The sequence below is a fragment of the Limosilactobacillus vaginalis DSM 5837 = ATCC 49540 genome (assembly GCF_000159435.1).
GTDB lineage: Bacteria > Bacillota > Bacilli > Lactobacillales > Lactobacillaceae > Limosilactobacillus > Limosilactobacillus vaginalis.
Map to the genome: position 1 here is coordinate 9805 of NZ_GG693413.1, position 85852 is coordinate 95656.

The 85852-nt window shown below is 40.0% G+C and carries 81 protein-coding genes, 1 tRNA gene, 1 pseudogene and 2 other annotated features; of the genes and pseudogenes, 74 read left to right on the plus strand and 9 right to left on the minus strand.

Annotated features, from left to right (window positions below):
• The first annotated feature begins 259 nt into the window (after positions 1-259).
• From yjbM to HMPREF0549_RS03270, 3 genes are read left to right on the plus strand one after another with little or no spacing between them, the layout of a single operon-like run.
• On the plus strand, positions 260-904 hold the full coding sequence (gene yjbM / locus HMPREF0549_RS03260) for a GTP diphosphokinase (RefSeq protein WP_040531036.1): 645 nt from the start codon (positions 260-262) through the stop codon (positions 902-904).
• Positions 905-913: 9 nt separating this feature from the next.
• Positions 914-1729, plus strand: a complete 816-nt coding sequence (locus tag HMPREF0549_RS03265) for an NAD kinase (RefSeq protein WP_003716820.1) — start codon at positions 914-916, stop codon at positions 1727-1729.
• Positions 1729-2613 (plus strand): RluA family pseudouridine synthase, encoded by an 885-nt coding sequence (locus HMPREF0549_RS03270; protein WP_003716821.1) that lies wholly within the window; start codon positions 1729-1731, stop codon positions 2611-2613. The genes HMPREF0549_RS03265 and HMPREF0549_RS03270 overlap by 1 nt, the downstream gene beginning before the upstream one ends.
• Before the next feature lie 65 nt (positions 2614-2678).
• Here HMPREF0549_RS03270 and HMPREF0549_RS03275 read toward each other — a convergent pair whose 3' ends face one another.
• Complete coding sequence (locus tag HMPREF0549_RS03275; RefSeq protein WP_040531040.1) at positions 2679-3914, minus strand: ISL3 family transposase; 1236 nt, start codon at positions 3912-3914, stop codon at positions 2679-2681.
• 202 nt (positions 3915-4116) lie between these two features.
• The gene (locus HMPREF0549_RS03280; protein ID WP_003716823.1) at positions 4117-5142 is read right to left on the minus strand and encodes a lactonase family protein; all 1026 of its coding nucleotides are present in this window, start codon (positions 5140-5142) and stop codon (positions 4117-4119) included.
• A 103-nt stretch (positions 5143-5245) separates the two neighbouring features.
• On the opposite strand from HMPREF0549_RS03280, the gene HMPREF0549_RS03285 reads away from it, so the two are divergent.
• The 3 genes from HMPREF0549_RS03285 to HMPREF0549_RS03295 all read left to right on the plus strand — a co-directional run bounded on the left by HMPREF0549_RS03285 (position 5246) and on the right by HMPREF0549_RS03295 (position 9101).
• On the plus strand, positions 5246-6121 hold the full coding sequence (locus HMPREF0549_RS03285; RefSeq protein WP_003716824.1) for a methyltransferase domain-containing protein: 876 nt from the start codon (positions 5246-5248) through the stop codon (positions 6119-6121).
• Between the two features lie 147 nt (positions 6122-6268).
• A complete protein-coding gene (gene trmL / locus HMPREF0549_RS03290) occupies positions 6269-6778 on the plus strand; it encodes a tRNA (uridine(34)/cytosine(34)/5-carboxymethylaminomethyluridine(34)-2'-O)-methyltransferase TrmL (protein ID WP_003716825.1) in 510 nt (169 codons plus the stop codon).
• A gap of 16 nt (positions 6779-6794) precedes the next feature.
• Positions 6795-9101, plus strand: coding sequence for a DNA translocase FtsK (locus HMPREF0549_RS03295; RefSeq protein WP_003716826.1), 2307 nt, complete (start codon positions 6795-6797; stop codon positions 9099-9101).
• A 78-nt stretch (positions 9102-9179) separates the two neighbouring features.
• On the opposite strand, the gene HMPREF0549_RS09480 is transcribed toward HMPREF0549_RS03295, so the two are convergent.
• The gene (locus tag HMPREF0549_RS09480; RefSeq protein WP_081446177.1) at positions 9180-9299 is read right to left on the minus strand and encodes a DUF4044 domain-containing protein; all 120 of its coding nucleotides are present in this window, start codon (positions 9297-9299) and stop codon (positions 9180-9182) included.
• 131 nt (positions 9300-9430) lie between these two features.
• Here HMPREF0549_RS09480 and HMPREF0549_RS03300 point away from each other — a divergent pair, with 131 nt between their 5' ends.
• From HMPREF0549_RS03300 to HMPREF0549_RS03430, 27 genes and pseudogenes are all read left to right on the plus strand, one after another.
• Positions 9431-9787 (plus strand): DUF3397 family protein, encoded by a 357-nt coding sequence (locus tag HMPREF0549_RS03300; RefSeq protein WP_003716828.1) that lies wholly within the window; start codon positions 9431-9433, stop codon positions 9785-9787.
• A gap of 164 nt (positions 9788-9951) precedes the next feature.
• On the plus strand, positions 9952-10380 hold the full coding sequence (gene mraZ / locus HMPREF0549_RS03305) for a division/cell wall cluster transcriptional repressor MraZ (RefSeq protein ID WP_003716829.1): 429 nt from the start codon (positions 9952-9954) through the stop codon (positions 10378-10380).
• 13 nt (positions 10381-10393) lie between these two features.
• Positions 10394-11344, plus strand: a complete 951-nt coding sequence (gene rsmH / locus HMPREF0549_RS03310; protein WP_003716830.1) for a 16S rRNA (cytosine(1402)-N(4))-methyltransferase RsmH — start codon at positions 10394-10396, stop codon at positions 11342-11344.
• Between the two features lie 24 nt (positions 11345-11368).
• The gene (gene ftsL2, locus HMPREF0549_RS03315; protein ID WP_003716831.1) at positions 11369-11740 is read left to right on the plus strand and encodes a cell division protein FtsL; all 372 of its coding nucleotides are present in this window, start codon (positions 11369-11371) and stop codon (positions 11738-11740) included.
• A complete protein-coding gene (locus HMPREF0549_RS03320) occupies positions 11740-13893 on the plus strand; it encodes a penicillin-binding protein (RefSeq protein ID WP_003716832.1) in 2154 nt (717 codons plus the stop codon). The genes ftsL2 and HMPREF0549_RS03320 overlap by 1 nt, the downstream gene beginning before the upstream one ends.
• 14 nt (positions 13894-13907) lie before the next feature.
• The gene (mraY, locus tag HMPREF0549_RS03325) at positions 13908-14882 is read left to right on the plus strand and encodes a phospho-N-acetylmuramoyl-pentapeptide-transferase (RefSeq protein ID WP_040531043.1); all 975 of its coding nucleotides are present in this window, start codon (positions 13908-13910) and stop codon (positions 14880-14882) included.
• Between the two features lie 22 nt (positions 14883-14904).
• The gene (murD, locus tag HMPREF0549_RS03330) at positions 14905-16281 is read left to right on the plus strand and encodes a UDP-N-acetylmuramoyl-L-alanine--D-glutamate ligase (protein ID WP_003716834.1); all 1377 of its coding nucleotides are present in this window, start codon (positions 14905-14907) and stop codon (positions 16279-16281) included.
• Positions 16281-17381, plus strand: coding sequence for an undecaprenyldiphospho-muramoylpentapeptide beta-N-acetylglucosaminyltransferase (gene murG, locus HMPREF0549_RS03335; RefSeq protein WP_003716835.1), 1101 nt, complete (start codon positions 16281-16283; stop codon positions 17379-17381). The genes murD and murG overlap by 1 nt, the downstream gene beginning before the upstream one ends.
• A gap of 11 nt (positions 17382-17392) precedes the next feature.
• Complete coding sequence (locus HMPREF0549_RS03340) at positions 17393-18223, plus strand: cell division protein FtsQ/DivIB (protein ID WP_040531046.1); 831 nt, start codon at positions 17393-17395, stop codon at positions 18221-18223.
• A gap of 119 nt (positions 18224-18342) precedes the next feature.
• Entirely contained in the window at positions 18343-19692 is a 1350-nt protein-coding gene (gene ftsA / locus HMPREF0549_RS03345; RefSeq protein ID WP_003716837.1) for a cell division protein FtsA, read from the plus strand.
• Positions 19693-19713: 21 nt separating this feature from the next.
• Positions 19714-20952 carry a cell division protein FtsZ gene (gene ftsZ, locus HMPREF0549_RS03350; protein WP_003716838.1) on the plus strand — a complete coding sequence of 413 codons (1239 nt, stop codon included), beginning with the start codon at positions 19714-19716 and terminating at the stop codon, positions 20950-20952.
• 81 nt (positions 20953-21033) lie between these two features.
• Complete coding sequence (locus HMPREF0549_RS03355) at positions 21034-21438, plus strand: cell division protein SepF (RefSeq protein ID WP_040531050.1); 405 nt, start codon at positions 21034-21036, stop codon at positions 21436-21438.
• 23 nt (positions 21439-21461) lie between these two features.
• Positions 21462-21722, plus strand: coding sequence for a YggT family protein (locus HMPREF0549_RS03360; RefSeq protein ID WP_178695423.1), 261 nt, complete (start codon positions 21462-21464; stop codon positions 21720-21722).
• A gap of 6 nt (positions 21723-21728) precedes the next feature.
• Complete coding sequence (locus tag HMPREF0549_RS03365; protein WP_003716841.1) at positions 21729-22514, plus strand: YlmH family RNA-binding protein; 786 nt, start codon at positions 21729-21731, stop codon at positions 22512-22514.
• A gap of 25 nt (positions 22515-22539) precedes the next feature.
• Positions 22540-23125: pseudogene (locus HMPREF0549_RS03370) on the plus strand (DivIVA domain-containing protein); the annotation flags it as partial.
• A gap of 373 nt (positions 23126-23498) precedes the next feature.
• Positions 23499-23717, plus strand: a binding site (T-box leader).
• A 54-nt stretch (positions 23718-23771) separates the two neighbouring features.
• Positions 23772-26567 carry an isoleucine--tRNA ligase gene (gene ileS, locus HMPREF0549_RS03375; protein ID WP_003716843.1) on the plus strand — a complete coding sequence of 932 codons (2796 nt, stop codon included), beginning with the start codon at positions 23772-23774 and terminating at the stop codon, positions 26565-26567.
• An 89-nt stretch (positions 26568-26656) separates the two neighbouring features.
• Entirely contained in the window at positions 26657-26872 is a 216-nt protein-coding gene (locus HMPREF0549_RS03380) for a cold-shock protein (protein WP_003716844.1), read from the plus strand.
• Position 26873: 1 nt separating this feature from the next.
• Positions 26874-27425 carry an NUDIX hydrolase gene (locus HMPREF0549_RS03385; protein ID WP_003716845.1) on the plus strand — a complete coding sequence of 184 codons (552 nt, stop codon included), beginning with the start codon at positions 26874-26876 and terminating at the stop codon, positions 27423-27425.
• A complete protein-coding gene (locus HMPREF0549_RS03390; protein ID WP_003716846.1) occupies positions 27418-27669 on the plus strand; it encodes a hypothetical protein in 252 nt (83 codons plus the stop codon). The genes HMPREF0549_RS03385 and HMPREF0549_RS03390 overlap by 8 nt, the downstream gene beginning before the upstream one ends.
• A gap of 11 nt (positions 27670-27680) precedes the next feature.
• Entirely contained in the window at positions 27681-28376 is a 696-nt protein-coding gene (locus HMPREF0549_RS03395) for a 5'-methylthioadenosine/adenosylhomocysteine nucleosidase (protein WP_040531053.1), read from the plus strand.
• Between the two features lie 15 nt (positions 28377-28391).
• Positions 28392-29558, plus strand: coding sequence for a cysteine desulfurase family protein (locus HMPREF0549_RS03400; protein WP_003716848.1), 1167 nt, complete (start codon positions 28392-28394; stop codon positions 29556-29558).
• Positions 29558-29905 carry a DUF1831 domain-containing protein gene (locus HMPREF0549_RS03405; RefSeq protein WP_003716849.1) on the plus strand — a complete coding sequence of 116 codons (348 nt, stop codon included), beginning with the start codon at positions 29558-29560 and terminating at the stop codon, positions 29903-29905. Before HMPREF0549_RS03400 ends, HMPREF0549_RS03405 begins: the two co-directional genes overlap by 1 nt.
• Positions 29906-30012: 107 nt before the next feature.
• Entirely contained in the window at positions 30013-31146 is a 1134-nt protein-coding gene (gene mnmA, locus HMPREF0549_RS03410; protein ID WP_003716850.1) for a tRNA 2-thiouridine(34) synthase MnmA, read from the plus strand.
• Between the two features lie 133 nt (positions 31147-31279).
• Positions 31280-31936: a histidine phosphatase family protein gene (locus tag HMPREF0549_RS03415; protein WP_003716851.1), complete on the plus strand. Its 657-nt coding sequence runs from the start codon at positions 31280-31282 to the stop codon at positions 31934-31936.
• Positions 31937-31951: 15 nt separating this feature from the next.
• Positions 31952-32644 (plus strand): tetratricopeptide repeat protein, encoded by a 693-nt coding sequence (locus HMPREF0549_RS03420; protein WP_003716852.1) that lies wholly within the window; start codon positions 31952-31954, stop codon positions 32642-32644.
• 24 nt (positions 32645-32668) lie between these two features.
• Positions 32669-35143 (plus strand): SF1B family DNA helicase RecD2, encoded by a 2475-nt coding sequence (recD2, locus tag HMPREF0549_RS03425; protein WP_040531057.1) that lies wholly within the window; start codon positions 32669-32671, stop codon positions 35141-35143.
• A gap of 73 nt (positions 35144-35216) precedes the next feature.
• On the plus strand, positions 35217-36188 hold the full coding sequence (locus HMPREF0549_RS03430; RefSeq protein ID WP_003716854.1) for a ribose-phosphate diphosphokinase: 972 nt from the start codon (positions 35217-35219) through the stop codon (positions 36186-36188).
• 297 nt (positions 36189-36485) lie between these two features.
• Here HMPREF0549_RS03430 and HMPREF0549_RS03435 read toward each other — a convergent pair whose 3' ends face one another.
• Positions 36486-36911 (minus strand): Spx/MgsR family RNA polymerase-binding regulatory protein, encoded by a 426-nt coding sequence (locus HMPREF0549_RS03435; RefSeq protein ID WP_003716855.1) that lies wholly within the window; start codon positions 36909-36911, stop codon positions 36486-36488.
• 265 nt (positions 36912-37176) lie between these two features.
• Between HMPREF0549_RS03435 and HMPREF0549_RS03440 the strand changes: the two genes are divergently transcribed.
• The 3 genes from HMPREF0549_RS03440 (at position 37177) to HMPREF0549_RS03450 (ending at position 39643) form a co-directional block, all read left to right on the plus strand.
• Entirely contained in the window at positions 37177-38454 is a 1278-nt protein-coding gene (locus HMPREF0549_RS03440) for a C40 family peptidase (RefSeq protein ID WP_003716856.1), read from the plus strand.
• A 96-nt stretch (positions 38455-38550) separates the two neighbouring features.
• Complete coding sequence (locus HMPREF0549_RS03445) at positions 38551-38994, plus strand: DUF3290 family protein (RefSeq protein ID WP_003716857.1); 444 nt, start codon at positions 38551-38553, stop codon at positions 38992-38994.
• Between the two features lie 10 nt (positions 38995-39004).
• Positions 39005-39643: a DUF421 domain-containing protein gene (locus HMPREF0549_RS03450; protein ID WP_081446179.1), complete on the plus strand. Its 639-nt coding sequence runs from the start codon at positions 39005-39007 to the stop codon at positions 39641-39643.
• 64 nt (positions 39644-39707) lie between these two features.
• On the opposite strand, the gene HMPREF0549_RS03455 is transcribed toward HMPREF0549_RS03450, so the two are convergent.
• Positions 39708-40646, minus strand: coding sequence for a diacylglycerol/lipid kinase family protein (locus tag HMPREF0549_RS03455; protein WP_003716859.1), 939 nt, complete (start codon positions 40644-40646; stop codon positions 39708-39710).
• Positions 40647-40713: 67 nt separating this feature from the next.
• Positions 40714-40926 carry a DNA-directed RNA polymerase subunit epsilon gene (locus HMPREF0549_RS03460; protein ID WP_003716860.1) on the minus strand — a complete coding sequence of 71 codons (213 nt, stop codon included), beginning with the start codon at positions 40924-40926 and terminating at the stop codon, positions 40714-40716.
• 135 nt (positions 40927-41061) lie between these two features.
• On the opposite strand from HMPREF0549_RS03460, the gene HMPREF0549_RS03465 reads away from it, so the two are divergent.
• Positions 41062-41550, plus strand: a complete 489-nt coding sequence (locus HMPREF0549_RS03465; protein ID WP_040531060.1) for a hypothetical protein — start codon at positions 41062-41064, stop codon at positions 41548-41550.
• Between the two features lie 68 nt (positions 41551-41618).
• On the opposite strand, the gene def is transcribed toward HMPREF0549_RS03465, so the two are convergent.
• Positions 41619-42182: a peptide deformylase gene (def, locus tag HMPREF0549_RS03470; RefSeq protein WP_040531063.1), complete on the minus strand. Its 564-nt coding sequence runs from the start codon at positions 42180-42182 to the stop codon at positions 41619-41621.
• A 315-nt stretch (positions 42183-42497) separates the two neighbouring features.
• On the opposite strand from def, the gene pdhA reads away from it, so the two are divergent.
• The 16 genes from pdhA (at position 42498) to holA (ending at position 58909) form a co-directional block, all read left to right on the plus strand.
• Complete coding sequence (gene pdhA / locus HMPREF0549_RS03475) at positions 42498-43604, plus strand: pyruvate dehydrogenase (acetyl-transferring) E1 component subunit alpha (protein ID WP_040531066.1); 1107 nt, start codon at positions 42498-42500, stop codon at positions 43602-43604.
• Positions 43605-43606: 2 nt separating this feature from the next.
• Complete coding sequence (locus tag HMPREF0549_RS03480) at positions 43607-44584, plus strand: alpha-ketoacid dehydrogenase subunit beta (protein WP_003716864.1); 978 nt, start codon at positions 43607-43609, stop codon at positions 44582-44584.
• Between the two features lie 44 nt (positions 44585-44628).
• Entirely contained in the window at positions 44629-45966 is a 1338-nt protein-coding gene (locus HMPREF0549_RS03485; protein ID WP_003716865.1) for a 2-oxo acid dehydrogenase subunit E2, read from the plus strand.
• A 5-nt stretch (positions 45967-45971) separates the two neighbouring features.
• Positions 45972-47399, plus strand: a complete 1428-nt coding sequence (gene lpdA / locus HMPREF0549_RS03490) for a dihydrolipoyl dehydrogenase (RefSeq protein WP_003716866.1) — start codon at positions 45972-45974, stop codon at positions 47397-47399.
• Between the two features lie 119 nt (positions 47400-47518).
• Complete coding sequence (locus HMPREF0549_RS03495; RefSeq protein ID WP_003716867.1) at positions 47519-47815, plus strand: UPF0223 family protein; 297 nt, start codon at positions 47519-47521, stop codon at positions 47813-47815.
• A complete protein-coding gene (locus HMPREF0549_RS03500) occupies positions 47805-48590 on the plus strand; it encodes an inositol monophosphatase family protein (RefSeq protein WP_003716868.1) in 786 nt (261 codons plus the stop codon). The genes HMPREF0549_RS03495 and HMPREF0549_RS03500 overlap by 11 nt, the downstream gene beginning before the upstream one ends.
• 107 nt (positions 48591-48697) lie before the next feature.
• Complete coding sequence (gene typA, locus HMPREF0549_RS03505; RefSeq protein ID WP_003716869.1) at positions 48698-50542, plus strand: translational GTPase TypA; 1845 nt, start codon at positions 48698-48700, stop codon at positions 50540-50542.
• Positions 50543-50659: 117 nt separating this feature from the next.
• On the plus strand, positions 50660-51868 hold the full coding sequence (locus HMPREF0549_RS03510; protein WP_050754854.1) for an FtsW/RodA/SpoVE family cell cycle protein: 1209 nt from the start codon (positions 50660-50662) through the stop codon (positions 51866-51868).
• Between the two features lie 5 nt (positions 51869-51873).
• Positions 51874-52152 carry a DUF2129 domain-containing protein gene (locus HMPREF0549_RS03515; protein ID WP_003716871.1) on the plus strand — a complete coding sequence of 93 codons (279 nt, stop codon included), beginning with the start codon at positions 51874-51876 and terminating at the stop codon, positions 52150-52152.
• Between the two features lie 2 nt (positions 52153-52154).
• Complete coding sequence (gene rsmD / locus HMPREF0549_RS03520; protein ID WP_003716872.1) at positions 52155-52712, plus strand: 16S rRNA (guanine(966)-N(2))-methyltransferase RsmD; 558 nt, start codon at positions 52155-52157, stop codon at positions 52710-52712.
• A 5-nt stretch (positions 52713-52717) separates the two neighbouring features.
• Positions 52718-53239, plus strand: coding sequence for a pantetheine-phosphate adenylyltransferase (gene coaD / locus HMPREF0549_RS03525; protein WP_003716873.1), 522 nt, complete (start codon positions 52718-52720; stop codon positions 53237-53239).
• Positions 53223-54272 (plus strand): SepM family pheromone-processing serine protease, encoded by a 1050-nt coding sequence (locus HMPREF0549_RS03530; RefSeq protein ID WP_003716874.1) that lies wholly within the window; start codon positions 53223-53225, stop codon positions 54270-54272. Before coaD ends, HMPREF0549_RS03530 begins: the two co-directional genes overlap by 17 nt.
• A 163-nt stretch (positions 54273-54435) precedes the next feature.
• A complete protein-coding gene (locus HMPREF0549_RS03535) occupies positions 54436-55083 on the plus strand; it encodes a helix-hairpin-helix domain-containing protein (RefSeq protein ID WP_003716875.1) in 648 nt (215 codons plus the stop codon).
• Positions 55084-55146: 63 nt separating this feature from the next.
• Positions 55147-55632: a ComE operon protein 2 gene (locus HMPREF0549_RS03540; protein ID WP_003716876.1), complete on the plus strand. Its 486-nt coding sequence runs from the start codon at positions 55147-55149 to the stop codon at positions 55630-55632.
• 95 nt (positions 55633-55727) lie between these two features.
• Positions 55728-57902 (plus strand): DNA internalization-related competence protein ComEC/Rec2, encoded by a 2175-nt coding sequence (locus HMPREF0549_RS03545; protein ID WP_235807372.1) that lies wholly within the window; start codon positions 55728-55730, stop codon positions 57900-57902.
• Complete coding sequence (gene holA, locus HMPREF0549_RS03550; RefSeq protein WP_003716878.1) at positions 57872-58909, plus strand: DNA polymerase III subunit delta; 1038 nt, start codon at positions 57872-57874, stop codon at positions 58907-58909. The genes HMPREF0549_RS03545 and holA overlap by 31 nt, the downstream gene beginning before the upstream one ends.
• 98 nt (positions 58910-59007) lie before the next feature.
• Here holA and rpsT read toward each other — a convergent pair whose 3' ends face one another.
• Entirely contained in the window at positions 59008-59262 is a 255-nt protein-coding gene (gene rpsT, locus HMPREF0549_RS03555; protein WP_003716879.1) for a 30S ribosomal protein S20, read from the minus strand.
• Positions 59263-59507: 245 nt separating this feature from the next.
• Between rpsT and rpsO the strand changes: the two genes are divergently transcribed.
• The 8 genes from rpsO (at position 59508) to HMPREF0549_RS03595 (ending at position 68021) form a co-directional block, all read left to right on the plus strand.
• Complete coding sequence (rpsO, locus tag HMPREF0549_RS03560) at positions 59508-59777, plus strand: 30S ribosomal protein S15 (protein WP_040531070.1); 270 nt, start codon at positions 59508-59510, stop codon at positions 59775-59777.
• 171 nt (positions 59778-59948) lie between these two features.
• Positions 59949-61742, plus strand: coding sequence for a ribonuclease J (locus HMPREF0549_RS03565; protein ID WP_003716881.1), 1794 nt, complete (start codon positions 59949-59951; stop codon positions 61740-61742).
• A gap of 87 nt (positions 61743-61829) precedes the next feature.
• Positions 61830-62723 (plus strand): hypothetical protein, encoded by an 894-nt coding sequence (locus HMPREF0549_RS03570; protein ID WP_003716882.1) that lies wholly within the window; start codon positions 61830-61832, stop codon positions 62721-62723.
• Between the two features lie 186 nt (positions 62724-62909).
• Positions 62910-64100: an elongation factor Tu gene (tuf, locus tag HMPREF0549_RS03575; RefSeq protein ID WP_003716883.1), complete on the plus strand. Its 1191-nt coding sequence runs from the start codon at positions 62910-62912 to the stop codon at positions 64098-64100.
• 182 nt (positions 64101-64282) lie between these two features.
• Positions 64283-65599, plus strand: a complete 1317-nt coding sequence (gene tig / locus HMPREF0549_RS03580) for a trigger factor (protein ID WP_040531073.1) — start codon at positions 64283-64285, stop codon at positions 65597-65599.
• 248 nt (positions 65600-65847) lie between these two features.
• Positions 65848-67101: an ATP-dependent Clp protease ATP-binding subunit ClpX gene (gene clpX / locus HMPREF0549_RS03585; RefSeq protein WP_003716885.1), complete on the plus strand. Its 1254-nt coding sequence runs from the start codon at positions 65848-65850 to the stop codon at positions 67099-67101.
• A 24-nt stretch (positions 67102-67125) separates the two neighbouring features.
• Positions 67126-67722, plus strand: coding sequence for a ribosome biogenesis GTP-binding protein YihA/YsxC (gene yihA / locus HMPREF0549_RS03590; RefSeq protein ID WP_040531076.1), 597 nt, complete (start codon positions 67126-67128; stop codon positions 67720-67722).
• Positions 67722-68021, plus strand: a complete 300-nt coding sequence (locus tag HMPREF0549_RS03595; protein ID WP_003716887.1) for a nucleoside triphosphate pyrophosphohydrolase family protein — start codon at positions 67722-67724, stop codon at positions 68019-68021. Before yihA ends, HMPREF0549_RS03595 begins: the two co-directional genes overlap by 1 nt.
• Before the next feature lie 56 nt (positions 68022-68077).
• Here the strand turns inward: HMPREF0549_RS03595 and HMPREF0549_RS09845 are convergent, their stop codons facing one another.
• The gene (locus tag HMPREF0549_RS09845; RefSeq protein WP_003716888.1) at positions 68078-68218 is read right to left on the minus strand and encodes an SPJ_0845 family protein; all 141 of its coding nucleotides are present in this window, start codon (positions 68216-68218) and stop codon (positions 68078-68080) included.
• 137 nt (positions 68219-68355) lie between these two features.
• Between HMPREF0549_RS09845 and uvrC the strand changes: the two genes are divergently transcribed.
• The 13 genes from uvrC (at position 68356) to HMPREF0549_RS03660 (ending at position 85819) form a co-directional block, all read left to right on the plus strand.
• Positions 68356-70167: an excinuclease ABC subunit UvrC gene (gene uvrC / locus HMPREF0549_RS03600; protein WP_003716889.1), complete on the plus strand. Its 1812-nt coding sequence runs from the start codon at positions 68356-68358 to the stop codon at positions 70165-70167.
• Between the two features lie 65 nt (positions 70168-70232).
• Positions 70233-71546, plus strand: a complete 1314-nt coding sequence (gene obgE / locus HMPREF0549_RS03605) for a GTPase ObgE (protein ID WP_040531078.1) — start codon at positions 70233-70235, stop codon at positions 71544-71546.
• A gap of 33 nt (positions 71547-71579) precedes the next feature.
• Positions 71580-72509: a ribonuclease Z gene (rnz, locus tag HMPREF0549_RS03610; protein ID WP_003716891.1), complete on the plus strand. Its 930-nt coding sequence runs from the start codon at positions 71580-71582 to the stop codon at positions 72507-72509.
• A 25-nt stretch (positions 72510-72534) separates the two neighbouring features.
• Positions 72535-73368, plus strand: a complete 834-nt coding sequence (locus HMPREF0549_RS03615) for an SDR family NAD(P)-dependent oxidoreductase (protein WP_003716892.1) — start codon at positions 72535-72537, stop codon at positions 73366-73368.
• Positions 73369-73451: 83 nt separating this feature from the next.
• Entirely contained in the window at positions 73452-75776 is a 2325-nt protein-coding gene (gene recJ / locus HMPREF0549_RS03620) for a single-stranded-DNA-specific exonuclease RecJ (RefSeq protein WP_003716893.1), read from the plus strand.
• A gap of 18 nt (positions 75777-75794) precedes the next feature.
• Entirely contained in the window at positions 75795-76313 is a 519-nt protein-coding gene (locus HMPREF0549_RS03625) for an adenine phosphoribosyltransferase (protein ID WP_003716894.1), read from the plus strand.
• Between the two features lie 24 nt (positions 76314-76337).
• Positions 76338-76949: a DUF308 domain-containing protein gene (locus HMPREF0549_RS03630; protein ID WP_003716895.1), complete on the plus strand. Its 612-nt coding sequence runs from the start codon at positions 76338-76340 to the stop codon at positions 76947-76949.
• A 69-nt stretch (positions 76950-77018) separates the two neighbouring features.
• A tRNA-Ser gene (locus tag HMPREF0549_RS03635) sits at positions 77019-77107 on the plus strand.
• A gap of 227 nt (positions 77108-77334) precedes the next feature.
• Positions 77335-78471: an ArgE/DapE family deacylase gene (locus HMPREF0549_RS03640; RefSeq protein ID WP_003716896.1), complete on the plus strand. Its 1137-nt coding sequence runs from the start codon at positions 77335-77337 to the stop codon at positions 78469-78471.
• 54 nt (positions 78472-78525) lie between these two features.
• Positions 78526-78864: a binding site (T-box leader), on the plus strand.
• A 92-nt stretch (positions 78865-78956) separates the two neighbouring features.
• The gene (locus HMPREF0549_RS03645) at positions 78957-79781 is read left to right on the plus strand and encodes an amino acid ABC transporter substrate-binding protein (RefSeq protein ID WP_235807373.1); all 825 of its coding nucleotides are present in this window, start codon (positions 78957-78959) and stop codon (positions 79779-79781) included.
• A gap of 119 nt (positions 79782-79900) precedes the next feature.
• Complete coding sequence (locus HMPREF0549_RS03650) at positions 79901-83014, plus strand: type I restriction endonuclease subunit R (protein ID WP_003716898.1); 3114 nt, start codon at positions 79901-79903, stop codon at positions 83012-83014.
• A gap of 50 nt (positions 83015-83064) precedes the next feature.
• Positions 83065-84678, plus strand: a complete 1614-nt coding sequence (locus tag HMPREF0549_RS03655; RefSeq protein ID WP_050754860.1) for a type I restriction-modification system subunit M — start codon at positions 83065-83067, stop codon at positions 84676-84678.
• On the plus strand, positions 84671-85819 hold the full coding sequence (locus HMPREF0549_RS03660) for a restriction endonuclease subunit S (RefSeq protein WP_003716900.1): 1149 nt from the start codon (positions 84671-84673) through the stop codon (positions 85817-85819). Before HMPREF0549_RS03655 ends, HMPREF0549_RS03660 begins: the two co-directional genes overlap by 8 nt.
• Positions 85820-85852 lie beyond the last annotated feature (33 nt).

The window sequence follows — 85852 nt, forward strand, 5'->3', positions numbered from 1 at the left end:
GGTGTTAAGTTGATGGTCAATCTTAAGAACATCATGTTCGCACCGGAAGCAACGATTCTCTAGCGGATTGACGAATAAATGAATTTCTAGCATTAAATGCTCCCCCTCGTTTAACACTAACTTGACAACATTTCTAAACAAATTTATTTTTGCAAAAAAAGCTAAATTTGTAAAGAATTATGATTTATGAATCAGTTTTATGCTGTTTAGGGAGTGATTGTGCTAGAATTAAATGCGAACTTTAATGGGAGGGTTTTATATGGTTGAAGATTGGCAACACTTTCTACTACCTTACCAACAAGCGGTTAATGAATTAAAAGTTAAATTAAGAGGAATCCGTAAACAATATCAAGACGAAACGCAGCATTCACCGATCGAATTTGTTACTGGACGAGTAAAACCAGTTGATAGCATTAAGGAAAAGATGATCAGACGTCATGTTCAGGAAGATCGACTTGAACAGGATATGCAGGATATTGCTGGATTACGAATTATGTGCCAGTTCGTTGAAGATATTTATCAAGTAGTTGATCTGCTTCGTCAACGGAGCGATATGACCATCCTCGAAGAACGTGACTACATTAGTAATGCTAAACCGAGCGGGTACCGTTCTTACCATATTGTCATCGAGTATCCGGTCCAGTTGATTTCCGGTGAGAAAAAGATCCTTGCCGAAATCCAGGTTCGGACATTAGCAATGAACTTTTGGGCAACAATTGAACACTCACTAAATTATAAATACCAAGGTGAATTTCCAGAAGAATTATCCGCGCGGTTACAACGAGCTGCAGAAGCCGCATTTAAACTTGATAATGAAATGTCAGAAATTCGCGAGGAAATTCAAGAAGCACAAACGATGTTCTCAAATCGAACACCAGGCGATCAGAACATCCCAGACAGATAAGGAGATTATATGCGAGTCGCAATTTATAACAATGAAACAGCAGAGTCACAACGAATTAGTAAGTTACTTAAAGCAGAAATGAGCAAGGCTGGGTTAGTGCTTGATCAAAATGCGCCCAATGTTGTTATCACAATTGGTGGAGACGGAACCTTACTGTCAGCATTTCATCACTATGAAGCGTTACTAGATAAGATCCGGTTCGTTGGGATTCACACGGGACACCTTGGCTTCTATACTGACTGGCGAAATTACGAGATGGATGATCTAGTTGAAAGCTTGGTTAATGATAGTGGACAGTCTGTTTCATATCCATTGCTTGATATGCACGCTATTTACTCTGATGGATCAATTGATCACTACACAGCATTGAATGAATCAACGGTCCGAAATATTACGAAGACAATGGTTTGTGATGTTTTTATTAACAATGAACTATTTGAAACGTTCCGGGGTGACGGGCTCTGTATTTCTACACCAACGGGCTCGACTGCTTATAACAAGTCGGTTGGTGGTGCAATTATGGATCCCCAAATTGTTGGCTTTCAGTTAGCGGAAATGGCATCTTTGAATAACCGGGTATTTAGAACATTGGGATCGCCGATTATTTTTGGTTCTGAGTCAAAGCTAATGCTCCGCTTAAAAGACCTCAACGGGCATGTGATGACCTGTGATCGGGATCAGGTTCGTTTAAAACCATCAGTTGGGGAGCGGAAATTAGTAGAAATTACTTATCAGGTTGCCAAAAAGCGGATTAACTTCGCCCAATACCGTCATAATAATTTCTGGCACCGGGTTAAGGATTCGTTTATTGGTGGCGCAAAATAATGAAATTTGAATGGCAATATACGGGAAGTCAACCGCGAAAGCTTCGTGCTGCCTTAAAGCATGAAGGAGTTAGTGCAAGTTTAATCAAGGTTGCAGTTTATCATGGGGGAAAGATGCAGATTAATGGTGAGGATCGGTGGACCGTTGATCTTGTTAATCCTGGTGATTATTTCTCGCTGATCTTACCTTCTGAAAAGCCAAATGATAATGTTATTCCTATCAATCTTCCTATCCAAATTATTTATGAGGATCGAGACTTCTTAATTCTTAATAAACCAGCGGGAGTTGCAACCGTCCCGGCACATCACGTTACGGTTGCTGACAGTCTAGTTAACCGGGTTCGTAATTATTATGAACGCCAAGGTTATGAGAACTTAGTAATTCACGTTGCTACACGGTTGGATAAGGATACAAGTGGCCTGGTGGTTTTCCCAAAGCATCGGTTTGCTCATGCAGTTATGGATCAACAACTAAAAAAGCACCAAGTAAAGAAAAATTATTATGCAGTTGTTGGTGGACAAATCAAGGCTCCTCATGGTTATATTGATGCGCCAATTGATCGGGATCCCGAAAAATTCGTTTCGCGAACGGTTATTTCTACCGGGAAACCATCAGTTACGGAATATTGGCTAGAAAAGTCATCAGTTCAAATGTCACTATTACGCATTCGTCTCCATACCGGGAGAACCCACCAGATTCGGGTTCACTTTCAGTATTTAGGTCATCCATTGATTGGTGATGAAATGTATGGTGGTAAACAAATAATTTCTCGCCAAGCGCTTCATTGTTACTGGATGAAATTCTATAGTCCCTTTAAGCAACAATGGATAGAAGTTCATGCTCCTGTCCCGGAAGATATGTTGAATTTAATTAATTCAATTTAAACGGGTATCTGTCAACTGGTATTGATGGATATCGATGCCACCTACAGAAATGTGGGTGGTATTTTTTATGCAAATAAACAATCAATTCTTAAAAAGAAAAATTCTTGATTGGCAAAGCCATAACAGACACGCTTAAGAGTCTTAATTTTTTGATTGATTCCTTCCAGGGGACCATTGGAATATTCATACTTAGTACTATTAATGACGGCTCGGCGGTTCTTTCTCAGGGTGGCAATTGTAGTGTCCATTGCGGTTTTGTTAGGTTGGTAATGTTCTAAAACATCTTGCAAGAGCTCCTGATCACGATCATGTAATGCCTTGGTAATTGTTTGATAGGTTTGGTAAACAGCCTTAAAGTCGTCGAATTTATTGGTGATTAGATCAACGGCATTTTGTTTAGTCATGTATTCGTTAATCCCCCGTAGATAGACGGGTTTCTCTGGGTGTAGTTCAGTTTGTTTAAGGTGGAAGAGTCGCCATTGGGATTTCATAATCTTATATTCACGACTATGAGCATCTAAGAACTTAAGGATATTAATCCGACAGTTATCTAAGGCCCGACCAGTAAGTTGAATAATGTGAAAACGATCAATGATAATTTGGGCATTAGGAAAAAGACGGTAGATGAAGCTTTGGTATTGAGCGTTGAGGTCAATCACGACCGTTTCTACCTGTTCTCGTTCAGCTTTACTGTAGCGATTCTCAAAGTAGTCAATGATAGATGGCGAAAGACGATCCTTAAGCTTAACGACCAGTTGATGTGATTCACTATCACAACAGATAAACGACATCACCGATTTAACGGAGCGGAATTCGTCAAAGCAAAGGTGCTTTGGGAGGACTGCCATCCGATAGTGACGCTTCATGCGTTCTTTGATAGTTCGATGAACACTACTTGGTGAACAATGACAGATACGAGCGACCAACTGGCCATTTAAACCTTCTTTAGAGAACGCCATAATTTGATTTTTTAGCTTACGAGAGAGCGTTTGGTTCGGCTTCGTTAAATCAGTAGTGGCACCAAAAGTTGTCTGGCAATTGGAGCAGTAATAGCGCTGCTTAGCAAGGATCATTTCATACCGGGTGCCATTAAGGCTGTCTAAGCGCAAGTGAGTTTTGCGCCGACCATTTTTAACTACTGACTTAAAGCCACAGTTCTTACAGCGTTCAACGGGATAAGACAGAGAGGCATAAATCAGCTTCACTTTCTCGTTATTTTGAATCGTGGTATCGACCTTTTGAATTTTGATATTCTGGTCTTCAATTTCGAGGAGATTTAAGATAGAATTATTTTGGGACATCTGCATAACCTTCTTTACATGATTTTTGTGGTGAATTGATTGTACAACATAAGGGCAGCAGCTGTCCTTTTTGTATACAAAAAAACTGGCATTGATGTTGTATCAATACCAGAAAGTGTATACCCATTTAAACTAGAAATGACCATTACAGTTTATAAGAATTACAAACTGTAATGGCCATTTTATTTACCTAATAGATTGATTAGAAGCGTTGAACACAAACAGGTTCAGGACAAGCAACGTCCTTTTGTAATAAGGTAAGCTTTCCAGTTTCTGGATCGCGCTTGTAAAGAGTCAAGTTATCACTATTTTGGTTAGAAGCTAACAAGAATGATTCATCAGAACTAAGGTTGAAGTCACGAGGGAAATCACCTTCAGTTGAGATTGATTGAATATGCTTAACCGTAAAATCAGGTTGTACTTCGAAAACTGCAATGGTATTTTCACCACGGTTTGAAGTATAGATAAACTTGCCATCCTTGGAAAGACGAATTGCGGCGGCTCCGTTGTGGGCAGTCCAATCATCAGGAATGGTTTTAATGGTTTGAACATGGCTGAAGGTTCCATCAGCAGCATTATACTTAAGTACTTCAAGCTTGCTGCTTAATTCACCGAGAAGGTAAGCATACTTACCATTAGGGTGGAATGCAATGTGACGTGAGCCAAAGCCATCCTCTGACTTATAACGGGAAACTGCAGTCAATTTTCCATCAGCAGAAACATCATAAACAACAACCAGGTCCATTCCTAAATCACAAACAACTAGACGTTGATCAGGAGTTAAATCTGCAAAGTGAACGTGAGGACTATCCTGTTCAGGTTGTGGACCAGTAGCCCCTTGGTGAAGGACTGAGTCAGTTTGAGTTAATGTTCCGTCATCGTTAATCTTAAAGACATCAACCTTTGCAGTGTGGTAATTGGCACTGTAAAGTAAGTGTCGCTTTTCATCAAGACCAACATATGCAGGAGGGGCTCCAGCAGCCAAAACCTTACTTAACATCTTAGCATTGTCATCCTTAAGGGAGTATGATGCAACACCGCCTTGATCATCAATTTGCTTAACAGCATAAACCCGCTTGTCTGAACCAACTTGTAGGTAAGCTGGCTTTTGGGAAGGAATTGCTAATTCAACCTTGGTAATTTCTTCTTTTTGGGGATCTAAGGTTACCTTGTAGACACCCTTACTATCTTTCTTGGTATATGTACCGATTAAAAATTGTTCAGTCAATTAAACTGCCTCCTTTGAAAATGCTTACCTCTATGATAGCAATTCGTTAAGCTTAATACTAGCTATGGTACACTGTAAATAGTAAAAAATTAGGAGAAATCAAATGAAAAAAATCGAACGTGCTGAAAAATTAGTTCAGAGTCACCTGAAGACGTTTCGTTGCCCAATTTGTCATCAGGGGTATATTAGTTTAATTGGAAATACACTTGTGTGCGAAAAGGGACATACAATTGATTTTAATCGTCATGGTTATCTCCACTTTTTGAATACTCAGGGGACAACGGAATATGATCGGGCGATGTTCTTATCACGAAGAAGACTGCTTGAAGCAGGACTATTTAAGCCAATTATTAAAAAGGTTAATTCGCTGCTTCCGACAACCTCACAGACCATTTTAGATGTCGGAACAGGCGAAGGAACACCATTAGCCCAGCTAGCTGCTCTTCGTCACGACCAAGATTTCTACGTTGGTTTTGATATTTCAAAAGCTGGGATTACCTTGGCAACTCAGCTTGGAATTAATGCTTTCTTTTGTGTGGCGGATCTACGGCAGTTACCCTTTGCTGATCAATCTTTCGATACAGTTTTGGAACTTTTTTCGCCCTCAGATTACCGTGAATTTAACCGAGTCCTAAAAGCTGGCGGTTTATTAATGAAAGTAATTCCTAACGCCGATTATCTCCTGGAATTGCGCCATTTATTATATGGGGACCGGGATCAGCATTACCATTATGACAATAGTAAAGTTTTAAAACTATTTAAACAGCATTATCCAGATGCAGAGCAGGTTCCAATCCGTTATCAATTTAACCTTCCTCATGAATTAGTTACTGATATGATTAAGATGACGCCAATGAGTTGGGGAAAGAATGTCCGCCAGCCTACTAAGGATGAGTTAGCAAATCTTACTTCAATTACTGTTGATGTTAGTTTATTGGTAGCAAAAAAAGTAATTAAGGGTATTGCCAATTCGATTTAAAGGTGGTAAATTATCTTATGAGAAATCGTTTGGCAATTGACATCGAACAGATTCGTTGGTAATTGCCAAGGAGTACTTCATTAAAGCAGCGTTTCGCCTTGCCAACACCGAGACCCTGCTTTTTTTATTTGCCTAAGGAGAATCATAATGACAAACCATATTGTACTATTTGAACCATTGTTTCCTGCTAATACTGGGAATATTGCCCGGACATGCGCGGGAACGAATACGGAATTACATTTAATTAAGCCGCTTGGATTTTCAACGGATGATAAGCACATGAAACGGGCAGGATTAGATTATTGGGATAAGGTTAAGATTACCTACCATGATGATCTACGGGAATTTGTTTCGACTGTTCCTGATATTAGTAAGCTCTACCTTGTGTCAAAGTTTGCAAGCCGTGATTATACTGATGTGGACTATACAGCTGATGGAGATCATTACTTCTTATTTGGTAAGGAGACAACTGGTCTACCTGAAGAATTCATGCGACGGTACCCAGAAAATGCTATTCGAATTCCGCAAAATGACAATAATATTCGGGCATTAAACCTCTCGAATAGTGCAGCAATTGTTATTTATGAAGCACTTCGTCAGCAAAGTTTTCCAAACCTGGCTCGTGTGCATAAGTACCATTTTGATAAGTTAAAGTAAGCGGGGAATATCTATTATGGCAAGGAAAAAACGATCGGGAACCGGTCGTCGTCGATCAGCAAGTAAAAAGGGACAAGCAAAGATCGTAGCTAATTTGGTGGGGCTAATCCTTGCGTTTTTAATGCTGATTGGGTTATTTAATTTGGGAGTTATTGGTCAGCTCCTGGTCGGGATCTTTAGTATTTTGGTGGGTAAATCTTATCCAGTAGTGATGGCTCTTGCTCTTATTTCTGGAATAGCGCTCACCTTTTTTGGTCATCAGCCAAAGTATAATCAGCGATGGATCTGGGGATTTACTGTTGCCTATGCTGGAGCTTTGATCTGGCTCCACTATTTAATGTTTAATCACTTAAACCTTCATGCTAATTTTCTTGCTGTTACCTGGAATAATTTGAGCAAGGTTTTCTTTCAAACCAGTAACTCAACGAATATTGGTGGTGGAATGATTGGAGCCTTGCTTTATAGTGGCAGTAATTATTTAATTGGTCAGCAGGGGACAGCAATTTTAGCGTGGTTAATGATTATTGCTGGAATTGTGATCTTCTTTGCGATTCCTTGGGATCAGGCTTTAACTAGTTTTGGTCAGCAGTTAAAGAAAGCTCCGGCAGCTGTTCAACAGTTTAAACAACGACTTCCTAAGCACCCTCATGTAAGACAAACATTGTCAAAAAAGAAGGTCAGTTTAGCTGAAAAGTCAAATACTAAACCAGAAGCTAATGAAGCGGTCGCTGTCAGTTCGCCTCAGCAAATGAGTTCTCCTAAGGTTGAGCCACGAATTACCGTTGCTAATACGAGTAATGAAGAATCACCAGTTAAATCAACAGCACCTGAACAACATGATTCTGCGAATGATGATGATTTACAACTAACAACGACGACTGAAAAAGAAGATGCTGATTATCAATTACCACCGCTTGACTTGTTAACTAAGATCCCTCAGGCGGATCAGGGGGATGATCTGCACGCAATTAAAAAGAATACTCAAAAGCTCCAGGATACCTTAAAATCGTTTGGAGTCGAGGCAACGGTTGAAAATGTTAACCTCGGTCCATCGGTAACAAAATATGAGTTACGTCCGGCGGTTGGTGTTAAAGTTAGCCGAATTACTCATTTAGCTGATGATTTGGCATTAGCCCTTGCTGCAAAGGACATTCGAATTGAAGCACCAATTCCGGGGAAGTCACTAATTGGGATTGAAGTCCCTAACCAACAAGTTGCAACTGTTGGTTTCCGTGACATGATTGAATCAATGCCCCACGACGATCATCCAATGAATGTTCCCCTGGGCAGAACCGTTACGGGTGATGTAATGATGGCGGATTTAACAAAGATGCCGCACCTGTTAATTGCTGGTGCTACTGGTAGCGGGAAGTCAGTGGCGATTAATGACATCATTACAAGCATTTTATTAAAAGCCAAGCCGCACCAGGTGAAATTTTTGATGATTGATCCTAAAAAGGTCGAATTGAGTGTTTATAATGGCATTCCCCACTTGCTTAGTCCGGTGGTTTCTGAACCAAAGAAGGCTGCCCGGGCATTAGGCAAAGTTGTTGCTGAGATGGAGCGCCGATACGAACTGTTCGCCAAGTTTGGTGTTCGTAATTTGAAGGGCTATAATCAGTTAGTTCGTGATAATAATGGTCAAGAAGGGGCAACGGAACAACCAGCACTGCCGTTAATTCTGGTAATTGTTGACGAATTAGCCGACCTGATGATGACGGTTTCCCATGACGTTGAAGATGCAATTGTTCGAATCGCGCAAATGGGACGGGCTGCTGGTATTCATATGATTCTTGCTACTCAGCGGCCTTCAGTTGATGTTATTACCGGGTTAATTAAAGCAAACGTACCATCGCGGATTGCTTTTGCGGTCTCTAGTGGAATTGATTCACGGACAATAATTGATACTAACGGGGCAGAAAAGTTACTCGGCAGGGGTGATATGCTTTTTGAACCGATTGATCAAAATAAACCTGTTCGTGTACAGGGAGCATTTATTTCTGATCAGGATGTTGAAGCGGTGGTAAACTTTATTAAAAAAGAACGACCTGCAGAATATGATCAGAAGATGGTTGTTACCGATAATGAAATTGCCCAAGAAGAAAAGGCCGAAGATGAAGACGAGCTTTTTCCTGAAGCACTGAAATTTGTGGTGGACCAGCAAAAAGCTTCAACTTCGCTAATTCAACGAAGATTCCGAATAGGTTATAATCGGGCCGCCCGGATCATTGATGACATGGAACAACGCGGCTACATCGGTCCAGCTAATGGCTCTAAGCCGCGGGAGGTTTTTAAACAAAAGGACCAGTCTGAGGATGAGTAGGTGTAACCTTAATTTAAATAATAAAGGAGTTCAGTGACCAAATCTCTGAACTCCTTATTTGTTATTCACTTAATTTAATTACATTACGCCTAATGAAGCGATGGCACCAAAAATTAGGGAACCAAGCATTGCAATTAACATAAGCCAGATAGCAACCATCGTAATCTTTTGAAAACGTGTTTTCTTTTTACGTTGCATCCTTTTACCGCCCTTCATAGATGAATTTATAATAGTAATAGTCTACATCATTTTATAAGGTGATTTCAAACATCTTAGTATGCTGTGATAAACTATTACTAGAAATTAATCGGGAGTAGTCAGAACCAGTTATGGATTATCGAATCGCATTTCTACAATTAATATTACTTGTTGTTATTTGGTTTGTTGAAAATTTAATTGGCAAAGTCTTTCATTTTGCTCGTCGGCACCGTCATGTTCATAGTCCAGTTGCTTGGACAATTATTTTATGGTTGCTAAGTATTTATAACATCGCTAGCCTTTACTGGATTGCGTATCCGGTTGCAATTTGGATGATTGTTGCAATTATTTTAATCATTGTTCAAACGGTTCACTATGGAGAGTTTATTTACCGTCGTTATTGGCCAGTATTTTGGCGATTATCGGTCATCTTGGCAGTAATTATCTTCGTAGGCTCGCTGTTCTGTCAGAATCTGCCATTAATATAACATTAATAATATTAAGCATTGGTTAGTGAAGAGCTATTTCGTAAACGAAAATGACTTTTCACTAATTTTTTTATTATTAACGATTATTTTTGAAATGATATGGTGGAAAGTGGGGGATTGTGGTAGACTTTACCTATAAAGTGGTTGTGGGGAGGTAAAGGCCAATGTTTATGGGCGAATATACACATTCGATCGACAGCAAGGGCCGACTGATCATCCCTGCAAAATTTCGTGAACTATTAGGCACTCACTTTATTGTCACTCGTGGCTTAGATGGGTGCCTATTTGGTTACCCGCTTAACGAATGGGAACAGCTTCAAGAAAAGCTAAAGGCGTTACCGTTAACCAAACGTGATGCCCGGGCTTTTGTTCGTTTCCTATACTCAGCCGCAACGGATTGCGAGTTTGATAAGCAAGGTCGGATTAATTTACCAGATACTCTTTGTCAACATGCTAAACTGCAAAAAAAGTGTGTTGTGGTAGGGGTCGCTAATCGGCTTGAAATTTGGAGTACAGAGAAGTGGGAGCAGTTTACTGAATCTACTGAAGATGATTTTGACCAGATTGCTGAAGATCTAAATATCGACTTTTAATGGGGGATTTTTGATGACAGAGTTCAAACATGTAACAGTATTATTAAATGAAGCTGTTGCTGGTCTAAATATCCGCCCAGATGGAACCTATGTCGATGCCACTTTAGGCGGTGGGGGTCATAGTTCAGCAATCCTTAACCAGTTAACAACTGGGCGCCTGTATTCATTCGATCAGGATCAGACAGCAATCAGATATAACCAACAGCACTTGAAAAAATTCATTGATGATGGTCGTTCAATCTTAATTGAAGATAATTTTCGCAATTTGGGGACGGCACTGGCGAAAAACGGTGTTAAGAGTGTTGATGGGATTGTATATGATCTGGGAGTATCATCACCACAATTTGATGATGCACAACGGGGCTTTAGCTATAAGCTGGATGCACCGTTAGATATGCGGATGAACCAACAGCAGGCGCTTTCCGCAATGAACGTTGTTAATGAATGGCCATATGAAAAGCTGGTCAAGATTCTTTATCGTTATGGCGAAGAACGATTTGCTAAACAAATTGCACGCAAGATTGAACGGCGCCGAGAGAGCAAGCCGATCAAAACAACTTTTGAACTTGTTGATGTGATAAAAGAGGCTATTCCGGCAGCTGCTCGGCGGCATGGCGGTCATCCAGCAAAAAAGACTTTTCAGGCAATTAGAATTGCGGTTAACGATGAATTGGGAGCATTAGAAGATTCATTGGAACAAGCACTAGAATTGCTTAACGTTGGCGGTCGAATAAGCGTGATAACTTTTCAATCATTAGAAGACCGGTTAGTGAAAACAATGTTCCATGAAAAGGTCTCATTAGCTGATGAATTGCCGCCAGGATTACCGGTAATTCCACCAGAAATGCAACCCAAATTTAAATTAATTAATAAGAAGCCAATCCTTCCTAGTCAAGAAGAATTAGCAAATAATCACCGTGCTCATAGTGCTAAGTTACGGATAATTGAAAGAATAAAAAAGTAAAAATACAAAAGGAAAGTGATTGAGATGGTTTCAAATACTGCAAAAAGGATTTCGCGTGATCAGCCGAGGACAACCGATCCTGGTGCCCAAGCTCGTCAGCAATTGGGGCCCGCCGTTAAGACGGTTACCTGGTCAAACTTTGAACGCGGGCTAGTCGCTGTTTGTAGTATTGTAACCTTATGTTTAACAATTTCACTTTTATCAACTAAAAACACAATCAATACTCGTCAGCATCAATTACAAGACTTACAAACAAAGATATATCAAGCAAAAAATGATAATGCTAGTCATCGGCAAGCAATTGCTGAAATGACGAGTCAATCTCAATTGCGGTCAGCTGCTAAAAAGTATGGATTAGTGGATCATAATTCAAACGTAAGGAACGTTAATAAATAATGAATAAGATGACTCAACGAACGAAAAATAACGGAAATAATGGCAACAGAGAAACTTTTGGCAAGTGGCTCTTCATAATAGTAGTTGCAATGTTTACGTTATTTATCGTTCGTTTTGCATATATTGCAATTACAAAGGATGTTCAACACGTTAACCTGCGTTCTCAAGCTGAACAAATATATACCCAAAGGAGAACCATTCTTGCTAAGCGGGGGAATATCTATGATCAGCATGGCTCAGTTTTAGCGACAGATACTAGTAGATACACTCTTTATGCTGTCTTAGATAAGAGTCAGCGGTCTGCAGATGGTAAACCGCTATACGTGAAGAATAAAAAACGGACAGCAAGGATCCTTGCTAAGTACATTAAAATGCCTGAATCAGAAATTCTTAAGACGCTATCTAAAAAAGGGCAGTCTTACCAGGTTGAATTTGGGAGTGCCGGTGCAAACTTATCAGTTGCCAAGATGCAGCAGATTAAAGCAGAAAAGCTTCCGGGGATCGGCTTTATTGCAACGCCAGCCCGGTCATACCCAGAAGGAGAATTTGCATCACAGATAATTGGGATGGCAACGCCCAAAATAACCAATAAGCAAACGGGACAAATGACACTAGTTGGTCAGGTTGGCCTTGAAAGTTATTTTAATAAAAAATTAACCGGAAGGAATGGCCTTCGTCAGGATAAAAAGGATGTTTACGGATATAGCTTAGCTAATAGTAACCGGGTGGTAAAAAAAGCGATCAATGGGGATAATATTTATACAACCCTTGATGCCAAGGTCCAGCATATCATGGAAAATAAAATGACCCGGGTATTTAAGGAATCAAAGGCAGAGTCAATGACTGCGGTGGTTATGGATGCCAAAACAGGTAAAATCATTGCTGCATCTCAGCGACCAACACTTCGCTCAAAAAAGAATCCTGTTTGGCGGAACATGCTTGTTCAGGATGTGTACGAACCGGGTTCCACGATGAAGACATTTGCACTAAGCGCAGCAATTGATTCTGGGCACTTTGACCCGAACGCAACCTTTAATTCTGGAACCTGGCAAATTGGCGGGGGTAAGGTTACCGACTGGCAAACATCTGGATGGGGAGTAATCTCATATAAGGATGCTTTTGACTTATCAAGTAATGTTGGTTTCGCTCATGTCGAACAGAATATGGGGGCTAAAACCTGGAAAAAGTATTTAACCCGTTTTGGGATGTTTAACAAGGTGAATGTTGAAGGAATGAATAATGAAGTTAGTGGCTATAGCGCCTTTAAGGGAATCCTTCAACAAGCCAACACTGCATTTGGTCAAGGGATTACTGTCAATGTCATGCAAATGATGCAGGGCTTTAGTGCAATTGCCAATAATGGTAAGATGATGAAGCCATACATTATTGATAAGGTAACCGATAACCAAGGAAAAACAATTCAAAAAGTAACTCCGAAGAAGGTTGGCCAGCCAATTAAGGCTTCAACCTCTAAAAAAGTCGTTAAAATGATGGAGGGAGTTATTTATGATCAAAAGGGCCTTGGCCATGATTATCAAATTGATGGTTATAAAATTGCGGGAAAAACAGCGACTGCGCAAATTGGTGGTGCTGGAGGATATGGTAATAGCGATAGTAGTTACCTTTACTCATTTGTTGGGATTGCACCTGTCAATAATCCACGCTATGTAATGTATGTCACGCTACGAAAGCCTCATAACCTAAGTAAACCAGCAACAAAGATGATTGCGGAAGTCTTTAACCCAACGATGAAGTTTATTCTTAGTCGACAAAAGAGTACCAAACAAAAGAATTCCGGAATTGTTAAAGTTCCTAATATGGTTAACCAGTCATCACAGGTTGCAAGCGATCGGCTTAATAAAAAGCACCTTGTTCCGGTTGTCATTGGATCAGGACAAAGTGTTAAGCGTCAATCAATTGCCAGTGGTCAATCTTCCCTAATTAATCAACGAATCATTTTAGATACCGGGGGAGAATATAAGATGCCGGACATTAGTAACTGGAGTTCCGATGACGTTCAAAAACTTACCCAGATGATGGGAATTAAGTTGAAGGAAAAAGGTTCTGGCTACGTTACAAAGCAGAGTATCAAGGCTAACGATAGTGTAAATAAGTCATCAACACTGACTGTCGAGTATTCTTCTCGGCATTAATCTAGGAGGAAAACATGAATTTTATTAGTATTGTAGTAACATTAATTTGTTCGTTTTTAATTACATTTCTATTAATGCCCTCGTTAATTCGCTATTTTCACGCAAAAAAAGAAGGGCAGCAAATTCGAAAAGAAGGGCCAAAGTGGCATGCTAAGAAGGCTGGAACTCCTACAATGGGAGGACTCTTATTTATTATTTCTGCCGTAATTACCATTCTAGTTGTTGCCGGCTTTCTTGGAATGCTGACTAATACTATGTGGGCACTTCTGTTCATCCTTGTTATTTATGGTTTGATCGGAATGTGGGATGACAGCATTAAGATCTTCCACCACCAAAACGAAGGATTTAAAGCATGGCAAAAAGCTTTATGCCAGGTAATTGCTGCAATGATCTTTACGGTGATTTATCAGCATGAAGGGTTTCAAATGGGCTTTGGAACTAGTCAAGTAGGCTGGTGGTACGGGCTCTTTATTATCTTTTGGATTGTTGGGTTCTCCAATGCCGTTAATTTAACTGACGGTTTAGATGGCTTGGTCAGTGGCCTGTCCATTATTTCATTCCTTGCCTACTTAATTATTGCGTTAGTTAACATCAATCAACCAGGCTATGCTGAAATCGCTCTTTTCTGTTTAGCAATGATCGGGACACTTTGTGGTTTCTTCCCGTATAACCATAAGCCTGCTAAAATTTTTATGGGTGATATGGGATCATTAGCAATTGGGGCTTCTTTAGCTGCTGTTTCCTTATTGCTTCATCACGAATGGTCGTTGTTGGTAATTGGGATCGTCTATGTTTGTGAAACCGCTAGTGTAATTATGCAGGTTGCTTCATTTAAGCTTACCGGAAAGCGGATCTTTAAGATGACCCCAATTCACCACCACTTTGAACTTTGTGGATGGAGTGAATGGAAAATCGACATTGTCTTTTGGTGTGTTGGCTTAATTGCTTCAATTATTGCAGTGGCAAGTATTTTAATCTTTAATATTTAACTTTTATTAGGTGGCTAGAAAAATGAAAAAAGTAACAACATATAACAATAAAAAAATTCTTGTAATAGGCTTCGGAATTAGCGGCCTTAATGCTGCCCACTTGTTGAAAAAACTAGGTGCCAATGTGGTTGCTAACGATCAAGCTACCCCGAAGGATCCGACAGTAGTCGAAAACTTAGAAAATGACGGAATAAAAGTAATTACTGGTTCTAATCCGCTTAGTCTTGCAGAAGAAGACTTTGATGTTGTTGTAAAGAATCCAGGAATTCCCTATGACAATCCATTGGTCGCTAAATTCGTTGAAAAAAAGACTCCCATTATTACCGAGGCAGAATTAGGATGGGAAATTTTTGAAGGCCATCTTGTTAGTGTTACGGGAAGTAATGGGAAAACAACCACAACTACTTTGACGCAGCTAATGATTGCTAAAAGTAATGCTCACCGGGTAGAATATGCCGGCAACATTGGTGTTTCTTTCAGTAAGGTTGCTGCGGAATTAGGTCCAGAAGATACGTTGGTAACAGAACTTTCTAGTTTTCAATTATTAGGCGCACCAATAATTCGTCCTCATATTGCAATTATTACTAATATTTTTTCTAACCACCTTGACTACCATAAGACTCGCGAAAATTATATTAATGCCAAATTAAATATTACGCGAAACCAAACGAGTGATGACTACCTCATAATGAATTGGGATCGTGATGAGTGGCAACAAATTGCACGTCGTTCACAGGCAACAATTGTTCCTTTTTCACGGCAAAACAAGAGTCATGACGGTTCGTATGAAGAAGACGGAAAGATCTATTGGCGCGGTGACTACATTATGGATGCCAAGGATATTCGTCTCATCGGCCCACAGAATGTTGAGAATGCCTTAGCCGCAATTGCTGCTGCTAAGTTGAGCGGTGTAACTAACCAGGATATTGTTGATGTCCTGACAAGCTTTAGTGGAGTTCGTCATCGTCTTCAGTACGTAACTGATTACCAGGGACGACGATTCTATAATGATTCTAAGTCAACTGACATTGAAGCCACCGAGGTCGCCCTTCAAGGATTTGAGCAACCAGTAATCTTACTTGCTGGTGGACTAGATCGGGGATATACCTTTGAACGATTAGTGCCATACTTCAAGAAGCACGTCAAAGCAATCATTGTATTTGGTCAGTGCAAGGATAAGATGAAAGATGCCGCTGAACAGGCTGGGATTCCAACCATTATTGAAAGTGAAAATGCTATTACTGCTGTTCCAGAGGCTTGGAAAGTTAGTGATCCAGGAGATGTTATCCTTCTTTCACCTGCTAACGCTAGCTGGGATCAGTTCCCAAGTTTTGAAGTTCGCGGTGATAAGTTTATTGAAGCAGTTGATAATCTAATTAAGACAAAGGAGGGAGAATAATGCGGTTACTTGTTTCTGGAGGTGGGACTGGTGGACATATCTACCCAGCGCTAGCCTTAATTGAACGTTTAAAGCAAGTTGAACCGGATACTGAGGTTCTTTATGTAGGAACTACTCGCGGTCTCGAAAATAAAATTGTTCCTGATGCAGGAATTAAACTTGAAACCATGCACATGCAGGGGTTCAAACGGTCGCTTTCACTTGAAAACTTCAAGACAGTTTACCTGTTTCTCCGCTCTGTTCACCACGCGAAGAAAATTATTCGTGACTTTAAGCCTGATGTTGTTTTGGGGACGGGGGGTTACGTTAGTGGCGCTGTGTTATATGCAGCAGCTAAGCAGCATATTCCAACCGTTATTCATGAACAAAACAGTGTCGTGGGAGTAACGAATAAGTTCTTGAGCCGGTATGTCGATCAAATTGCAATTGCTTTTGAAGCCGCCCGAAACCAATTCCCCGAAGAAAAAGTAACAATGACGGGTAACCCACGTGCTCAACAGGTTGCCTCTCAGACCGCAAGTACCTTTTCATGGGAAGAATATGGACTGGAAGACGATGTTCCGACATTGATGGTCTTTGGTGGTAGTCAAGGTGCACCGAAGATTAATACAACAGTCGTTGATGCAATTCCAGAATTTAACAAGCGTCCATACCAGGTAATTTTTGCGACTGGTCAAAAACGATATGATAATGTTAAAAAACAACTTCAGGGAGTAAAGATTGGCAAGAACGTTAAGGTAGTTCCGTACATTAAGGATATGCCTGCTAAGATGCCTAAAGTTGCTGCCTTAGTTTCTCGTGCCGGAGCAACAACAATTGCGGAAGTAACTGCGTTGGGAGTTCCAACAATCTTGATTCCTAGTCCATACGTAACAGCTAATCACCAGGTAAAAAACGCCCAATCATTAGTGCGAAAGAATGCAGCGGTAATGATTACTGAGGATAAATTAGATAGCAGGTCATTATTGCTTCAAGCAGATAAAATTATGGAAAATAAAGATCTTCGTGCCAAAATGGCTGGTGCTTCTCGCAAGATTGGCCACCCACAAGCTGCTGATGAGTTAATTGCGGTTCTTCATAAGGCAATTAATGAACATTAGTGGTGAGTAAAATGACGAGAGACAATTTTATTCCAGAGCACCGTCGTTACTCACAACGGCTAGCTCGTTTGGAGAAGCAGAATAATTCTGCACAAGCAAGAGAACACCAACCAATAAGTAATAAGGTTGTTGGAATAAAAAAGCAGCGTCGGAACTCTAGTAAAAAAAGAATTAGTGTCTTGGTATGGATTTTCGGGCTCGTTTTGCTGGTAATGATTTACATTATTTCTCCTTTAAGTAAAGTTACTGATATTACGATAAGCGGAAATAATGAATTGTCGAATGAACGGGTCGAAAAAGCAACTACCATTTGGCGAGGGAGGTTAATTTGGACAGCATTTTTCGCACAGCGGCATTTAGAGCATGAGGCTAAAATAAGGGATCCGCAAATTAGGTCACTAAAAGTTAAACTACGCGGACCTCAAAGTGTCCATGTAGCGATTACGGAAAATCACTTGCTAGGTGAAGGTCAAATCGGTAAGCAGAAATATGCTGTTTTAACGAATGGTCAATTGCAATTAACGACAGCACAAAACACCAATATTGACTTTAAAGGATTTGAAAAGAATCGTGAGCAGCTGAAAATTCTGGGACAACAACTTGGAAAATTAAAGCCGGTTATCTATCATGGGATTTCTTCGATAGAGTACCAACCGACTAAGGAGTCTCCCCACCAAATTATTTTGTATATGAAAGATGGTAATACGGTTAAAGCTAATTTAACGAATGTTGGTGATAAGCTAAAATATTATCCATCAATCCTCACTAAAATGAAGGGGCAAGGAGTTGTCGATTTGCGGGTTGGCGCATATTCTTATGACTATGGATCAAAAGATAAATGAATTTATTAAAAAAACTTACGAAGATCTTTTTTTACAAGTGATTAACTATGGTAAAATCTAAACTAGACTAATAAATAAAAATATTATTTTAGTGTAAAAAATTTAGGAGGTTCCTCTCAATGGATAATTCTGAGGTTTATGTTGGGTTAGATATTGGAACCACCTCGATAAAAGCATTAGTATGTGAAAATGTTAAGGGGCAAATTAAGGTCATTGGTGTCGGTGTTGAGCCAGCGGCAGGTATGAGTCGTGGTGTAATAGTTGATATTGATAAGACTGCTCGTGTAATTTCAAATGCGATTGCTCAGGCTGAGGAGAAGTCCAATATAGACATTAAACAAGTTATTGTTGGCTTGCCAGCAAATTATTTACAAATGCAACGGGTTCACGGGATAATTACTATTGCCAATAATGGTCAATCACGTGAAATTGTTGATCAAGATGTCTTGAATTTAGCACGAGAAGCGTTAACACAAAGTATCCCGCCTGAAAGAACGGTAATTGATCTAATGCCAACAGAATTCACTGTTGATGGTTTTGATGGAATTAAAGATCCTCGTGGAATGGTTGGGGTTCGTCTCGAAATGAAGGGGACTCTCTATACCGGACCAAAAACAATTATCCATAATGCCAAAAAAGCAATCCAAAAAGCCGGCTACACGGTTCGTGATTTTGTTGTTTCACCAATTGCAACCGGATTTAACCTGCTTAATGATGGTGAGCAAGACTTTGGAACAATTGTAATCGACCTTGGTGGCGGTCAAACAACAACAAGTATTATTCACGATCACCAATTAAAGTACAGTTACGTTGATCCAGAAGGTGGTCAGTATATCACCAAGGATATTTCAACTGTTTTAAACACATCGTTAAAAAATGCTGAGCAATTAAAACGTGATCATGGCTTTGCAGATAGTACCCAAGCAGATGATAATGTTCAGATTGATGTTGACGTTGTTGGTCAAGATAAGCCGGTTCAATATAGTGAACGTTACCTTTCAGAGGTTATTGAAGCTCGAGTTCGGCAAATCTTTAACCGGGTTGCGCGTCAGCTAGAACGGATTAATGCTCCTGAGTTACCAGGTGGGGTAATTTTAATCGGTGGCGTTGCTGCTCTACCAGGTATTAGTTCATTAGCTAAGCAATACTTTTCAGGTAACGTAAAAGTATTTGTTCCTGAACAAATGGGAATTCGTCACCCACGTTTTGCTACCAGTTACGCGCTCGGCCTTTATGAAGATCGGCTGTCCGGAATTGATCGATTGATTAAGCAAGTAGTTCAAGAAGCTGATTTTGGTAAAACCACGGCGGAAAATAATGATGCCAATCATCAACCCCAAAGTGAGAGTGCTGTTAATAGCAATAGCAGACCAATTCAAAAACGGGCTGATCGAGAACAAAATACGAAAAAGAAAGATGGCTCGTTTAGTAATAAGTTCAAGAGCCTCTTTAACAACTTATTTGATTAATAAACTAACGGAGGATGTCGAATGGATAACGAGAATTCAATGGAAAACCAATTTGCTGGAGCTAAGATTAAGGTTATTGGTGTCGGTGGTGGTGGCGGTAACGCCGTAAACCGAATGATTACTGAAAAAGTTCAGGGTGTCGACTTTATCGTTGCAAATACTGATTTGCAAGCACTAAATGCCTCAGAAGCACAAACAAAGATCCAATTGGGACCTAAGTTGACCAAGGGACTTGGTGCTGGTTCTAATCCTGAAGTAGGTGATAAAGCCGCTGAGGAAAGTGAAGAACAAATTCAAAAGGCACTTGAAGGTTCAGATATGGTATTTATTACTGCTGGAATGGGTGGTGGTACTGGCACCGGTGCCGCTCCAGTAGTTGCTAAGATCGCTAAAGATAGTGGTGCATTAACAGTCGGTGTTGTTACTCGGCCTTTCTCTTTTGAAGGTCCACGCCGGGCTAAGTTTGCCACTGAGGGATTAGCAAAATTAAAGGCTAACGTAGATACCTTGATTATTGTTGCTAATAACCGTTTGCTTGAAATGATTGATAAGAAGACTCCAATGATGGAAGCATTTAAGGAAGCAGATAATGTTCTTCGTCAGGGTGTTCAAGGGATTTCTGACTTGATTGTTACTCCTGGATACATCAACTTAGACTTTGCTGATATTAAGACGTTAATGTCCAATCAGGGTTCTGCTTTAATGGGAGTTGGTAGCGCAACGGGCGAGAATCGTGCTACTGAAGCTACTAAGAAGGCAATTTCCTCACCACTTCTTGAAGTATCAATTTCAGGTGCACAACATGTCTTAATGGACATTACTGGTGGTAAGGATCTTTCAATGTTTGAAGCACAGGAAGCTTCTGATGTAATTAAGCAGGCTGCTGGCACCAATGTTGACATTTCATTCGGGATGTCACTTAATGAATCTCTAGGCGATGAAGTACGGGTAACCGTAATTGCTACAGGAATTGATGCAAAGAAGAGTAAAAATACTCATTCAGCAAAACACGTTGCTCCAGTAAGTGAAGAACCAAAGAGTGATGATAACAAGCCTAGTCAAGAAAATGCATCAGATGATCCTTTTGATGGTTGGAATGATCCAACCGCAGGAATCAATGATTCAAATGAACAAACGGACAATGAATTTTCACACGTAAAGAAGCCAGAATTTAATGTCTTTAATGATGATTCTGCCGCAACTGATGATGACGATGATAACTTGTCAACACCACCATTCTTTAAGAATCGTCGTCAATAATGAATAGGTAAATGATGGGGAGAGGCACTATTTTAGGGCATCTCCCATTTCGTGATTTTAGAAAGGTTAGGAGGAATTGAGATGGCTAATAATCTTTTTAAGAGTCTTTTTAGTGATGGTGACTCTGATAATCAAGAAGAATACTATGATGAACAGGCTCCCGTTGCCCAAGGGGATAATAAGGTTGTTTCAATGAATAGTGTTCGTCAACGTTCAAGTAAAATTGCATTGTATGAACCACGACTCTATGCGGATGTTAAGCAAATTGCTGATCAATTATTGAATGACCGAGCAGTAATTGTTAACTTTTCTCAAATGGATGCCAAAGTAGCCAGTCGGATTGTTGACTTTTTGAACGGGACTGTTTTTGCAATTAATGGTGATATTAAGCGGATCGGGAAAGAAATATTCCTTTGCACACCAAAGAATTTTGAGGTTTCTGGTAATTTATCAGATACGCTCAAAAATGATCCGGATAAAATTTAGCGGAAAAGGAGCTTGTAATGGCAATTATTAATTTTTTAGCCTGGGTAATTTACCAACTAATTGATATTTATATCCTGGTGATTGTCATTTGGTGCTTGCTATCATGGTTTCCAAATGCAAGAGGAAGTCGTTTGGGAGAGATTGTCAATCGGTTGGTAGAACCATATATGCGGTGGTTTGACTTTATTCCGCCATTAGGGGGAATTAGTTTTTCACCGATTGTAGCGATCTTTGTTCTTTACCTTGTTCAGTATGGGCTAAAAGCAATTACCATGATGATTTAATAAATAATGGATGAATTAAACGTAAAACAACATTTCCGGGCCGATGAGGGGCCAATTATTGATCAAATCAATGACTGGATAGTTCAGGCTAATGATCAATATCGTCCGGTGTTAACACCATTTCTTAATCCTCGTCAGCAATATATTGCGCAAACCCTTGTTAATAGTGATGATTACGTTAAGCTGGAGTCATTTGGTGGTTGGCAAAGTGCTGAAATGCGGCGATTGCTCTTTTTCCCGTCATATTATCAGCCACAGGCAGCTGACTTTGCAGTTACGGGCTTAGAAGTTGACTATCCGCAAAAATTTGCTGAGCTTCATCACCGGCAAATAATGGGAACATTATTAGGTGAGGGGTTAGAACGAGCATCATTTGGGGATATCGTTACTAATGGAAAACGGTGGCAAGTGGTGGTTACTAATCAGATGGCGCGGTTTGTCCGTGAGCGAATCGATCACGTTGGCAAGATTAAAGTAAAATGGAAGCCGGTTCAACTTGAGGAGTTAATTGTTCCTGAAGATGATTGGGAACAGCTATCGACAACCGTTTCATCACTGAGAATTGATGCGATAATTGCAGCAGGATTTAACTATTCTCGTAATCGGGCAAAACAGTTATTAGAGCATGGCCTTGTTCAAATCAACTGGGAAGAAATGCAACGACCGGATTATTCAGTTCGGGAACATGATATGTTGTCTGTTAGACATGCTGGCCGTTTAAGAATGGATCAGGTTGGGAGCATTACTAGGAAGAATAAGCAGCGGATTACTTTATCAATCATTCGCGCTTAATTAAGATCACATGGAGGAAAAACCGATGAGTTTAACTGTAGATGAAATTAATCAAATCCAATTTAATACTAAAATGCGTGGCTACAATCCAACTGAAGTGAATGACTTTATTAAGGAAGTCGCACAAACAGTTCAGGAATTGACCGACCAGAATCGGGCGCTACAAGAAAAGGTCAAGGCCGATGAAAGCAAGCTGAAATACTTTAGTGAGTTAAAGGATTCACTGAATAAGTCAATTTTGGTTGCTCAAGAAGCTGCTGATAAGGTTAAGAACAATGCTAAGCGTGAAGCTGACATTATGGTGCGTGAAGCCCAAAAACAGGCAACTGACATTGTTTCAACAGCTAACGAAAAGGCTAATCAAATTGTTGAAAATACTGCAGAAGGGACTCGGAAGTTAACGTCAGAAACTAGTGACTTAAAGAAACAAACGCGGATCTTCCGTCAGCGGTTACAAGTAATGCTTGAATCTCAATTGGAAGTAGTTAAGAGTGACGAATGGGATAAGTTATTAGCCAACGATGATATTGATAAATATGGAGAAATTCAAAATATTTTAGGAACTCGTCTTGACAATAATTCGGGTGAAAGTGTAGAATCAACCTCAATTACAACTAGTGATTTTGAATCTGAAAGTACAACCGCTACCGTTGCGGACGAGACTACTTCAGGCAGTGTTGCAATTAAAAATAACGTTGCATCGGATTCAGCTGTTACGTCAGACTCAGAGGTTGTTGTCAAATCAGAAGAAAGTGAAAGTGCTCCTGCTAGTTCTGCAGAGACAGTTTCCTTTAACTCACCGACCGACTTTGCTTCAGCATTTACCGATACTTCAGCGGTAGCGCAAAGTGATGAGAGTAAAGCAACCAATGATTCTGTTGCGTCTGCTTCTACCGAATCAAGCAATAGTGAAGATGAGGGTGACACTGTTGTTGTTTTCCCAGATAATAACTAGTTGTTTAAATTAAATTGTAATAATTAATAACAAAAACGTCGAAGGACATTAGTAGAACAAGAATGATTCAGCGAGTTAGCAAGTGGTGTGAGGCTAATATTTAGTATTGTTTTACTTGATCGGTCCCGAGTACCTGGTTGAATATTTAAATCAGGTCGGTTCATTACCGTTAAGCAATGGTTGAGGGGATATTTGATTAACCAAATATCCTGAAAACGGGTGGTACCACGAAAAGCTTCGTCCCAGTGATGGGATGAAGTTTTTTTAGTTATTAATTGTTGATTGAGAAAGGAGAATTGCATATGCGAGTTAAAGATACATTAAACTTGGGTAAGACCAAGTTTCCGATGCGGGGAAAGTTACCAGTCACTGAAGCACAACGTGAAAGTGTTTGGGAAGAAAATAAAGTATATGAATTACGACAAAAATTAAATGAGGGGAAGCCAACGTTTATTCTTCACGATGGCCCTCCATACGCTAATGGTAATATTCACATTGGTCACGCCATGAATAAGATTTCTAAGGACTTTATCGTTCGTTACAAGTCAATGAGTGGCTTCCGTTCACCATATGTTCCTGGTTGGGATACTCACGGGTTGCCGATTGAACACCAATTGACGAAGGCCGGTTACGACCGGAAGAAGATGAGTCTAACAGAATTCCGTGACCTCTGTCGGAAGTATGCTTTGGAACAAGTTGACAAGCAACGCAAAGATTTCAAACGGTTAGGAGTTAGCGGTGACTGGAATCACCCGTACCTAACTTTGGATAAGGAATTTGAGGCTGCACAAATTCGTGTCTTTGGTGAATTTGCTAAGAAGGGTCTTTTGTACCAAGCTAAGAAGCCAGTTTACTGGTCATGGTCATCTGAATCAGCATTAGCAGAAGCCGAAGTTGAATATCATGACGTCACTGCTAAAACAGCCTTCTTTGTTGAACAGGTTAAGGACGGTAAGGGTGTTCTTGATAGTGATACCTACCTAGTTGTCTGGACTACTACTCCATGGACCGTTCCAGCATCTGAAGCGGTAGCGGTAAATGCTAAGTTTGACTACTCAGTTGTTAAACCAGCTAATGACGATCGGAAGTTTGTTGTTGCAACGGAACTTTTGGAAGGATTAGCAGAGAAACTTGGTTGGGACGACTACCAAGTAGTTAAGCATGTCGCCGGAAAGGATCTGGAAGGTTTAACTACTCAACACCCATACCTTGATCGTGAACTTTTGGTTGGGGTTGCTGATTACGTTACTGCTGATGCTGGTACCGGACTTGTTCACACCGCTCCGGGATATGGGGACGATGACTACAACTTTGGTAAAAAGTATGACTTGCCAATTTTCGCCCCAATTAATGATCAAGGTGTCCTGACAAAGGAAAACGGTGACGACTTTGATGGTGTCTTCTACCAAAAAGCTGATGACATTTCACTGCAAAAGCTTGAAGATAATAATGCTCTTCTTCTTGAAGAACCATTAAAGCACAGCTATCCATTCGATTGGCGGACAAAGAAGCCAATTATTTTCCGGGCAACAGATCAGTGGTTCGTATCCATTGAAAAGATGCGTCAAAATATCTTAGATGCCTTAGAAAATGTTAAGTACCACCCAGAATGGGGTAAGGTTCGCCTTCGCAATATGATTAAGGATCGTGGCGACTGGGTAATTTCACGGCAACGTGTTTGGGGTGTACCACTGCCAATCTTCTACGCTGAAGATGGTACACCAATCATGGAAGAAGAAACGATTAATCATGTTGCAGATCTCTTTAGAAAATATGGTTCTAATGTTTGGTTTGAACGTGATGCAAAGGATCTTCTCCCAGAAGGATACACTAACGAACATTCACCTCATGGTAAGTTTACTAAGGAAACCGATATTATGGATGTTTGGTTTGACTCTGGTTCTTCCCACCAAGGGGTTCTAGCTGAACGGGATTACTTGACTTATCCAGCTGATCTTTACCTTGAAGGATCCGATCAGTATCGTGGTTGGTTCAATTCAAGCCTGATTACTAGTGTTGTTTGCTCTGGTCATGCTCCATATAAGGAAATCGTTTCTCAAGGATTTACCCTTGATAAGCGTGGTAACAAGATGAGTAAGTCACAGGGGAACGTTATCGATCCAAATAAGGTTGTCCAACAAATGGGTGCCGAAATTATTCGTCTTTGGGTAATGAGTGCTGATACTTCTGCTGATGTGCGGGTTTCAATGGGAACTTTCCAACAGATCTCAGAAGCATACCGAAAATTACGGAACACCTTCCGTTTCTTGCTTGCTAATACTAGTGATTTCAATGCAAGTGAAAATACTGTTTCCTACGAGTATATGAGTTCCGTAGATCAGTACATGCTCGTTAAGCTTAATCATTTCCTTGAAAAGATGCGAGCTGATTTTGATAACTATGACTTCCTTGATGCTTACCGGTTATTAATTAACTTTGTTAACAATGATTTATCAGCCTTCTACATGAACGTGGCAAAGGATGTTCTCTACATTGAACCTGAGAATTCACAAACCCGGCGTTCAATGCAAACGGTCTTCTATGACATCTTGTTAACAATGGTTAAGCTGCTTACTCCAATCTTGCCACACACAACTGAAGAAGTTTGGAGCTACATGAACGAACCGGAAGAATTTGTTCAATTGACTGAAATCCCAGAAGTACGCCACTTTGATGGTGAAGAAGGACTGTTAGATAAGTGGTCTGAATTTATGGGAGTTCGTTCACACGTCTTGAAGAGTTTGGAAGAGGCACGGAACGCTAAGATGATTGGTAAGTCATTAGAAGCTCAAGTTGACCTTTACGTGAATGAACACAATAAGGAACTATTAGAGAGTCTTGATGCCGATGTCCAATTATTATTGGGCGTTTCAAAGCTTAATCTTCATTCTCTTGATGAAGCGGCTGCAGATGCTGATCAATACAATGATGGGATTGCAGTTAAGGTAAGTGTTGCCCCAGGTGAAACCTGTCAACGGTGCCGGATGGTTAAGGAAGATGTTGGTTCAGATCCAGCTTACCCAACCCTCTGTGCTCGTTGTGCCAAGGTAGTTCGGGAAAGCTTCCCAGAAACAGTTGATGAAGGCTTAGAAAAATAGTTGCCCATCAATGACAAACCCCTAGTTAGCGTTGTAAAATACCAAGTGACGTTTATGTTGCTTGGTATTTTTTATTGTAGGTGAAATTAATGTTACAAGGCACAGTCAAAAGTTTTGATCGTGAAAAGGGGTGGGGATTTATTGATGTTCCCCATGAAGGTGAAATTTTCGTTCATTATACGGGAATTGAAGGCCACGGCTTAAGGATCTTGACCCCAGGAGAACGGGTTGCGTTAGTTATTGTTCAAGGAAAACGCGGACCACAAGCGGCACATGTTCAGCGACTCAGTAAGCGAGGCTATTAAAATGAATTTTGAAGAAAAAACATTAAGTGAGAAGAATGTTTTCGATGGTAAATTGATTAAAGTTGCTGTTGAAGAGGTCGAAACTCCAAAAGGTTTAAAAGCACAACGAGAAATTGTTCATCATGCTCCAGCAGTGGCAATTCTGGCGTTAACTGCTGATCACAAAATGATTTTGGAAAAGCAATGGCGCTCGCCAATTCATGATACGACCTTGGAAATTCCTGCAGGAAAGGTTGATTCACGTGATAGTCGTGATGCCCTTCATGCTGCTAAACGTGAATTAAATGAAGAGACCCGTCTTAAGGCAGGGACGATCAAGAAAATTTCATCATTTTACACATCGGTTGGGGTTCTGGATGAATTTATGACACTCTACTTAGCAACAGATCTCACACCGGTGGAAAATAAACTGCCTCAGGACCGTGATGAGCAACTAGTATTAGAAAAGGTGACCCTTGATGAAGCGTTAAAGATGATTGGTGAAGGACAAATTGAGGACGCCAAGACGATTATGGCAATTTATTATTGGCGAGGGATGACCAACCATGGATAAGGATCCGCAAAATAATAATGAACGGCTAACGCGTCAACAGTATCGTCAGCAACATACGACCGTTTCCAATGATAGTGAAGATGAACAACAGCCTTTTCGGTCTCGGGTTGATCAGAAAATCGAACAGGAACAGCTAACCAATGAGCAGAAGATGCAGCGGCTACGAAAACGGTTAAACATTGCCATTATTAGCTTAGTAGTCGCAATTATAATCGTTTATTTAATTTTATTTTTTGTAAAGTAAGGATGAAGAGAATGAAGTTTGGAATTATTTGTGCAATGCCCGAAGAAATTAAGGAATTGACGGCAGCATTAGAGAATGAACAGGTAAAGGAAATCGGTGGCAAAAAGTATTATTCTGGACAAATTGATAACCAGAATGTTATTTTAGTTGAATCCGGCATTGGTAAGGTTGAAGCTGGGATTACAACAGAGCACCTAATTACAGATTTTGGAGTAGATGTAGTAATTAACTCTGGCTCTGCAGGTGGAATTGGTCAAGGACTCCATGTTGGCGATGTTGTTATTTCTAGTGAAACTGCCTACCATGATGTTGATGTACGGGCATTTGACTATGTTTATGGTCAGTTACCAGGGAAAGAACCCCGGTTTAAAGCATCTGCAAAGTGGGGACAAGCCATTGAAAAGGCTGGTGAAAAGACTGGCTTAAATATTAAACGCGGGCTAATCGTTTCAGGTGATCAATTTATTGCTAGTAAGGATGCAATTCAAGAGATCCTTCACTACTTCCCTGATGCATTATCAAGTGAAATGGAAGGGGCAGCTGTCGGACAGGTTGCAACTGATCATGATGTTCCGTACGTTGTTGTTCGAGCAATGTCTGATACTGGAGACGAAGATGCCGGAGTTAGTTTTGATGAATTTATTATCGATGCTGGTAAACGTTCCGCCAAGATGTTATTACAACTCTTTGCGGATTTGAATAAATAGGGAGGCACATGAAGAGTGAGTGAAGTATATTTTGATAATGCAGCAACAACACCAATGACCAAGCCGGTGATTGATGAGCTGATAAAGCAAACGGAAAATACCTGGGGGAATGCTTCAACGGGGTATTCTTACGGTCGTCACTCCAAGCTAGTCCTTGAAAACAGTCGTCACGTAATTGCTCAAAGTATTAACGCTAAGGATGAGGAAATCGTCTTTACCAGTGGTGGAACCGAAAGCGATAATACCGCAATAATTCAAACAGCATTAACGCGACAAAATCTTGGCAAGCACATTATTACCACCGCGATTGAGCATGAAGCAATTTTGAAGCCACTACATTATTTAGAATCATTAGGATTTGATGTCACCTACCTGCCAGTTGATAAGAATGGCAATATTTCATTAGCAGATTTTAAGGCAGCCTTACGTGATGATACGATTCTTGTGTCAATCATGATGGGAAATAATGAAGTCGGTAGTCGGATGCCGATTCATGAAATTGGTGAAATTTTAAAGGATCACCAAGCATGGTTCCATACCGACGCTGTTCAAGCTTATGGACTCTTGCCGATCGATGTTGAGGCTGATCACATTGACCTTATGTCAACCTCAGCCCATAAGTTGAATGGTCCTAAGATGGTTGGCTTTCTGTATCGTCGCGACGGGATTAGTTTCCCTAGCTTTGTTCGCGGTGGTGATCAGGAAACAAAACGCCGTGCGGGAACCGAGAATGTTCCAGCCATCGCGGCGTTTGCTAAGGCGGTTTCCATTGATACCCCTGAGGAAAAGCAAAAGCGTCAAGAACGTTATTATCACTTTAAGCAGTTAATCGTTAAGCGGTTAACGGATGCTGGAGTTGACTTTGAGGTCAATGGACAACTAGACCCTCATGCTCTTAACCATGTTCTTAATTTATGGTTTAAGGGGATTTCTACCTATGTAATGCAAACCGATCTTGACCTTGCTGGCTATGCCGTTTCGGGTGGTTCTGCATGTACTGCCGGAAGCATTGAGCCTTCTCATGTATTAACCGCGATGTTTGGTAAGGATAGTCCGCGAATTAGTGAGTCAATTCGGATTAGCTTTGGGGCATTAAACACTGAAGAAGAGGTTAATGGCTTAGTGGATGCGATCATTGAAATTGTTAATAAGCTAAAAAATATTAAAGGAGTTGAGGACTAATGCAGTTTGTAAAAACAGTTCAACTTCAAGGGGATTCAGACAAGTATTCAATTAGTCCCGACATTAAACGATACACTTTAATTGATTTAGGGTTTGAAGAAACCAAACGCGGAAACTTTGAATATGTTGGAAGCGTTGATACTGACAACCCATTTAACCCGGTTGCTAAACTCCGGATCCTGATCTCTGCTGACCTAACTGGGTTTAAAATGGAAACTGTTACCGGGAACGGAATGCGGAAAATTAACATCTTTACTCATCCGCGCGCCAAGGAATTTGTTGAGCAGTATCATTTTATTTTAAAAGAAATGCTTAAACGGAATGTTTTTTTAGTAACAAAAGGGTAAATTAATGCAGTAGTTGGCAAGTTTTGATACAATAGTTCACACTGGTAACATGCGACCTTCTATCGTAGATTGTTCCAGAATCTATTTGAAATGATGGTGATTAAATAATGTCTGACAAGAGCCATACACGGGTGGTTGTTGGAATGAGTGGCGGGGTTGATTCTTCAGTTACCGCCCTCCTATTAAAGCGTCAGGGATATGACGTCGTTGGTGTCTTTATGAAAAATTGGGATGATACCGATGAAAATGGCGTTTGTACCGCAACGGAAGATTATAAAGATGTTGCTAAGGTAGCAACCAAAATCGGCATTCCCTATTACTCAGTTAACTTTGAAAAGGAGTATTGGGATCGTGTCTTCAAGTACTTTATTGCTGAATACAAGAAGGGACGGACACCTAACCCGGATGTTATCTGTAATAAGGAAATTAAGTTTAAAGCGTTTATTGATTATGCTAACCAGCTTGGTGCTGATTACGTTGCAACGGGACACTATGCTGATTTAAAGCGTGATGCTGACGGACGGATGCACCTGATGCGGGCAAAGGATCAAAACAAGGATCAAACATACTTCTTAAGTCAATTAGACTACCAGCAATTAGATAAGGTGCTGTTCCCACTGGCAAACTATACCAAGCCAGAAATTCGCCAAATTGCTGAAGAAGCTGGACTTGCTACAGCCAAAAAGAAGGATTCTGTTGGGATCTGTTTTATTGGTGAAGATGGCCACTTCCGTGAATTCTTGAGCCAATACATCCCAGCACAACCAGGAAACATGGAGACAGTTGATGGCAAGGTAGTTGGCCAGCATATGGGACTAATGTATTATACGATTGGTCAGCGTCGGGGACTTGGCCTTGGCGGTAATAAGAAGAGTAATGCTCCTTGGTTCGTCATTGGTAAGGATATTAAGAAGAATGTTCTTTACGTTGGTCAGGGGTATGAAAATGAGCACCTCTATGCAACTCACCTCGAAGCTAGTGATATTCACTGGGTTGATGATGCTGTAAGTCGGTATGGTCATGATTTTCACTGTACTGCCAAATTCCGTTACCGGCAAAAGGATGTTGGTGTAACGGTTCACATCTCTGAAGACGAGCAAATGGTTACCGTAACCTTTGATGACCCGGCACGGGCAATTACTCCGGGACAGGCAGTTGTCTTCTATGATGGTGAAGAGTGTCTTGGGAGTGCGATTATTGACCGGGCATATAATCATGATCACCTTTGCCAATACGTTTAAACATAAAAAATAATGCAAAGTAGGGAAGATACCGTTATTAGTATATAGGTGGTATACTTCCCTATACATATTAAGAAAAGTTTGGAACACGACGATTATTTTTTGTTAAAATAGAGGAAAAAGGTCGAATAATATGACTAAAGTTTACTTAATCCGTCACGGAAAAACACAATGGAATCTTGAATCTCGTTACCAGGGTGCTAACGGTGATTCGCCATTACTTGATCAAAGTTATAAGGAAATTGAATTACTAGCGGAATCGTTAAAAAATGTTCCAATTAATCACGTCTATGCTAGTCCGTTGAAACGTGCTCGGGTAACGGCAATGACATTATTACAGCACCTTAATCGACCGGTTCCTCTAACAATTGATAGTCGGTTAAATGAATTTAATCTGGGAAAGATGGAGGGGATGCATTTTGATGCGGTTGCTGAAAAGTGGCCTGATGTGTTAAAAAATTTCCGCCATCATCCTGATAAATATGATAGTTCTATCGTAGAAAGTGAAAGCTTTGCACAAGTTATTAACCGCATGGGAGCAGCCATCAAAGAGTTTTGTCGGAATGATCCGCATGGGACAATTTTAATTGTTTCACATGGGGCAGCTCTGAATGCTAGTATTAATGCGCTTGTGGGAACCCCTCTCGCACACTTGAAAGATCGTGGTGGCCTTAGTAACACTTCTACTACCATTCTGACTACAGATGATGCTGAACATTTTGAACTGGAAAAGTGGAATGATACTTCATACTTGCATAAGGCTAATGTTGATCCGACTGATACAATCTGAGGAGAGTGAATTTAAATGACAGAACAACAGACTAATCGTGAAGAACAAAAGAAGCAAACAGAACGTTTAGTGCATAAGTTAATTACTGCAATCGATGAATCCCCTGATAAAGCTAATAACTATTATGATTTAGGTTCATTATTAACTCGTCTTCAGGACTATGCTCAAGCTGAAGAACTATTTATGAAGGCTTTAGGGATCTTTGAGGCAAAGGGTGATCAGGAAGCCCAAAACCTATTAAATTACGGGCTTGGAAACCTATATTATGAGGTCGGTAAAGTTGATCAAGCCATTAAGCTTTACAACAAGATTGATGATAAGAAATTGAAGGCTGATTCTTATCTGATGCTTGCCCAAAGCTACAGTAAGAAAAAGCAGTATAAGCAGGTTGTTGCTTATGGTTTAACAGCTCATGAATTACGACCGGAAGATCCGGAAATTGATCAAGCTCTGGGAGACGCTCTTCTTGCTCTGGGTGAATTTAAGCAGGCTGCATCATACTATGATGCCATTTTGAAGCACCACCCTGGTCGAGCAGATACACAATTTAACCGTGGATTGGTAGCAATGGTCCTTGGAGAACCATATAAGGATTATTTGAATCAGGCACGGCAGCTTGACTTAGATTACTACACTAAGAGTGAAAAGCGGATTGCTGAAATTGAAAAAACGTTACAAGCAACGCAGAAACCGCAAAATGATAAATAATAAATTTAAGGAAGGATGACTTTCATGGCAGAAGAAATTAACCTATTTGAGGCGCCAGAAGAGCCATCCTTTTTTATTGGTCAAGTACAATCGGATATTTTTGATAGTCCTGATTCTTTTTATAAGGTTTTGCTAGTTTCGGTAGAAGACGCTAATTTCGATTGGAACGAAAGTGAAATAACGGTTACGGGGAGCTTTGGCGATCTCCGTGATGATCAAACGTATCGCTTTGAGGGAAAATTAATTGATCACCCTAAGTATGGTCGTCAATTCCAAGCAAGTTCATATCATGCTAACCAGCCAACCAGTAAAGAGGGAATTGTTAATTTCCTTGCTGGCAAGCAGTTCCCTGGAGTGGGGAAAAAGACTGCTGAAAAGATTGTTGATCAATTAGGCATTCATGCAATTGACAAGATCACTGCTGACCCGCATATTCTTGATGGCTTGAAATTACGTGAAGCAATTCGAACTAGCCTTGTTGAAAACCTGAATGCTAATCAGGGAATGGACCAAATTATTATTGGATTAAATGATTTGGGATTTGGGAGTAATCTGAGCAGTGCCATTTTTGACCGCTATGGGGATGAAACTCTTCATGTTATTAGTGAAAATCCATACCAGCTTGTTCAGGATATTGACGGAATTAGTTTTAAGCGGGCAGATCAGGTAGCCATTAAAATGGGAATTCCTGCCGATGATCAGCGACGAATCTCAGCAGCCATTATCCAGTCAATTGATGATTTAACGATGATGAGTGGTGATACCTATACCAGCGCTAAGCCGTTGCTTCAGGAAAGTATGCGCTTACTTTCAGATACTAATGGACAACCAATTCCAACTGCTAAGGTTACTCAGCAGATTGTTGAAATGGAGAAAAGCGGTGCCATTCAGTACGAAGATAAACGGATTTATCCGGCAAGTCTGTATAAGGCTGAATGGCAAATCGCCGAAAATCTGCACCGGCTTTGTCAAAACCAGGACGAGTCAAAAAATGAGAAGCAAATTACAACCATTCTGGAAAAACTGCCAGTCAAAACTGGAATCAAATATGATGAGATCCAGATAGAAGCGATTAAAACGGCATTAACATCTAAGGTAATGCTCCTTACCGGGGGACCAGGAACCGGGAAAACAACAATTATTAAGGGTGTTGTTGAGGCGTTTGCTGAACTTCACGAAATTGCTCTTGATCCGAACCAGTATAAGGAAAAGGCATTTCCAATTTTACTTGCTGCGCCAACGGGTCGGGCTGCCAAGCGAATGAGCGAAGCAACTGATCTGCCAGCAAGCACGATTCACCGCTTACTAGGGTTGAATGGTCGTGAAATGCCAACAGAATTAAACGCTAAGGATCTTGAAGGCTCATTATTGATCGTGGATGAAATGTCAATGGTTGATACATTGCTGTTTAAGGTTCTGGTTCAATCGATCCCGACATCAATGCACGTTATCTTTGTTGGTGATAAGGATCAGTTGCCCTCAGTCGGTCCTGGACAGGTTTTTCATGATTTGCTAGAATTTGCTGATCTACCACGGATTGAATTAAAAAAGATCCACCGTCAGGCAGCAGATTCAACAATTATCCCTCTTGCTCATGATATTCGTGAAGGGAAAATTCCAAGTGATTTAACGGTAAAAATGGCGGATCGTTCATTTATTGCATGCCACTCACGACAAGTCCCAGGAGTTGTGAAACAAATTATTGAGATGAGTCAAAAGCGTGGTTACGATGCTAATGATCTCCAAATCCTGGCACCGATGTATCGTGGCGCAGCGGGGGTTGATCGGCTAAACGATCTTTCCCAAGCCGTTTATAATCCAGCGGCTGCTAATAAGCAGGAGATTGAATTTCGGGGACAGGTGTTTCGAGTTGGTGATAAGGTTCTCCAACTGGTTAATAGTCCAGAGAATAACGTTTTTAACGGTGATATTGGTCGAATTACTGCAATTGAGAATGGCAGTAATAAGGGGAAAAAGAATGTCTCAATGACAATTGACTTTGACGGGAATGAAGTTAACTATGGACGATTAGAGTGGTCACAAATTCGGTTGGCGTATAGTATTTCGATCCATAAATCTCAAGGTAGCCAATTTAAGATGGTGATTTTACCCTTAGTTCATGAATTTGGTAGGATGTTACAGCGGAACCTTCTCTACACGGCTGTTACCCGGGCCGCTGACAAGCTAATAATGGTCGGGGAGACGTATGCCTTCGTTACGGCAATTAATAGTCAATCTGTTAACCGGCAAACTAGTTTGGTAAAGAGATTAACGGATACTTGGAAACATCATGGTAAATTAAAATCACCACTTGAGCAGGGAACGGAAAGTCAGTTTGAACCGGACAATATTAAAGAACATACTAGTGCTCAAGACGTCTCTGATGATCAATTAAGTCAAACTAAACAAACGATCCTAACCCCTGCATTGATTAAGTCAGGAGAAATCGATCCAATGATCGGGATGGAAGGACTTCGACCAGCTGATTTTAAAAAATAGTTCAGCTTGCACCAAATAAGAAAACTTGCGATAATAACAGTGTATTGTTGATTTTATCTTGAGGAGAATAACAATGACTGAAATAAAAGATGCGAAAAATGTTTGCTTATTTGCCTTAAATTCTAATGAACCCCTTGCTAAGAGTGTTGCTGATAAGATTGGTCTCCCACTTAGTAAGGCTTCCGTTAGTCACTTTGCAGACGGGGAAATTAAGGTAACCATTGACGAAAGTGTTCGTGGTTGTGAGACCTACGTAATCCAATCAGTATCCGATCCGGTCAATACTAATTTGATGGAATTACTGATTATGGTTGATGCTTTACGTCGGGCAAGTGCTGCCAAGATTAATGTTGTAATGCCATATTATGGGTACGCACGGCAGGACCGAAAAGCACGGAGTCGGGAACCAATCACTGCCAAATTGATCGCTAATCTGCTCGAAATGGACAAGATTGATCGACTAATTACAATTGATCTTCACGCTGCTCAGGTTCAAGGTTTCTTTGATATTCCAGTTGATCACTTACAAGCTACACAATTATTTGCTAAGTACGTAGAAAAACGTGATCTTGGCGATGATATTGTTGTGGTTTCACCTGATCATGCTGGAGTTAGTTTGGCTCGGCGCTTTGCAGAAGAAATTAAAGCACCGATTGCAATTGTTGATAACCGGAATGATGAGGTTCGTGAACGGAGTAGTCAAGAAGTTCCAGAATATGTTATTGGGGACGTTAAGGATAAAGTTGCCATTATCGTTGATGATATTGTTGATACTGGTGTGCGAATGAGTTTATCCGCTAAGGCACTCCAAAAATTTGGTGCGAAAAAGATTTATGGGGTTGCAACCCACGCAGTCCTGTCTGGAAATGCTCCTCAAGTATTGGAAGACTCGCCGCTTGAAGAAATGTGGGTAACTGATACCATTGAATTACCTGCTGAAAAGGAATTTAAGAAGCTTCACCGGCTTTCTGTGGCCGAACTATTAAAAGAGGCAATTGTTCGTGTCCACAATCACCAATCAATTCGTGAGTTATTTAAGCACTAGGAAAAACGAAGCTGGAAATTAACTTTCTCGGAGGGACGGTTAACTAACTTAGAACGATGAATGATGATAAAATCATCAGAATCGTTCGTAGTTAGGCTTGAGTCCCTCAGTTAATTTCCGCGATTAGACTCTGTAATTTTGGAGATCTCTAATTATAGATAAAGGGTGAGAAAAACGTTTAGTTTTTCTCACCCTTTAATTTATTAAGAATACGCCAGAACTAGCGATTACTTTAGCTTAGCCTGACGTTTTTTTCGTTAAGGTAATAATTATAATTGCATAGTAAAACCATCCGTTTTAGATGGGAAATGCAAAGTGTCTCGTTTGAACAGCCTGTTTTAGTAATAGATCTGCCAACTCGTCTTTTCGCTCTTGCTGTGAAATAAAAATCCCCATTTTTTCTTGATCGAAGCCAGTTACTAACTTGCTCTCATCACAGATAATTGGATTTTTCAAAACGTGAGGGCTCTTCTGAATTGCTTCTACTAGTTGATTAATGGTTATGGTTTCAGAAGTTAACTGAAGTGCTTTCGTATCTCGAGAACGGGTAGAAATCAAGTCGGCAGTCCCGTTAATCGACTTGCTTAGCAGATCGAGAATTTCTGCTTTAGTTAATGGCTGTTTTTCGATATTTCGTTCATGAACCGTTAGTTGATGAGCGGTGAGCCACTTAACTGCCTTCCGTTTTGAAGGATCGTTAGTGTGGTAGTATATACAAATCATGCGATCACTTCCTCCTATAACTATTTTTATTTTATCAATGAAATGAAATTAACAGTCTCAATCCTGACTTGTCTTTAATAAAATTTAAGCAAAATAACCTTTTTGTAACTTTCTTTATCTCATCTTTCCTTGATTAAAAAATAAAATCTTTAAAAATGTTAAAATTAGTACAAGAATTTCTAAAAAAATGATATGGTAAAAGAGATTTGAGTTATTAACTAAGTAATTAGCAATTATTTTTTCGTTTTTGAGAGGATGTTTCTGTATGGTAAAGAAAGTACGTAAGTATAGTTCATCAACAAGATTAGTTGCTGGAACGCTGGGAGCATTAAGTGTTTTTGCACTGACTACCCAAGCTAATAATACTGTTGAAGCAAAGGCAAAGAGTTCTAGTCATGCTGAACAACCAGCATCAATGAGTTCTTCTGCTAATGCTGTTCGTAATAGCGGTCAGTTATCATTAGCGCCAATTCAATCATCATCAGCTTCTTCTAAGTCGGCTTCAGTTGCTAAGGATGGAATTTATGTGGTTAAGAGTGGCGATACCTTAAGTGAACTAGCTGTTCAATTTAACGTTAGCCTTAATGATCTTGTTGCTTGGAATCATATCCAGAATCCAAACTTGATTTATGTTGGTCAACAATTATCAATTGATGGCAAAAATGTTAACTCAGCAGTATCACAATCAAGTGCTGCCCCAGTTGCTCAACCACAATCATTTACCGTTACAGGAAATGTTCAACAGGCTCAACCGCAAGCTGTTCAAGGAGCTGTTAGCGAAGCTGCCCAACCACAAGCAATGGGAAACACCGTTCAACAAGCGGCTAATCAACAAGGCCAATCATCACAAATGGTTAGTTCAGCATATACAAGTACAGTAAATGCAGCTGCTTATAACTCTGCTGCGCCTAGTCAACAGAGCTCTGCAGTTGCTGTAGCAGATAATCAACAGGTAAACAGTCAACAACCTGTTTCTGCTAATAGTACTCAAGCAGTGGCTTATAGTACAGCTTCACGAGCAGCCGCAACTAACCAAACGACAGCACAAAGTCAACAAGTAACTACTAGTTCAGCTGCATCTCAACAAACACAACAATCACAAGCTCAACATAGCCAAGCTGCTCAACAGGCAACTAGTCAACAAACTGCAAGTCAAAACCAAAACAATTCTAACTTGCAATCTGGCTCAGTTGTTAGTTTAGCAAGTAAGATTGCTAGTTCTAACAGTGTTCCATATCAATGGGGCGGTAATTCATTAAGCGGAATGGATTGTTCAGGATTTGTTCAATACGTATATGCAAATGCTGAAGGAAAGCAATTGCCACACAATACCGTTGCCATGGAAAGCTACGTTACTACCAAGCAAGTTAGTCAGGCTCAAGCAGGAGACCTTCTCTTCTGGGGAAATCATGGCAGCTCATACCACGTTGGTATTTACATGGGGAACAACCAATATGCTGCTGCGGCTAAGCCTGGAACCAACGTTGCAGTATATAACCTAAGCTCATACTTTACACCAAGTTTTGCTGGGACAGTCAAGTAAACATTAAAAATGGTAAAATAAAACAACCTAAGATTATCTTTGCTTTAAACTAATCTTAGGTTGTTTTTGTGATTTATTAATAGAGAGGCTGAGTAGATGACTTTTTATACTGAGAGTTACTTTATGCACCAGCAACAGTTTAATAGCTTAATTAACTATGCAGTAATCCTGATATTGATATTATTAGTTTTAATTAACTCCTTTCGCTATTTTCGCCATCAATTGCAAACCCGTTATCGCGACTTAGGAATTATCTTCTTTCTTCTTTTGCTGATTTTTGCGGGATTACAAATTACTAATTTAGAAAAAACTTACTCCCAACAGTCACAATCGTTACAGATGAGACCCTTTATTCGTGCAGTTGCTAAGGATCATGATATTAGTCCAAATAAGGTTGTTGTTAATTCAACAACCCTAACTGACGGAATTATTGTCCGGTTCGATAAAAAGGATTATCGGGTAAATTTGAGCCCAAGTGGCGATAACTATACGCTTACCCGTGCACACGTTGTTGATCATCGGGTAATTATCCAGAAATAGGGGGATGCTTATGGATTATGGTTTAATTACGATTAAATTTGTTTTAGGAATGATCTGCCTTATTTTCCAGATTAATATTCTGGGGAAGGGGAATTTGGCACCGACATCCGCAATTGACCAAGTGCAAAATTATGTTCTTGGGGGAATTATTGGTGGAATCATTTATAACCAGGACATTACCGTGCTGCAGTTCGTAATGGTTCTCTTAATCTGGACATTGATTGTGTTTATCGTTAAATACGCTAAGGAGCATAACGCGACAATCCAGAATATTATTGACGGCCGCCCTCGACTACTAATTAAAGATGGTCAATTACTGGTGGATAATTGTATGCGCGCAGGAATGACTGCTAATGAGTTAATGTTCCGCTTGCGAAGTCATGGAATTTATGAAATTGCTAAAGTTAAAAGCGGCATCTTAGAGCAGAATGGTCAATTGGTAGTAATTGAAAATAGTGATGAAAATATCCGTTTCCCGCTAATTAATGATGGTCAAATTAACATGGATGTTCTTGAATTAATTCACCATGATGAAAAGTGGATTGCTGAACAGGTGAAAGAAGTCGGCTTTGAGAGTATTAATGATATTTATCTCGGTGAATACATTCACGGGAAGCTACACTTGGTTGGTTATCCTAAAGATAATTAACTTACCAACAATAAAAAATGGACTGGAAAACATCAATTTTCCGGTCCATTTTCTATTGTTGGCTTTAATTAAGCGGTTCTTGCCAAAATTGATAGTGACTAGTATCAACATTCAAATCGTAAAATCGATTTCCCATGTTTTCCCCATCAATTTGCCCAAATTCCAATGAAGTTGTGGAATAATGGAGAGCTTTAGCGTGAAAGTGGTGGGCAAACCGTGATTCCGCTAATTTACCGCGACCAAACTGAATAACCTCCCAAAGGGTCAGAAGCCAATTCTTTCGTTCGGCAACGACCATACTAATTGCATCATCATTAACATTGGCTGAATGATCAATTTGGAAACCGCCACCAATATACGGATGATTTGTTGCTACTACAATAAAAGCATTAGCAAAAATATGGTGGTGACCCTGTTCCTGAAGAGTTAGTTGGAACGGTTGCTGATCATAAATAACACCGAATGCCTTGCTGAGGTAGGACAAGTTTCCTAGCCGCAATTTGTTGAGGCTTTTTTTAGTCTTTGATGAATTAGTTCGGCTAACAATTGCGGCGTCAAAGCCAATCCCAATGTTGTTAAGAAAATAACCTTCCTCATTCTTGATTGATTCGGTGTAATGGCCAATTGTGATGGTGCGTGCTTTGGTTGTCGAAATTATTTGCTGGAGAGCCTTTTCTGGATTTAACGAAATTCCGTAGCCACGAGCAAAGTCATTGCCGGTTCCCGCAGGAATATATGATAGCGGAAGGGTGGAACCAGCTTTAACTAAGCCGTTTAGAACGTTATGGAGGGTCCCATCGCCACCGATCACAATTACAACGGTATCCGAATTATGAGGGTAAGCTTTAGCAATCCGCTTTGCAAAGAAAGCTTCATGGTTAGCATAGTCGGTTTGGTGGAGGGAATAATCTAACTGTCCTTCAATAACTGGCTGGAGAATGTTCCAAGTTTTTTGAGCTTTTCCATTTCCTGCAGTTGGATTTAGGATTATCTCATAATGCATAATTAGACCTCCCTAGGATCAAGCAAAAGACAGCCGAGAGATTTTCCCCGACTGTCTTAATTAGCAATTAGAACTTAGTAATCTTAAAGTTTGGATTTTGCTTTTCGTATTCCAAAGCTTTATCGTCTAATTGTTCAACAAATTCAATGTTGTAGTCAGTATTTTCTTCAACCAATAATAATGCCTGAGCCTCTGAATCAGCTTCAATATACAATGATTGAGTATTTTCACGAACCGGCCGTTTAGTTGCATCGGGTTGGTAGTATACCTTAAAAGTCATACTGTAAAAAGCTCCTTATTATGTTATTTAAACTTTAGTTACTTAAATTATTTTAGCACATCTAATCAACTGTGTTACTTAAAATTGTAAAATGGTATGATTAAGTTAAATATAATTAAGAAATGGGATGAGCCTATGTCGTTCTTTTGGCTAGTTCTTTTAGCGGTTATTGTTGTTATTCTTATTTACGTTGCCGTTCATCGCTTATTGATTAACCGCGCAACGCTAATGTTAAAGAATCAGGCCCAATCAGTAACCGACCAGGCAGTAAATGATTGCCTTACTCAGCTAACCGGTCACTCTTTTTCATTATTTTCCGAAATTGTTGCAGACGTTTGGGGAAAAGGTGTTTTAGCTTTCGAGTTTCACTTTACTCCGGCACAATATCACCTTACACATGATCAGTTTAGTAGGGATGATCTTGAAAAGAAACTAACTGAATATGCTAAGCAAAACCAAATTCAATCCTTTGAGAAAAGTTCAACAGTGTTTAAAGTAACCGATTGGTGGACGTATGAGAATGTTCTGCATATTGATGTTGCTTATGTCTTAAATGAGGCTACGCGAGAATACATTGCAGATCTTCGGCGGTTGGATCAGCATGATCAAAAAAGCAGGAAATAGAGAGCTTTATAACTAAGTTAGGCTCCAGTATTCGGTAACTACCGAACGCTGGAGCCTTTTAAGTAAGCTTAGCTAATCATGATTGTATCATCAGGGGCCTTAAATGGATCATCATTATTAATATGATCATAGAACAAGACACCATGAAGATGATCGATTTCATGCTGACAAACGATTGCTGGGTAATTCTTCAACCGAAGTTGATGAGTTTCACCCTTAACGTCTTGGTAGCGCAAAGTGATGCGGTCGTGACGAGGAACATATCCGGGAACATCTTTATCAACCGAAAGACAACCTTCACCCTCAGTGAGTGCTCCATATTGCACGGATTCACTAACAATTACTGGGTTAATGATAACATCCTTGAATGAAGGTTGATCGTCGTCTTCGTTTAGGGATGGAACCAAAACAGCGGCCATTTGCTTTGAAATGCCGACTTGCGGAGCAGCTAGCCCGACACCAGCACGGAGTTTATATTTTTTACACAGTTCTGGATCCTGACTTACTTCAAGATATTCCATAGCACGCTTGGCAAATTCTTGATCTTCTTCTGAAAGTGGAAATGTTACTTTTGCAGCACGTTTCCGTAAGACAGGGTCACCATCGCGAACAATATCTTTCATTAAATACACAATGATCATCCTCCAAATAAAAAACTAATCTACATTATTTATCGTTTAAAATTTATTGTTCAAACAAATAGTAGTTTATCACAATCTGAAATTGAATAAAAATAACGGTAAAAACAAAAAAAGGTAAAAAATAAAGTATAAACAATCATTTTTGTTGAAAACGTATACAATTTAAGAAAATATTAGTCGAATTAATCAAAATAAGTCTATGAAAGCGCTTGTATTATGTTTAAAGAGCGGTATACTAAATAATGTAAGTAAGGTAAGTAATCGCTTACGATGATGTTAATTGGATTTGGAAAGGGATGTTTTATAATGGCCAATACCAAAGCTGTTGACTTTGCAAAGATTAAAGCTGAAGAAGGCGCTCCATATGCAAAGCCTGTTCAAATTCTCGATAATGATGGGAATGTCGTTAACAAGGATTTAATGGCTAACTTCAGTGATGATCTGTTAGTTGACTTAATGAAGAAGATGGTTTGGGAACGTGCACTTCACGAACAAACCATGAGTTTCTCCAAGCAAGGTCGTTTAGGATTTTATGCCCCAACTTGGGGTGAAGAGGCCTCAGAAATGGGGACCGCGGCTGCATTTAAGAAGAATGACTTCTTATTCCCTGCATATCGTGACTTACCTCAATTAATTCAACACGGTGCAACTGTTGCTCAAATGTACCTTTGGTCAAAGGGTTACCTCAAAGGTAACATGTTCGACGCTCGTGCATTACGTCCACAAATTATCATTGGTGCCCAAATGGTTGAAATGGCCGGTGGTGCTCTTGGTATTAAGAAGAACGGTGAAAAGGATGCCGTTGCTTATGCTTATACCGGTGAAGGTGGTTCATCACAAGGTGACACCTACGAAGGGATGAACTTTGCTGGTGCATTCCAAGCTCCTGCCGTATTCATTATTCAAAACAACGGCTGGGCAATTTCATTCCCACGGAAGCTTCAAACCTATGCTCAAACCATTGCTCAAAAGGGTGTTGCAGCTGGTATTCCAGGTGTTCAAGTTGACGGAATGGATGTCTTGGCATGTTATGAAGTTGCTAAGGAAGCTCGTGAATTCGCTGCAGCTGGCAATGGTCCAGTATTAATTGAAACCTTAACATACCGGTTCGGTGCTCACAGTTCTGCTGGTGACGATCCTAGTCGTTACCGTACCAAGGAAGAAGAAAAGCCATGGTTCGACAAGGATCCATTGATTCGGCTTCGTAAGTACTTGACTAAGAAGGGCCTCTGGTCTGAAGACGAAGAAAACAAGTATGCTGATGAATGCAAGGAAGACTTCAAGAAGGCTATGAAGGAAGCTGACTCTGTAGAACCAGAAAAGGTTACAGACATGCTTAAGCGGACCTTCGAAGTTCCAACCCCAGATATCAAAGAACAAATTAAGAAGTACGAAGCAAAGGAGTCGAAGTAATCATGGCTAAAAAGACTTATATCAAAGCTATTACTGAAGGTATTGACATTGCTTTGTCTGAAGATCCAAAGACCTTGGTCTTCGGTGAAGATGTTGGTAAAAACGGTGGTGTCTTCCGTGCTACTAACGGCTTGCAAGAAAAGTACGGTAAGGACCGTGTATTTAGTACACCATTAGCTGAATCTGGTATTTTAGGTCTGTCAATTGGTTTAGCCGCTACTGGTTGGCGTCCAGTTCCAGAAATTCAATTCATGGGCTTCACTTTTGAAGCAATGGACTCAATTGCTGGACAAATGTCACGTGTACGTTTCCAATATGATGGTACTAAGAACATGCCAATCACTATCCGTACTCCATACGGTGGTGGTACTCATACTGCTGAATTGCACGGGGATGATCTTGAAAACTTCTTCGTAGGTATTCCAGGTCTTCGTGTTGTTACACCAAGTTCAGCTTATGACGCTAAGGGACTTGTTATTTCCGCTATTGAAAATAATGACCCAGTTCTCTTCCTTGAAAACCTTCGTCTCTACCGTTCAGTTAAGGGCGAAGTTCCTGATGACAAGTACACTGTTCCTTTGGACAAGGCAAATGTCGTTGAAGAAGGTAACGATGTAACAATCATTGCTTATGGTGGTGAAGTTTCAGAAGCTCAAAAGGCTGCTAAGAAGCTTGCTAAGAAGAATATCTCAGCAGAAATTATCGATCTCCGTTCACTTTACCCACTTGACACAGACACTATCTTTGAATCTATCAAGAAGACTCACCATGTAGTAATCGTTCAAGAAGCACAAAAGATGGCCGGTGTCGGTGCACAAGTAGCTTCTGCTATTTCAGAAGGTGCCATCATGTACTTGGATGCTCCAGTTATTCGTGTAGCTGCTCCAAACTCTGTTTACCCATTCCCACAAGCAGAAAATGTATGGCTTCCTGGTGCTGATGACATTGAAGATGCCGCAACACAAGCTGTTAATTATTAATCGCGGTGCACACACCACTGATTAAGAAAGGAAGTTAAATCGATATGGCTTATAAATTTAGACTACCTGAAATGGGTGAAGGTTTGACTGAAGGGGACATCGCTTCTTTCTTAGTTAAGGAAGGCGACCAAGTCAAAGATGGTGACCCATTAGTAGAAATTCAAACTGATAAATCAACTACCCAACTTGTTTCTCCTGTTGCCGGGACAATTAAGAAGATCGAAGCAAAGGAAGACGATCATGTTGAAAAGGGTAATGACCTTGTATTGATCGATGATGGCAAGGATGGCGTAAGCACAAACGTTGAAGATGAAGACGCTGAAGATGCCGATGACAGTGCTGACGACACTGCTGCTGAAGAATCAAGTGCTCCAGTTGAAAGTGAAGCACCAGCTGCTTCTAGTGCACCTGCACCTGCTCCAAAGCAAGGCGGAGTAGCACCATTAGCTGAACCTAACAAGCTTGTTATGGCAATGCTATCTGTACGTCAATATGCTCGTGACAAGGGCGTTGACATTTCATTGGTACAACCAAGTGGTAATCACGGTCAAGTATTAAAAGAAGATATTGATAACTTCAATGGTGCTGCTGTCTCCGCTCCTGCTGCCAATGCTACCGTTGCTGCTAGTGCACCTGCTGCAGGTAATACTATCAAGCCTTATGAAGGTGCTGGCAAGGATGCTGAAACCCGTGAACCATTGTCCAAGATGCGTCAAATCATCGCTAAGAACATGCGTGAATCTGCTGACATTAGCCCAATGGTAACTGTATTCGCTAACGCAGAAGTTTCTAAGATGATGGCTAACCGGAAGAAGTACAAGCCTGTAGCAGCTGATCAAGGAATTCACCTAACATTCTTACCTTATGTTGTTAAGGCTTTGATTGCGATGATGAAGAAGTACCCAGAATTCAACAGTTCAATTGATGACAGTACTCAAGAACTTGTTCAAAAGCACTACTACAACATTGGTATTGCTACAAGTACTGACCACGGTCTTTACAACCCTAACATTAAGAATGCTGATTCAAAGAGTATGTTTGAAATCGCTAAGGAAATTTCAGATAATGCTGAAGCTGCTGAAGAAAACAAACTTAGCCCAGAAAGTATGGTTCATGGCTGCATGACTATTTCTAACATTGGCTCAATGCGTGGTGGATGGTTCACACCAATCATCAATCAACCAGAAGTAGCTATTCTTGGTATGGGTACAATTGCAACTGAACCAGTTGTTAACGCAGATGGTGAAATTGTCGTTGGTCACAACATGAAGTTGTCATTAACCGTTGATCACCGTTTGATTGATGGTGCCCTTGCTACAGAAGCTTTGAACTACTTGAAGAAGCTCCTTGAAGATCCTGAATTATTGATGATGGAGGGCTAATTAGTATGGCTGATGTTGAACAAAAAGATACTGTTATTGTAGGTGGAGGTCCTGGTGGTTACGTTGCCGCTATTCGTGCCTCAGAATTAGGTCAAAAGGTTACCTTGATTGAAAAGGGTGAACCAGGACTTGGTGGTGTATGTCTTAATGTTGGTTGTGTTCCATCAAAGGCTTTAATTGCTGCTGGTCACCGTTTGCAACAAGCTAAGGATTCTTCAACATACGGAATCTCAAAGACTGATGCTTCAATCGACTTTGCAAAGACTCAAGATTGGAAGCAACACAAGGTTGTTGACCGGATGACCCGTGGTGTTGAGATGCTCTTAAAGAAGCATAAGGTTGAAATCATTGATGGTGAAGCTGTAATGGACAGTGACTCACAACTTCGGGTTATGAAGACTGGTCCTAAACAATTCATGGACAATGACAACGGCCGGGTAATTAAGTGGAACAACTTAATTCTTGCTACTGGTTCACGTCCAGTTGAAATTAAGGGCTTCAAGTTTGAAGGTCGGGTTATTGACTCTACTGGTGGCTTGAACCTTCCTGAAGTTCCAAAAGAATTCGTTGTTATCGGTGGTGGTTACATCGGTACTGAATTAGCTGGTGCATATGCTGACCTTGGTTCACACGTAACAATTCTTGAAGGAACCGGTTCAATTTTGAATGGCTTTGACAAAGATATGGTTAAAGTTGTTGAAAAGAACTTGAAGAAGAAGGGCATTGACATTGTTACAAACGCAATGGCAAAGAGTTCTTCACAGGATGACAAGAGCGTTACTGTTAACTATGAAGTAGACGGTAAGGAACAATCATTAACTGCTGACTACTGCATGGTTTCAGTAGGCCGGAAGCCAAACACTGATAACTTTGGTCTTGAAATGACCAGTGTTAAGTTGGATGACCATGGTAAGGTTGTTGTTGATAAGCAAGGTAAGACCTCAGTTGATCATATCTATGCTATTGGTGACATTGTTCCAGGTCCCGCTTTGGCACACAAGGCATTCTTCGAAGGAAAGACTGCTGCTGGTGCAATTGCTGGTAAGAATACTGCTAATGATTGGGTTGGTGTTCCTGCAGTTTGCTTTGCAGACCCAGAATTGGCTGAAGTTGGTATGAACGCTGACCAAGCTAAGGAAAAGGGAATCGAAGTTGCTACAGCACAATTCCCATTTGCCGGTAATGCACGTGCCGTTTCACTTGATGAACCAGAAGGATTTGTTCGTTTTATCTACACGAAGGACAAGAAGAACGTTGTTGGTGCACAAGTAGTTGGCCCAGAAGCAAGTACTTTAGCTGGGGAACTTTCATTAATTGTTAACTGTGGAATGAACGTTGAAGATGTTGCTTTGACAATTCACCCACACCCAACTTTGAATGAACCAATTCAAGAAGCAGCTGATGTTGCTCTTGGCTTCCCAACTCACATTTAGAATGTCGAAAAACATCCATAATCCTCAAAACACGCTATCATTTTGGTAGCGTGTTTTGTGGGTTTAAAGCTAAAATGGTAGTAGCTAACGATATTAATGAAGAGGGGTGTGATGGTTAAATGGCAACTAAGGAGAATAGTTATTCTTACCCGATTGATCCTGATTGGACAAATGATGAAATGAAAGAAGTAATTGGGATGTTTCGGGTGGTAGAAGATGCATACGAAGTTGGAGTTGAGCGGCAAGCAGTTATCGACCAATACAAGAAATTTAAACAAGTAGCAAACTCAAAGGCGTATGAAAAGCAGCTAGGAAAACGCTTTGAGGATGTTTCTGGCTATTCTTTATATAAGGTAATGCAGGTAGCAAAAGAAAAAACGGCTGGGAAGATACGGGTGAATCAGGATGGTAAATAGTGAAACACTAGAAAGGTTTGATCAAAAAGTTCAGGAGCTTTTGTGGAGTGCTCGAAAGCAGACAATTGAGCTAATGAATACACCGGTTAAGGTTGATACCAAGTCGTCAGCTAATGATTTGGTGACCAATGTTGACCGCCAGAATGAACAATTGATTAGGAAACGTCTTTTAGAAATTGACCCATCAGCACGAATTGTGGGAGAGGAAGAGAGTTTTAATCATAAGATCGATCCTGATCTGAATGGCAACGTCTGGATTATTGACCCAATAGATGGAACATTAAACTTTGTTAAACAACGGGATCATTTTGCCATTATGGTAGCCTTATATTGTGATGGGGTACCAACTTTAGGCTACATTATGGATGTGATGAATAAGCGCTTATACCATGCTTGGCGAGGACATGGAGCATATGTCAACAAACTGCGATTAAAGGAACCAGCCAATTCTTCGTTAGCAGATAGTTTAATCGCAATTAATGGCTGGCAATTAATTAAAAATCATTGTCATCAACAAGAAATTGCTCAGCAGGCTGCTGGACTAAGAATGTATGGCAGTGCAGGAATTGAAATAATTCACGTTTTAAATGGCCAATTAGGTGGGTATACGTCAAGGTTAAAGCCGTGGGATATTGCTGCCGGAATGGTAATTGCAGAAGAACTTGGTTTGCTAGTGAAAACAATTGACGACCAACCGCTTAATGTGCTATCATCAAACACTGTATTAGTAGCAACGAAAAAAGTTTGTCAGGATATCTGGCAGATTACTAAATAGTTGTCGAAGCTGTGACTAATTTGTCGCAGTTTTTTTATGAAATCACTCGCGGGACAGTGTATACTGAACTTGTTAGAGTAGAGTTAAGATGAAAGGAAGATTGAATCTTGAAATCTCGTGACGACATTCGGAACATTGCGATTATTGCCCACGTTGACCACGGTAAGACTACCCTAGTTAACGAAATGCTTAAACAATCAGATACCTTGCCAGAACACTTCTCCATTGAAGATCGGGCAATGGATACTAACGCTATTGAACGTGAACGTGGTATTACCATCTTGTCAAAGAACACTGCTGTTAAATATGGTAAGTACCAAATTAACATCCTTGATACTCCAGGACACGCTGACTTCGGTGGTGAAGTTGAACGGGTTATGAAGATGGTTGATGGTGTCCTTTTGGTTGTTGATGCCTTTGAAGGAACCATGCCTCAGACACGGTTCGTTTTGAAGAAGGCTCTTGAACAACACCTTACACCAATTGTTGTTATTAACAAGGTTGACCGTAAAGGTGCCCGTCCTGAAGAAGTTGTTGACGAAGTTCTTGATCTCTTTATTGAATTAGGGGCTGATGAAGATCAACTTGACTTCCCTGTTGTTTACACTTCAGCAATGAACGGTACTTCAAGTTATGATTCTGACATTTCTACTCAAGAACATACTATGAAGCCATTGTTTGATACCATTATTAAGACTATTCCTGCACCAATTGATAACTCTGATGAACCTCTTCAATTCCAAGTTGCTATCTTGGATTACAATGACTTCGTTGGTCGGATTGGTATTGGTCGGGTCTTCCGTGGCAAGATCAAGGTCGGCGATAATGTTACCTTAATGAAGCTTGACGGCTCAAAGAAGAATTTCCGGGTTACTAAGTTATTCGGTTTCTTCGGGTTGAAGCGGTTGGAAATTAAGGAAGCTGAAGCAGGTGACTTGATCGCTGTTTCAGGAATGGAAGACATTAACGTTGGTGAAACCGTAACTGATCCAGAACATCCAGAAGCAATTACACCATTGCGGATTGATCCACCGACATTACGGATGACTTTCCGGACTAATGATTCACCATTTGCTGGTCGTGAAGGTAAATTTGTTACTGCTCGTCAACTTGAAGACCGGTTGAAGCGTGAAATGCAGACTGATGTTTCATTAAAGGTTGAAGATACGGATGACCCAGGTGCTTGGACTGTTTCAGGTCGTGGTGAATTGCACCTTTCAATTTTAATTGAAACATTGCGGCGTGAAGGTTTTGAACTATCAGTATCACGTCCAGAAGTTATCTATCGTGAAATTGATGGCGTAATGTGCGAACCATTCGAAGAAGTTCAAATTGATACTCCAGACGAATACACTGGTTCAGTTATTGATAGCCTTTCTAAGCGGAAGGGTGAAATGAAGAATATGGAACCAGGTGAGAATGGTCAAACCCGGTTGATCTTCTTAGCACCATCACGTGGATTGATTGGTTACTCAACCGAATTTATGACAATGACCCGTGGTTACGGAATCATGAGTCACACCTTTGAAAAGTATGCTCCAGTTATTAAGAACTGGAACCCTGGTCGGCAAAAGGGTACTCTTGTTTCCATGAATGCTGGTAAGGCAACTACTTACGCCATGATGGGAATTGAAAGTCGTGGACAATTATTGATTGATCCAGGTACTGAAGTTTACGAAGGAATGATCGTTGGTGAAAACAGCCGTGAAAATGATATTACGGTTAACATCACCAAGGGTAAGAACTTGACTAACGTTCGTGCTGCTGGTTCTGATGAAATGGCCCACATCAAGACGCCTACTCACTTCTCACTTGAAGAATCACTTGAATTCTTGAATGAAGATGAATATTGTGAGGTTACTCCAGAAAATATTCGTCTGCGGAAGAAGATCTTGAATACCAATGCCCGTGAAAAGGAAGCTAAGCGTCGTCGTGCTGCTTCACGGAAGTAATTAATAATATTATTTTAAGAATAGTGCTGCGGATGGTGGTCTTTACATCATCTTCAGGACTATTTTTCTTTTTGGTGTATAATAAAAGAGAATTTTTTCAATTAGGTAGGTGCAATAGTGAAAGTTAGACATATTCATAAAATTCATATTTCTCAGATCAGAAAAAACTTTCATTACTGGGATTACTATTTAATGGTCCCCTACTTAGTTTTATGTATGATTGGGATTGTCATGGTATATTCTGCTAGTTCGGCAATTGAAATGCAAAATGGTGGGACACCAACATCATACTTAATTAAGCAAACGATCTATGTAATTATGGGGATCTGTTGCTTACTTTTTGGGGCTAACTATCCTTTGAAACATTACCGGACACCGCGTTTTTTACGTGATTCAACACTTGCAATGATTGGGATGCTACTATTTGTTCTGGTATTGAGCCATGCGGTAAATGGAGCGAAGGGCTGGATTAACCTTGGTGTGATTAATATTCAACCAGTTGAAATCTGTAAGATTTATTTTATTTTGTATCTTTCCGATCGAATGGCACGGGTTCGGGCGCGCAATGACCACTTTATTAGTTCTGGAGGCGGTCCATGGCTGGTAGTTGCTCTTTGCTTGCTCTTAATCGTTCTTCAGCCGGATATCGGGGGGATGGCAATTAATGTAATGATTGTTGCCGTTCTTTTTCTCGCGTGTGACTTTCGCTGGAGCTTTGGAATTAGCATTTTGCTTATTATTCCTATTATGTGCTACCTATTAGTTGAAAAAGCGGTTGAAAGTGGCCTGATTCATGGTTATCGGATGGCGCGGTTTGTGGCTTTTCTGAACCCATTTGGTAATGCTTCTGGATCAGGGAGTCAGCTAGTTAACTCGTACTATGCTATCAGTAATGGTGGTGTTTTTGGTTCTGGCCTAGGCAATAGTGTTCAGAAGATGGGCTACCTTCCAGAACCAAATACCGACTTTATTATGTCGATTACAAGTGAAGAACTGGGACTAGTTGGTGTTAGCGTCATTTTAATACTATTGATGATCATTATTTGTCGAATGATTCAAATTGGTGTCCGCAGTAATTCAATGTATGAGATGTTACTGTGCTATGGTTCAGCAACGTTTATTTTGATTGAAGCATTCTTTAATATTGGGGGAGTTTTAGGTTTGCTACCAATTACTGGGGTAACCTTTCCCTTTATTAGTTATGGTGGATCGAGTATGCTGATCTTGTCATTTACTGTTGGGATCATTATGAATATTAGCATCCAGCAAAATAAACAACGGGCGTTACGAAGAGGCGCTCGTCAACCAAGAAGAGCTAGGGGGTAGCAGTTATGTTTAACCTAACCAAACGACGAGCAATCATCGTTTACTATAATGGACGTCGGGTATTGCGAAGCTTACATCATTACGGACAGCTACGGTATGCATCAAAGCACTTCCACTATGCAATTCTATATGTTAATCAGGATCGCTATGATGAAATTAAAGAGCGAGTTCAACATTTGCGCGCGGTTAAGCGAGTTATTAACTCAGCCCGTCCGGATCTTGATCCGACCTTAACCGATCTGGAACAAACAGGTTTATATAAACAACATGATGAGGATGATTAAGAATGAGAATTGTCGCTGGTGATTTTGGTGGGCGCCGGTTAAGCGCTGTTCCGGGAATGGCGACGCGACCGACGACTGATAAAGTAAAAGAAGCATTATTTAACATCATTGGTCCATATTTTAATGGTGGAATGAGCCTTGACCTATATGGCGGTAGTGGAGGTCTGAGCATTGAAGGGGTCTCAAGAGGGATTGAGCACGCTATCCTTGTTGATCGTGCTTATCCAGCCATTAAGACGATTAAGGATAATATCGGGGTAACAAAGCATCCCGAAAAATTCACTGTTTTGAAGATGGATTCGCGCAAAGCCTTGACCGTTCTTGCAAAACAGGAAAAGAAGTTTGATTTGGTTTATCTTGATCCCCCATATGCTAAGCAGCAAATTGTTAAGGATATGACAAGAATGGCTGAATTGAGTCTTCTGAATGAGGATGCATTAATAGTTGCTGAAACTAATCAGGAGGCTAATTTGCCTGAGACTATTGATTCGTTTAACTTTATTAAACGGCAAAGTTACGGAATTACGGTTTTGAATTTTTATCGATTTGAAAGAGGGTAAACAGAATGAAAGTTGCAGTATTTCCTGGAACATTTGATCCACTGACTCTAGGACATCTTGACTTAATTAAACGGGGAAGTGCATTGTTTGATCAATTGGCGGTTGCCGTAATGACTAATCGAAGTAAGAAACCATTGTTCACGGTTGAGGAACGAGTAGCTCAGATTCGTGAAGCTGTCTCGGGATTGGATAATGTTTCAGTAATTACAACTGACGGCCTAACTGTTGATTTGATGAATAGGATTGGTGCCGATTACTTAATGCGTGGCTTGCGGAATACAACTGATTTCCAATATGAACGTGATATTGCCGCAATGAATAATTTTTTAGATGATCAGTGTGAGACAGTATTCTTCCTTGCAAAGCCAGAGTACCAACACTTGTCTAGTAGTATTCTAAAGGAAGTTACATCTTCTGGCGGTGATATTTCTGCTTATTTGCCAAAGAACATTAATGAAGCACTAAAGCAGCGGATTGAAGAGGAAAAGTTAAAACAGGTTAAGGAGCATAATGAAAAAACAAGATAAGTTAATTATGCGGCGAATATTACTGACTTTATTTGCCGTATTATTTATCGGCTGGTTCCTGTTTTGGCCGCTCAATAAGTATATTGAGAGTCCGGGAACTGCCGACAGTTTACGTTCCTACGTTAAGATTAAGGGCCATCCTGATAAGCAAAAAGGGAGCTTCATGATTACTTCTGTTTATCTTCAACAGGCACGCCCTGCAACCTATCTTTGGGCTAAATTAACCCCTTATAATACAATCGAAAGTAAACAAGCTGTTACTGGTGGTCAAAATAATGCGACCTTTGATAAGGTTCAAGATTTTTATATGCAAAGTGCAATTAATGAAGCAATTGCGAATGCATATAAAGCTGCCCATCAGGAAGTCAGCAAACGGTACCTTGGAATCTATGTTCTTGAAGTTGAAAAAAATTCCAAATTCAAAAAGAATATTAAAGTTGGTGATACGATAACTAAGGTTAATGGTCATCACTTTGATACTGCTCAAGGCTTTCAGAAGTATATTGCTAAGCGAAGGGTCGGTTCACCATTAACGGTAACTTACCTTCATGATGGTCATCAGCATACGGTCACCAAGCCACTAGTAAAGATTGCTAGTTCTCGGGCTGGAATTGGGATTGTTTTGACTGATAATGTTAAGGTTCATACTAAAATTCCGGTTAAGGTTAATCCGGGCCAGCTGGGAGGACCTTCTGGCGGTTTAATGTTTAGCTTACAGATCTACCAGCAATTGACTGGTCAGGATCTGCGCCATGGACGTAAGATTGCTGGAACAGGAACTATTAATCCTGATGGTTCAGTTGGTGAAATTGGTGGGATTGATAAAAAGGTGATTGCTGCTCATAAGGCTGGCGCAACAATTTTCTTTGCCCCTTATGTTAAGCCATCTAAGCTTCTTCTTAAGTATGAGGAGCAGCACATGACAAATTACCAGTTAGCCAAGAAAACCGCGCAAAAGTCCGCACCGGGGATGAAAGTAGTGCCGGTATCGTCATTTAATGATGCAGTTAAATATTTAAAAGCACATCCGTAGTGGGTGTTAAATAAGGGACCAGAGAACAATGCTTTTCTGGTCTCTTATTTCATTGGCGATTGAGTGGCTTTTTAGGTATGAAGGTATAGATTAGTTTTCCCTTTTAAAATTTAAACGTGCAAAGACTAAATTTTAACGTTCTTTATTGGTAGGGGGATAATTTATGGAACACTTAGAGGAAATCTGGCTGAATCACCGTAATAAAATAATCATGGTTATAGTTCTTTTGATAGGGGCTGTCGTGGTTGGTGGTAAAGCATATCATCCACAAACTAATGTTAATAATGATCCTTTTATGACAACTACCAGTAAAAGAATACCGACCACCCAGAAGCAATCACAGGTGAAGGGTGGGAAAGCAGTATGCGTTGACATTAAGGGAGCGGTGCTTCATCCAGGAGTTTACCGCTTGCCAGGAGGTTCGCGGGTAAATGAAGCTTTAATTGCAGCGGGCCATGAAACTCCCGATGCCGATATGAACCAGATTAATCGAGCTAAGCAGCTAGTTGACGCTCAGGTTATTTATGTTCCTAAAAAAGGTGAACAAATACCGTCATTATTATCGGGAGGTGGATCATCAATTTCAGCGGCAAATGAGAACAATCATAGTGGTAGTCAAGAGATTGTTAATCTTAATACCGCCACTAAAGAGCAACTATGTAAAATTACGGGAATCGGGGATAAAAAAGCGGATCTAATCCTCCAATATCGTCAGGAACATGGTAGTTTTAATTCGGTTGATGATCTAAAAAATATTAATGGCTTTGGTGAAAAAACCGTTACTAAGTTGAAGCCAATGTTAGCAGTCTAATTTTTAGTTTGATTTTAAGTTTGTTATACTAGTCATCAAAAGTATTCAGAAAGTGTGGAAAAGATGAAAAAGAGGATTGATTGGGATCAGTATTTTATGATCCAAGCAGCATTATTAGCATCAAGAAGTACTTGTAATCGGTTATCCGTTGGTGCTGTTTTAGTACGGGATAAACGAATCATTGCCGGTGGTTACAATGGCTCTGTTTCAGGAGATGCTCACTGTATAGACGATGGCTGTTACCTGCGTGATGGCCATTGTGTACGAACCATTCATGCTGAGATGAATGCCATTTTGCAATGTGCAAAGTTTGGAATTTCTACTGATGGTGCTAGCTTATACGTAACTGACTTTCCTTGTTTGCAATGTACAAAGAGTCTTTTGCAGGCCGGAATCAAGGAAATTAACTATATTCGGAATTATCATAATGATGAATATGCTATGAAACTAATTAAATTAAAGAATATCCGCCTTAATCAAATTAAATTAGACGATAATATCCTTGAACAGGTAGCTTTGGATCAATACATTCATCCAAAGCAGAAGTAGCGATTTATAATCGGGTTATTTTTCCGGCAATTGTTGCTGGGTTAGTAACGGCGATTATCCTGAATCATTATTATTGGCTCCTGCTCCTTCTTGCATTGACCTTTTATCGAATAATTAGCTTAAAAGAACGAACAGTTTTAATCGTAACGTGTTGTATCGCGATTTTTACAGCAGTTAGGTGCTTTAATGAACAGCAGAATATTCGGTCAATTACGGTTAAACAACAGTGCGAGATCACTAATCGGACATACTTGGTTTTACCGGATCAAGTAACGATTAATGACTCTTTTATTAGTGCTCGGGCAACAGATGTTCAAACTGGTGAAAGAGTGATTCTAGCTTACTTTGCGAAGAATTATCAGGAAGTGCAAAAAATCAGCAAGACAAGTAGCGTGATGCGGTGGACGGTCTCTGGAAATAAGTGTCCCCTTGAGCCGGCCACTAATTTTAATCAATTCGATTCACAACGCTATTATTGGCAGTTTCATATTTATAATCAGGTTAAATGCAAGCAACTACGAGTCGTAAATAATTATCAGTCGGGATTAATTCAACGGTGCCACGTTTTGCGTGCGAAGTTGTACACCTACTTTAGTTATTTTCCTCACCCGCTTGCTAGCTATTGTCAACAACTGATTTTGGGGATGAAGAATGACCAAAGTGCAGAGATGATGGAAAATGTTAAGCGGTTAGGTTTGTTGCATTTGTTTTGTATTTCTGGGATGCACGTTGTCTTAATAACCGATTGCCTAAGAAAGGGATTGGTTAGAGCACACTTTAATCGTGAAGATATTGAATGGCTCTTAATTATTAGCCTGCCAATATATTTAATTATTGGTGGTGGCTCGATTAGTTTGATCCGGGCTGTAATCATGGCGGAGATGAACTTGATTCAACGGGTGACAGGATTAAGTTCACTTGATGGGTGGGCAATGAGCTTGCTTGGCGGTTTATTGTTTGATCCTTGGCTTCTTCTAACTCTCGGTGGCCAGTTGAGCTATTTATTATCGTTTGCATTACAGGTTATTCCTAATACGATTCGCTCTTATCGACAGTCATTACTCTTAAACCTGGTTAGTTTGCCATCGGTATTGGCATTTGTTTATGAAATCCACCTGTTAACGTTTATTTGTAGCTTTCTTATTATTCCATTCTTTTCAGAAATTATTTTCCCAGCTGTAATTATTAGTGCATTATTATCTAAGTGGCTACCTCTTTTTCCGTTGCTTGTTAATTATTTGCTAAAGGAGTTTGAGTGGCTTTTAGGTGAACTAAGTAATTGGCCTGGGGTGATTAGGTTTGGTAAGCCATCAGCGATCATCATTTGGGTGTTATTTATTGTAACTTTATTAATAATTGATCACTATCGGCTAAGATCATTGCTTTTTCTTGGTGGTTTATATGCCATTGCATTTATCACTGTTCATGTACCGCTTTATGGTGAGGTTACCTTTGTTGATATTGGTCAGGGTGACAGTGTGATAATTCGCTATCCTTTTAGCAATCGAGTTGAACTTATTGATACAGGTGGAAAATTATTATTTGGGAAACGACCTGCGCGAACAAAAAGGGATTATGCTACGAAGACCAGTATTAATTATTTGAAGAGCTGCGGAGTTAGTAAAATCGATACAATTTACCTTAGCCACCATGATTTAGATCATATTGGTTACTTAACATCGGTTTTACAAAACTTTAAAGTAAAGCAGCTTGTGGTGCCAAAGGGGATGGAAAAGCAGCACTCCTTGATAAGATTAATTCCTGTCAATTGCCAACAAATTCCTCAAATTCTTCCGGTAGTAGCTGGTAATAAATTATCATGCTCAAATCTTTATGTTTTGCATCCTTTTGATAAGAGCGAGGGTAAGAATGAAGATTCAATGGTTTTGGCAGGAGTCTTTGGTCAACTCAAATTTATGTTTATGGGAGATTTAGATCGTCAGGGGGAGAGAAATATTATGCACCGTAACCCTGATTTGAAGATAGATGTCTTAAAATTAGGTCATCATGGTAGTAAGACATCAAGTGATCCGCAATTCATAAGGCAACTTCTTCCACGAATAGGGATTATTTCTGCTGGAAGACAAAATCGATACGGTCATCCTAATCAGGAGACCCTAATTACGTTAAGCAAAAATAATGTTAAGCCGGTATCAACCCAGAGGTATGGAATGATTCGGTACCGTTACTATGGAAGCAGCTATCATTGGCAAACAAAACTAAAAGGAGATGAATATGGGTGGATGTTACCACGCTTAAACAACAAATAACGAGTAAAACTCCTGCAATGATCTACCTTGCTCTTGGAACGCAGCAGGTATTGTTGCAACGAGTACGTGAGATGTTTATTAACCTAATTCCGAAAGAAGAACGGGTAATGAATGTTGGGAGTTATGATATGGAAACAACGCCGTTAGCAGTTGCCCTTGATGATGCAATGGCAGCCCCGTTTTTTGGTGAACGACGACTAGTTTTGATTAATAAGCCATATTTCTTTACTGGAGAAAAGGGGCCAGCAAAAATTGAACATGATCTTGACTCGCTGAGTAATTATTTACAACACCCGGAGCCGTCAACTATTTTGGTTTTCTTAGCACCGTATGAAAAACTGGATGGACGCAAAAAAATTGTTAAAGAACTAAAAAAGGTAGCGGTAACAGTTGATACTGCTCCTTTAGATGAAGCACATGCACGGCAACAGGTCCGTGCTGAGCTTACTAGCGATCAGTATACAATTGATGAAACGGCCATTGATGAGCTAGTTCAACGGACCAATGCTGACTATGAGTTAATGAATGCTAACTTAAGCAAGCTTAAACTGTTGACGTATCAGGACCGACACATTACCCAGCAGGCAGTTAAAGAGCTAGTGCCCCAATCGCTTGATGAAAACGTCTTTGATTTAGTTAATGCGGTTCTTAAACATGACCAACCAAGATCTATTGACTTATATGATCAATTGATCGCGGGACAACAACCGCCATTGAGGATCAATGCAGTATTGATTAGTCAGTTTCGCTTATTATTGCAAATTAAGATTTTGAGTTCACGAGGACTTAGTCAGGGAAGCTTGGCACAAAAATTAAAGGTCCACCCATATCGTGTTAAGTTAGGACTTCGAACCGTTCGTCAATTCAGTTTACTTGCATTAGAAAATGCATATTTAGGATTAGTTAATATTGAAAAGGCATTGAAAACAACGCAACGCGATCCCAGATTACTCTTTCAACTGTTTATGCTTCAGTATGGACAGCAACAAGGTATAGGGATGAGCTAACTGTGAATAATAAAAGAGCTCCTAATACTCTAGTCTGAGCGTTAGGAGCTTTCGTTTAAAAATAAAAAAGTGAAACTTTTCAGTTTCACTTTTTTTAATTACTTAGCGTAACGTGCTGAAAGACGTGACTTGTCACGAGCAGCCTTGTTAGCCTTGATAAGACCCTTTGAGTGGGCACGGTCAATTGCTGAGATTGCAGCCTTGTAAAGATCATCAAGGTTATCTGCGCCAGCAAGCTTTGCCTTGTCAAACTTCTTGATAGCAGTACGCATTTTGCTTAATTGGGATGCGTTACGTGCTTCAGCCTTTTCGCTAGTACGAACACGTTCAATTGCTGATTTAATAATTGGCATGAGTTTCACCTCCGTTACCCAATATTCAGTTGACCAGAATTTTCAACATCTGTCATTATACAAAAGACTAGTTCTCAATGCAATAGTAAAGAAGAATTTTGAAACGATTGACTTGCATCTTGAGGAAAAATTGGTTATATTATTAAAGGTTTATTTGAACCATGCCTCTTCTCAGTTTTGCGATCCTCACCGACGCAATACTTAGAACTTGGCGCATTTATATAATTGAAAGGTGGGAAAATAGCATGGCTATTTCTAAAGAACGTAAGGATCAAATTATCAAGGAATTTGCAACTCACGAAGGTGACACTGGTTCTACCCAAGTACAAGTTGCTGTTTTAACTGCAGATATTAACGAATTGAATGACCACTTGCGTACACACAAGCATGATTACCACTCACAACGTGGTTTGATGAAGAAGATTGGTCACCGTCGTAACCTTTTGGCTTACTTACGTCGGACCGATTTGAATGCTTACCGTGACCTTATCCAAAAGTTGGGTCTTCGTCGGTAATTCATCACATTGGAAAGCTGGAACTGAAAAGTTCTGGCTTTTTCTTTTTTAAATTTTAGCTGGAGGGTACTCCTATTCCAATTCTTAACTATTCTGTGGTAAGATATTACATAGTGATTTTGTACGATAAAATGCCTAGAAAAGGTAAAACTAAACAAAGGAGCTCGCTAAATGAGTAGTATAAAAATAATTCCATTTGGTGGAGTACGCGAAAATGGAAAAAATATGTACGCTGTCGAGATTGAAAATCAAATTTTCATTCTTGATGCTGGTTTAAAGTACCCTGAAAATGAATTAATGGGGATTGATGTTGTCATTCCTGACTGGGAATACCTCAAAAAGCGGAAGAACGATATTGTCGGTGTCTTCCTTACCCATGGACACGCTGACGCAATTGGTGCATTACCATACTTCTTAATGGATTTTGATGTTCCTGTTTTTGGTAGCGAAATGACAATTGCGTTAGCCAAATTAGCAGTCAAGGGGCATAAAGAAGTTAAAAAGTTTAATGACTTTCACGTTGTTGATGAGTCAACGGCAATTGATTTTAACGATGTTACCGTTTCTTTCTTTGCAACCACCCATACAATTCCAGAAACATTGGGGATTGTCCTAGAAACGTCTGAAGGAAACATTGTTTATACCGGTGACTTTAAGTTTGACCAAACCGCTAGCACGGGGTACCAGACTGATCTTGCCCGGTTAGCTGAAATTGGCTCTCAAGGAGTTTTAGCATTGTTGAGTGACTCTGCCGGAGCAGGAATTACTGGTGCCTCAGCACGGGAAAAGGATATTGGTGAATATATCCTTGAAACGTTTAAGTACCAAAAAGGGCGGATTGTTGTTGCTAGTGTTGCTTCTAACATTATGCGGGTCCAACAAATTATTGATGCGGCTGTTAAGGTTGGTCGTAAATTAGTCCTTTCAGGTGAAGATATTGAGCAGATTATTGATACCGCAATGCAATTAGGTAAATTAAAACTCCCTAAAGATCTGCTTATTAGTATGGAAGAGGCTAATGATCTTGAACCAGACCAAGTTGTGATCTTGGAAACCGGGAAGATGGGAGAACCAATTAAGTCGCTCCAGCAGATTGCTAATGGGGATAATCCTAAGCTTCATTTGTCTGATAGCGATTTGGTCTTTGTTACAACGACGCCTTCATATGCCCAAGAAACCGAAGTCCAAAAGACTAAGGATATGATTTACCGGACCGGAGCTGAAGTTAAGTTCATTTCAGATGACCTTAACCCATCTGGACACGCAAATCAGAATGACGAACAGCTGATGCTTAACTTTATGAAGCCAAAGTTCTTTATTCCAATTCAGGGTGAATATCGGTTATTAGATCGCCATGCAGAATTAGCTGAAGAGGTAGGAATCCCTGCAGAAAACATCTTCATTGTAAATAAGGGGGATGTCCTAACTTATAAGAACGGCAAATTCCATGTGGGTGAACACATTGATGTTGCTAATACCATGATTGACGGGACGGGAATTGGTGATATTGGTAATATTGTTTTACGTGACCGTCGAGTATTATCTGAGGATGGAATCTTTGTTGTTGTCGCAACAATTGACCGGAAGAATAAGAAGATCGTTGCTCGTCCGCAAATTACGTCTCGTGGTTTTGTCTTTGTTAAAACTAACCGGCAGTTGATGAAGCAGAGTGCTGACTTAGTTGAGAAGGTTGTTCAAGAGAACTTGGATCAAAAGGAATTTGATTGGGGACACTTAAAACAAGATGTTCGAGAAAAATTAAACAGGTTCTTGTTTGACCAAACCAAACGGCACCCGGTAATTCTTCCGGTAATTATGGAAGTTAACCAAAATTCACGGAAAAAGGTTAGCGCTCAGAAGAATGAAGAGAATGAACCTAGCAAACAGGATAATAAGAAAAAAGCAAAGCGGCATTCAGGTCGTGGTCGTGGCCGGAAACACCATGCCAAAAAGAATAATGCGTAAATAATATTGGAGGAAATCAGGGAGTTGGGTATTTAGAACTAAGCTTCCTGGTTTCTTGATTTTAAAAGAGCTGAAGGTGAAGTAAAAATGAATCCTGAACAAACAGAGCAATTTGAAAAGGCTAAAAAACTTTTTGCGGAAAATAAATGGCGGGACGCAGCAACGATTTTGTTTGATTTACAAAATGAGGTGGATGATGAGCAACTCACCGAGTGGACAACAAGGGCGTTATATAACTCGAAGCAGTACAAACTTGCCTATCAAGTTGCCACTCAAGATCCCCAAGTGTTTGCAAATGATGTGAAGTTCCTTGTTCAGGTTGGATTAAAGGCTCAGCATTTTATTTCTACGCGAGCAATGATTTTACGTCAGCCAGAGGAAGTAATTGCTAAACTGCTTCCCCTCGTTCAACGGGCGGAATTGAACTATCGTCAAGAATTTAAGGCAACAATTCAAAACCAGCTTCGGACTTTCTACCACCTTGGCGATTACCCGTTAGAAGAACAACGAAAGCGACTATTAGCTGCTGACCAGCTCCCATTAGCTGACTTTATGGTTGGCGCAAAGTTTTTGCTTCGTGATCCATTTACCCAACAATTTGTTAGGGCTGATATTTTAAATATATTGCAGCAGCTTAAATGCCAGGAGAAAATTACAATGCTATGTATCGATCAGAAAGAACATTTAATTATTCCTAATAATTTACCGACCGCTTACCAAGATTCGGTAATTGTTAAGTGTCAGCAAATATTAAGCAAGCGACTAGGACAAACTGACCCGCAAATTTTGAGAGCATTGCAAATTCAACTAGATCTTCAAGCAATCCTATTAAACCCGTTAATTGATAAGATCATTACCGATCCAGAACAGTGGATTGATGTAATGTATAAGCGAGCTACTACAGGTGAATATAGTGGCAAAAACGAACAAATTATCCACTGGCAGAAAAGACTAAATCAGTTCATTGATAAATTACAATAAAAACATGAATTAAATTATTTACAAATTGGCAGATAGTTGATATTATGTTATAGAATTCTTCTTGAGAGCCATTTGATTAATCTTTTCATTGGCGAAAAGAAGTAGTACAATATCCATAAGGGTGTGTCAGTTATTTTTCTGAAATGACTGGCATTATACTTGTAAATTCACAGGAGGTTTTCATTAATGGCTGAAAAAGAACATTATGAACGTACAAAGCCCCATGTAAACATTGGTACTATTGGCCACGTTGACCATGGGAAGACTACTTTAACTGCTGCTATCACTAAGGTATTATCAGAAAAGGGCTTGGCTAAGGCTGAAGACTACGCTGATATCGATGCAGCTCCAGAAGAAAAGGAACGTGGTATCACTATTAACACTGCCCACGTTGAATACGAAACTGAAAAGCGTCACTATGCTCACATCGACGCTCCAGGTCACGCGGACTACGTTAAGAACATGATCACCGGTGCCGCACAAATGGATGGTGCTATCCTTGTTGTTGCCGCAACTGATGGTCCTATGCCACAAACTCGTGAACACATTCTTCTTGCCCGTCAGGTTGGTGTTCAATACATCGTTGTATTCTTGAACAAGACTGACTTGGTTGACGATGATGAATTGGTTGACTTGGTTGAAATGGAAGTTCGTGACTTACTTAGCGAATACGATTTCCCTGGTGACGATGTTCCAGTTATTCGTGGTTCTGCTCTTAAGGCACTTGAAGGTGACCCAGAACAAGAAAAGGTTATCCTTCACTTGATGGATGTTATTGATGACTACATCCCAACTCCAAAGCGTCCTACTGACAAGCCATTCATGATGCCTGTCGAAGACGTCTTCACTATTACTGGTCGTGGTACTGTTGCTTCTGGTCGTATCGACCGTGGTACTGTTAAGATCGGTGACGAAGTTGAAATCGTTGGTTTGACTGACGACGTTCTTAAGTCAACTGTTACTGGTTTGGAAATGTTCCACAAGACTCTTGATCTTGGTGAAGCTGGGGACAACGTTGGTGTATTGCTTCGTGGTATTTCACACGATCAAATCGAACGTGGTCAAGTTCTTGCTGAACCAGGTTCCATCCAAACTCACAAGAAGTTCAAGGGTGAAGTTTATGTTATGACCAAGGAAGAAGGGGGCCGTCACACTCCATTCTTCTCAAACTACCGTCCACAATTCTACTTCCACACAACTGATGTTACTGGTACTATTGAATTACCAGATGGTGTAGAAATGGTTATGCCTGGTGATAACGTAACATTCACTGTTGAATTACAAAAGCCAGTTGCCCTTGAAAAGGGTCTTAAGTTCACTATTCGTGAAGGTGGACACACTGTTGGTGCCGGTGTTGTATCCGACGTCTTAGACTAATTTAATTATTAGTTTTAGTGAGAAAAAGGTTCGGTTTCCGAGCCTTTTTTGTTTTTAAATTTTTATCTGATCGAATTTCTTGATTAGTTGCAATTACTACTTACGTACGGTAAACTAGTAGAGTATGTAAAGACCAGCCTGATTAGTGTTTGGTCAATCTGATGTATATTGGAGGAAATAAAATGTCAGCAAAATGGGAACGCGATAGCGACGCCAGCAAAGGTACTTTGACATTTGAAATCGATGTCGACACTATTAAGAAGGGACTTGACGAAGCCTTCGTAGAAACCAAGAAGAAGATTACTGTTCCAGGTTTCCGTAAGGGTCGGGTACCACGTCAAATTTTTGACCAAATGTACGGTGAAGAATCACTTTACCAAGATGCCTTAAACAAGGTATTGCCACAAGCTTACAGTGATGCTGTTAAGGAAGCTGGTATTGAACCTGTTGCTCAACCACAAATTAATATCAAGAGCATGGACAAGGATCAACCTTGGGTATTGACTGCTAGTGTTGACGTTAAGCCAGAAGTAAAGCTTGGCGACTACAAGGGAATGGAAGTTCCAAAGCAAGACACTACAGTTAGTGATGCTGACGTTGACGCTGAACTTGAAAAGAAGCGTCAACAACAAGCAGAACTTGTATTGAAGGAAGGCAAGCCAGCCGAAAAGGGCGACACTGTTGTTATCGACTACGAAGGTAGCATTGATGGCAAGAAGTTTGATGGTGGCTCCGCTGACAACTACTCCCTTGAATTAGGTTCAGGATCATTTATTCCTGGCTTTGAAGATCAATTGATTGGTCACAACACCGACGATGATGTTGATGTTAAGGTTACATTCCCTGAAGATTACCATGCTAAAGACTTAGCTGGTAAGGAAGCTATCTTCAAGGTAAAGGTTCACGAAATCAAGGAAAAGCAACTTCCAGAACTTGATGATGACTTTGCTAAGGATGTTGACGAAGATGTTGATACTCTTGCCGAATTAAAGGACAAGACTAAGAAGGAATTACAAGAAAACAAGGACAACCAAGCTAAGGCTGCTATTGAAGATGCAGCAATTAACGCTGCGGTTGAAAATGCCGAAATTCAAGATATTCCACAATCAATGTTGGATGAAGACACTAACCGTCAAATGCAACAATACTTAGCTGGAATGCAACAACAAGGTATTAGCCCACAAATGTACTTCCAAATCACTGGTACTAAGGAAGATGATTTGAAGAAGCAATTCGCTGCTGATGCTGCACAACGGGTTAAGACTAACTTAGTTCTTGAAGCAATCGTTGATGATGCAGACTTATCTGCAACCGAAGATGAAATCAAGGATGAAATTAGTGATCTTGCTAAGCAATACGGCATGAAGGAAGACCAAGTTAAGAATGCTTTGTCTGAAGACATGCTTACACATGACATTAAGATCCGGAAGGCTGTTGACTTGGTTGCTGACTCAGCTAAGCAAGTTGAAAAGGCCGATGATAAGAAGGAAGATAAGTAATCGATCCTATTATCAGTTAAATAATATTTAAGCGCGAAAAGCATGGGAAGTGTTTATTTGTCCCATGCTTTCGTAGTTGCAAATAGGCTTCAAGAGTTCGTTTTTTCTAAGCAAGCTCTTGAAGCCATTTGTGTTACTGTGACATTCGTGTTAATTTAATTTTGATTATTTTTGTAAACTAATCATTCGAATTAATCAGTTAAGTTTGTTATTATTAAAACAGTATATTTAATAGGAGGCTACAATCCATGTTTGAAGATACTAGTGGTATGGATTCAGTCCACTGTTCATTTTGTGGTAAATCGCAGGATGAGGTAAAAAAGATTGTTGCGGGCCCTGGGGTTTACATCTGTAATGAATGTGTTGCCCTATGCCAAGAAATTATTGATCAAGAACTTGAAGAGGACCGTAAAAACAGTACGTTTAAAGTCCCAACACCTGAAGAAATCATGAGCAAGCTTGATGACTATGTAATTGGGCAGTCTGATGCTAAGAAGACCCTTTCTGTTGCGGTTTATAACCACTACAAACGGGTTAATGCGATGACAACTGGGGATAATAATGATACCGAATTGCAAAAGAGTAACATTGCAGTAATTGGACCAACTGGTTCGGGGAAAACCTACTTAGCTCAATCACTAGCACGGATTCTAAACGTTCCTTTTGCAATTGCCGATGCAACCACATTAACCGAAGCAGGGTATGTCGGTGAAGATGTTGAAAACATTATCTTAAAGCTTCTTCAGGCTGCAAACTTCGATGTTGAAGCGGCTGAAAAGGGAATTATCTATATCGATGAAATTGATAAGATCGCGAAGAAGAGTGAAAATGTTTCAATTACTCGTGATGTTTCCGGTGAAGGTGTTCAACAGGCTCTCTTGAAGATCCTTGAAGGGACCATCGCTAATGTTCCTCCTCAAGGTGGTCGGAAACACCCTCAACAGGAATTTATTCAGGTTGATACCAAGAACATTCTCTTTATTGTCGGTGGTGCATTTGATGGAATCGAGACAATTGTTAAGGAACGTCTTGGTGATAAGACAATCGGCTTTGGGACGAATTCTGATGAGGCTGCTAATGTTACCGAAAAGAATATTTTGCAACACGTTATTCCTGAAGATCTCCTGAAATTTGGGTTGATTCCAGAATTTATTGGTCGTCTCCCGGTAATGACGGCATTACAAAAGCTCGATGAAGATGATCTTGTCCGGATTTTAACTGAACCGAAAAATGCGCTTGTTAAGCAGTATCAAGAATTAATTCGTCTTGATGGCAGTCAGTTAACCTTTACGGATGGAGCATTACGTGCAATGGCTCAATTAGCAATTAAGCGAAACACCGGGGCCCGGGGTCTTCGTTCGATTATTGAAGGAGTTATGCGTGATGTAATGTTTGATTTGCCAAGTCGGAAGGACGTTGAAAAGGTAATTATCGACAAGCGTTGTGTTACTCAACACACAGAGCCACGATACATTATGAAGGGCGAAAAGGAAGCTTCATAATCTAAGAAAGGTGTGTGCAAGGCAGTGCAAGTCAATAATGTTGATTTAACGATCAGTGCAGTAGAATCTAAACAGTACCCTGCAACTAATTACCCAGAAATTGCTCTTGTTGGCCGTTCCAACGTTGGTAAGTCGTCATTAACCAATGTCCTTATCAATCGACGAAACTTTGCTCATACGTCTAGCCAGCCGGGGAAGACGCAAACGTTAAACTTCTATAATGTTGAAGATGAACTTTACTTTGTTGATGTTCCTGGTTATGGTTACGCAAAAGTTTCTAAAAAGGAACGGGAACGATTTGGTAAGATGATTGAGGAATATCTAACAACACGTCAACAATTACGTGGCGTTATTCAATTGGTTGATGGTCGACACAAACCAACAGCTGATGATGTTTCAATGTATCAGTGGCTTGCTTATTATGACATTCCAACCTTAATTGTTGGTACAAAGATTGATAAAGTTAAGCCAAACGCCCGAAACCGGGTAAAAAATGATATTATCAAAACGCTGGACTTAACACCTAAGACACCATTGGTATTATTCTCTGCTGTTAAAAAGCAAGGGAAGGATCAAGTGTGGAATTGGATTGAGCAGCGAATTGGGGAGGAACAGAATTAATGGATTTTGATCAATACCAAAATGCAGCAAAGCGGACGCTCTATGGTAATGAACAAGTATTAACTAATTGCGCGTTAGGATTAGCTGGCGAATCTGGTCAGGTAGTTGACCTAGTAAAGAACTATACCTTCCGTGGTCGTAAATTAGATCGCCAACAACTTATTCATGAAATGGGTGATGTTCTTTGGTATCTTTCACAAATTGCCGAATGGGCTGATATTCCGTTTGATGAAGTTGCTAAGACTAACATTAATGAATTAAATAAACGTTATCCACAAGGGTTTAAGAAGCAGGATTAACTAACACAAAAGCGGCAAGAATGGTCTCAATTAGCACCACTCTTGTCGCTTTACTATTACTTGTTATTATCTTTCTTCTCGGCTGTTTTTTTGTCCTTTTCAGCATCTTTGGGTTGCTTTTTAGTCTTTTTGGGATCAACCGCAAATTGATCGAACAGCTTATCTAATTGCATACTGCGTCGGGTAACAAGTCCCATCTTCAACACTCTCCTCTAGTTTTTTCATACTCTAGCATAAAAAAGACTGAAAGTACAATTATCTGGACAGATCCTTTGCGTTGTTCCTTTGAATTAACGTATAATTAATACTTAGCAATTTAAGTGGAGGAATCTTTATGGCAAGTGAACACCTTGAACATAAACTGGCATTATTACCGGATAAACCTGGTTGTTATTTGATGAAAAACATCAATGACCAGATTATCTATGTCGGCAAAGCCAAAAACTTAAAGAATCGGGTTCGCTCTTATTTTAAGAGTTCTCATACGGGGAAAGTGGCGAAAATGGTTTCTGAGGTTGCTGATTTTGAAACGATCGTGACCTCAACCAATAAGGAATCGTTTTTACTGGAAATTACGTTAATTCAAAAGCACCAACCGTACTTCAATATTAGACTAAAACGTGGAACTGGTTATCCGTATATCAAGATTACCAATGAACGGGATCCACGGACAATGATTACGGGTCAGGTAAAGAAGGATGGCGCTTACTACTTTGGGCCTTATCCAAATGTTTATGCTGCTGAAGAAACACTTCATTTCATTCAGAAAGTATATCCTCTGCGGCGCTGTAATGGCTACCAAAATCGACCGTGCTTGTATTACCATATGGGACAATGTCTTGGTGCCTGCTTTAAAACTGTCCCCCGTGAAGAATATGATGAGCAGATTAAGCGAATCAAATCATTTTTGAACGGAAATACAGCTACTGTGAAGCGTCGACTAACCAAGCAAATGGAAGAGGCAGCAGCAAATTTAGAGTTTGAACGTGCAGCCGAAATTCGCGATCAGTTACACTACATTAAAGTAACGGTTGAAAAGCAGAAGATTATTTCTAACGATAAAACGCCACGGGATCTCTTTAATTTCTATATGGATAAGGGTTGGTTGTCTATCCAAGTATTCTTTATTCGTCAGGCGCGTTTGATGAAGCGAGAAAAACGGTTATTTCCGGTTGTTGATACCGATGTCGAAGAGATGACCAGCTTTATTCTGCAATTTTATAATCGCCGAAATAATGTTTTACCAAAAGAAATTCTTTTGCCCCACGGACTCCCGAATAAAGAAATTAGTGAAATCTTAGGGGTACCAGTAAGAACGCCCGTTCGGGGAAAAAAACGTGATTTAATGGCGATGGCACGTGAAAATGCCCAACTATCTCTTGATGAAAAGTTTCGACTCCTTGAACTTGATACCAAGAAGACAACTGGTGCAATGAAAGAAATTACCGATGCGTTAGGATTGCCAGAGGGACATAAGATTGAGGCCTTTGATCACTCGCATATTCAGGGAGCCGATCCCGTTAGTGCAATGGTTGTTTTCGTTGATGGCGAACCAGCAAAGAAACTTTATCGAAAGTATAAGCTGAAGAGTGTGATTAATCATGCTGATGAAGCTGCCAGTACACGAGAGGTAATCCGCCGACGTTATTCACGGCTGTTAAAAGAAAATAAGCCAATGCCTGACATGATCTTCATGGATGGTGGTGAAATTCAGATGAACGCGGTTAAGGATGTGCTTGAAAACGAACTCGGTCTGGATATTCCAGTAGTGGGGATGGTCAAAAACGATAAACATAAGACGGCTGACCTCCTTTTTGGCGATCATGATGAACATATTAATTTAAATCCACGGAGCCAGGGCTTTTACCTTGTTCAACGGATCCAAGACGAAGTTCACCGCTTTGCAATTACCTTCCACCGGCGAGTTCATGCCCGTCATTCGATGGCTTCAAGATTGGATGCAATTAAGGGGGTCGGGCCGCGCACCCGAACAAAATTGCTGCAAAAGTATGGGTCAATTACCAAAATTGCAGCAGCCCCAATCGAGGATATTCATTCATTAGGAATTAATATGAAGACCGCCCAGCTAATTAAAGTTTCCCTTCAAGGAAATGCTGAAGTAGCTAAGGGTAGTAGCCATGATTGATTTTGACGCTGGTAATTTTTTCCAATATACTTGTAGTTAGAACAGAAGAACGGAGAAATCAACTTATGAATACTTTTGTTGATCAAATTAAAATTGAAGCTCATGCCGGAAAAGGTGGGAACGGAATGGTTTCCTTTCGGCGTGAAAAATATGTCCCTAATGGTGGACCATCCGGTGGTGATGGTGGCCATGGCGGTAATATCGTACTGAAAGTTGATGAAGGACTAAGAACCTTGATGGACTTTCGCTATCACCGGATTTTTAAAGCAAAAAATGGTGGCAACGGGATGAGTAAGCAGATGACCGGTCCTAGTGCAGAAGACACTGTTATTAGCGTGCCTCAAGGGACAACGGTTCGAGACTTGGATACCGGTAAGATTATTGGTGACCTTGTTGAGAATGATCAGACTTTAGTAGTCGCCAAGGGTGGCCGTGGCGGTCGCGGTAATATTCACTTTGCCAGTGCGAAAAACCCGGCTCCTGAAATTGCCGAAAATGGTGAGCCTGGGCAGGATCGGTACCTGGAACTCGAATTGAAGATGCTTGCTGATGTCGGCTTAGTTGGTTTTCCATCAGTTGGTAAGTCGACCCTATTGTCCGTCGTTACTGGCGCTAAGCCTAAAATTGCGGCCTATGAATTTACTACATTAGTCCCTAACTTAGGGATGGTTCTATTGCCTGATGGCCGTGACTTTGCAATGGCTGACATGCCAGGGTTGATCGAAGGGGCTTCTAAAGGTGTTGGCCTCGGTTTAAAGTTCCTTCGTCATATTGAACGGACGCGGGTGCTTCTTCACTTAGTCGATATGAGTAGTGATGATCCAAAACAAGCGATTGAGCGATTTAAGAAGATTAATCATGAATTGGCTAACTACGATCCAGAACTTTTGAAGCGACCACAAATTGTTGTTGCAACGAAGATGGACTTGCCAAATGCTGAAAAGAATCTAGCCGCCTTTAAGAAAGACTTGGCAGCTGATAAGACACTCGCAAAGCAGCCTGAGATTTTTCCAATTTCGGCAGTTACTCATCAGGGAGTTCAACAACTAATGCAATTGACTGCTGACCTGCTCGATAAGACGCCAGCATTCGATAGTGAAAGTCATGACGAACAACTTGAGGCAACTTACAAGGCTGAAGCACCAGAAAAAGATCAGGCCGCCTTTACCATTAGCCGTGATGAAGATGGTACATGGGTTCTTGGCGGTGAAAAGCTTCTCCGCTTATTCAAGATGACCGATCTGACCCATGAAGAAAGTCAATTGCGATTTGCTCGTCAGCTTCGTCATATGGGGGTTGATGAGGCATTACGGGCTAAGGGAATTCAAGACGGTGATACTGTCCGAATCGATAAATTTGTCTTTGAATTTGTACAATAATAAATAAAAATCAGAAGGAATTGAGGAAAAAGCATGCAGCTTGAATTTTTAGGAACTGGAGCCGGCTCACCAAGTAAGCAGCGAAACGTTACTAGTGTTGCCTTGAAATTATTAGAAGAGTTAAATGAAATTTGGTTATTTGATGCAGGTGAAGCAACCCAACACCAAATTCTTCACACGACGATTCGCCCAAGAAAGGTAACAAAGATCTTTATCACCCACCTTCACGGCGACCATATTTTTGGCTTACCAGGATTCTTAAGTTCACGGTCATTTCAGGGGGGAAATGAGCCGTTAACAATTTATGGACCGGTGGGAATTAAAAAGTTTGTGATGACGGCCCTTCAGGTGAGTGAATCACGACTAAGTTATCCTCTGAAATTCGTTGAGATTGATCATAGTCAAGAATTATTTAACGAACGCGGCTTTAAAGTAACAACAATGTCACTTGACCATAAGATTGCTTGTTACGGCTACCGGATTGAAGAGGCTGATCATCCTGGTGAGCTGCAAGTAGATAAGCTACGTCAAGATAATATTCCTTCTGGGCCAATCTACGGTCAATTAAAAGCTGGAAAGACAGTTAAGCTTGACGACGGTAGAGTAATTGATGGGAAGAACTATATTGGAAAGCCGCAACCAGGGCGAATTATCGCAATTCTTGGCGACACACGGCAAACGCCTAACGCGGTAGTCCTTGCTCATAAAGCGGACGTCCTCGTGCATGAAAGTACGTTTGCTAAAAATGAAGCCAAAATGGCTCACAATTACTATCACTCAACGAGTCTCCAAGCGGCAGAGGTTGCTAAGCAGGCAGGTGTAAAGAAGTTATTGCTGACCCATATTTCAGCACGGTATACGGGAAAAGCAGCATATCAGTTAGCATACCAGGTTCGTGATGTCGTACCAGACACTAGAGTAGTAAATGACTTTGATGTGATTGACGTTCCATTTAAGAAATAAGTAGACTAGCAAGGAGGTCCTTAGAATGAAAAAGAGGTTTAAGCAGCTACGGTTCTTAAAAAACAAGGTAGTCTTAATAACCGGTGGCGATAGTGGAATCGGCAAGGCATTGGCTCTTGAAGCAGCACGTCGGGGAGCAATTGTGATTGTGGTAGCACGTGATAAGAAGCGCCTAGAAAAAGTTGCTAACCAGTGCTTGATTTTATCTGGTCGTCCTGCCTTTTCTTACCAGTTAGACGTTACTGATCCTGACCAAATCGATGCTGTTTTGTCCCAAATTCAGCACGAGGTTGGCGGGATTGATGCCCTTGTTAACTCAGCTGGTCTGGGCGATTTTTCACCAGCAACTGGGGAATCGTTCGCAACGCTTAAACGAATGACTGATGTTAACCTCCTTGCTCTAATGTACATTAGTCGTTGTGTTGCCCGCCAAATGATGGATCAGGGCTATGGGGCAATTATCAATCTTGGTTCAATGGCAGGAAAGATTCCAACACCTAATAGTGCAGCTTACTCCGCCACCAAAGCAGGAGTTAATCAGTTTGACAACGTCTTACGAATGGAAGTTGCCGACTATGGCGTTCAAGTCTTAACGGTTAATCCTGGTCCAATTGATACGCCATTTTTTGAAAAGGCAGATACTCAGGGGAAGTATCGTGCACACTTACCAAAATGGATGTTTATTTCCCCAGATAAGCTTGCTGAACAAATTTGGGATAATGTTGGCTACAAGACACGGGAAATTAATCTTCCAGGCTATGTAACCTGCCTAAGCTGGGTATATGGAATTATTCCTGGTCTCGGTGATTGGGCAATCAAGAAGTTCTTTGATTTTCAGCAAAACAAGAAAGAACTATAATTAACTCTCCAGGCAATGGGGTGGGACGATAAAAATTGTCAGTCTCACTCCTCTCTTGATTTTAAAAACGAATGGTGATTTGAATGGTAGAAGCAAAGTATGATTGGCAACGAATAGCAGCGCCAGATAAGCAAATAGTGGAGCAGCTAAGTCAAGAATTAGGGATTAATCCTGTAATTGCACGCTTGTTAGCAGAACGGGGAATTACTACTCCAGAAGAGGCTCATAGTTTTATTCAACCATCAATGCAAGCAGTTCATGATCCACACCAGCTTCATGACATGGATAAGGCTCTTGAACGGATTCAAGAAGCGGTAGCAGCGGGGGAACAAATAACTGTTTACGGTGATTATGATGCTGATGGGATTACCAGTACTGCCCTAATGTATGAAGTCCTGCAGGATGTTGGTGCTAACGTTAATTATTATGTTCCTAACCGTTTCCGTGACGGTTATGGGCCAAACGCAGAAGCATATCAGAAAATAATCGATCAGGGAACCAAATTGATCATCACCGTTGATAACGGGGTAAGCGGTAAGGCGGTAATTGATCCGGTAGTTAAGCAGGGGATTGACGTTATTGTAACGGACCACCATGAGATGCCCGAAGACTTGCCTGATGCTTACGCGATTGTGCACCCGCGTTATCCGGGAAGTAATTATCCATTTGCCGATCTATCTGGGGTTGGCGTAGCGTTTAAGGTAGCGTGGGCGTTGCTGGATGAATTTCCAGAAGAATTGCTTGATCTAGTTGCAATTGGTGAAATTGCTGATGTCGTTAGTGTTAGTGATGAGAATCGGCCATTAATTATGATGGGGATTCAAGAACTTCGTCAGGGGATGCGTCCGGGACTACATGCGCTAGTTAAAGAAGCAGGGATTAGTGAACAGTCCTTGACCGACCAGGATATCGGTTTTGTAATTGCGCCGCGGTTAAACGCGTTAGGGCGGATCGCTGATGCTAATGAGGGCGTTGAACTATTAACAACCCTTGATGAGGATCGTGCAACTAAATTGGCAAAGGCTGTTGAACAAGCAAACAGCAAGCGACAAGAACTGGTAAATGAGATCATGGGAGAGGCTCAGCAGCAGGTTGATCGATTGCCTCAGGATCAGCCGGTATTGTTGGTGGTTGGTCATGATTGGCACCAAGGAGTTTTAGGAATTGTTGCTAGTCGTTTAATGGACCAAACAGGGAAACCAACCATTGTAGCAAGTACGAATGACGACCAGAAAATTGCTAAGGGCTCTGGTCGAAGCGTAGATGGTTTTAACTTATTTGCTGCCTTGGATGGTCACCGGGATCTGATGACTTCATTCGGTGGTCATCCGGCTGCTTGTGGTTTGAGCTTTGAGACTGAGAATAGTGAAAAATTACGGAATGTCTTGCTTCATGAGGCAGAAAATCAGCATTTCGATGGACAAAAAAAGCAGCCATTGAAAATTGCCGCTTCAATTAGCCCTGCTGAGGTAAGTATGCAATTATATGATCAACTCGTAAGCCTTTCCCCATTTGGCCCGGGGAATGAACAGCCAGTCTTTGAATTACAACCGGACCAAATTAATAGCATTGTCACTATGGGGAAAGATAACTCACACCTGAAATTTATGGTGGGCGACCAGCAGTCCCAGGTAACGGTAATTGCGTTTGGTAAGGGAAAACTTGCGGCAGTTTTAAGAGCAGCAATGGCAAACCAAATTAAGCTGGCAGTAAAAATCTCAATTAATGAGTGGCGGGGAAAACGAACGGTTCAGCTGATGTTGGAGGATATTAGTATTGATAGTCCAGTAATCATTGATCAGCGAACCAATAAGCTAAATCCACAACTCTTTAATGAGGCAGGATATTATGTTGCATTTGATAAAAAGCTTCGCGATAATATTCAACCACATTTACCAGAGGGGAGTGCATTATCACCTGACGAAGCAGCTCAGACTGACTTTTCTGCTCAACGAGTAACGATTGTTGATTGTCCATCAACCCTCGAAGAATTTGAAAAGTTATTTAGCAACGATCAGCAGGCACCCTCAATGATTCGGCTACTGCTTTTCCAGCCCCACAGCGTTTATTTAAGCGGGATGCCCGTTCGGGACGAATTTGCCCGTTTGTATCGGCTAGTAGTGAGAACAACTCAAATTGACTTAAACCGGCAATTAAATCAGTTGAGTACTCGACTAAAAATTAATGCTGAACGATTAATTTTTATGTTAAGAGTGTTTTCTGCGGCCGGATTTGTTACAATAAAAGATGGTATTTTAAAACCTGTCAGTGACGTAAACAAAACTGACATAAAAGAAACAAACCCATACCAGCGGCGCGTTGCTCAATATCAGGCAGAACAAGTGCTGTTATTTAGTGATAGCAAGGCTTTGGCAAAGTGGGTATTGAACTGTCTAAACATACATTAAAGGAGACAATTTTTTCTTATGACTTTAGACCTCTACAAGTACGTTGCGAGTGTTCCAGATTTTCCTGAAAAGGGTGTAATTTTTCGGGATATTTTGCCATTAATGGCGAATGGTGCAGCGTTTAAGCAAGCAACTGACGAACTTTGTGAATACGCCAAGGATAAAAAGGTTGACATGGTTGTTGGTCCGGAAGCACGGGGCTTTATCGTTGGTTGCCCAATTGCACGTGAATTACAAGTTGGGTTCGCACCAGCACGAAAAAAGGGCAAGCTTCCCCGGAAAGCCATTAGTGCAACCTATGATCTAGAATACGGAGAAGCAACCCTTCAAATGGAAGCCGATTCAATTAAGCCAGGCCAACGGGTATTAGTTGTTGATGATCTCTTAGCTACTGGTGGTACCATTTCCGCAACTATTAAAATGATTGAAGAACTTGGTGGAATCGTCGTTGGTTGTGCCTTCTTAATCGAATTGAAAGATCTCCATGGTCGGGAAAAGATTAAAGACTATGATATGAAAGCATTAATGGAATTTTAGTATCAAAAATAGGGGTATTTATTAATGATTTTCTTGATTGTTTTTGGTGGCTTAATGTTAATCTTGGGTGGCTTTTACCTTGCTAATTCATGGCAACAATACCGTGAATGGAAGGGTGGAACGATCATCGTTGTGCTTAGCTTGGCTGCTGTAATATACGGTGTAATTAACCTTCCAGCATTTAACCGGAGTAAGCAGCATTCATCATCCGAAGCCCAATCTTCTCAGGTTACAAGCAATAGTGGGAGTATGTCATCATTTTCTAATAAGGCTAATATCGGTTCAGGGACCGGTTCAGCTTCTCAAGAAAATAAGGAAATGGCAATTTTACGGCAACTCCAAAAGGGATATTCCAAATTTGGCGATGTTTCTTTTGACAGTAAGACCAAGACCTACAAAGTAACGCCAACAGACGATGATACTGTTAATGCTCTTAAGCAGCTAGCTCAAGACCCTAGTCAGGCTGAACAAATGGGCTGGAGTAAGTTAACAAGTTCTTTCAAGAAAAACTCTAAGGATATTGATAAGGCAATCGGGGATGACTACTCACTCAGTATCATGAATCCTGCCGATGATAGTCAAGCTATGTACACGGCAAAAAATGGCAAGACAACCTATGATATTGCAAATCAATAATTATCTTTACTGTAGAACACAATTTTGATACAATTTGGTTGTTCGGTTTTATTCTGAATAACCAATCATGGAGAGTTGGCAGAGTGGTAATGCACCGGACTCGAAATCCGGCGAACCCGTGTAGAGCGGGCGCGCAGGTTCAAATCCTGTACTCTCCTTAAGCAGCAAAGAGAACCCTTGATACATAAGGGTTCTCTTTTTTTGTACATCAAATCATCACTTTTTAATTTTTGTGTGAAATAGAAGGTGATATCTTATCTAAGATAACGATTAACCTCGTTATTTTGGGATTCCTTGTAAAAAAGAAAATTGCTCACACTTTACAAACCCATTAATTAAGAGTACAGTGTTTAATATTAAAAATTAATGAGAAAGGAGTGGGAAGATGGATGACCAAGCAAAAATTGCCTTATTACAAAAGGTAATTCAGTTTAATACCGTTAATGGCAATGAACAACCTTTGGCCGAATATTTGAAAGAGGTGCTTGCACAACATCATATTGATAGTCAATTGGTTAAGTTTGCGGATAATCGGACATGCTTAGTAGCTGAGATCGGTAATCAACCGGGGAAAGTGCTGGCTTTTGCAGGTCACATGGATACGGTAGCAACCGGTGATCCAGCAAAATGGAAATACCCGCCTTTCTCAGGAGAAATCGTCAATGGTAATATTTACGGTCGTGGCTCGGTGGACATGAAAGGCGGTCTAACAGCGATGGTCATTAGCTTAATTCAAATGAAGGAAGCAGGACTGCCCAAACATGGTAAAGTTCGTTTGCTCCTTTCGGTTGATGAAGAAGTTGGTGGTCAGGGATCGATGCTGTTAACGCAAAAAGGATACGCTGATGATTTGGATGCCATGGTCATGGGTGAGGCAAGCTCAAACCAGCTTGAGTATGCTCACTGTGGTTCGTTTGATTATGAAATTGAATCATTTGGTAAGACGGCGCACAGTTCACGTCCTGATTTAGGCATTAACGCGGTAGCAAACTTGGCACGATTTATTGATGGTGAACGAACTGCCTTTGCTGATGCTCAACCGAGTCCCGTTCTTGGTAAGGTGATTCACTCGGTAACTGTCTTCCACGGTGGTGAGCAGTTAAATTCGATTCCGGATTATGCTTACTTGAAGGGAAATGTGCGGACAGTTCCTGAATGTGATAATGAAGAGACGCAAGCACGATTGCAAAAGATTATTGATCAGCTGAATAAGCAGGGTGCTCAGCTACGCCTTAAAGTAGTTGCTAGCTTTGCGCCAGTCGTAACTGATCCGCATGATCCGTTCATCAATCTTGTTAGTGATGCGGTTGCGGCTACCAAGGGAAGTAAGCCAAAAGTGATTGTTTCTCACGGGGCAACCGATGCTTCTCGGTATTCGTTAGCTGAAAGGCCGTTTTCGTTTGTTGAGTATGGGCCAGGGGATGATCGCCAATCTCACCAGATTAATGAACACCTTTTAGTTGATGATTTTCTACAGGCACCGATGATTTATCAAAAGATTGCTGAAAAATTTCTAATTTAATTTTAATAATTTTATTGACTTTATAAGAAATCAGACTATAGTAATAATTAATATTTAAAAACGATCAACAGAATTAGTACTAGGAAAATTTGTTTAGAGAGTTAGCGATTGATGGAATGCTAACCAAATGACTCTAGGAAACACATCTGCTAGTTGAATTTCTGAAATGAGTAGGAATGACCGGGGAGCCCGTTATCGCCAAGAGTTTATTGATTGAACTTAGTAAGGCTGTTTTTGTGAAGAAGCAGTAATGACGAGGTGGGACCGCGGCAACGCCCTCGTTACCATTAATGTGGTAGCGAAGGTGTTTTTTGTTTAATCAACGAACTTAGTGAGTCGGTTATCGTGAGGTGATCGAAAAGTGGGGTGGAACCGCGCATTCGCGTCCTCTAAAGCAATGATGCTTTGGAGGGCTTTTTTTATTTAGGAGGGAAATAGTCATGAGAACACAACGATTTATTCGCGCACTAATTACATTAGCCATAATGATTGCTTTATTACCAATTTCTGGCTGCAAAAAGTCCGCTAATCCTAATTACCGTGCTAATCACGTTGATCAATGGTCACGGATTAAGAAATCAGGTCAGCTTAATATCGGGGTTGATGATAGCTTTGTACCAATGGACTTTCGACAGAAAAATGGGAAATTAGTTGGTTATGATGTTGATCTTTCACGTGCAGTCTGCAAAGTGCTCGGGTTAAAGGCTAATTTTCAATCGATCGACTGGTCAATGAAAGAAACCGAATTAAAGAATGGAACGATTGATGTAATTTGGAATGGCTATACCGCAACCCCAGAACGACAGAAAAAGGAAGCCTTTAGCCGGGTTTACGAACGTTCTGGACAGTCACTGGTCGTTAAAAAGAACTCGGGAATTAATAGCTTCAAGGATATGCAAGGAAAAAAGCTTGGTCTTCAAGAAGGCTCGACAGCTTTTACTGACTTCAATAAGTACCCACAGCTGCTAAAAAGGTATATTAGTGGGTCGCCAATCATCTACCAAGATAACAACTCTGCCTTCATGGATTTAAAAGCGGGTCGGACACAAGGAGTTCTTGCCGGAACGATTTACGCTGGTTACTATGCAAAGAATTTAGCTAAGACTAACCAATATAAGCTTATTGGTAGTAATGTCTTTCCGCAAGATCGGGTTGCCGTCGGGATGCGCAAGGGGGACCGAACATTAGTAAAGAAGATCAATTATGCTCTTGGCGTCCTGCAAAAAGACGGGACCCTTCGACGAATTAATGAAAAATGGTTAGGAATTGATTCTAATTATTTGGGATCGACGAAGGAGTTTCGGAATTAGTAAGCTGTCTCTTCTTTAATTAGTTACTTTAGATAACGATTTTCGTTTAAAATAAACGAAAATATAGATTCATAACTTGATATAATTATTTTCAGAAGTAACGAATTATAGGAGTTAGTATGACAGTAGAACATAAAGAATTAGAATTTGAAAATAAGTTAATTAATCATTTAGTTAATCTAGGTGGTAGTAAACAATGGGAGTATCGTCCTGAAATAAAAACTACTCCACAACTTTGGGATAACTTCAAACAGATTTTAGAACGGAATAACCAAGATCGATTAGAACAACCATTATCTGATAATGAATTTAATCAAGTAAAGTCCATTATTAGCAAACTTAATACACCATATGAAGCTGGACAATTTTTATATGGGATCAATGGTATCTCACAGGTAGAAATAGATCGGGATGATGGAAAGCATGTTTATTTAACCATATTTGATCAAGATCAAATTGGGGCTGGGAATACTGTTTACCAAATTGTGAATCAGATTGAAAGGCCAGCAGTTATTCCAGGACGAAAAGAAAGACGTTTTGACATAACGCTACTTATTAATGGATTGCCAATTATTCAAATTGAAGAAAAAGCAGATGGTCACCGCGTGTCAGAAGCATTAAACCAGATGCATCAATATATAGATGAAGAACAATACACGGATATTTTTTCTACTTTACAGATCTTAGTTGCTATGACACCTCATGACGCTCGTTATATGGCTAATACGACTTCTGACAAGTTTAATACTGACTTTGCTTTCGAATGGCAACGAGCTAATGATAATAAAATTGTTTCGGATGCCTATGAATTTGCTAATAGTATGCTATCAATTCCAATAGCACATCAAATGGCAACTAATTATATGATCTTGGATGGTACTCCACATCATCAGATGATTAAAATTATGCGTCCATATCAAATGTATGCAACTAAAAGAGTGATTGAAAAAATTCGTAATCATCAATTTGGATACGAGGATCAACGAATAGGTTATGTTTGGCATACTACTGGTTCTGGGAAAACAATTAGTTCATTTAAGGCTGCTTGGTTAGCTTCGCGATTACCAAACGTCAATAAAGTTGTTTTTATGGTTGACCGAGTAGCATTAACAAATCAAACAGTAGACGAATACAAGGCGTACGATCCAGAAAATACTGAGGACAGTAATGGCGGAGTTGTTACAGACACTGCTAATCGCTGGGCTTTATCACATAAGTTAAGGAAAAAAGGTAAGGGAATTATTGTTACATCGACTCAAAAGATGGATGCAATGGTGCGCAATAAAGACTTTAAACCAGTTGATCAAAATATTGTTTTTATTGTTGACGAGGCTCATCGTTCAACATCTGGTGATATGTTAAAGCGGATAAAGGAAGCTTTTCCAAAATCGGCGTGGGTTGGTTACACAGGTACTCCAGTATTTCCAGATAAGAATGGAAAGAGTAATGGACCAACAACTCAAGAGATTTTTGGTGATGTTATTCATATTTACACTATTCAAGATGCAATTAAAGATGGCAATGTTCTTGGCTTTAAAGTTGACTTTAGGACAACTTTGACTGACCAAGTTATGAAAGACGAGTACTTACCTAAATATTTCCAATATCGTTATCCAAAAATGTCTGCTGAAGATATTCAAGATAGAATTAATAACTTACATGATGAAGATATGGATGACATGATTGAACCGAGTGTTTATGATGAAAATCAGCAACACGTTAAAAAAGTCGTTCAAGACATTATTGAACACTGGGATCGTCGGTCAGTTCATGGAAAATATAATGCTATTTTAACCACGCATGTGGGTGGTGGAAGGCCATCGACTCCAATGGCAATGATGTATTATCGTGAGTTTAAACGTCAAAATAAAAATGCAGCTCATCCGCTTAGGGTTGGAATTACTTTTAGTTGGGATACCTCAAATAGCAATGGGCAATTAGATACAAACAATTCATTAAGAGAGGCAATTACTGATTATAATCAAATGTTTGGAACTAGTTTTGATGATAATTCCGTTAAAGAATATACAGAACAAGTAGTTTCGCGGTTAAACGGAACAATTGATGATGGTAAGTATTTTGATATTGTAATTGTTGTCGATCAGTTATTAACCGGCTTTAATGCCCCACAACTAAATACATTATACGTTGACCGGACATTACGAGGTTCTGCGTTAATTCAAGCATATTCTCGTACTAATCGGGTTTATGATAATCAGACTAAGCCATATGGACGAATTGTTAATTATCGCTGGCCAGTCCATACGGAAAAACTAATGGATGATGCTTTGGAAGAATATGCTAATCGTCAATCAGCAAACATTCAATTAAAAATTGATGATATTAATGACGATTCGGGAATCCTTGCCCCTAGTTTTGGAAAGGTAAAGAAGAAACTTCATCAGATAGTAGATCGACTTGCTAATTTTACTGATGACTTCAAGGAGATACCGGCTAGTGAGAACGAACGTGGACAGATGCTTCAAGATCTTCGGCAGTATAACCATTGGATGGCATTAGCCAAGCAAGATGATCTTTATGATGAAAAGAAACCAGAGAAATTACTGAAAGAATTAGGGATGTCGATTGATGATGAAGAAATGTTAACAACAACTTTATCTAACCAGTTAAAGGATAAAATTGTTGCTGATCGAAAACTACTCGATGTTTCTCAGATTAACCTACAGATGGAAAGAGTCAAAGAGGTTAAGGTCAATTGGGATTACCTTGAAGAATTGATTGCTGAAGTCCTTAATAAATATCATGATCAAGACATTGAAGGAGCAAAGAAATCTGCTCAACAAGTTCAAGAGATTTCGGATCAATTAGAAGATCGTTCTTATGCTGATAAGATTAAACGATTTATTAAAAGCATTTTTAAGAATAAGGTTAAGTCATATAACTATCCGGTTAAGCAGAATCATATTCATAGTTTGATTGATAAAAACAATGAAAATAACATGCGTTCAGAGATCTTTGATTATAAGAAAAAATGGGGATTGGCTGATATTGAAGATGCCCAACTTGTAAATAAGATTATTGAAAATCATGTTGTTGGTGCTGATGACCTAAATTCTGCTGGAGAACTAGATAGCATTGTTCGGGAAGCACAGGCAGTTTATAAAACGGATGCAGAAGCAGATGAAGTTAAAAAACTAAGCCGGTTCAAATATCGGACGCATTTACGCAGAAATATGATGGAATTTGCAGATAAATTAAAGAAAGATTACTAGGAGTTGTAAAAGTGAGTAAAGCACAAAAAATAACCAATAAAATTTGGGAAATGGCAAATCGGTTAAGAGGAAATATGGATGCAAGTGAATATCGTGACTACATTCTTGGATTCATGTTTTACCGTTATTTATCTGAGCATCAAGAAAAGTATCTAGTAAAAAATGAAGTTGTGTTTCCAGAAGAGGGACAAAGTGTTAATGATGCTTATTTAACTCAGGTTCCTGAAGAAGATCTTAATGATGCTTTAGCTGATATTGCTGGTTCATTAGGGTATGCGATTGCTCCTCAATATACTTGGGCAACAATTGTTGATAAAGTTCATGATAATAAGATTGCGGCATCTGATTATCAAGATATGTTTGATAGTTTTAACCATAATCTAAACCTGAATGCCAATTCAAAAATGGATTTCACTGGTGTCTTTGATGATATGAATCTAAACAATTCACGATTAGGTAATAATACTGCGGCAAGGGCCAAGGCATTAACTAACATTATTGATTTGGTTGATGAAATCGAATATAGGGATGAAAATGGGAAAGACATTCTCGGAGATATTTACACTTATTTAATTGCTGAATTTGCAAGTAATTCAGGGAAAAAAGCTGGTGAATTCTTTACCCCACACCAAGTATCTGAAGTATTAGCCAAATTAGTTACAGAAAACTTGGATAAAAATATTACTCGACCAAGTGTATATGATTTTGCATGTGGTTCAGGATCGTTATTGCTAACCGTTTCTGAACAGTTACCATCAAATATGGTGGTTCATTACCATGGTCAGGAATTAAATACTTCAACGTATAATTTGGCACGAATGAATTTAATGATGCATGATGTTCGCTATGAAAATATGGATTTACGAAACGCCGATACTCTTGAAATGGATTGGCCTGATGGAGTTGATGAACATGGTGTAGATCATCCAAGAAGTTTTGACATGGTTGTTGCTAATCCTCCGTACTCAGCTCGCTGGGATAATAATGACAACAAGTTAAAAGATCCGCGTTTCAAAGAATATGGAGCATTGGCACCAAAGACAAAGGCAGATTACGCCTTCTTACTTCACGGTTTATATCACTTGAAGCAAGATGGAACAATGGCAATTGTCCTTCCACATGGGGTATTATTCCGTGGTGCCAAAGAAGCTAAAATTCGTCAGGCGTTGTTAGAGAAGAATCAAATTGATGCGATTATTGGATTACCAGCCAACCTATTTTATTCAACAGGTATTCCAACCGTTGTGCTTGTATTAAAGAAGAATAAAGAAAATAAGGACGTTTTGTTTATTGATGCAAGCAAGGACTTTGAAAAGGGTAAAAACCAGAATACTCTGCGTAAAGAGGATATTGATAAGATTATTAATACCTATAAGGAACGTAAAGATGTGGATAAGTATGCCCATGTAGCATCAATTGATGAAATTAAGGAAAATGACTATAACCTTAATATTCCGCGATATGTTGATACTTTTGAACCAGAACCACCGGTTGATCTTGGTAAGTTAACTAAAGAGATGGAAGAAACTCAAAAAGAGATTGAAAAGACCCAAAGTGAACTTTTGGGAATGATGAAAGAGCTAACTTCAAAAGACGAGAAGACCCAAAACGATTTAAACGATTTTATCAAAATGCTAGAAAACGAGGTAAAGCGTAATGGATAAAAAGCCTAAAAGAATGGTGCCTGAGGTTCGTTTTAAAGGCTTCACTGATGATTGGGAGCAGCGTAAGTTGGGAAAGTTAGTTGCAGTCAAATCAGGTAAGGACTACAAAACCTTGAATAAAGGGGATATTCCTGTATTTGGAACCGGTGGGTATATCACATCGGTCAACAAATCATTATCAGATGTTAATGCGATTGGACTTGGAAGAAAAGGAACAATAAATAAGCCTTATATATTAAAAGCTCCTTTTTGGACTGTTGATACACTGTTTTTCTTAGTTCCAACACAACAAGTAAGATTAAACTTTGTATATTCTTTAATTCAAAATGTTAATTGGCTTAAGTATGATGAATCGACTGGATTGCCTAGTTTATCTAAGAAAAACATTCAGAACATATTAGTATTTTCTACAAATTACGAAGAGCAAAATAATATTGGAAATCTGCTTAACTTACTTGAAAAACTACTTTCTCTCCAACAACGAAAACTGAGGCAACTAAAACAGTTGAAAAAGGCGATGCTACAGCAATTATTAGTTTCCAAAAAGGATAGATTAACTCCCAATGTTCGTTTTAGTGATTTCTCTGGTTCTTGGAAAAAGTGTAAGTTAGGAGAAGTAATACAGGACTATACAGAAAAAACTATTGTTGAAAATCAATATCCTATTCTTACATCTTCACAACAACATGGAATAATTCTACAAAATGAGTATTTTTCAGGTAGTAGAGTAAGTAAAACGGGAAATATAGGTTATTTTATTTTACCTAGAGGATATTTTGCATATCGTAATAGAAGTGATAACGATACCTATGTATTTAATCGAAATGACTGTATCGATAGGGGAATTATTAGTAGATTCTATCCAGTATTTAAACCATATAATGCTGACTCAAATTTTTTACTGATAAGATTAAATAATGGGTTAAGAAAAGAACTATCATTAGCTTCAGAAGGAACAGGACAACATGTGTTATCACTAAAGAATTTTAAGAATATACAAACTCAATTTCCAAATTTAGAGGAGCAACATAAAATTGGTGATTTCATTTCAACACTAAACTCTCTCATTGCCCTTCATCAGCGTAAAGCAAATATATTATCTAACTTGAAAAAGTTTCTCCTCCAAAAATTATTCATCTAAAAGTAGCGGCATCAGTACAATTTACTGGTGTTG

What these genes read in the sequence shown, in the direction of transcription:
- recJ (WP_003716893.1), top strand. Translation starts at nt 73,452, where the DNA reads ATGGTAGAAGCAAAGTATGATTGGCAACGAATAGCAGCGCCAGATAAG.
- clpX (WP_003716885.1), top strand. Translation starts at nt 65,848, where the DNA reads ATGTTTGAAGATACTAGTGGTATGGATTCAGTCCACTGTTCATTTTGT.
- ftsA (WP_003716837.1), top strand. Translation starts at nt 18,343, where the DNA reads ATGGATAATTCTGAGGTTTATGTTGGGTTAGATATTGGAACCACCTCG.
- HMPREF0549_RS03460 (WP_003716860.1), bottom strand. Translation starts at nt 40,926, where the DNA reads ATGACTTTTAAGGTATACTACCAACCCGATGCAACTAAACGGCCGGTT.
- HMPREF0549_RS03265 (WP_003716820.1), top strand. Translation starts at nt 914, where the DNA reads ATGCGAGTCGCAATTTATAACAATGAAACAGCAGAGTCACAACGAATT.
- HMPREF0549_RS03515 (WP_003716871.1), top strand. Translation starts at nt 51,874, where the DNA reads ATGTTTAACCTAACCAAACGACGAGCAATCATCGTTTACTATAATGGA.
- coaD (WP_003716873.1), top strand. Translation starts at nt 52,718, where the DNA reads ATGAAAGTTGCAGTATTTCCTGGAACATTTGATCCACTGACTCTAGGA.
- HMPREF0549_RS03625 (WP_003716894.1), top strand. Translation starts at nt 75,795, where the DNA reads ATGACTTTAGACCTCTACAAGTACGTTGCGAGTGTTCCAGATTTTCCT.
- tuf (WP_003716883.1), top strand. Translation starts at nt 62,910, where the DNA reads ATGGCTGAAAAAGAACATTATGAACGTACAAAGCCCCATGTAAACATT.
- mraY (WP_040531043.1), top strand. Translation starts at nt 13,908, where the DNA reads ATGAATTTTATTAGTATTGTAGTAACATTAATTTGTTCGTTTTTAATT.
- lpdA (WP_003716866.1), top strand. Translation starts at nt 45,972, where the DNA reads ATGGCTGATGTTGAACAAAAAGATACTGTTATTGTAGGTGGAGGTCCT.
- HMPREF0549_RS03655 (WP_050754860.1), top strand. Translation starts at nt 83,065, where the DNA reads ATGGCAAATCGGTTAAGAGGAAATATGGATGCAAGTGAATATCGTGAC.
- HMPREF0549_RS03395 (WP_040531053.1), top strand. Translation starts at nt 27,681, where the DNA reads ATGAAGTTTGGAATTATTTGTGCAATGCCCGAAGAAATTAAGGAATTG.
- HMPREF0549_RS03495 (WP_003716867.1), top strand. Translation starts at nt 47,519, where the DNA reads ATGGCAACTAAGGAGAATAGTTATTCTTACCCGATTGATCCTGATTGG.
- rsmD (WP_003716872.1), top strand. Translation starts at nt 52,155, where the DNA reads ATGAGAATTGTCGCTGGTGATTTTGGTGGGCGCCGGTTAAGCGCTGTT.
- HMPREF0549_RS03595 (WP_003716887.1), top strand. Translation starts at nt 67,722, where the DNA reads ATGGATTTTGATCAATACCAAAATGCAGCAAAGCGGACGCTCTATGGT.
- HMPREF0549_RS03340 (WP_040531046.1), top strand. Translation starts at nt 17,393, where the DNA reads ATGACGAGAGACAATTTTATTCCAGAGCACCGTCGTTACTCACAACGG.
- HMPREF0549_RS03645 (WP_235807373.1), top strand. Translation starts at nt 78,957, where the DNA reads ATGATTGCTTTATTACCAATTTCTGGCTGCAAAAAGTCCGCTAATCCT.
- HMPREF0549_RS03365 (WP_003716841.1), top strand. Translation starts at nt 21,729, where the DNA reads ATGGATGAATTAAACGTAAAACAACATTTCCGGGCCGATGAGGGGCCA.
- uvrC (WP_003716889.1), top strand. Translation starts at nt 68,356, where the DNA reads ATGGCAAGTGAACACCTTGAACATAAACTGGCATTATTACCGGATAAA.
- mnmA (WP_003716850.1), top strand. Translation starts at nt 30,013, where the DNA reads ATGTCTGACAAGAGCCATACACGGGTGGTTGTTGGAATGAGTGGCGGG.
- HMPREF0549_RS03295 (WP_003716826.1), top strand. Translation starts at nt 6,795, where the DNA reads ATGGCAAGGAAAAAACGATCGGGAACCGGTCGTCGTCGATCAGCAAGT.
- HMPREF0549_RS03380 (WP_003716844.1), top strand. Translation starts at nt 26,657, where the DNA reads ATGTTACAAGGCACAGTCAAAAGTTTTGATCGTGAAAAGGGGTGGGGA.
- HMPREF0549_RS03465 (WP_040531060.1), top strand. Translation starts at nt 41,062, where the DNA reads ATGTCGTTCTTTTGGCTAGTTCTTTTAGCGGTTATTGTTGTTATTCTT.
- HMPREF0549_RS03320 (WP_003716832.1), top strand. Translation starts at nt 11,740, where the DNA reads ATGAATAAGATGACTCAACGAACGAAAAATAACGGAAATAATGGCAAC.
- pdhA (WP_040531066.1), top strand. Translation starts at nt 42,498, where the DNA reads ATGGCCAATACCAAAGCTGTTGACTTTGCAAAGATTAAAGCTGAAGAA.
- ftsZ (WP_003716838.1), top strand. Translation starts at nt 19,714, where the DNA reads ATGGATAACGAGAATTCAATGGAAAACCAATTTGCTGGAGCTAAGATT.
- HMPREF0549_RS03415 (WP_003716851.1), top strand. Translation starts at nt 31,280, where the DNA reads ATGACTAAAGTTTACTTAATCCGTCACGGAAAAACACAATGGAATCTT.
- rnz (WP_003716891.1), top strand. Translation starts at nt 71,580, where the DNA reads ATGCAGCTTGAATTTTTAGGAACTGGAGCCGGCTCACCAAGTAAGCAG.
- HMPREF0549_RS03570 (WP_003716882.1), top strand. Translation starts at nt 61,830, where the DNA reads ATGAATCCTGAACAAACAGAGCAATTTGAAAAGGCTAAAAAACTTTTT.
- HMPREF0549_RS03435 (WP_003716855.1), bottom strand. Translation starts at nt 36,911, where the DNA reads ATGATTTGTATATACTACCACACTAACGATCCTTCAAAACGGAAGGCA.
- murG (WP_003716835.1), top strand. Translation starts at nt 16,281, where the DNA reads ATGCGGTTACTTGTTTCTGGAGGTGGGACTGGTGGACATATCTACCCA.
- HMPREF0549_RS09845 (WP_003716888.1), bottom strand. Translation starts at nt 68,218, where the DNA reads ATGGGACTTGTTACCCGACGCAGTATGCAATTAGATAAGCTGTTCGAT.
- HMPREF0549_RS03650 (WP_003716898.1), top strand. Translation starts at nt 79,901, where the DNA reads ATGACAGTAGAACATAAAGAATTAGAATTTGAAAATAAGTTAATTAAT.
- HMPREF0549_RS03615 (WP_003716892.1), top strand. Translation starts at nt 72,535, where the DNA reads ATGAAAAAGAGGTTTAAGCAGCTACGGTTCTTAAAAAACAAGGTAGTC.
- HMPREF0549_RS03540 (WP_003716876.1), top strand. Translation starts at nt 55,147, where the DNA reads ATGAAAAAGAGGATTGATTGGGATCAGTATTTTATGATCCAAGCAGCA.
- HMPREF0549_RS03275 (WP_040531040.1), bottom strand. Translation starts at nt 3,914, where the DNA reads ATGTCCCAAAATAATTCTATCTTAAATCTCCTCGAAATTGAAGACCAG.
- HMPREF0549_RS03430 (WP_003716854.1), top strand. Translation starts at nt 35,217, where the DNA reads ATGACTGAAATAAAAGATGCGAAAAATGTTTGCTTATTTGCCTTAAAT.
- HMPREF0549_RS03300 (WP_003716828.1), top strand. Translation starts at nt 9,431, where the DNA reads ATGGATTATCGAATCGCATTTCTACAATTAATATTACTTGTTGTTATT.
- ileS (WP_003716843.1), top strand. Translation starts at nt 23,772, where the DNA reads ATGCGAGTTAAAGATACATTAAACTTGGGTAAGACCAAGTTTCCGATG.
- tig (WP_040531073.1), top strand. Translation starts at nt 64,283, where the DNA reads ATGTCAGCAAAATGGGAACGCGATAGCGACGCCAGCAAAGGTACTTTG.
- HMPREF0549_RS03390 (WP_003716846.1), top strand. Translation starts at nt 27,418, where the DNA reads ATGGATAAGGATCCGCAAAATAATAATGAACGGCTAACGCGTCAACAG.
- HMPREF0549_RS03440 (WP_003716856.1), top strand. Translation starts at nt 37,177, where the DNA reads ATGGTAAAGAAAGTACGTAAGTATAGTTCATCAACAAGATTAGTTGCT.
- HMPREF0549_RS03630 (WP_003716895.1), top strand. Translation starts at nt 76,338, where the DNA reads ATGATTTTCTTGATTGTTTTTGGTGGCTTAATGTTAATCTTGGGTGGC.
- HMPREF0549_RS03565 (WP_003716881.1), top strand. Translation starts at nt 59,949, where the DNA reads ATGAGTAGTATAAAAATAATTCCATTTGGTGGAGTACGCGAAAATGGA.
- recD2 (WP_040531057.1), top strand. Translation starts at nt 32,669, where the DNA reads ATGGCAGAAGAAATTAACCTATTTGAGGCGCCAGAAGAGCCATCCTTT.
- HMPREF0549_RS03640 (WP_003716896.1), top strand. Translation starts at nt 77,335, where the DNA reads ATGGATGACCAAGCAAAAATTGCCTTATTACAAAAGGTAATTCAGTTT.
- HMPREF0549_RS03485 (WP_003716865.1), top strand. Translation starts at nt 44,629, where the DNA reads ATGGCTTATAAATTTAGACTACCTGAAATGGGTGAAGGTTTGACTGAA.
- HMPREF0549_RS03660 (WP_003716900.1), top strand. Translation starts at nt 84,671, where the DNA reads ATGGATAAAAAGCCTAAAAGAATGGTGCCTGAGGTTCGTTTTAAAGGC.
- HMPREF0549_RS03450 (WP_081446179.1), top strand. Translation starts at nt 39,005, where the DNA reads ATGGATTATGGTTTAATTACGATTAAATTTGTTTTAGGAATGATCTGC.
- ftsL2 (WP_003716831.1), top strand. Translation starts at nt 11,369, where the DNA reads ATGGTTTCAAATACTGCAAAAAGGATTTCGCGTGATCAGCCGAGGACA.
- HMPREF0549_RS03270 (WP_003716821.1), top strand. Translation starts at nt 1,729, where the DNA reads ATGAAATTTGAATGGCAATATACGGGAAGTCAACCGCGAAAGCTTCGT.
- HMPREF0549_RS03480 (WP_003716864.1), top strand. Translation starts at nt 43,607, where the DNA reads ATGGCTAAAAAGACTTATATCAAAGCTATTACTGAAGGTATTGACATT.
- HMPREF0549_RS03535 (WP_003716875.1), top strand. Translation starts at nt 54,436, where the DNA reads ATGGAACACTTAGAGGAAATCTGGCTGAATCACCGTAATAAAATAATC.
- HMPREF0549_RS03445 (WP_003716857.1), top strand. Translation starts at nt 38,551, where the DNA reads ATGACTTTTTATACTGAGAGTTACTTTATGCACCAGCAACAGTTTAAT.
- HMPREF0549_RS03385 (WP_003716845.1), top strand. Translation starts at nt 26,874, where the DNA reads ATGAATTTTGAAGAAAAAACATTAAGTGAGAAGAATGTTTTCGATGGT.
- trmL (WP_003716825.1), top strand. Translation starts at nt 6,269, where the DNA reads ATGACAAACCATATTGTACTATTTGAACCATTGTTTCCTGCTAATACT.
- HMPREF0549_RS09480 (WP_081446177.1), bottom strand. Translation starts at nt 9,299, where the DNA reads ATGCAACGTAAAAAGAAAACACGTTTTCAAAAGATTACGATGGTTGCT.
- HMPREF0549_RS03530 (WP_003716874.1), top strand. Translation starts at nt 53,223, where the DNA reads ATGAAAAAACAAGATAAGTTAATTATGCGGCGAATATTACTGACTTTA.
- HMPREF0549_RS03500 (WP_003716868.1), top strand. Translation starts at nt 47,805, where the DNA reads ATGGTAAATAGTGAAACACTAGAAAGGTTTGATCAAAAAGTTCAGGAG.
- HMPREF0549_RS03420 (WP_003716852.1), top strand. Translation starts at nt 31,952, where the DNA reads ATGACAGAACAACAGACTAATCGTGAAGAACAAAAGAAGCAAACAGAA.
- murD (WP_003716834.1), top strand. Translation starts at nt 14,905, where the DNA reads ATGAAAAAAGTAACAACATATAACAATAAAAAAATTCTTGTAATAGGC.
- HMPREF0549_RS03455 (WP_003716859.1), bottom strand. Translation starts at nt 40,646, where the DNA reads ATGCATTATGAGATAATCCTAAATCCAACTGCAGGAAATGGAAAAGCT.
- HMPREF0549_RS03285 (WP_003716824.1), top strand. Translation starts at nt 5,246, where the DNA reads ATGAAAAAAATCGAACGTGCTGAAAAATTAGTTCAGAGTCACCTGAAG.
- rsmH (WP_003716830.1), top strand. Translation starts at nt 10,394, where the DNA reads ATGACAGAGTTCAAACATGTAACAGTATTATTAAATGAAGCTGTTGCT.
- rpsO (WP_040531070.1), top strand. Translation starts at nt 59,508, where the DNA reads ATGGCTATTTCTAAAGAACGTAAGGATCAAATTATCAAGGAATTTGCA.
- mraZ (WP_003716829.1), top strand. Translation starts at nt 9,952, where the DNA reads ATGTTTATGGGCGAATATACACATTCGATCGACAGCAAGGGCCGACTG.
- HMPREF0549_RS03405 (WP_003716849.1), top strand. Translation starts at nt 29,558, where the DNA reads ATGCAGTTTGTAAAAACAGTTCAACTTCAAGGGGATTCAGACAAGTAT.
- rpsT (WP_003716879.1), bottom strand. Translation starts at nt 59,262, where the DNA reads ATGCCAATTATTAAATCAGCAATTGAACGTGTTCGTACTAGCGAAAAG.
- HMPREF0549_RS03355 (WP_040531050.1), top strand. Translation starts at nt 21,034, where the DNA reads ATGGCTAATAATCTTTTTAAGAGTCTTTTTAGTGATGGTGACTCTGAT.
- obgE (WP_040531078.1), top strand. Translation starts at nt 70,233, where the DNA reads ATGAATACTTTTGTTGATCAAATTAAAATTGAAGCTCATGCCGGAAAA.
- yjbM (WP_040531036.1), top strand. Translation starts at nt 260, where the DNA reads ATGGTTGAAGATTGGCAACACTTTCTACTACCTTACCAACAAGCGGTT.